Genomic DNA, 115,343 nt, shown 5'->3' with positions numbered 1-115,343 from the left:
TGGGGATAGAAGGCATCTGAAAAAATTGCAATATTCATTTTACTCCTATGCGTCCGGAGTGAGTAACTTCACTCCGGTATTCACTGTCCCGAGGACCCTGAGGTCTCCTGGAAAAAACATGCTGATCTTTTATATCCAGTACTATACATAATAAACTGTTTTTTATTGATGTATTCCATAGTAAATATTAACTATTTACCAATCAAAATTCCAACAAAGGGCTGTCACAGTCAAATTATAATAAAAAGAGCCATCTTCTCTGCAGAAAAGACGGCTCACTTCCGGAATATAAAAACTTTATTACATAATAGGAAGTGCAATAGCCCTCTTCCAATATTTTAAATATTACTTTTTTACTTAACAATAGTATAAAAGTTACAGTTGTTGATTAAAAATAGAAATAAGAGAGAATAGCTGAAGATTGTGTCCGTTTTATGTGAAGACGGCAGACAGATGAAACTTGAGTCATTAATGATTGGACTTTCACCAGGGTTTTTAATACCTTACTCCTTATACTTAATGAAATAACTATGGCCGCAACTTGTCGGTCGTACAGGAGAAATTATGACAATTGCAGAAAAGAGTGTTGTTTCCATAGATTATACCCTCCGTGACAGTAAGGGAGATGTAATTGATGCATCCGAGAAAGGAACCCCCCTCGTCTATCTTCACGGTTCAGGAGCTCTGATTCCGGGCCTCGAAAAAGAACTGAATGACAAGAAATCCGGTGATAAACTTAAAGTAACTGTGCCTCCCAAGGATGCCTACGGTGAACATATGCCTCAACTTATCCAGAAACTGCCCAAAGAGAATTTTCAGGGTGTGGATGAACTGGAAGTGGGTATGGAATTTGAAGCCAACGGTGCAGATGGTCATGTTATGGTTGTCAGAATCGATGAGATTGAGGGTGACGAGGTCACTATTAATGGAAATCATCCCCTTGCGGGAATGACTCTGGAGTTTGAAGTAGCTGTTGCAGATGTAAGAGTAGCCACAGCAGAAGAACTGGAACACGGTCATGTTCATGGAGAACATGGACACCACCACGAATAGAGATTACTTTTCGCTGCAAGAGCATAAAAAAACCATCGGATATCCGATGGTTTTTTTTGGGAACATACAATCCCGGCAGCTCCCGAAAGAGACAGCCGGAATCAATCAATTCAATTGAGAATTAACCTTTGTAGGTACCGGGTTTAATTTCATCACCATATTTTTCTTTAATGGTAGTATATTTAGCAATTGTTGCATCCCAGTACTCGTTCAGTTCTGCAGGTACTTTGCTGTCTTTGCCGGCGAAGAATTTTTTGGTTCTTTCCAGTTTTTCGATCAGTTTTGTACAACGGAATGTAAACAGGTATGTGTAATCTTCTTCGCTGAAATCTTCGTCAAGAAGTTCTTTGAAGAGAACCTTTACATCATTGTAAAGGGGGATTTTTCCTGAAGGAGTATCAAGAGCTTCGTATTCTCCGTGGATTCTACCTTCTGCCCAGTGAAGCCATACTTTCTTAGCAAGCTTGCTGGTCATGAAATTACCTTCGGGGTTTCTCATGAAGTAGTTTGTTGAGTAAATTTTGGGCTCGGATTTCATACCTTTAACAAAGTTGATGTTATTCATGGTGTACTCACCAAGGGGGTAGGAAACAAAGTCCATGTTAGCCATGGGAGAAGAAGCTCTTACACCTTCTGCACCGAGGGTAGCAGCAGTTGTTTCAGATTCGAGGGTACATGCCTTCAGCAGGATACCATCTTTCCAGGAGGGAGACTCTTCAACAGGAACAGAAGTATCACTGTCACGTCCACCATAGAGGATACCGTCAACCTTAACACCTTCTTTTGCTTCAAATCCGACTTTGTCGTAGTTGGCAAGGTAATCAAGTCTCATTGTGTATCTTGAGTTGGGGTGAGCAACGGGAACTACGTTTCCTTTGCTGTCTTTCATACCTTCAGTCCAGTCACCAATGTGGTTTTTACCGGATTTGGGGTTATCAACACCCTGACCGAGCCAATATGGCATCTTGTCGGGTCCCTGAAGGATATTTGAGAAAATAACTTCCTGGTTTTTCATAGCATTTTCAAAAATGACAGGATCGTCCTGAGCATTAACGTCTTTGATGATACCGAAGATACCCTGCTCAACGTTTACACCGCGGAATTCGCCGTCAATTTTCTTGAAGTAAACGATGTCGTCACCAACAATCTGTTCACCGGGGATCATGGCAGTTGCGGTTTTACCACAAGCTGAGGGGTAAGCACCTGCAAAGTAGGTTTTTCTTCCCTTATTCAGACATGCCATGAGGAACATGTGCTCACAGAGCCATCCTTCCTGTCCGGCTTTATTGATAGCAAGTCTCATAGCATGTTTTTTCAGGCCTACAGAGTTTCCTGCGTACTGTGCATTCATGGAGTAAACAATGTTGTTCTGAGTATCCATGTAGATTCTTCTCTTATCGAGATTTACAACGCAACCTCTTTCATCACATTCACCTGCGGAGTGGATGAAACGGAAAAAATCATCACAACCGGGGTTGTTGAGGAAGTGTGCATAACCGGCTCTGTACAGAATAGTTTCAGAGTGTGCTACGTAAGAAGAGTCTGTGAACTGTACACAGGGAATTGTAAAGGGGCTTTCAGCAGGACCTTCGGTAAAAAACTTAACGTAAGCTTCTTTTCCGGCCATGTTGTTCTTGGCAATGCCCATGATCTCTACAAGAGCTTCATCATATGAATAGGAGTTCATGGCTTTCATTTTTTCCATGTTCTCGGGGTATACCATGTATCTGGTATTTACTTTATCACGAGCCTGATCTCCGTAACCGTCCCAGTGGATGGTCTGTTCAGAGTTAGCCATGGGATGCTCTTCACCGTTTTTCAGTGCGATTTCTTTGACGTAAGCTACATCTTCAGCACCATCATCACAGACATAGATGCTTGCAGGATTACAATGCTCAGCAAAGCTTCCTACGAATTCCATTACGTTTTCATTCTTGAGGGCTTCGAGCTTAGCAAAGCTTTTATCACTCATTTTGCCTTTTAAAAGATCTGTATACTTGGACATTTCAACTCCTTGAAAGTTTATAAAAATTTACCCTTTCTCTATTACTCAGGTAAAAGGTCATTTCCGGCTGTATGGAAATCAAAAAAAATTTAGTTGACAAACAGCCACTATGTAAATGTGTGATAAATAATATGACAATTCATAATAGAGAGTCAATGAAGTGACGATTTCAAATAGATGAATTATTCACTAAATTTTTACTTATTTGCCCAATTATTCTGATTTTTCTAATGATTTAATAAAAATCAAACAGGATATAGCTTTATTCAATAAATCATATACAAGGATTAAACCGCTATCTTCATAAAAAGAACATTCCCCTGATAAAAGATTTTGCTTTTCTTAATGATTATGTAACAATATGAACCGGTGATATCGATGATAAAAAAAATGACAATAATATCCATAAGAAAATATCTGCTCATTCTAACTATCCTGCTGCTGTCCGGACTCAATTCTCTATCATCTCAGACCTGGAACCTTGGAGAAACTGCAACATTCAATCTAAGAGAACTGGATCTGGAAAATGAAACAGCTCAGCTTGAGGGTCCCTGGGACTTTTACTGGGATGATTTTTTAATGAAAGCTGAGGATTTCAACGGGTCATCAGCCGAAATCATAGATGTGCCTGATGCATGGAATAAAAAGGCTTATCACCCGGAACACGGTTATGGAACTTATCGCTGCCGTATTCTTCTGCCGCCGGGCAGTGAAAGGATAGGTCTGAAGCTGGATTATACATTCAACCATTACAGGCTCTATGTAAACGGAGCACTGGTTCATCAGAACGGAGATCCCGGCAATGAATGGATACGGAATCCACAGATCCAGGTTCCCCGTTTAGTCATACTTCCCCATAGCAGTGAGCTGGAAATTATATTTCATGTTTCCAATTACTATGATTTCAACGGTGGATTACTGGATGCTCCCGAGATAGGCAGCTATGAAGCACTGAAACTTAAAAAAGACAGAACCGAGATTATGGAATCCTTCCTGTTCGGTGTCTTCCTGGTTATCGGAATACTCTACATACTCTTTTACCTGAGCAGACAGGAGGAGACTGACTCCTCCCTCTTCTTCGGTCTCTTTTCTCTTGTACTGGCCCTGAGAACCCTCTTATACGGAGAACATATACTGGCTATGTTATTTCCGGGTATCTCTGTAGAACTGGAAGCCACATTGGGGCATCTGACATTCTATCTGGCCATCCCTCTCTTTTTAAAGTTCATAAGCAAGGAATACCCCTTCAAGTTCAGCCGTTATATTGAGATTCCTATTTATATAATATCTACGTTCTACTGCCTCCTCGCCATCTTTACCAGACACCATTTTTATATCTATTTCCTTACGGTCTTCCAGGTAGCTGCTCTTGTTACAGGTCTTACAATTTTCACTATTCTTATTATAAGATCATTTAGAAAAGATACGGCAGCCCGTATACTGCTTGGCGGTTTCTTTCTGCTTCTCCTTGATGCAGTGAATGATATTCTTTATTCACAGAAAGTCCTTGAAACATTTCATATGGTGCCCCTGGGACTTGGAGTGTTCATACTGGGACAGGCAACTCTGCTCAGCTGGAAGATCGGTAAATCCTTCAAGGAGAGCAAACGCCTTGCACAGGAACTGAAATATACCAACAATTCATTCCGACGATTTGTTCCTGTAGAATTTCTTACCTATCTTAACAAGGAAACAATCAGTGAGATTCAGCTGGGTGACCATGTTCAGATGGATATGACAGTCATGTTTCTGGACATCAGGGACTTCACATCTCTGTCTGAAAAAATGACACCCCATGAAAATTTCCTGTTCCTGAATTCCTATTATAAAAGAATCTGCCCGATTATCCGTGACTATAGAGGCTTTATTGATAAATACCTGGGTGATGGAATAATGGCCCTCTTTCCTGGTCCGGATTCCGCAGAAAATGCAGTACAGGCTTCTATAAAAATGCGTCTTATCCTTAAACTCTACAATAATCACAGGAAAAAAACCGGATACGATCCCATAGCTGTGGGAATCGGCATACACACAGGAACCCTGATGATGGGAACCATAGGTGAAGATAAAAGGATGGACGGAACTGTCATTTCCGATGCAGTCAATCTCTGCTCCAGAATAGAGAGCCTCACCAAGGAATACGGTTTGAGCATTGCCCTCAGCGAAGAGAGCTTCCAACGCCTCAAAAGCAAAGAGCAGAGACAGGTACGTTATATAGGGATGGTCCCCGTTAAAGGAAAAGAAAAACCCGTAAAGATCTATGAGCTGTTCAACGGAGACTCTCCATCCATAACGAATTTGAAGCTGAGAACCAGAGAAGAATTTGAAAAAGCAGTCCGTTTTCGGGATGAGGGAAACTATGATGCGGCCCGTAGCTGTTTTGAGTCGGTGCAGAAAGAATTTCCTGAGGATAGAACAACTGCTATTTACCTGAGTCGATTCCGGAAATCTGAGAATTAGGTTCTTCACTCCTGCGGATCTTTCAGACGTTGTATGAGAAGGTTGTATGAGTAGAGAAACAAAAAGAGGGCTGTCAGAATTATCAGTATTTATTAAACAGAAAATCCGTAGCCAGCAGCCCGGCGGCAAGCTCCTTATGGTGCACCATCAATCCCTTCACAAGGATTTTCTGCCCCCACTCCAGAACCTCTGTACAGAGACAGTAATCGTAATAGGGAGTATCCCGTTCACCATCCTTTCTCAGAACTTCTCTTCTGACTTCTTTAAACAGAAACTCCAGATTCTTTGCCAGACTGATTCGCTGTGAAGGGGTAATCTCCATCTTCAGTTTCACGATCCGTTCATCCTCTATCTCTTTTTTTTCTCTGATAGTCTCAACCAGTTCACGCAAACTGTATTCATGGACCCTCTTCACCTGAAAGATAGAGGCAGCACAGTCGGCCAGACAGTAAAGCAGATCCTTATGCCGTCTCATACTTTCGGGCAGAAGCATTCTTATCTTCTGGTCAACAGTATAATCACCGTCAGTAAGGTCGGGCAGATGAAAATCAATTATTGATCTTGCCTCAGAGCTCTTTATGTACCTCTGATAGGAGTGTTCAAATTTCTTATGGGGTTTAAAGAAATACTTCTCACCCTTGAGATATCCAAACACCTTTTTGGTATCAAGATAACCCAGCTCATTGAAGTCGTGTAAAAAGGACTTACTGAAGTCAAAGATCCAGCCCATCTGAATGGAGTTTTTAATGTAGATCGTACTGGTTCCCTGAATATTAGGTTTTTTATTAATCCCCATACCCGAAATATCTACAACAATAATATTTTTATATCCCCTCTCCCGGGCCATTTCATAGGGCATATTATCCACAACCCCGCCGTCGATAAAGGACTTTCCGTTTATAACAGTCTGCTCCAGTCCCGGAAAAGCGGCACTGGCCATGAGATAATCCAGTACGGTTCCCTCTGCCATATCATCAAGGAATACATACTGAGGCTTGAAATCTGATACATTAAAAGTTACGACACCAAGCTCATTCCCACTCTTCCTGATGGCTTTTTCACTCAAATTTTTGTAAAGGAGCTCCCGTAAAGGGGATACGTCTATCCCCTTTTTCTCTATAACACTGTGATAGAACTTTTTGAATGCCGCCAGGTTTGCTTTACCTATATGGATATTCCCGCCATCAAGGAATTCCTCAGGAATATTCATAATGAAATCTGCAGCGATATTGGCACCGATATCTTCCATTTCCTGAATTTTATTCTGTGCCAGAAATCCTGCCAGAATGGCCCCTATGGAATTGCCGATAAAAGCCTCAACCTCAACACCTATCTCGGACAGAGCCCTCCAGGCACCAACGTGGTAGACACCCTTGGCCCCTCCACCGCTCAAAATAAGGCAGTATTTTTCATTGTGATGAGAAAGATGATGTTTAGCAGATTTATGCCTCTTGAACATAAGAACCTCAGAACTTTGATGTATATCTCTAATTATGAGCTATTCCACAGATGTTTCAATAAGAATATTTGACTGAATGGAGACTGAATTAGATTTAGACAATAATGCATAGATTGTCATTATAAGTTAAGATGGAGCTATGAAACATAATATAAAAGCCAAACAGAATAATTCAAAGAACTGCTTTGTCTGTGGACTGAGCAATGACTTCGGTCTTAAAACCAAATTTTATGAAACAGAGAATGACGAGATAGTTGCCCTCTTCACTCCGGAACTGCGACATCAGAGCTACCCCGGAATCACCCACGGCGGCATATCGGCAGCTATTCTGGATGAAACCATAGGACGGGCCATCATGGCCAGATATGATGAACAGGTATGGGGAGTGACTGTGGATCTGAGAATCCGTTACAGAAAGCCTGTCCCCTACGATGTTGAACTGAAGGCCGTAGGCAGAATTAGCGAAGAAAGAGGTCCCTTCTTCGAAGGAAGCGGAGAGATACTTCTTCCCAACGGTGATGTAGCAGTCAGCTGCACCGGCAAATACATGAAAAGAAATATCTCTGATATAGCAAGCGATGCTTTTTCTGATGAGGAGTGGTTTCCGGTGGAAGATGAAACCGCTGTCAGAGAGCTTGATCTACCCTGAGAATTAAGTTGCTGATGGGAAGGATATGGAAAATTCATCAGCAATAGAACGTAATGACTCACATACAGCAGCCGGAACAGCTACTCCGAGCTTTAGAGAGTCTGCTTCCGCCTCAAACTCTTTTAATCCGGCAAAATAGACCCGGTCCTGCCCCTCTGCTGCTTCCATATTGCGAATATCCTGAAGCATCATATCCATGTTTTTCCTGAATTGAAGGGAATCCATAAAAAGATCAATTTTCATCGCTCCGAAGCAATGAGAAACACGGGCTGAAGAATCTTGACTGTCACAGATATCCGGCCCCCATGCGGAACCAGAGAGAACCCCGGTCATGATATCCACCATCATGGCCAATCCAAACCCTTTATGACCACCTGAGATTTCAGAGTCACCTCCGAGAGGAACAATCCCGCCGCCCTTTCTGTGAAACATATCATCTAACAGAGGTCCTGCCTGACGAACACTTTTCCCATGCTTATCAACAGCCCAGCCGGAGACCAGATCCTTTGACTCCCTGTCATAGACCTCAATTTTCCCTCTTGTTACGACGGTGGTGGACATATCCAGAACAAAGGATTTCTCCTTGTCTGCAGGAGCTGCAAAAGCCATTGGATTTGTGCCGAACATAACCTGCCGTCCAAAAGTTGGGACACCAAGAGCCGCCGTATTTGTCATTGAGATTCCAATCATATCCCTTTCCAGAGCCATCATTGCATAATAGCCGGCAATACCGTAATGGTTGGAATTCCTGACACAGGCGAAAGCCATACCGCTCTTTTCCGCCTTATCCAGTACATGATTCATCGCTCTTTTACTGACAGGAACACCAAGAGCTCCCTCAGCATCCAGAAGGAGAGAAACAGGACTGTCCCTGATTACTTCGGCCTGGGCATGTATATCCATGGACCCTTCCTGAATACCCGAGAGATACCTCTTCAGTCTGGCTATCCCATGGGAGGGAATATTTCTGGCATCCGCTGCAACCAGAACTTCAGCACAATCATGTGCATCATCGGCGGAGACTCCATGGACTATAAAAACCTTCTGACAAAATGAAATAAGGTCCTCTTTTTTAAATCGATAAGATTCCATATTATATTTCCCCCTGCACATCATAATTTACGAAACATCTGACCGGACCGTTACAAAAGATATGAAAGGGCTCTATTCCTCAAAAAACGCCTGGTTTCTTCCGGCAATCAACCTCAACCCTTCGAGGATAAGCCAGGGTTCTGTCAGGGTGAATCGGTCGGTAAGAGGAGCAATAACCTGAGAACGGCCTCCTGTGGCAACAACAGAAGCCGTACCGCCCAGTTCTTTCTTCATCCTGTCGATGAGGGATTCGACCAGACCCGTATAACCCCAGACAACTCCGGACTGGATGGACTTGATTGTATTGGTTCCGATAGCCTTTTGAGGAGGCTCAAGCCAGACCTGAGGCAGCTGTGCGGTATGCTCGGATAGAGCTTCGGCGGCGGCCTGAAGTCCCGGAGCAATAGAGACTCCCAGGATCTCCCCGGGCTCCCTGATGGCTGTAAAAGTCAGGGCCGTACCGAAATCAACAACAATACAGTTTCCCTGAATCCTGTTATATGCGGCCACAGAGTTACAGACAATATCGGTTCCCAGTTCTGCGGGATTCTCAATACATATCTTGAGTCCGGTTTTAACGCCGGGACCTACAATCAGAGGAGTAATTCCGGTTGTGCGCTGAACCATATCTCTAATCTTGCCTGTGAGTCCGGGAACTACAGAACTGATGACAGCCTGGTTGATTGAATCTCGTGAGACTCCCCCTTCCCTGAGGAGATCACGTACAAGAACACCATATTCATCGGGCATCTTTGAAGAGTCAGTACTGATCCGCCAATGATTTATCCAGCCCTCACCGTCATGAACCCCTAAAACTATATTGGTATTACCCACATCTACAGCAAGCAGCATTACTCTTCATCCTCCAGGTCATCAAGTTTTGATTTTTTACCCTTATTCATAGAAGGATCTCCCACAGCTTTCCAGGCCAGAACTACTGCGCCGCAGATAACAGCCGCTGCTCCCGCTTCGGCAAATCCGTTGGCAGCGATAATGGCTGCAATCAATTCCCAGGGTAGAGCTCCGGCAATTCCCAGGGCTCCCAGAACCAGTATTGTATTTGTCAGACTCCCTGCAATGGAGGCCAGAATTGTAGCAAGAGCTGTCAGCTTTCCGTTGAAAGCACGGTAGACTGCCCAGGCACTGAGACCTATAAAAATACGGGGCAGAACTGAAATCAGGGGATTCACAAAAAAGACATCCACAGGACCTGTAGGAGCTACAGCCGCCTGGATCAGACTGAAAATTCCAAAAATGAGACCGATGATCATGCCCACAACAGGCCCTTCAAGAATGGCACCGATAATCACAGGCACATGCATGATAGTCAGAGAAGCTCCCGAAAACCAGGGAATAAATCCCAGACGTGTTGCTCCCAGAACAACAGAGACTGCGGCCATCACAGCGGTAATAACGATCTTACGGGTACGGTTTGTATCAGACATAATTTCCTCCAAAAGAAAAGATAAATCTACTGCCCAGCAGCAGTATAGTAAACAGAATTAATAGTGTTAAAGCCCGAGTGTCCCGGACAGTCCACACATACTCAGTCAGCCTGCTGCGCTCCTGTCCTGCTTCATAGCAGCGGGCTTCCATGGCCTCAACCAGTGTCTCCGCTCTCTCAAGAGCCGCAATAAAAAGGGGTACCAGGAGAGGGATATAAAGGCGAATTTTCTTTAGTAATCCCATTTTCCAGGTCCCGAAGGAGCCGCCTCTTGAGGCCTGAGCCTTGGTTATATGCTCTGCCTCCATTGCAAGAATGGGAATAAAGCGGAAGGTGATGGTAATAACCAGAGAGAGATCATGGGAGAACGCTCTTTTTCTTCCGAAAGGCCGGAACAGGATCTCCGCACCATGGCTGATCTCCGATACAGTGGTCACCGTTGTAAAAAGGGTGAACAGCAGAAAAAGACAGAAAAAACGCCCGAAAATCTTGGCTGTAAAAATCAGATCCTCTCTGTGCATCTCAAAACGCCCAAGGCTCATAATTGCATCAGAACTGTAAGCCCTTGGAATCAGAAACATCTGAATCAGTACTATGATTATCAGAAAAGGAAGTACCGGGCCTGTCCCTCTGAGCAGAGAGAAAATACCATGTCCTGAAAGTCTGGCTGTAACAATCAGCAGCAGAAAGATAATAGGCAGCTGAGGAAAAAAGGGAGAGAGGAGTATCAGAATCATTACCAGAACAAGAGCCGCCAGTTTCAGAGCGGGGTTCATTGTATGAAGAAAACTTGTCCCCGGACGGTACTGACCGATAGAAAGGTTCTGCAGAATTTCAAAGTCATTCATACTCTGCACTCCAGCCTTGCATAGAGTTCCGCAGGAGTGACAGGAAGGGGCCTCATACCCAAAGCAAGGGCAATCCGGGAACTCAATGGATATTCCAGTCCGAAAATCCCGGGATCATGATTCTGAAAGAACTCGGATATACCGCCGTCCCAGAAAATCCGGCCTTCCCTGAAAACAAGAAGACGCTCTGAAAGACGCACCGCCTGCTCTACATTATGTGTAACGGTGATCAGGGAGAGTCCATCCTTATGCAGTGATCTGAGTATGGATTCCATATTATCAGCAGAAAGAGGATCGAGACCCGCCGTCGGTTCATCCAGGAGGAGAACTTCCGGTTTCATTGCCAGGACTCCTGCAAGAGCGGCCTTTCTTTTCTGACCACCGCTGAGAGCCCGCACTGGGAAATCCTTATATCCTTTATAACTCAGACCTACCTGATCCAGGGCGTCTTTGACACGGAGAGAGAGCTCCCTGCCTCTGAGTCCCATCTGATAGGGGCCGAAAGCCACATCATCACCCACAAGGGATGCAAAAAGCTGCTTTTCAGGCTGCTGCATCACAAGGCCGATCCTGCTGCGCAGCCGGGCCAGATCAGTTTTCTTATCAAGGGGATTCTCAGACAGAAGGGTCAGCTCACCTGTATCTGGCAGGAGAAGACTGTTCAGAATCTGCAGAAAGGTGGATTTACCGGAACCCGTTGTTCCCATAACCGAGACAGACTCCCCTCTGAAAAGTTTAAAACTCACATCCCTGAGGGCATCCACGGTCACTGCACTCTTACTGCCGTAGCTCCTGCTTACAGAACTCAGGCGGATGATAACATCCCGCTCTGTATCCCCATCTTTATCCAGAGGAGATTCCTCCCGGCTCTTATGAGAAGCCCGGGGAGCAGCAGAGTTGTCAATTCTACAGCTCGATTTCAATTTATCTGCCAGATCCTCTTCAAGGAAGATCTTCTTCACTTCAGGAAGGTCTGCAGAAAAATAGGCACCCAGCTTCTGAACAGGGGATGGCTTCAAAGACCAGCTCTCCAGATCGTCACTGCGCTCTACAAAGAGTTCAGGACTGCTGTTTTCTATCAGCCTGCCCTGATGCAGAAGGAGAATCTGATCCGCACGGCTGGCCTGGTCCATAAAGTGGGTGATTCTGATAACAGTAAAACCTTCTGTGTGTAATTCCTCAAGCAGACTGTTCAGCTGACACCGTCCCAGAGGATTCAGCATGGACTCAGCCTCATCGAGTATAAGACAGCCGGTTCCCATGGCCAGGATTCCCGCCAAAGCAAGTCTCTGCTGCTGACCGGCAGAGAGCATATGAGTGGCTCTGGCAGAAAGATCGCTGAGAGATGTTTCCTTCAGCGCATCCCTGACTCTGTCTTTTATTTCGCTGCTGTCCAGAGCAAGATTTTCAGGACCGAAGGCGGCATCCTCCCTGACAACAGTAGCCACAATTTGTGTAGAGGGATTCTGGAAGACAAGGCCTGCCCTGGTTCTTATCTGTCTGTGTAAAGATTTGTCGGATGTGTCTCTTCCATCCACAAGAACCTGTCCTGAATCCGGAATCAGGAGCCCTATCATAAGGCGGGTCATGGTGCTCTTGCCTGAGGCATTCCCACCAATCACAGCGATGTGTTTACCCTTCTCCAGGGTAAATGAGACATTTTTAAGAGCCGCCTCTTTCTGTCCGGGGTAAGTAAAACTTACATCCCTGAAATCAATAAAAGACATTTGGATCCCTCCGGCAGAAAATGCGGGACAGGACAGAGACTGTTTTAATAAATGTTATGTTCATATGTTTCACCTCAACGTCCCGGTCCTTAACGGATCCAAGCGTACTGGTCACTTTAAACTTACTCAGCCCATTGAATGATGTCAAGTGTAAGTCATGGCGTTGACGCCCTTCTCCCTCATCCGTACAATTCAACCATATGAAAGCTTTTTCCCTTCTGGTCAAACCGGCCTCGGCCGATTGTAATCTACGCTGTGAGTACTGTTTCTACCTGGATCATATCTGTGAATCCAAAAAGACACGTATGGATGATGAGACCCTTGAAACAATGGTCCGGAGCTATATGCAGACGAAACAGCCTCAATATTCCATTGCCTTCCAGGGTGGTGAGCCCACATTGATGGGGCTTCCCTTTTTTAAGAAACTTGTTGCCCTGGAAAAAAAATATGCCCCCCCGGGAGCTTCCATTGCCAATGCTATTCAGACCAACGGCACACTCATAACCGACGAGATGGCCGCATTCTTCGGAGAGTATAAATTCCTTTTGGGAGTCAGTATGGACGGCCCCCCGGAGATTCATGACAATTACAGAAAGACAGTAGGGAAACAAGGTTCCCATCATCTTGTACAGCAGGGTCTGGATCTTCTGAAAAAACACAATGTTGAATACAATATTCTGACCCTTGTAAACGATCTGAACAGCAGACAGCCCGAACTTGTGTATGATTACCTCTACAACAAGGGTGAACGCTTTCTTCAGTTTATTCCCTGTGTGGAATTCAAGGAAGACGGTGTAACCCCCGAGGACTACTCTGTCAGCCCCGAAGGATGGGGAGACTTTCTAATAGCTATCTTTGACCGCTGGTACAAAAACCGCTACGAGGTTTCCATCCGGATGTTCGACTCACTCCTGAATAAAATGGTACTGGGTCATCCGTCCACCTGTGATATGGATTGTAACTGCTGTCAGTATTTTGTTGTGGAATACGACGGCTCGGTCTATCCCTGTGACTTTTTTGTCAAAGAAGACCTGAAACTGGGTAATGTTAAAAAAGGAAGCTGGACAGGTTTTATCAATAATAATATCTATAAAAAATTCGGCGCTGGCAAGATGAATTTCCAGGATGACTGCAGGGACTGTCCCTGGCTCTCCTTCTGTCACGGCGACTGCCAGAAACACAGAAGCGGTGTAAATAATGATGGTCTCTCCTACCTCTGTCCCGGCCTGAAAAAATTCTATAAACATGCATTGCCCCGTCTTCGGACTCTGGCGGATCAGATCATAATGGACCGCAGCCGTCAGGGAATGTAGATCAACACAAAGAGACAGAAATACAATATCCCTCACATAGCAATGAATACCGTGAAATTTTATCCCGGGAAATATTACATTGTTCAGAAGTTTTCTATAGAGTAGAGCAAACAGTTAAACCCCTTACCACAAGACGAAGGAGCTGCTGAGATGAAATTACAGGATAAAGAGTTACTGATTCTGGATGGTGCCTGCGGCACAAGCATTCAGAACATGGACCTGCCCGATACAGTCTGGGACGGAAATGAGGGCTGTAATGAGTACCTCTGTCTCACTGCCCCCGACAAAATAACTGAGATGCATCTGAGCTTCCTTGAAGCCGGAGCGGATATTATTGAAACAAACAGCTTTGGCTGCACGACTGTTGTACTTGGAGAATATGATCTTCAGGACAAGGTTGTTGAAATCAATACGGCATCAGTCAACTGCGCCCGCAAGGCAGTCGAACAGCACGGTTCCGGATGGGTTGCCGGCTCGGTGGGACCGGGAACGAAACTCCCCTCCCTGGGTCATATCACTGTGGAAGATCTGGCCGCAGCCTATAAACAGCAGATTGAAGCTCTCACTGATGCAGGTGTGGATCTTCTTATCCTCGAAACCGCTCAGGATATCCTGCAGCTCAAGACAGTATTGATTTCAGCCAGAGAAGTTCTTGATGAAAAAGAACTGGATATTCCCATTATGATATCCATAACTATCGAAAGTACAGGCACCATGCTGGCAGGAACCGATATCGCCGCTGCGGCAGCCATAATCGAACCCTTCAATGTGTTCTCCTTTGGACTGAACTGTGCCACGGGCCCTGAAGATATGCTCAGCAGCATCCGCTGGCTCAGTCACAACTGGTCAGGCAGAATCTCCTGCCTTCCGAATCAGGGACTTCCTGAAATTGTAGACGGAGTAACCACCTATCCCATGACTCCCGAAGCCTATGCATCTGAACTTAAGAGCTTTATAGGAGACTGGGGTGTTACTCTGGCCGGAGGCTGCTGCGGAACAACTCCCGAACATATATCCAGGCTCAAAGAAGAGCTGACAGGTCTGAAACCTGCAGTAAGAGAGGTTCAGTCATGAAAGCATCCATAGCCAGCCTGTATGAATCGGTTGAACTGGTTCAGCCCATAAGACCCCTTATCATCGGAGAACGATGTAATGCCAACGGCTCAAAACGTTTCAGGGAAGCTCTTCTCGATGATGACTACGATACCTGCCTGACAATTGCCAGGGAGCAGGAAGCCGTAGGGGCCCATGTTATAGACCTCTGCACTGCCTACGCGGGTCGTGATGAAATGAAGGATATGGAGATTCTGATTCCCACATACTCCTCATCTCTAAAACCTCCCCTGATGATCGACTCTACTACTCCTGCAGTAATCGAACGTGCCCTGCAGATCTATCCCGGGCGCTGTATTATCAACTCCGTGAACCTTGAAGACGGGGGAGTGAATATCTACAAGGTATTGAAGCTGGTCAAGAAATACGGTGCCGCCGTTGTAGCCCTTACAATTGATGAAAAGGGCATGGCCATGACCACCGCCGACAAGATCGGGATTGCGAAAAGAATTCATACTATAGCAGTGGATGAGATGGGGCTGCGCCCTCAGGATATTCTTTTTGATCCCCTCACCTTCACAATCGGTGCGGGTGATGAAACTCTCAGGGATGCGGCAATTCAGACCCTTGAAGCCATTAAAGGAATAAAAAAAGAGCTGCCCGGCTGTCTGACCATCCTTGGCCTCAGTAATATATCCTTCGGTCTTTCACCAGTTTCCAGAAAGATCCTGAATGCTGTATTCCTCCATGAAGCTCTGGAGTACGGACTTGATTCCTGTATTATCGATGCAGCCAAAATGATGCCTCTGGCATCCATCCCCGAAGAAGACCGGGAAATCTGTATGGATCTTCTCTTCGATAGAGTTAAAAACCCGGAGAAGTCCCCGCTCCTCACTTTTATCGATTACTTCAGTACGGCTGCGGAAGCCAAAGATGACGGGGAAGAACAAAAATGGAAACCCATAGAGACTCAGCTCTACGACAAGATAGTTACGGGAAACAAGGATGACCTTGAAGATATTCTTGATATGCTGCTTCAGCGCCGTTCACCCCTGGGAATTATAAACGAGATACTCGTCCCCGGAATGAGACATGTGGGAGAGCTCTTCGGAAAGGGGGAGATACTCCTCCCCTTCGTCCTACAGTCAGCGGAAGCCATGAAGGCTTCGGTACGGTTTCTGGAACCCCTGATGGAGAAGTCGGATGAATCTGAAAAACTTAAGATCCTCCTGGCAACTGTTCAGGGAGATGTCCATGATATAGGTAAAAACCTGGTGGATATCATCCTCAGCAATAATGGCTATATGGTCTACAATATCGGAATTAAAGTTCCCGCAGAAACAATTATCCAGAAAGCCAGGGAGTACAATGTAGATATCATCGGGCTGAGCGGTCTTCTTGTAAAATCAGCCATGGTAATGGCTGAAAGCCTACCCCAGTATGAAGAGGCGGGACTCAATGTGCCTATTTTTCTGGGGGGAGCGGCCCTGACCAGAAAGTTTGTAGCACAGAGTTGTGTTCCCGCTTATACATCTCCTGTTGTATATAATCAGGATGCCTTTGATGCCCTGAAAAAAGTAAGGGATTTTGAAGCGGGAACTCTGAAAGCGACTGAATGGGTAGCAGCTTCAGATGTAAAAGAAGTTAAACCCGGACTCAAGGATGGGAATGTCTTAAGAGATAATCCCGTTCCTGAAGCACCCTTTCTGGGGGATAGAATCATTAGGGATATAGACCTGGAGGAGGTTCTCTCCCTTATCAATAAACAGGCCCTCTTCAGAGGCAGATGGGGATATCGCCGGGGCAAAATGACAGCTCAGGAGTATGAGGATCTAATTAAAACAAAGGTGGAACCTCTGTATGAGGATTTCAGAAATCAGTTCCTTAATGAAGGACTTATAGATGCCAAGGCTGCCTATGGATATTTCCCCTGTGAAAGCCGTGAAAACAGTCTTGTGATGAGTCATAAGGGGAAGGAGTATGATTACGCCTTTCCCAGACAGGGAGAAGCTCCCTTCCTCTGTCTCTCGGATTATTATAAGAATGCCGACGAGGGCGGTGATGTTGCAGGGCTTTTCGTAGTGACCATTGGAGAAGAAGTCTCCAAAAGGACAGCAGAGCTCTATGCCGCCGATGAATATCACGACTACCTGATGCTCCATGCATTCTCGGTGGAAGTCACCGATGCCCTTGCCGAATACTGGCATAAAAGAATGCGTAGAGAACTGGGAATAGCCTCCTCGGAGCCTGAAAACATCCACGGATATGTGACACAGCAGTATCAGGGTTCCCGCTATGGTTTCGGCTACCCCTCCTGCCCGGATATATCAGCACACGGCCTTCTTTTTGATATGCTGAAACCCGATAGAATCGGCATCAGCCTGACAGAAAACTATGAAATGGTTCCAGAGCAGAGTACATCAGCACTGGTGGCCCACCACCCGCAGGCCAAGTACTTTGCGGTATAAGCGGCTCTGCCGAGGAGAACAATAATTATGAAATACATATGCATCAACTGCGGTTATATCTATGATCCTGAGGAGGGAGATCCCATGGGAGAGATTGAACCGGGAACAGCCTTTGACGACCTGCCGGAAACATGGGTCTGTCCTCTGTGCTATTCAACCCGGGATCTTTTTGATCCTGTAGATTAACAGAGCCCGACCAAACAAGGAGAAAAACTTGACCCCCTTTCTTGAACAGATAAAAAAACAGCCTCTCGTCTTTGACGGTGCCATGGGAACCATGCTCTACAGTAAGGGCATATTTCTGAACCGCTGCTATGACGAACTTAATATTACCAACCCCGAAATTGTTGCCGAGGTTCACAAGGCCTACAGTGAAGCGGGAGCGGATGTCCTTGAGACAAATACCTTCGGTGCCAACCGCATCAAGCTGACTGAGCACGGTCTGGGAGACAAGGTTGTTGAGATCAACAAAGCGGCAGCCCGCCTTGCAAGGGAATATGCCGACGAAGCTCAGTATGTAGCCGGTTCCATGGGTCCCTGTCTTAAATCAGGACAGATACTGAAAGAGAACAGAAGAGAGGAACTGGCAGCAGTTTTCACAGAACAGGCCGAAGCCCTGTACAAAGGCGGCGTGGATTTGATAATCCTCGAGACCTTCAGCCACAGTGAAGAACTCATCCTTGCAGCCCGGTGCGCCGCATCAACAGAACTTCCAGTCTGCGGCTGTTTTACACTCACCGAGGAGGGATACACCCCCGGAGGTGAAAACCTTGAAACACTGATGCAGAAACTTAATGACTGTGATGCCCTTGATGTTCTGGGACTGAATTGCGGAACCGGTCCATCCCACACCTACAACTGGGTTGAGAAGGCTGTGACTCTGACTGATAAACCTATTATCGCCATGCCCAATGCAGGCTTTCCAAAACAGAAAGATGACCGTATGGTCTATCTGACCAATCCTGAATACTTCGCATCCTATGCCAAAAAGTTTATCGAACTGGGTGTAAGCGGAATCGGCGGATGCTGCGGAACCACCCCTGAGCATATACTGAAGGCCTCACGTACAGTGAAGGCAACGTCCCTGGTCAAACAGCATGTGGAGATCAAGGCAGTAGATAAAGAGTCTATTGAGATTACTCCCGTACCCCAGGAACAGAAATCCCGCCTGGCCTGTCTTCTCAAACAGGGAAAAATGGTAACATCAGTAGAGCTGACACCACCCCGAAGCACAGACCTGACGATTTTTATCAATAAGGCGAAAATCTGTGCCTTCCACGGTGTCGACGCCATCAATATACCCGACGGCCCCAGAGCCAGTGCAAGAGTGTCACCCATGATAGCCGCTTCCATCATTCAGAAAGAGGCTGGAATTGAGGCCGTTCTCCACTACACCTGCAGGGATAGAAACCTTCTGGGTATGCAGTCCGATATACTGGGATCCGTTGCAGCAGGTCTGAATAACTTCCTGGTAATCACCGGAGATCCACCCAAGTCGGGAGACTATCCCGAGGTCACCGGGGTCTTCGATGTGGATTCCATAGGACTGACACAGGTTGTTCATAACCTTAACTATGGTAGAGACTTCGGAGGCAATCCCATTACACCGCCCACCGCCATTTTTACAGGTGTGGGAGCTAATCCCTGTGCAGTATCTCCCGAGCTGGAAATGGATCGTTATCGCAGAAAGATTGAAGCGGGAGCCGAGTATGCCATAACCCAACCGGTTTTTGATCCCGATGCTCTTCTGAGATTTCTGGACAAGGCCTCCGCCTTCGGCAGTATTCCCGTTATAGCGGGTGTATGGCCCCTGGTAAGCTTTAAGAACGCCGAGTTTATGCGTAATGAAGTCCCGGGAGTGGAAGTCCCCGATGAGGTAATGGAGAGGATGAGCCGCTGTAAGACCAGAGAAGAAGGCATTGCAGAAGGGATCAGAATCGCCGAAGACATCTGCAGAATCATTGAACCCCATGTACAGGGATTTCAGGTCAGTGCCCCCTTCGGAAAAGTGGAACTGGCCCTCAAGGTACTGGGAATGGATACAAATAAATGAAAGATAAAATGAGAATATTCTGCTGCGGTTCAAATCCGGGTCTCAGTGAATCAATTGCCGGGGAACTCGATATGAAATTGAGCCCCCTTGAAATATCCCGTTTCTCCAACGACAACCTTTCGGTACAAATTCAGGAAAATGTCAGAGACAGAGATGTCTTTGTGATTCAATCCCTTACAACTCCGGTAAGCGAACACCTTATGGAGATGCTGATCACAATGGATGCACTGCGCAGTTCCTCTGCAGGGAGGATCACAGCGGTAATTCCCTATTACTCTTATGCCCGTTCCGATAAAAAGGATGCACCCAGGATATCTATTACCGCCAGATTGATTGCAGATCTACTCAAGACGGCAGGAGCCGACAGGGTCCTGACCATGGACCTCCACTCAGCTCAGGTTCACGGTTTTTTCAGTATGCCCGTAGATCACCTGACAGCGACATATACCATTGCAGATTATTTCCGGCACTATGAAAACAAAGAGAATATGATTGTTGTGGCAACCGATGCGGGGGGCGCCAAGAGAGCCGGCCGTTTTGCCGAGAGTCTGGATGCTCCTATTGCCATCATTGATAAAAGAAGAATCAGTGATACTGAGGTGAACCAGGGAGAGTTGATTGGTAATGTACGCGGCAGGGATGCTGTAATTTTTGACGATGAGATTGCCACAGGCGCTACAATACTCGAAACCATCAAAACCCTTAAAGCTGCGGGAGTCGGAAAGATCTATGTCAGTGCTGTCCACCCTGTTCTCTGCGGTGAAGCCGTAAGCCGGCTCAAAAAGGCGGGAATCGAAAAACTGATTGTAACCAACACCGTGGAGATAACGGAAGAGAAACTTATGAAAAATATGATGGTACTCTCGGTTGCCCCCCTTATGGCGGAAGCAATCCGGCGTATTCATACCGGAGAAAGTGTGGGAGAGCTATTCCCTCACTGATTCCTGTTCCCTACGGGCTGACCGGAGTCATCAGAGTGATACCTGTACAAAGATTGTATGGGTTCTTGCACCCCGGCTCGGCAGGGTGGGTTCCGTTGAACTTAGAATATTAACCGATCCCCCCCTCTCAAGAAGGCTGCTTCCTTCTTCACTCAAGTCGGGCCACAGGCCTTCGTTCAGAGAAACTGTCCCCGCCATAATCCCCTCAGTGATTCGAACCGGAACTTTCATCTCCCCCTGGGGGCTTCTCAGATAAACAAGACTGTCTTCACTGACTCCCCGCTCCCCGGCATCATCGGGGTTAATCCACAATCCCCTGTCCTCTTCCATCCTGAATCCTTCAATATTGGAGTACTGAGAATGGATTCCATGAAGAGGATGGGGGGTGACCAGCATCAGGGGATAATCAGGATCATCGGGCAGAATTCCTCTGTAATGAGGGTACCCGGGAAATCCAGTCTCCTCATAATGCCGGGAGGCTATTTCAATCCTGCCCGAGGGGGTACTCAGCGGATTGGCGGCAGGATCTTCAATAAAGTCAGAAAATGCATTACGCTCCTGCTCCTCAGCCATAAATAATCCGTCTCGTTTAAATGCAGCCGGATCAGGGATATCGGAATCCTCAAGAAAGGAGTCAATCCACTGGGATGCACTCCTTCCTTCACTGTATTCATCTTTAAATCCGAGACGCTCTGAAAGCTCTGTGAATATCTGATAATCCGTCAAAACACCCTGGGGAGCTTCGGCGGCCCTGGCTGAGTAAAGAATGAAGTTACCCGCAGATTTTACAATATCATCGCGCTCCAGAAATGTGGCGACTGGAAAAACGATATCACAGAGAGCCATGGTTGGAGTCAGAAAAAAATCATGCCCTATCACGAGATCCAGGTTCTGAAAGGCCCTGAGGTTCTTCCTGATATCACTCCCCTGAGACAGTAGATTACCACCAGTTATATAGGCGGCTTTAATATCTCTCTTAAGAATATGATCGGGCCATTCATAAACAGGGATTGAAATATTATTGTGGGAAGGAACCGGAAAAGAGGCACAGCGGGGACCGGGGATTTTACCCCAGAACATTCCTCCCGAACCTCCCCCGGGAATACCGATATTCCCTGTTGCCAGCTGCAGAGCCACAGGCATCCGGGCAGCCTCTTCTCCAGCTATGGCACGCTGAAGGGAGAGTCCGGGCAGGATGACTGCAGGTTTCGTCCGACCATAAAGCTCTGCAAGTTTCTCAATATCAGAAACAGGAATTCCACAGACCTCGGAAGCCCATTCAGGACTCTTTGGAATACCGTCTATCTCACCCCGGACATAAGCCTTCAGCTCGGAAAAACCATGGGAGTATTTTTCAATAAATCCGTGATCCTGAAGTTCATTCCTTATCAGATGGAAAAGCAGAGCGGCCATCAATGCCGTGTCCGTTCCCGGTTTGACAGGTATCCACCAGCTCCCCATTGTGTCGGCAGTTCTGGTCTTACGGGGATCGATGACTATGATTGGAACACCACGCTTCCTGGCTTCCAGTATGCGGGGAGACATTTCACAACCCATGCGGGTATCAAAGGCATTATAGCCCCAAAGAATAATCAGTTTTGAATGGGCAAGATTACCCGCATCCATACCACTGTTTTTAGTACCGAAAAGATAGGGCATAACATAGGAAGCCGCCTCAGAACTGTAACTTCCGCCGCAGCGCAGGGCTCCGCCCCACAAAGTAAGAAATCGGGAAGTCAAAGCAGAATTATTATGCATCTTTCCTCGACAGGCTCCGCCGCTTGAGAGATCAATAAGAGAGGTACAGTCGTGATCCCTGCGAAACTCTTCAAGCCGGAAGGCCGCAAGATCCAGAGCCTCCTCCCAGGAAGCTTCACGGAAATTATCCCGTGCATCCTGAACATTTGAAAATTCTCTGGGTCTATTTTCAAGACGTATAAGGGGCCTGGTCAGCCTATGGGGATGCTGATCTATCTTCATGGCCTGAAACCCCTTTCGGCAGCCCTTCATATAAGGAGAGGCAAGAGGATTATTTTTGATTCGGATCACACACCCGTTTTCACTGTAAGCGATAAGGGGACAACCGCCCCCACAGTCCTTATTACAGGATACTGGAAATTTCTGCATACCCTATTCTATCCCGAACGAAGGTTTTTGTAACAGTTTTTTCTTGACAACACATCTGAATTAAAGTCTAATTCAGCAATGAAAATTACCATGATCGTCAATCCGAATGCCGGAAAGAAACAGGGCCGGTCTCTTGCAAGTGAAGCAGCGGAAGCCCTGAAGAAAGAAGGAATAGAGATTGAATTCCTGGTTTCAGAGAAGAAGGGTGACACTCGCGTTCTGGCTGAGAACCTCTCAATTGAGGGTGTAGATGCTGTCCTGGCTGTGGGTGGAGACGGTACCCTTTTTGAAGTTATCAACGGTCTGCTGTCAAAGAGAGACAGCCTGCCCATACCCATCGGTCAGATTCCTGTAGGTACGGGAAACTCCTTTATCAAAGACCTCGGAATTGAGAGTGTAGATGATGCTCTGCAGCATATTAAGGCAGGGAAAACCAAAGATATAGATCTGGGGGAATTTACCTGCAGTGAAGGACGATACTTCTTTGCCAATCTTCTCGGTTCCGGTTTTGTCTCCAATGTAGCCTACAGGGCAAAACGTTATAAGATTCTGGGAGCTTTTGCATATATCCTGGGAGTACTGGAAGAGATTATTTTTCTTAAATCCAGCGCTGTAGAGATTGAACTCGATGGAAAACTGATCAAAAGAGACGCTCTTTTTACTGAAATCTGTAACTCAAAATATACGGGAGGAGACATGATGATGGCCCCGGATGCAGAAATAAATGACGGCCTTCTGGACATCATTCTCCTTAATAAGGTTTCAAGAAGAAAAGTTCTCTCCCTGTTCCCCGCAATCTTCAAAGGAAAGCATGTGGAAGATGAGGTGATTGAGTGCTTCAAAGGGAAAAAAATATCTGTTAAATCCGACAGGCCCCTCATGCTTACACCCGACGGAGAAACCTTTGGAACGACGCCCATAGATGTTCAGATCCATCCGGGAAAAATCAGGATGTATTGCTGATGTTTATTTTTACCAGTATTTTCGGTTATATCTTCACTATTACAGTTCTGATTTTAGGACTCCCCTTCATACTCCTTCAGAATGTACTTAAAAATAAGCGCTTCTTTGATCCCCTTGTCAAGTTCATCTGTCACTTGATTCCTCTGAGTTTCGGAATCCGGGTAAAGACAGTGGGGAAGGAGCTTCTGGACCCCGAAAAAAGTTATGTATTTATTGCAAACCACGTCAATATTTTCGACCCCGTACTCCTATTCGGATTTATACCCCATTACGTCCGGGGTGTAGAACTGGAGTCTCACTTCAATTTGCCCGTCTGGGGAGCTGTTATCCGAGGACTTGGAAACATTCCCATCAGTCAGAAAGATGTAAAATCTGCCATCGAAAGTCTGGAGAAAGCCGGAAAGGTTATTAAGGGGGGAACGTCAATTGCCATGTTCCCCGAAGGACACCGCACAAGAGACGGAAAACTCCAGCCTTTTCAGAGAGGACCTTTCCGTCTTGTAAGAAATGCTGAAGTAGATATGGTACCGGTGGTTCTCAAAGGACTATGGGAAAGAAAAACAATACACTCACTCTTAGTAAAACCGGGAACAGTTGAAATCATATTCTCTAATCCGATTCCGGCTCAGGAGATACAGGAATCCAGCGACAGGGAACTGCGCAGCCGAAGCAGAGAGCTTATACAGGAGATCCTCGGCTAATGTTCCATATTATCCTTCATGAAGAGAACAGTTTCCTGGAGGATTTCCCTAGTTCTTGGAGTATCCTCTCTGCAGTCAAAATAATGTTCCCCTTCAGGATAGTACAGAGCTTTTATCATGGCACCATCCGCAATGGCACTCTGGTTGAATTCTTCCATAGAAGCAGGCAGTCCCCTACCCCACAGATCCTTTGTCTGCACTGTCAGGATCGGAATATCAGTAAAGACCTCTTTTGAACGTAAAGGCATCAAGCCATAATAGTAGATAGAGAATACCGGTTTGGGACCTGTGTACTTTGTACTGTCTTTAACAATGGTTTCCAAACCCACAGAACAACCATTTTCATTGCTTGAGAAAAATCCTATTTTCTGGGTATCAATCCCCAGATATTTTTGATTTTCAACAATCCATGTCATAAGAGTTTCCAGGGCTGCCTGAGGATTCCCGAGTTCATATGTGACAGCAATCAGACCTTCTTCGGCAATGACCTGCCCCCACTGCATATATTGATCAGTATCTTTCAGAGTTCTGCCGTAATAATCTTTTGCATGATTGTCTGTATCACCGGAAACCATTATAACAGCACCTCGTGCTTCATGCAGATCCATAGCCCTTGGATAGTAGATATCAGCCACTCTTACTGTTGTATTTTCAGGGCTGTAAATAAGACTGGCTACACGGACATCTGAGCTTCCGGACCCAATGACCAGAGTTCCCGGCCCTTTGTCTCCAACTCTGCTCTTTTCTCTGTAATGATTATCCCAGGAAACCATATCAGCATCATCCAGTACGACTGTCTGACAGCTGATAATTATTAAAAAAATAAAAATTGATCCCATAAATAGATGTATCTTTTTCATTCAAGACTCCTCATTTTCTGACAATGGTTTGAGTCCAAAAGTAAGGTATCTTTAATTATAGGATATTTTCAATCAGCTGTTTTCAAAAAAAGCCCGCAGGAATCTGAACTGCCCCCATATGTTGAAAAACATCCGGGAATCAGTTCAGAGTGCGGGCTTTTCTAAAATTTAAAATGAAAATCACTCTTTTACACCACCGAACGTCAGTCCCTGAATAAACTGTTTCTGTAGTATGAAAAAGACAACAACAGAGGGCAGAGCCGCCACAACCGAACCGGCGGCAATCAGATTCCAGCTGATCAGCCACTGCCCCTTAAGAGCACTCAGCCCGAAGGTGATGGGCCTGGCCTTGTCACTCTGTACCAGAGTCAGAGCCCAGAAAAAATCATTCCAGATAAAAGTGAATAACAGGACTCCCAGGGATGCCAATGCGGGCCTCAACAGAGGAATCATTATGGAGAAGAATATACGGGGCTCCGTAGCTCCCTCCACCCGGGCGGATTCAACCAGGGAAAAAGGCAGCTCCACTATGAAGTTTCTGAGAAAGAAGGTCGCAAAACCCGACTGAAAGGCGGTGTGGAAAATTACAAGCCCTATGATCGTGTCAAAAAGGCCGAACTTGACAAACATTGTCCGCACGGGAATCATCAGGATCTGATAGGGAATAAAGTTTCCTGCGATAAACATGGCATAGAGGGCTATCCGACCCTTGAAGGGATAGACCGCCAATGCAAATCCGGCCATGGAACTGAAGAGTATGGTAAAGAATACAGCCGGAAGAGTCATAACCGTACTGTTGATAAAATACCTCAACATAGGACTGCGGTCGGGGTTGAATACTTCGCTGTAGTTTTCGACGATGGCGATACGACTGGGAATACCCCAATAATTCCCGGAGGAGATATCAGATCCGGGGCGGATCGATGTGGAGACAATGGCCACCATAGGCAGCAGCCACATTATCAAAAGGAGAATAACTCCTACCACATAAAGAGCTCTGACGGGGACGATTCTTTTTTGTATTGGTGTTGGAAACATTTTTTACTTCTCCGTATCGATCATTCTTTTCAGAAAGAAATAGATGAAGACAGACATAATCAGGAAGAGTACAACTGCCAATGCGGCTCCATATCCCATCTTAAAATTGAATATGGCTTCATCATACATATGGTAGGCCAGTACATAACTGCTTCCCCAGGGGCCTCCGGCCGTCATTGTGGCAATCAGGTCAAAACTCCTGAGTGCTCCTATGACTGTGACAGTGAGGGCCACAATGGTTGCAGGACGGAGTTGAGGCAGGATCACATGACGGAGCATCTGCCACCCGGCGGCTCCATCAATTCTCCCGGCCTCCACAATCTGGGTGTTTACACCCGCCAGACCCGTCAGGTACAAGATCATGCAATAGGCTGTCTGCGGCCATAAACCGGCAATGATAATGCCGAATGTGGCCATCTTTTCATCGGCCAGAATCGGTATTGGCTCTATACCGAATACACCCAGAAGTACGGAGAGCAAACCCAGATCGGGATTGTAAAACCAGGAAAAGACCAGACCGACAACAACGAGATTTATAACAAAGGGAAAAAAGAAGAGTGACTTAATGACTCTCATCCCCTTAATTTGCTGATTTAAAAACAGAGCCAATGACAGCCCGACCAGGGGAGCCAGCATCATAAAAACAAGCCAGTAAATATTGTTTTTCAAAGATGTATAAAAACGGGGATCATCAAAAAGCTTTCGGTAATTTTTTAGACCGACCCAGGTCATGGGACTGAATCCATCCCATTTATGAAAGCTGATCCAGATACTCTGGAAGATGGGCCAAATGACAAAAATTGAGAATAATATCATAGCCGGTGCCAGAAAGTAGACGGGAGCATATTTCTGCTGCATTTTAAGCAGTTTATTCACGGTTTTTTTCTCCATGAACAGGCCTCCTTTTGGTTAACATATAAAAAAAGCAGCGGAGAGGAGATACTCCGCTTCGCTGCCTCATAAGAACAGAAATCAGTAACTGTTATTCAAAAAGACTCTTTCTTTCCCTTTCCAGTCTTGTTCTGATGGCATCTTCCCTGTCGGGATAAACCATAAATTCCTGAAATCCTTCCATACCGGCTTTTGCCATTTCAGGTGTGGTATCTCTGTCATAAAACTGAGCCAGACCATCTGCTTTTCCGAGCATTTCGAATCCTGCTTTTTTGAAGCGGTCATCCGGTGCGGAAGCATATTTGCTGGGAGGAAGACTTCCTGGATTCATGATGTCCTGTACATCAGGACGAGTCATGAAAGCCAAAAACATCTTTGCTGCTTCAACATTCTTAGCCTTGGCGGGAATATGAATTGTATCGGTAGGAGCATCTTCATAAACGCCTACTGAGGGATCGATAATGGGGAACTGGAAAAAACCTATTTTGTCGATAACACCGGCGCTTTCCATATCGGGCATCATGAAGTTTCCGATCAGGTACATGGCTGCTTCACCCTTGATAAGAGGAGCCTGTGCTTCCTGCCACGAGTAAGTCGCATGGTTCTCAAGGAAATGTCCACGCTTAACCATATCACCCCAAAGGTCAAATACTTTATCTAGTTTTGGATCAAGATAAGATGCTTTTCCGGTCATCAATTCCATATGGAACTCGTAACCGTTGACTCTCAGGTTAAAGTAATCGAACCATCCCGCCGCAGTCCACAGATATTTTGTTCCGATAGTTACCGGAGCTATCCCGTTTGCAACAAGTACATCATTATTAGACATGAACTCATCCCATGTTTCAGGAACAGACAGGCCGTATTTTTCGAAAATATCCATTCTGTAGTAAATACCCCACTGGTAATAAGACCAGGGAACACCATACTGTTTATTATTGATAGTCAATGAGTTGAGTGAAGAGGACATAGAGTCATAAAGATCTTCATCTTTCCATACATCACTGACATCCATAAACAGATTCTGATCTACAAAAAATTTCATTCTGTTACCGGCAAACCAGAACGCGACATCCGGTGCTTCGGTAGCCAGAAAGTTTCTGATGGCGGTTTTATATGCTTCATGATCAAATGTATTCAGCTGAACTTCGATCTCGGGATATTCTTCCTGAAAAAGAGCTACAGTCTCAGCAACAGCTGCTTTAGTAGAGGGATCAGACTGGTTTGAATTGATTACCAGCATTTTGGGACCTTCATCCATGGCTGCATCCTGCTGTCCTGCAGCAAAAACGCCGCTGATCAGAACAAAAACACTCAGCATAAGAACAATAATTCGTTTACTCATATATATCTCCTTGATTGACGTACTTCTATTGTAAATCCCTGTAACCAGACGTCAACGATAAGATTTTCCGTACTGTTTTGATATTTTAAGATGATTAGCCGCTCACCCTGTCTTGAATGTTAAAAAACTGTATAAATATACAAAAAATGAAGTATAATAATGAAAACAGGAATCTTTATGCACGCTTTTTTTATTTTCATGATTGTTTTTGATTTTTTTCTTCAAATATATTCAGATTCATTGTATTATATTAAGATAAAGAGGATTCCATGATTGAAAACCAACATACAAGAGGCAGGAGAGATGGTGAATTTTACCTGGCCGGCCTGACTGATCTTGAAAAAGAACTGCCATTTCACCTTGTGGGTGTTGGATATGACTTCTACCAATATCCGGTTCACAGACCCTTCGGCTACCCGGTCTATCAGTGGATACAGACAGTCTCAGGAACAGGAATACTCGAACTGAGGGGAGTAAAATACGAAGTGCCGGCGGAATATGGTTTTCTCCTCTACCCGGGAGAGGCCCATGCCTACTACCCTGCCGATGATAAACCCTGGCGGGTTCACTGGATAACCATCAACGGTTACCATATTGAGAGCATACTCCAGTATACGGGCCTGAAGAAAAGCTCTGTTTTTGCCATTTCAGAACCCATGGTACTGAACTCTCTGATACATAAAGCCCTCAATCTCCTTAAAACACCCTCAGAGATGACCGGACTCAACGGATCTGTTCTGGCCTATCAGCTTATGATGGATCTGTTCAAATATGTGTGGAATGATGAGAAGGAAAACCACAGTCATCACAGCAGCAGACTCAAAAAAGTTTTTGAACAGATTGACAGGGAACTCGGAAGAGCACTGACAATCGATGATCTGGCAAAAACCGCCGGAGTGACTCCTCAATACTTCTGCGAGCTTTTCAAGATAGCAACCAAACAAAGACCTACCGAATATATCAACAGACGGCGAATAGACAAGGCCAAAGAGATCATAATAAGGGAGCCACATAAAAAACTGAATGATATTGCAAAGGATGTGGGATTTGAGAGTAACAGCTATTTCTCAACTGTATTCCGTAAACTGGAGGGTATAAGTCCAAATCAGTTCAGAGATTTCAATTCACTTCACTGAATTTTGTCTACAAAGACAACTATTTCTTCAATTTGTTTTAATACTCCCATAACTTAAATTATGATATATTCAATAAGAAGGATGGACACTCATGAAAAAAGGACTGATAGCCGGAATATTGATACTAGTGATTCTTATAGCAGCCGGAGGAACTGCGTTTTTCCTCTATAAAAAGGAAGCCCTTGTTATACGCAATCCCCTTCTGGTGCAGGACACTCCTGTCATCACCTACCTGAGCGGTGAAGTGTATTATACTGATGAGCAGTCAGAGGACTGGCTTGAACCGGAAGCCGGTCAGAAATTGAAACAGGGAACTATTCTTAAAACAGGTATAGATGGTGAAATGGATATCCGTCTCTCCCCGGAAAACCTGCTTCGTCTGGATAATGGCTCTCTTATGATCCTTGAGCAGTCTACCCTTAAGAATGTGAATCTGACCCTCACTGAAGGACGACTATACGGTCGCTTCCATAAACTGTTCACCGATCAGGAGATCAATGTAAAAACTGAAACAGCTGTAGCAGGGATTCGCGGCACAGACCTTGTCTTTGATTCAAAAGAGGGAGAATCTGTCATCTACGCCCTTTCAGGTATTACAGAGGTCTATAATCCGGAGCAGGCTGATGAAAAACTATTGCTGTCATTCCAGAGAAAGACTGTTGTAAAAAAGGGAGCAGCACCAGCTGTGCCGCAAGTGATGAGCAATGAGGAGATACAGGGATTTCAGACTGTACTGAACGACATACATAAGGATATTGTTCTTCTGGTTACCAGAGCCATCCGTTTCAAACCCGATTCAGCGGAGATTCTTGATTCTTCAATCCCCGAACTGGAGAGGTTGAAAGCACAGGTATTGGAAACAAAATATACTGTCATGATAATCGGACATACAGCAGACCTTGGATACGCAGCGTCTCAGCTTAAACTGTCGATCCTCAGAGCACAGGCAATCAAGGATTATCTTATTGCCCAGGGGATCAATGAAAAACGGCTGGAAGTAGAAGGTTACGGCGGAACTAAACCCATTGCGGATAATACTACAGAAGAGGGAAAAGCTCTGAACAGAAGGGTGGAGTTCATCATTCTTGAATAGAATAATCGAATAAAAAAACCGCTCCCCGGAGGGAGCGGCAATATTTAGATATAAGTTTCAGCCAATTCAGTTATTCAGCCAGCAGGCCGACATATGACCCGGAGCCACTTCCTTAAGGGGAGGGTACTGCTCTTTGCAGATAGCCTTCACATAGGGGCAGCGGGGGTGAAAATGACACCCTGACGGGGGATTCACCGGGCTTGGTACATCTCCCATAACAATCTTTTTCTTCTCCGATCTCTTATGGGGATCTGTCAGGGGAAAGGCATTGAAGAGAGCCTTTGTATATGGATGGGTATGATTCTTCACAAGCTCATCCTTGTCGGCCACTTCAATTATCTTTCCCAGATACATGACAACAATTCTAGTGGAGATATACTCAACCACTGCCAGGTCGTGGGCAATAAACATATAGGTAAGATCGTGTTTTTCTCTTAAGTCCTGAAGCAGATTGAGAATCTGAGCCTGTACAGAAACATCCAGAGCCGATACTGCCTCATCACAGACAACAAACTCAGGATTCAGAGCCAGGGCCCTGGCAATACCGATCCGCTGTCTCTGTCCCCCGGAAAACTGATGGGGAAAACGGTTCTTGTACATGGGATTAATCCCGACTTCATTCATGATATCTTCAACCATAGCGCTTATTTCGGCAGGAGTTCCTAGCTCATGAATACGCAGTGGCTGGCTGATCAGAGAAGAAACTTTTTTACGGGGATTGAGAGAGGAGAAGGGATCCTGAAAGACCATCTGAATGTTCTTTCTAAGCTCAATCATCTCCTTATGTTTCATTGAAAAAAGATCTTTGCCGTCGTAAAGAACTTCACCTTCAGTCTTTTCATGGAGTCTGAGAACAGTTTTGCCCAATGTGGATTTCCCACAGCCGGACTCACCTACAACACCCAGTATTTCTCCCTTCTGGATTTCAAAGGAGACGCCGTCCACAGCCTTGAGGATCTGCTTCTTGTCTCCATCCCGGGCACTGATCTGATAATATTTCTTGAGGTCTTTCACCTCCATTAATGGTTTCATCAGCTTTTAGATCCTTTTTGGTTTTTTACATCATCCGCCTTATAACACCAGATAGAATGTCCCTCTTCCACCGTAGTAATTCCGGGAAATTCCTTATCACAGGAAGCATCGCCATAGGAGCAGCGGTTGGCAAAGGGACAACCGTCTCCCAGACTCAGAAGATCAGGAACATTGCCGGGAATCGCTTCAAGACGGTTGTTATCACCGTACTTTTCATTGGAAGGAAGAGAATTGAGCAGTCCAAGGGTATAGGGATGGGAGGGATTATCAAAAATCTGGAACACAGTTCCCTCCTCCACTTTACGGCCTGCGTACATGACAACAACCCGGTCCGCAGTTTCGGCAACGACACCCATATCGTGGGTGATCAGAAGAATGGACATATCCACTTCATCTTTTAAATCTGTAAGAAGATCCAGAATCTGTGCCTGTATGGTTACATCAAGAGCCGTAGTCGGTTCATCGGCAATCATCAGTCCAGGCTCGGGAGAGGCAAGGGCCATGGCAATCATAACACGCTGTCTCATTCCTCCGGAAAGCTGATGGGGATAATCCATAGCCCTCTTTTCGGGAGAAGGTATCTTCACCAGATCCAGGAGCTCTACCGCTTTTGCATGAGCTTTTTTCTTTGACATTTTCTGATGGGCCAGAAATACATCCGCCAGCTGGTCTCCTATTTTAAAAACAGGGTTCAGACTGGTCATGGGTTCCTGAAAGATCATTGAAATCTGAGTACCCCTCAGTTTCTGAATCTCCTTCTCAGGAAGCTGCAGCAGATCTCTGTCTCTGAATATAACAGAACCGCTTTCAATCACACCCGGAGGCATGGGAATAAGCTGGTTGATTGTATGAGCAGTTACAGACTTACCACAGCCCGACTCCCCTACCAATGCAAGAGTTTCACCCTTATTGATATAAAGAGAGAGGTCACGGACAGCCTTTACCACACCACGGCGGGTATGAAAATGCACATTTATGTTTTCAATAGAAAGTAGTTTATTGTCGTCCATATCAGTCTTTCATCCTCGGGTCTAGAATATCCCGCAGGCCGTCTCCCAGCAGGTTGAATCCAAGTACAGCCAGAAGTGTGGCAATACCGGGCAGGGTTACGATCCACCAGGCGGAGGTTACAAACTCCTTGGAGCTGGCAATCATAAGACCCCATTCGGGGGTAGGAGGCTGAGCTCCCAGTCCGAGAAAGGAGAGACCCGCAGATTCAAGAATGGCGGAACCGAAGCCCAGGGTAGCCTGAACTGAGATAGGTGCCAGACAGTTGGGAAGAATGGATCGGAACATAAGTTCCATATCCGAAGCCCCTAAAGCTCTTTCTGCAAGAACATAGTCATTCTCTTTTTCGGCCAGAACCGAAGCCCTGACAATACGTATGTACCGCGGAATCTGTGATATACCGATGGCGACCATGGCATTGGTCAGAGATGGTCCTAAAACCGCAACGATAACAATGGTCAGTAGAATATAGGGAAAGGCCAGCATTATATCTACCAGCCTCATAATTATCTTATCTACCCAGCCACCGTAATAAGCGGAAACCATACCGATAATAATACCGAAAAACAGAGCAATACCCACGGCAATAATACCGATAATCATGGAAATTCTGGCCCCGTAGATCAACCTTGAAAGCATATCCCGCCCCAGGTCATCTGTACCAAGAATATACTCGGAAGCAAAGGGCGCTGTTTTTCTCATCTCCATATCCTGGGCTACAGGGTCCATGGGAGCCAGAAGCGGAGCGAAAACAGCCAATACAATGAAAAACAGGATGATAATCAACCCGGCCATGGCGGTTTTACTATGCTTCAGCTGATGCCAATGTTCAATAATAGGAGATTCATCCTTCAGGAGTTCTCCCGTATCTTTTACTTTTTTATTACTAATTACTTCTGAATTACTCATTTTTACTGCAACCTGATTTTTGGATTTATAACGGAATAAAGGACATCGACTATCAGATTAATTAGTACAAAGGAAGTAGAGATAACGATGATTCCACCCTGAACCGCAGGATAGTCGCGGGCTTCAATGGCGTGATAGATCCATTTACCGATTCCGGGCCAGGCAAAGATAGTCTCTGTCAGAAGGGCTCCGGCAAGGAGCATTCCGAATTGAAGACCTATAACTGTAATGACAGGAAGAAGTGCGTTTCGCAATGCATAGCGGAAAACAACACGTCTCTCTTTAATACCTGAGGAACGGACGGTTTTTACATAATCCTGCTTAAGAACCTCAAGCATACTGCTCCGTGTAGTACGGGCAATAATCGCCAGGGGAATAGTTCCCAGAGCAATAGAAGGAAGAACAAGGTGATGCAGGGCCGAAAGAATGTATTCGGGCTTTCCCTGGAGCAGATATTTAAATGTATCTATCAGATAAAAGTTGGTTTCAGGAGTAAAGTACAATCTGAGATTCATACGTCCACCGGTGGGGAACATATTCAGATTGACCGAAAATACCATGATCATAACAAGTGCCAGCCAGAATACGGGCATGGAAACCCCCAGCAGAGCACCGACCATGGTCGTATAGTCTATCCAGGTATTCTTTTTGGTTGCCGATATGACCCCTATCCAGACCCCCAGTACAGAGGCAAAGATCATGGCACACAGAGCAAGTTCAATGGTAGCTGGATAACGGGCTTTAACCTCGTCCCAGACCTTCTGTCCTGATTTAATGGATTTTCCGAAATCCAGTCTGACAATACGTTTAAGATAGAGACCGTACTGTTCAATAAGCGGTTTATCAAGGCCAAGATCGGCCCTCAGTTTTTCAAGTTTTTCTTTACTGGCCCGCTCTCCCAGCATGACTCTGGCCGGATCACCCGGTGACAGGGCTATCATAAAAAAGACCAGCGTAACCACTCCGAAAAGAGTGGGAAAAAGCATAACAAGACGTTTTAAAATATATCGAATCATATTTCCTACAATCCGGAGCTCCCTGTGATTTTTTAAGGGGAGACTCCGTACATGAAAAAGCCTCCCGGAAGGAACTCCCGGGAGGACAATCTCTAAAGATTTAATTACTTTTTAAGCCATACCTTGGCGAAAACTCGTTTTCCGGTAGGGTAGAGGTAGAAATCCTGAACGGATTCTTTCATGGGTTCTGATACAACAGAGTGTGCCAGGGGAACCCAGGGAGCGTCGTCATGGAAAACAACCTGAGCGGCTCTATAAAGTTCAGTCCTCTTAGCCACATCCATTTCCTGTTTTGCTTCTGCAATCAGGTCGGTAAACTCATCATTTTTCCAGAAAGCAATGTTTCCAGCGGGTTTTTCAGCAGCCTGTTTAGACAGCAGAACCCAGAGGAAGTTATCAGGGTCACCGTTATCACCGGTCCAACCCAGCATGGCAGCCTGATGCTCACCGTAGTCACATTTATCCAGATATGTACCCCACTCGTAGGAAACAATTTCTACTTCGATTCCGACTTTAGCGAGCTGAGCCTGCATAATTTCTGCAACCTTTCTACCGTTGGGGTTATAAGGTCTTGCTACGGGCATGGCCCAGATTTCAGTCTTGAAACCATCGGCATATCCAGCTTCAGCAAGAAGCTTTTTAGCCATTTCAGGATCATAGGGATAAGCGTCGATATCGTCATTATATGACCACATTGTGGGAGGCAGAGGGTTCTTGGCAGGTGCACCGGCTGCGCCGTAAACACCTTTTACAATTTCGTCTCTGTCGATGGCATAATTCATAGCCTGTCTTACTTTTACATTATCATAAGGAGCTTTTTCGTTGTTGAGAGCCAGGTAACCTACATTAAGTCCTGCCTGCTGAATAACTTTTATTCCCGCTGTGTTCTGCATTTCTTCCAGATCCTCAGGAGAAGGAAAGTCAATTACATCAACTTCACCTTTCTTAAGAGACAGCCAACGTGCTGTTGCATCGGGAATAACCTTGATGATCAGACGATCCAGGTATACATCTCCGCCCCAGTAGTCGGGGTTTCTTTCGAATACCATGTTGTCATCTTTGATCCAGGATACAAATTTAAAGGCTCCGGTACCAACGGGGTTGGTAGCCAGATCTTCACCATATTTTTCAGCAGCTGCGGGAGAAACGATAGATGCGAAATCCATTGCCAGGTTGGCAATAAAGGGAGCCTCTACAACTTTCAAGTTGAATTTAACAGTGTATTCATCAATGGCTACAACTGAATCAACGATATCACTCATTCCCATGTAACCCCAGTATTTCCAGGGTCCATTCTTATAGAAAGGATGATCTTCTTTGAACTGTCTTTCAAATGAGAAAACTACAGCATCCGCATTAAAATCGGTACCGTCATGGAATTTCACACCTTTTCGCAGGTTGAAAGTGGCACTTAGACCATCATCTGCAAAAGACCAGCTTTCAGCCAGTGCAGGCTGTATAGAAGTCTGTCCGGGAACAAACTCAACCAGTGTGTCATATACCTGTGTAGATCCATAGAAGGACTCTCCGTCAGTTTCCCGACCGGGATCAAGACCTACAGAGTCTCCGGAGCGTCCAAATACGAGTACTCCACCCATTCTGCTGTCTTCCATGGGAGCTTTCTCCTCGGAAGCAGCAGGAGTTTCCTGTCCACCTGCGGCAAAAACTGTTGCAGCAGACAGAACCAGCAGTAGAACCATGCTGATTTTGAATAATTTTTTCATACAATCCCCTTGTATAGCGTTTACTTATTTTCCTAAAGACATGCAAAATCCGTACCAGCCACGATTCTACAAATAGAAACGTTTCCATAGAATCCTTTATGTTACTGATAGTTATGCCTTATAAGAAAAATTGCTTAGCTGTTATATTACACTATTTCTTACGGTTTTAACAAGAAAAAATAACAAAGCGGTAGCTTTTAAGGTATTCTTACTACATTTTTGTTGTTACGAAAAATGCAAAATGTTCATTTTATTTATTAACATTGCATAAAACAGCAGAGTTTTTTTACTAATAACGATTTTCACTACCCTACTCTTCATGATAACAGTCAAAAATGAATAATTTAATACTTTTCGGATCTCCCTATTCCTATTTCAATGCTCCATCTCAGAGAACAATGTCTTATGACCCTCAAACTTCCATTATTCTTCTTACTACTCAGAAAATTGCTTAAGAATTGAGTTTCAAACCTTGAGCCTGAAATTATGTTTAATTATTTATTGAGGATTTTCAGAATTATGCTATCATACGATAAAGAGAGCAGTCGCTCGCACTCATGCAAAAGGAAAAATGATGAATACATTGCAAAAGATTATCAGCCTTATGACTTTATTTACTCTCTGTCTGATCCTACCTGCCACAGCACTGAATCAGTCAGACCTCGATAAGGCGGACCTTCTCTTCGCATCCAATCAGGATGAGGAAGGGATGAAACTGGTAGAATCTCTGATGAACGGAAGCCTCAATGACAAAGAGAAGTCAGAACTGCTATGGAGACAGTCTCAATTCAGTCACGAGCTGACAGAGAAGGCAAAAAGTGAGGGTGCATCTAAAGATGAAACCCTTTCCATGTATAAAGAAGGAATGGAACTTGCAGCTGAAGCAATAAGCCTTAATGCCGACAGTGCCTGGGCCTACTACTGGAGAGCAGCAAACCTGGGCAGCTGGGGAAGTACAAAGGGAATCGCCGATTCTCTGGGAAGCCTCGGAGATATGAAGTCCGACCTCTATGCCTGTCTGAAAATTGATCCTGATAATAGTGATGCCTGGTCTGTACTGGCAATTATCAATGCAGATGTACCCGGAGTACTTGGTGGAAGTATTGATAAAGCTGTAAGTCAGGATAGAAAGGGTGCCAGCCTATGGAACGGGAACGGTATTCCCAACCTTGAAGTCTATGGCGAAATGGCCAATCACCTGATAAGCAGGGACTGGGACAGCAGTAAAAGAAATAAAAAACTGAAAGCCAAATCCAAAAACTATGCAAAAGCCGGGGATATTTTCGAACAGGCCGAATATTTTGAAGGTGCTGTAGATTTCAACAAGGCTCCTGCATACAGCAGTAAAAAACTCAGTCAGATGTCAGATAAAGAAGAAGCAGCAGATCTGCTCAAGTGGCTTATTACTAAACTGGAAAATCTCTCAGATATCAACGATTTTCAGCAGAGCAAACTGGATGGTTTTAAAGACAGTTTACAGGGAATTTAGTTCTACTCTTATAAATAAAGCAATTTCATTTAGTAAAAAGCCCTGCCGGTATTCACTCCCCGGACAGGGCTTATACTGATCATTTAATATCTGAATCAGAAACTCTCAAAGTCAGAATCCAGAAGATCATCATCACCACTGTCATAGCCCGCCTCCATTTCTGCCGGTTCAGAAACTGCTGAAGGCTGAGGAGCAGGAGACGCAGCAGCACTTGCAGCGGGAAGAGCTCTGACGGTTTCTTTGGGTTCAGATTCCTTAACAGTTTCAGTATTAACAGTTTCAGTATTGACAGTTTCAGTATTGACAGCCGCAGATCTATCGCTTCCGTCATATTTGAAGAAAGAGATCATCTCTCTGAGTTCAGTGGCATAACCTGCCAGAGTATCGGAAGTTCCCGACATCTGCTCCGCACTGTAAACATTCTGCTGAATAACATCATTAAGCTGCAGAATGGCACTGTTGATCTGATCAACACCACTGCTCTGCTCTGTGGTCGCTGCAGAGATTTCCTGAATAAGATCGGAAGTTTTCTGAATTCCCGGAACCAGTTTCTCCAGACTTTCAGATGCTGTTGATGCCGCTTTTACCGTTGTCAGAGAGAGCTCGTTAATTTCACCGGCAGCTTCCTGGCTCCGTTCGGCCAGTTTCCTGACTTCCGAAGCAACCACGGCAAAACCTTTTCCATGCTCACCCGCTCTTGCGGCTTCGATGGCTGCATTCAGAGCAAGCATATTCGTCTGACTGGCAATATCCTGAATAATGGCAATCTTGCCGGTAATCTCGTTCATTGCCACAACAGCTTTGCTAACCGCATCACCGCTCAGCTTGGCATCTTCAGAAACCTCCTGGGCAATAGAGCCGGTCTGTTTGGCATTTTCCGCATTCTGCTGAATATTTGCATTCATCTCTTCGATAGAGCTTGCCACTTCCTCGGCAACACTTGCCTGTTTATGTGCTCCCTCACTGATGGTCCCGGCATTGCCGTTCACTTCATGACTGCCCTCACCTACATGGTGAGAACTCGTATTGATCTGGCTGATCGTGGACTTAAGCCTCTCTATAGTCTTACGAAGAGAGATCGCCAGATCTCCGATCTCATCCTTTGATTCATAGGCTTTGGAGGGGAGCTTCATCTCCAGGTATCCCTGTGAAATGCTCTCCAGATTGATTGAAACAGCTCCTATTCTCTTTGAAAAACTTGAAGCGATAAGAAAAGAAACTACGATAAAGGCCACCACAGAGAAAAAAGTGAAGAGTACAAACAGCAGCTTCAGACGGTTTAGAGGTTCATTAAGAAGTCCGATCTCAATAAAGTAAAGGACCTGCCATTCCATAACAGGGAGATCACTGAAGGTCATAAGCTTTTCCACACCCTGGAATGTATAGTACTGATAACCGGTCTTCTCTCTATACACATTCATCATTACTTCTGTCATCTCAGGATCTTTCAGAAGGTTGTATCCCAAAAGATCCTTATCGGGATGAGCCATGATAACTCCATCCTGGTTTATCAGTGCAACAGAAATTCTATCTTCATGAATCGCATCGATAAACCCAAGAATCTCATCAAGATAGATATCCGTTCCTACACATCCGAGGAACTTGTTTTCCGAAGTGATAAGGGGTGTCGCAATGGAAATATTAACCTGACCCGTATTGGCATCAGTATAGGCATCAGTAATAATAGTATCTTTATTTGATTTGGCTTCAATATACCAGGGCCGGGATGTCGGATCGAAATCAGAGGGAGGAACCCAGTCCAGTCCGACATAAAATTCTTTCTGCTCGGTCCCGATATACATGAAATCCACAGCACTTTTTTCTGCATCCAGAACCATGTAGGGGTTGAGATTCACTGATTTGGAAGTGACATCCCCCAGAGTCTCTTCTGAATTGAACATCAGAGCTGCCGCTTCTACGACCCTCTTACGTTCCATGAACCAGCCGTTTCCATAGGATGCCGTATTCTGAGCCTTCAGTGTAAGTTGAAGCAGTGTTTCCTTCATAAGACTCTTACTCTGCTGTGTGTATATGACTACGGAATAGACTGTCAGCAGTGTAATAGCCAGAATAGAAAATGAGACAACCATTCTCATCCTGATACCGAAAGATTTCTTCATTTTAGACTGAATTGACATCTGCTCCTCCTGTGTATAGCAGCGGGTTCAATCAAGAGTCCGGCAACTGCATATATATTATCTACTACTACAATTCTTGCTCTTTGAGCTTCGAAATACAACAAAAAAACGATTATATATATGAAGAGTAAGTTCTCAGGAGAGATTTGATTCTTCAATTCGCCGGATACCCCGGGAATCAAGAATAATAAGAAAGGAGCGAATGAGAGGAAGAGCCTCGCCTTTAAGATTCAGAGAAACAAGAGCCGGGATTCGATAGGTTCTACTGACCTCTGCCTGTCGCAGAGTATCTTCTTCGAGAGAATATACGGTTTCAACCGCCTTATCCATACGGATAAACCAGCTGCTGATATCCAGCCTGAGAATATCGCTGAGTGCGGCGATATCCTCCTGTTTCTCACGAAGTACCAAACTGCGAATTTCGGTCTTTTTCCTGTAATGGAGGATATTTTCGGCCTGAGATGCGGGGACTCTAGTTCGGGAAACCTCAGGGGGCAGTTCTGACAGATCCGGAAATCTGAGACGTTCTTTAAAGAGGCCGCCTCTTTTCCCTGTGGAGGGATTGATAAGACGCTTAAGCCTGTCAGCATAGATATCAGGAATAAAACGGAGAAAGAAGGCACGGAGGCCATCTTTAATTCTATCTTTCAGAATATAGGCAGAGACAGCAATCAGTGCCCAGGCCAGACTGCCGGATTCAAAGAACCGTAGAGACAGAAGGGATGCCATAACGGCAATGGACATGGCTATCGCTGCGGCCAAACCAAAGAGGAGCTGCACCATTCTGGAAATAAGAGAACTGGACTCGGATGTCAGATATAGGGACTGATGCCCCCATTTTTTGATTTCATGTTCCCGGTAGAGTGTTTCCTCGGTATTCCTGCCCAGAACCTCGCCATCCTGTGAGCAGAAACTATGAAAGCAGCGGTAGTCCTGCTGTTCCCTTATATGCTGAATGCAGGATTTCATTCCGGTCTTCAGAGCTTTTCCCGGTGAACTGTCGTTTTTCTGCTCTTTCCGAGTCGAAAGAGCTTCATATACACGGCCTGCAGCCTTTTCTATCTGCAGGCTGATTCCTTCCCGGCAAAGATCATAGCTTTCCTTAAGCCCTGTAACCGAATCGGGATGCAGAAACTCTCCGCCCAGTTCATCAAGGGAAACCTGAACCTGTTTCATGTCATCGGGAATAGATTGAAGCAGCTCCATTTTCTCTGTGGCCATCTGTATTTTCAGACAGCTGTTATGATGCTCAATAATATTGAGCAGAGACCGGAGTTCTGTAATAAGCATCTCATAATCAACATGATGATAGTTCCCGTTCTTCTTGAAGATCTTTCTTATTCTGAAAAGAGGACTGTTGTGACAGTTTTTTTTGACCAGCTGCTTCAGAGGTACGGCAGGAGTTTTGTAACGGGTATAAATGCTCAGATATCTGTAAAACTTATCAACAGACCAGCTCTTACGATTGACCCCAAGCTGCCGGGGAATAAAAAAATAGACATCCAGTTCCAGATGCCCTTTTTTATCCTCTGGATCAAGAGGATAATTGACCACCAACTCAAGCTGGTGGTTGCCATGAGATTTTAATAGAAAGTCAGCATCAAGTGCCAAAAGAATCAGCTCCTATATACCTGAAATGCATCGGGTTCAAAACGTAAGTTAACCTTGTCTCCCATTCATTATAGCTTTCATCAGAAAGTTTGGGAATGGTCATCAATATATCCTGAATCTCTACTTCAGATTATCAGACAGACTCAGACGGGCCTCTCTCTGTCCCTCCACTTTAAAAAAACTGAGACTCCGGATCAGACTGGCAGACTGACTGTTCAGCTCCTCCGACATGGAGGCAAGTTCTTCGGCTGTTGCAGTATTCAGCTGGATAAGTGAATCCAGCTGATTCATTGCCTGGGAGATCCGGGAGGCACCTTTGCGCTGTTCATCACTGGCAGCGGCAATCTCCTCCACAAGCTCTGCGGTCTTCTGCATTGCCGGAACATTCTGCTCAATAATAGTGCTGGCAGTTTCAGCCTTGGCCATACTTCTTTTAGAAATTTCAGTAATTTCCCTGGCTGCGGTACCACTGGATTCAGCCAGTTTACGGACCTCAGTGGCAACAACGGCAAAACCTTTTCCCGCTTCACCCGCCCGGGCAGCCTCTATAGCGGCATTGAGAGCAAGCATATTGGTATTTCTGGCAATATCTTCAATGATTCTGATTTTTTCAGAAATCTCCTTCATGGCTGTCAGAGTATCCTGAACCGCAGCATTTCCTTCAATCGTCTCCTCGACGACCTTCCTGGACATGGCATTGGCCTGCTGGGCATTATCAGAATTCTGTTCAATATTAGAGCTGAGCTCTTCAACTGAGGAGATGACTTCCTCAACATGGGATGCCTGTTCATTGCTGCCCGATGAGAGCTGCTGAGCCGAAACAGACATTGAGGCGCTTCCCTGACTGACCTGTTCCGAGACGACTCTTATCTCCGAAGAGATCCTGATCAGAACCTCGGTCATATTCTTCATGGAGGCATATACACCCAGCATTCTCGATTCAGGGAATTTAATTCGGAGATCACCTTCGGCGACCCTGGTACTGAGCTCTTCAATTATCTGAGGATCGGCTCCCAGCTGTCTCAAGGTAGCGGAAATTACCCATATTGAAATTGCTGCAGCCCCAATGAGAGAGAGAATTACAGCGATGATAAATAGAGATGTACTCCTCTGTGCAATATTCTCCATCTCAATTATGTCATGGGACATGGTCTCCTGAATAAGTCCTTCCACTTCATCCGCAAGGGCGATAGAATGGTCGAATTCAAGATCAAAACGCTTATCCCCTCCGGAAAACGAATTGGTCTGTCTGTCTACAGTCTCCAGTCTCCGGGCAGCAAGCTGTACAAGGGTATCAATATCATCCTGTATCCGGGAGATCTGTGCTGTCCTTTTCAAGCGGGACCAAAATATAGATGCCGCCTCAAATCCCCCCAGTACATTTTCCGCACTGGCTGTATCATCTCCCGAAAGAGCCTCTTCAAGAAAAAGGCGACTGTCCGCAAGGTAGAATCGGACATCTCCCATAAGGACAAGTTCACTGCGGCTGTAGTCTCCGGCCCTCTGGGATAGAATCAGAAAAATCTGATCCTGAATATCCGAATAGGTATCATCAAAAAGCTGATCCACCTCAGAATCATTTCCCGAAGAGTTAACTCTCTGATCATAGGGGGTACGGGCACTGTCACTGAAGGCTTCAATGGATGCAATAATCTGTTTGGTCTTCATGGCGGCATCCATAAGGGGTGAATCCCGGGAACTCAAACTATGAGCTTTGTTATAAAGGCTCCTGAGATTCAGAATTCCCAGCAGGGAAGAGATCACCATTATCATGACTATCAGGGAAAGACCTGTAACCTGGCGGGTTTTAAAGTTCATGACGGCTCCTTAAATTTCTATTTTACAATGAGTTAAAATAATAAACATTTATATTGTTAATTAGTAATAAAAAAAGTTAGAAGATCAATAAACCGGTAGAATTGACAATCTGCCGGCCTTTGATTACTTTTGACATTGCAGCAAGTGCTGCCCTTATTACTCTACCTCCCGGAGGACAGCACCTTGAAACTGCCAAAAATACCATGGAATACTGAAATATCTCCCCTGGGGATTCCCAGATTTAAGGAGGGTGGTTCAGAAGCAGTTCTTCTAATTCATGGATTCAGAGGTCTGACTCAGGAATTTTACTATCTCTTTGACCGGATCAGTGAAGAGGGCTATACGGTATCACTCCCCCGCCTGCCCGGACACGGCACCAATGCGGCGGACTTTCATGCATCAAATGGCAGCGACTGGCTCCGAAAAGTCACTGATGAGTATCTTCTTCTTAAGACAACACATGATAAAGTCCATATCGCCGGGCTGTCCATGGGCGGTCTTCTGACCCTGATCCTGGCTCAGGAATTCACCCCTGATTCCATATGCTTAATGGCTCCGGCTATCAGTATCCGCCATAAGCTGATTCACCACATCCACTTTCTAAAGTACATCAAGCCCTATGCAAATGGAGAATGGGATGAAGAAAAGGAGAATGATCCTTTAAGAAAAGCTCTGGGTAGAGAGTACTGGGCAAAAACAGATACATGGAAATTAGCGGATATGATGAAGCTCAGAAAAAGAGCCCTTGAAAACCTCTCAAGGGTCGAATCCCGCACCTTGACTATTGTATCCGAAGGGGATAAAACGGTAGCTCCCGATGCTGTTGAAATTATCAGTAATGGTATCAGCAGTAAGAACATAGAACATCTCATACTTGAGAAAAGTTCCCATGTTCTTGTGAACGGCTGTGAGAAAGAAGAAGTAGCCGACAGGCTTATTGAATGGTTAAAACAGGAGTAAATATCCTTATGAAATATTTTGTACTGACACTTGGCTGTCAGATGAACTTATCCGATTCTGAACGGCTGATAACCGTTTTTTCAAATATGGGTTTTCAGAAAACAGAGAATGAAGAAGAAGCTGACATTCTGGGTATTGTGGCCTGCTCAGTCAGACAGAAGGCCATCGATAAGGTATACAGCCGCATCCATCTGTGGAATAAGTGGAAAAAAGACAGAAACCTCATAACATTTGTAACAGGTTGTCTTCTTGAAGATGATAAAAAAAAGTTTCTGAAGAACTTTGACCTGGTTTTTGAAACCAATGATATTGCAGGGCTCCCTGAGATGATCAGCCAATATGGTGTTGTCACCCCCACGGGTCTTAAAACTCATCATAAACAGGATGAATTCTGGGATATCAATCCCTCTTATGATTCAAATTATGAAGCCTTTATTCCCATCCAGAACGGCTGTGACAAGTTCTGCACATACTGCGCCGTTCCTTATACCAGAGGAAGAGAGGTCTCAAGACCCTCCTCTGAAATTCTTGATGAACTGAAAGTGCTCCTGGGAAAGGGGTATAAGTCAATAACCCTCCTGGGGCAGAACGTGAACTCCTACGGTCTTGATAAAAAAGGGGAAGAACTCAGCTTTGCCGCCCTACTGGAGGAGATTGGAAAGATAGGTGAAGCCTGTGAACACAGGTTCTGGCTCTATTTCACATCACCCCACCCCAGAGATATGACCGTGGATGTCATCGAAGCCATGGCTAAATATAAATGTCTGGCGAAACAGGTGCATCTGCCCCTGCAGTCCGGAGATAATGAGATTCTGAGAAAGATGAACCGAAACCATACTCTGGCTGATTACAAGCTTATTATTGAGAACATACGGAGACTGCTGCCTGAAGCAACCATTTTTACTGATATAATTGTCGGCTTCACAGACGAAGATGGCGATAACTTTGAAAATACAAGAAGGGCTATGGAGGAGATAGGCTACAACATGGCCTATATTGCCTGCTACTCATCCCGTCCCGGGGCGGTCAGTTCCCGCTGGGATGATAAAATCAGCATGGAAGAGAAGAAAAGAAGACTTCATATTCTCTCTGATGTTTTTATCAAATACGCCAGCCGCTACAATGAAGAACTGGTTGGGAAAACCCTGCCCGTACTGGTAAGCGGTAAGTCCAGAGACGGCTCCCGCTGGGCCGGTTTGACTGAGGGAAAAATCAACATTCAGTTCGCTTCAGACAAAGAAATTAAAATTGGAACATTCATCGATATAAAGATCAGTGGAAGTACAGGGATCTCTCTTCAGGGAAAGCTCTCCTTATGAGAGAATTTCTGGTGTACTTTATACCCTCTATCACCGATAATAGTTATTAGATGGAACGAAAGCGTCTTAGAAACATTCTCATAACTCTCTTTGTACTTGCACTGCTTATATTAGGATTCTGGTTTGGAAGCGGATATCTGAAGGATAGACGGAGTGCTGGAGAGGATATAGAGAAGATAAAAGATCTACAGAGAGTTCTCGAGATGGAGCCTGCCTTCGATACGGCTGAAGCCGAGGAAACGGTGCTTCCAGAGCCCGAAGAAGAAGCTGTTGTAGTAATAATAGAAACTCCGGCTCCCGAAGAGAAAATCGAACGTCATATAACCGATGAACATACTGTAAAGAAGGGAGAATCCTTCTCCCTGATTACAGGCTTCTACTGGGAGGATATCTTCCTCTGGCCCGATCTTTATATCCGCAACAGAATGCACAGTGATGATCCCGACCTGATCTACCCCGATGAAATTATTACCATCTATAACAGACTGGGTCGCGGTGAGGATTTTTCTACAAAAGAGACCTCCGAGATTCTTGAAGCCTATCTGGAAGTATACAGAATCTACAAAAAACTGGGAGACAGGAAGAACAACTCAGTATGGAGTCTTCTGTGGTGCGCCGCACGCTATGATCACGATTTCCTGGATAAGTACAGAGACCGTATAGATCCTGAAGATAGAGCCATGGCTCAGAAATATATCGACGAACAGGGATTCCTGGACTGATCCTTTCAGTGGAATAGTCCAGGGAACTCAGCTTCCCCACTCATTAATTGAATCACTTATAATCTTATGAGCCTTATGAGCCATCTCTCCCGCAGCTTTAAGTGAGTCCTCTCTGCTCTCGGGACAGGGAGGCGGAGTCATGGGCTCGGAGATGACAAGTGTAAGGCGGAAAAGATAATTCCAGATAACCTTCCCTCTGAATTTCCTGTGATGAATCACAGTTGCCACCGGCAGGATGGGAACCTGGTTTTCAATGGCCGTCAGAAAGGCGCCCTTTTTAAATGGATGAGGCTCCTGATTGAAATGGGTCAGATAACCTTCGGGGAAGAAATGCACCGATCCTCCGTGCTTCAGCACCCGGGCAATCTCCGGCTCAATCCTCTCAATCCCCTTCCTGCGGGGGATGGGAAAACCTCTGAGAAGACGCAGTCCCCACTCGGCAACAGGATTCACAAAGGTCTGTTCCATGATGGAGAAATAAGGATGTCTGGGAACGATAGCATGGCTGATAAAGGCAGGTTCAAGAAAGAGACTGTGATTGGAGATAACCACAAAGCCTGTCCGCCGGAGGGGCCGCAGGTTCTTTCGTCCTCTCACTCTCATGCTCAGAACAATCGTATCCCAGAGAAAAAAAACAAGTGTTGCAAAAGACAGCACCAGAAAACTCAGAACTGTCATGACAGGGCCGTCTGTTATCAGCTTTTTCCATTCTTTCATGTCTTAACCTTTACTGTGAAAATTCTGATTATGAAAGTATAACATAGAGAATTCAGAACGGCACTGCCGACTTTATACAGACAACCTCTCCTGTGACAGGATCAGAAAAGTTCAGAACACATGCATGAAGAGCCAGCCTCTCCGCTGCCGCTCCTCCATAGAGCCGGTCACCGAGAATGGCTGTTCCGCAGCTTGCCATATGAAGCCTCAGTTGATGGGTCCGTCCGGTTTCAGGATAAAGTCGGATGCGCCAGAATCCGGAATCTTCCCGTCCCAGCAGTTTCCAGCGGGTAATCGAAAGCTTACCTCTCTCATCATCCACAATCTGCATGGGCCTGTTTTCGATGTCCAGTCGCTGGTACAGACGGATCTCCCCTTCGACGTTCTCAGGGGATTTTCCGGGGGGAGCACTGATCAGAGCCTCATACTCTTTATGGATTTTCCGCTCTTCAAACTGCCTGCTCAATCCCCGCTGGCTCTCCTTGTTTCGAGCCCATATCATTAAACCTGAGGTAGCCTGATCCAGGCGGTGAACTACAAGGAGTTCCGGATACTCACTCAGGAGCCGTGAATAGTGACAATCTGCCTTATCCGGGCCTTTTCCCGGAACCGATAAAAGCCCTGCGGGCTTTTCAGTGATCAGCCAGTTGTCACTCAGCTTCAGGACAGTATTCATAAGACAAGAATCTGAAGGAGGAGGCTCCCCCATACGGCGCCGACCATTACAAAAAGATAAAGAAAGGAGAGAGGCAGGGAGCGGTTGATTTCAGCTTCAGCTGTCACAGCAGTCTCACCCAGACGCTCAGGGGGAAAAAGATCCATGAGAACATCATCCAGGCTTCCAATGAAATTGGATGGGGATATTTTCTTCTTCCCGTCCAGTATCTCCTCAAAATAATAAAACATCCTGGCAAGAAGCCCGCCGACTCTGCCGGGTAGTTTCAAGGCGGGTGTAACGGAGAAAAGAGAAAGGAAAACAAGACCACAGAGGGTCAGTCCCTTATGGATACCCGTCTCAAGGGCCCCCGTGGTAATACGGAAGGGGCCGATCTCCGCCAGGATTTTTCCCATGGGAGTCAGAAGATGAAAGAATGTAATTGATGATATGAGAAAAACAAAATACAGGATTCTGATTTTCTTTCCCGCAAGCCTTGCTGTGAACGAAAAGAGAAGTACAAGCAATGCCTTAACCAGAAGGGATTCAATCATAAAATAGGCAGGGATCAGAGCAAGACCTGTCCAGAACCTGAATGAGGGAGAGAGAAAAAGGGCAAGAGTGTCTGTCCGCTTCTTCCCTCTTTTACGGGCACTCACAGTTCTGCCTCCTCTTGGAGGACTGATTCCTCTTTCATTGCCTTCCACCAGCGGGACTTGTCTGAGAAACGCTGTGCGAAGATCCCTATAAAGACTCCCGAAACCAGACCTATCCCCAGAAAAAGTGGGAGGATTCTCCAGGCGGAGGCTCCAAAGATAAATGTAATGGAGAGGACGATCTGGGCCATATTACTGGTAAGAGCGCCCATTATTGATATTCCAATAAAGGTAATTCTCGGCCTCAGCCCTTTATAACAGAGCCACATAACCAGAGCACTGGCAAAGGAGCCTGTAAGGGAAAAAAGGAAAACATAGGAAGCCAGGGTGCCGTTTACAAGGGCCTGTCCCAGAACCTTCATCAAAACCAGCAGAAAATAGGACGGGGCCGGCAGGATTTCCAATGCCAGAATCACCGGCAGATTAGCAAGTCCCAGTCTCATAAAAGGTATGGGACGGGGAAAGAGATATTCAATTGTAGATAGAAACATGCTGAAAGCACCCAGCAGTGCTATTCTGTTCAGTTTTTTTTCAGTAAACGCCACTGTCCACCCCCTGGTCTTCCTCAAACCCACCGGTATAGAGAAAAATCCTGTTGGGAAGACATGCCGCCCATTCTCCGGAACCGTGTATTTCACCCATTTGAACACATAAATCATCATCACATTCAGATGAGAAGAAACGGGCGGTTCCCTGTTCGATAAGAATAACTGATTCTCCTATGGGTCCCTCCAGTGTAATACTTCTCTCCTGAGACAGAGGGTAGATCAGCTGATCACCCGAACTTTCGATGATGACATAACCTTCATCTTTATTGAGACTGCGCCCGTAAGCTGTAAACAGTAGAAAAACTGTAAGAGAAAAAATCAGGGCGACTATGTCGAAGAAACGAAGCTTCATCTATGATAAGATCCTTATATCTTTTAGAATGCTGAATGAGCATATTATGATTAACAAATTAACACAATTTCAGGACAGCAGGGAATACCTTGCACTGAATGATGAAGATAAATATTTTCTTAATCGTCTCTGTGGAGACTGGCAGTTTTCAGTCCAGCAGATAAGGCAGATTATTCGTGTTGGACGGGATCTTGAGACCTGGTCGGAAGGTTCGCTGTCCCAACTCTGGGGAGATCCTGTTCCACAGAAGACAGGAGACAGAAACGAGAAAGAGAAGCGCTACAGGGGATTCTGTGAATCATGGGAAACTCTGAAGAATATCCCCAAAGATTACAAAGGGTTCAGCCCGGGAAAAATCACAATTCCCAAACCGGGATTCAAGGCCCTTGATGATGAGCGTCAGATACTGGGAGACTGCCCTGTAGCCTCCATAAAGACCCGATGTTGTAATCTCAAAACCCTGGATGCGGTGGCGGGCTGCGGCTTTGACTGCTCTTACTGCTCCATTCAATCCTTCTATACAGGTAATACGATCCTCTTTCATAAAGATCTGAAACAGAAACTGAAGGCTCTGAACCTTGATCCTGATAAAAAATATCACATAGGTACCGGTCAGTCCTCAGACTCCCTGATGTGGGGGAATAAAAACGGTCTGCTTGATGACCTGTGTGTGTTTGCAAGAGAGAATCCCAATGTGATTCTCGAACTCAAGACAAAATCGGATAATGTAAATGAACTTCTGGACATGGATGTCCCCCCCAATATACTGCTCACCTGGTCACTGAACACCCAGACCGTAATAGATGCGGAAGAGCGGCTGACGGTATCACTGATAAAACGCCTGGAAGCTGCACGGAAGTCGGCTGATAGAGGTCTGCCTGTGGGTTTCCATCTCCACCCCATGGTCTGGTATAAAGACTGGGAAGGGGAATATGCAGATCTGTTTACATCACTCACTGCACTTTTCAGACCGGAAGAGGTGGTGACAGTATCTATAGGGACCCTGACCTTTATCAAACCGGTACTTAAAAAACTCAGGGAGCGTCCTATTCACAGCAAGATTCTACAGATGCCTCTTGAGGAAGCCGCAGGAAAACTGTCCTACCCGCATCCCATTAAACTGGAGCTTTTCACAGCCGCCTATGAGGGGCTGAAAGCCTGGCAGAAGGATGTATTTTTCTATATGTGCATGGAAGATCCTGAACTCTGGCAGCCGATTTTCGGAAAAGCCTATGAAAGCAATGCTGATTTTGAAGAAGATATGATCTATAATTACAATCATAAAATCTCGGAGATTTATAACAGGAGAAAATGATTATGAAAAAAACACTGATACTGACAGCCCTTATTATGGTTGTAGCTTCAGGCGGCCTCTTTGCCAAAGGACTTGATTTTCAGTTTGGTGGCGGATACAACGGTTTCTTCATTTCTGATGAAGCCAGTGACTTTAATGGTTATCCCGTGGGATTTGCAGCATTCGGTGGTGTGGGGTATAAATTCCTTCCCACCCTCTCTGTGGGAGCTGAATATGAGTTCTCCATGGACTGGGCATTCAATGTACTGGGAAGCGACCAGACCATGACGATGATTGAACATCTCCCCAAGGCCTATATAAAATTCAATGCCCTGAACATTCTGGCCATCACCGGTCTGGCAGGAGTAGATATTCAGACACCCATGGTAGACAATGTATCCGGTACAACTGAAACCGCATTTACAGCTGGTGCCCGTGTGGCCCTCCTTTTTGCTTATGCACAGTATTTGATGGTTTTCAACACCGACCGTGTTGACCATAGAATCAGTGTAGGGATTGTTCTCAGCAAATAATCTATGACAATACTCCTGATAAACCCTCCTTTCTGCCAGCTGAATACACCCTATCCGGGGACGGCCTTTCTTAAGGCCTGGCTCAGAAAGAAGGGACATCAGGTACACCAGGCTGATACGGGGCTGGAGACCTATCTCCGCCTCTTCAGCCGTAAAGGACTGGAAGAGATTGTCTTCTCCCCGCTCTCAGCTGAATCATTCAAAAAAACGATAGAAAGCAATGACTCCCTTAAAAGAATCTGGCAGCTCAGACTACAGTACTGTGAAGTCATAGAACCTGTGCTCTCCTTTCTTCAGGGAAAAGACTCCACCATGGCCACAGTTCTGTGCCGCCCCGGCTATCTGCCTGAGGGGGAACGCTTTTCCGGTAGAGAGGAAGAAGGGGATGAACGCTATGGGAGCCTCGGCATTACAGACAAAGCCCGGCTGAGAGCCACCCTCGTCCTTGAAGACCTGGCTGATTTTTACAGGCTCAGCAGTGATGAAAATTTCGGCTTCAGCCGTTATGCCGATCATCTGGCCATGTCACCCCCCTCTTTCGATACTCTTTACTCAAAAGCCCTGGACCGGGATTCTCATGTCAGCCGGATTCACCGTGAGATTCTAAAGGAGAAGATGGAGCTTTTTAAACCGGATATGGTGGGATTTTCAGTCCCCTTCCCGGGAAATCTTCTTGAATCACTTCGTGGGGCTGCATTTATCAAAGAGGAATACCCCGATGTCCACCTGACTCTCGGGGGGGGGTATATAAATACAGAACTGAGAGACATTTCGGATATCAGGATCTCCGAATTTTTCGATTCCCTCACCCTGGATGACGGGGAAGATACCATGGAAATCCTCTGCACCTACCTTAAAGGGGAGAATAAGAGAGAAGATCTGGTCAGAACCTGGCTGCCCATTGAGGGAGAGTGGAGATTCTTCGATGGGCCTCCGGGATATCATATTAAGCATAAGGAGAGACCCGCACCGGATTACTCCGAGCTTCCGATGGAAAAATACCTCTCCCTGGTGGATAGAGAGAATCCCATGCATCGCCTGTGGAGTGAGGGGCCCTGGATCAAGATGATGCTGGCCCACGGCTGTTATTGGAAACGATGCGCCTTCTGCGATACATCACTTGATTATATCCAGCGCTTTGATCCCGGAAAAGCCTCGGTCCTGGTTGATCAGATAGAAGAACTGATTGAATCAACGGGATCAAGAAGTTTTCATTTTGTTGATGAAGCCGCTCCTCCGTCATTGATGAAGGAGATGGCTCTGGAGTTGATACGCCGAAGATGCAGTATCAGCTGGTGGACGAATATCCGTTTTGAAAAGAATTTCACCCCCCAGCTCTGCCGCCTCCTGGCACGCTCAGGATGTATAGCCATATCAGGGGGACTGGAAGTCGCCTCGGACCGTCTGCTGGAAAGTATAGACAAGGGTGTCACCGTATCACAGGTCAGCCGGGTGGCAGCCTCCTTCAGAAAGGCGGGAATCATGGTGCATGCCTATCTGATGTACGGCTTTCCCGGACAGAACTCACAGGAACTCATAGACTCTCTTGATGTGGTTAGACAGCTCTTTATGCACGGCCTGATACAGTCGGCCTACTGGCATCACTTTGCTCTGACAGCCCATAGTCCCGTGGGTCTCAATCCGGAAAAATTCGGAATAAAGATCACAGGCCCGCAGCAGAGAGGATTTGCCAGAAACGATCTGAGTTACAGCCAGAAATCTGAAGATCTCAGCGCCTATGGCAAGGGCCTTACGGCAGCCCTCTACAACTATATGAGAGGAGAAGGATTTGATCTTCCCCTGAAGAAATGGTTCAGTTTTAAAATAGAAAATCCCCGTGTAAACCGAAGCCTTATCAAGAAAATAGTGGAAGGGGAGAATGAACTTGAACTACAGGACTCAAGCCGGCTTATCTGGTATGAAGCTCTTCCTGAACAATCTGAAGAGGGGCTGATATTCAGAGCAGGAAACTACCAGGAACTGATGCACATATCTCCCGGGGAATCAGAGTTCATTCTGAAGCTGCTGGAGAACTGCCGGCCCGAAGCTGCGGTTTTCACTCTGAAGGATTTTGACTCACTGGCCGAAGGACATGGAATCAATGGAGATTCCTGGCTCTCGGGAAACCTGTTTCAGGAACTGATGGATTATGGACTCCTTATTCTCTAAGATGTCATTCTTCAACATATCAGAACTGGCTGAACTTTTCGGCAGTCGGAGTGATCTGATAATCCTATTGGGGTCTATATCCCTGGTCACATTTGCAGGAACCCTCATCCTTCTGCCGATTTTCCTTATCCGCATCCCGGAAGATTACTTTCTGGACAGCTATGTCCCTCCTCAAAAGAGCAGAAAATCCCGACTTATCTTCCATTTAATAAAAAACCTGCTGGGAGTTATTTTTCTGCTTATGGGAATCATAATGCTTTTTATCCCCGGACAGGGACTCCTGACCATGGTGGCCGGACTCTGGCTGATGGATCTGCCTGGAAAGAGAAAACTTGAGATACAGATGATCAGAAGAAGGTCGATTCACAGCACTATAGATCTCATAAGAAAAAAAGCCGGAAAGGCATCACTCAAACTGCCGGAGAAGTGTGATCAACGGGAAAACGGTCACTCTTCGGAATAGGCGACTCTGTTTCTGCCGTTTTCCTTGGCATTATAAAGGGCTGCATCGCACCTGCTGATCAGGTCCTGAACAGCATTATCCACAGCCTTGAACTCCGCAACACCTATGCTCACGGTAATCTCAAGACCCGTCCTCACAGGGCTGTCTTTTTCTATGGAGGCTCTTAGTTTCTCCGCAGCAGTAAGGGCGTTCTCACGAGAAGTTTCAGGCAGAATAACCACCATTTCTTCCCCGCCGTAACGGGCGGCGATATCATTCATTCTGATATTATCACTGATAATGGAGGCAATCTCACTTAAAACCAGATCCCCCTTCTGATGCCCGTGGAGATCATTCACCTTCTTGAAAAAATCGAGATCCAGCAGGAGAAGACAGAGAGGCTGGCTGTAACGTCTGGCACGCTCAACCTCCCGGGAGATACTGTCATCAAAAAAACGTCTGTTATAAAGCAGAGTAAGCCTGTCGATATGGGCCATCCGGGAGAGTTTCTCTTTAGACTGGTTGATAATATGCTTGAGCTCAAAAAGCTGATTCCGCACCGTATCGTCATCGATGGACTGAAGGATGCTGGCAATTTTGCTCTCCATCACGAGAGTTTCAGAGAGCAGGTTTTCTTCTGAGCGAATGGGAACATCCATGGTATGATCCAGGACTCTGTAGACAAGTATAAAGGGACCGATAGTAATTCTATCCTCATCTTTGAGAACATGTTCCTTCACCCCCCGGTAATTGACCTGAATACCGTTTGTACTCTCCATATCCCGGATAGTGAATTGTTCACCCTCTTTGAAAACTTCCGCATGTATTCTTGAGACTGTTCTCTCTTCAAGAACAATTTCACAGCTGCTGTCCCGGCCGATTCTGAGAATACGCTCTGGGTCCAGAAGCATCTTTTTATCCAGAAAGAAAAGGTAATGCTGATCAGCTGTGGAGTCTACACTATGTTTCATACTCTAAAAAATAATAGATAAAGAAGAATTTAGCCAGAAAATAAGGAGCATAAACTGCGGATATACTGGCAGGAGAGATGAACTATGACTAGAATTGGGGCATGACAGATAAATCTTACAAAAAAAGACTGATATACCTGGCAATGATTATTGCATTATTAACAGTGATATTTCTATTTACACCGGCAGGCAGACTGCTCGATATACAGACTCTCCTGGCAAATAAATCGGCTCTGCTGGAAAGTGTACAGAACTGGTATCTCCCCTCAGTACTGATATTCATAGCCCTGTACATAGGGGTTGTAGCCCTCTCCATTCCCGGTGCTACGGTGGTGACACTGACAGGTGGATTTCTCTTCGGTCCTCTGCTGTCGGTTCTTTATATCAATATCGGTGCCACCATTGGTGCAGCCCTCATCTTCATAGCCGCCCGTTATTTCCTGGGAGAGATGGTGCAGAAGAAGTACAGCACACAGCTGGAAAAGTTTAACAGGGAGATCGAGGAGAACGGCAGAAATTATATGCTGACTCTCCGTCTGATTCCCATATTCCCTTTCTTTCTGGTGAATCTTCTATCCGGTATGACTACTGTCCCCTTACGCACCTTCATCTGGACCACATCACTGGGAATCATCCCCGGTTCCTTTGCCTATGCCTATCTGGGCTATGCGGGATCAACAATTGAGGCAGGCGAAGGAATACCCCCTCAGCTTATTCTGGCTATGGTGTTTCTGGGGCTCCTCTCTCTGATACCTGTTGTTAGAAAGAGAGTACTTAACCGTAGATCCGAATCAGAAGGCAATGAGAGTTAATCTCCCCCGGAACCGGACGAAATATTCTCATCCTTCTGAGCTCTGAGTATCCTGAAGAACCGTCTGATCCCTGTAATGATAATCAGAATATTGAAGATCCAGAGAAAGCCGAATCCTGCTGACGGAAAAATCAGCATCAATGAAAAGACCAGAAATGTCTCTGTCCGCTCGGCCAGCCCCGGATCATAGTGGATGCTCTTCTCTCCTTTATTGCTGAAAAGGGAACCCGCCAGCATAAAAGTGGAAAAATTGAAGATGACCGCACCCAGGAATACCATAACAGCCAGTGAGGCTTCCGGCTTTGATACGGCAAAGGCTATAACGAAAAAGACCTCAACCAATCTGTCAAAAATCATATCCATAAAGGCACCCGAGGGGGATGAAGTTCCGTTGAGTCTTGCAAGTGATCCGTCAAGAACATCAAGGAGCCCCGAAAGCCAAAGAAGAATCAGGGCGGGAATATACCAGCCCGGAAGAATGCTCAGAGCTGAAGCTGCGCCAAGAATCAGAGCAGCCACTGTCAGCTGATCGGGAGTCAGCCCCAGTTTCTGACAGCCCCGGGCCAGAACATCAAAGAAGGACTGAAAATATTTTCTTAACACGGAATCAATCATCATTAATCACCTTTTTTACTTCTGAACAATTTCTGCTGCCTCATAAAGGGATTATTTATAACCCGGTTCCTCCCGGATCAGGATGTTCCGCACACTGCCTTGAATGTGATATCCAGATCCTTTTCCTGTTCCAGCTGATTCAGACCGAGACGGATCTCCTGAACCGAGATAGACAGGGGCACAATAACATTAGCTTTCATTCTGAACAGTGGCGCCCCCGTCCAGGGTGCATGTGCTGTTTCAGTTTCCAGGTTTTCAATATTTATACCTTCCTGTCTGATAAAACGGGTCACAGAATGGATAATTCCCGGACTGTCCAGAGAAACACAGGTCAGAGTATAGGGGATTCCGTTTGAATCCTTTTCAGGCTGATTTGTAGGTTTGATTTCAATCCTCAGATTAATTTTCGTCTCCAGCTGATCAAGATCGCCCATCAGACTGCTGATGGCTCTTTTTTCACCTGACACAAGCATTATAACCGCAAACTCACCACCCAGGACCGACATCCTGCTTTCAAGAATATTCCCATGCTTTTTCTCTATCTCTGAAGACAGATCATCTACAATTCCAATTCGATCCTGTCCAACGGCAGTCAATACAGCCAGGTTATTATTCATAACATCCTCCGCATCATTTATCAGATTTTATATATTTTTTTTTCAAACAAGAAATCATATTCAATTTTCGTCTCTGATGATAATAATTTCCAGAACAATTTAACTGGAAAAGTTCCGCTTAATCAATCAGGATTAAGATGTACATAAAAAAAGTTGATATAATAACGGATCAAATCCGTGGAGGCCACTAGTGAAAAAGAAGTTCTTTCTAATTTTAATGATATGCCTGTTAAGCATACCGGCATTTTCCGAGCAGAGAATTGAGGAAAAAGGATTTATTCTAGTCTGGGAAACAGAAGCAGATAAATTGGTCGTGACTCTCAGTGCCGAGACAACAGGATGGATTGCCTTCGGTATAGGGGCCACATCTGTCATGAGAGATGCCAATATCATAATGCTCTGGGTGGATGATGAGATGGGAATCGCAATGGCGGAAGATCATTTTGGAACAGGCAAGTTCAAACATGCCAGTGATATTGATCTTGGAGGCAGTCAGGACGTTCAGGTTCTTACAGGAAGACAGACAGAGGATACGACAGAAATCACATTCACAATTCCTCTGGATTCTGGAGATGAATACGACACAGTACTTGAGAGAGGAGAGGTCTACAGACTCCTCCTGGCTTCAAACAAGAGTGACAAAATCACCTGGAAACATAATAGTAAATACGCAGCTGATATAGAGATTCGATAATCTCATATTACTGCCACAGCTTTATTACTGCCGGTTTCACCACCGGCAGTGAATCTTTTAATGACAGCCCCCGGTCTTTCCATTACACTGAAGATTCCAGGGGGGACTATTCATGAGTCTGAAAGAAATACCGATGTGGCATAACCAGGTTCACAGAATACTTAAGGCAGCAGAGGAAGACGGGCGTAAGGAACTGTATGAGTTCGAAGTCTATCAGATTCTGGAAGCCATGGATCTTCAAACTCCCCGCTATCATTTTATCCAGAGCGAAACAGAGATAAACCGCAGTCTTCTCTCGGAATTCGGCAGCAGCCGTATCGTAATGAAAATCGTATCTCCCCAGGTTGCCCATAAGGAAAAACTGGGAGGTGTAAAAGTTCTGTATAAGGACATTGATTTTCTCAAATACTCTTTTCAGGCAATGCGTGAAAGATTCAGGGAACAGGACATTCCCGTTGCGGGTGTACTCCTTGTGGATTTTATAGAATACAGCCCCGAACTGGGGAATGAGGTTATGATCGGATTCAGAGAGAGCGAGACCTTCGGTCCTGTAATCTCCTTCAGTAAGGGAGGTTCTGATGCCGAACACTTCGCCTCTCATTTTTCAGCCCCCAATCTGGTGCTCCCTCCTCTGAACAAAGAGTGGGCCAGAGCCCTCCTCTCCTCAACGGATATTCATAAGAAGTATATACAGGAGAACAAGGGAGACTACCTTGAACAGATAATTGATGTGGAAATGAAATTCAGTGAACTCTCCACCCTCTTTTCCAACTTTTTTGATGGGGATGATGAATTCTACTTCAGTGATTTTGAAATCAATCCCTTTGTTTTTGATCCTGATCACAGACTGATTGCCCTGGACGGCTATGCTGTATTTGACAAAAAAAAAGATGTACAGAAAACAGAAATACCATCGGCTGAAAGCCTTGATGCCTTCTTCCATCCACGGGGTATCGCAGTAGTAGGTGTCAGCACGAGCGATTCCGACAGGCCGGGAAATATAATTGCATCCAACCTTCTAAAACTGGGAAGAAAGGATATCTATTGTGTTAATCCCAAGGGCGAAGAAGTTCTATTGAATGGTGAGAAGGTAAAACTTTATAAGGATCTGAAAGAACTGCCGGAATCTGCAGAACTTGTGGTAGTGACAGTTCCCGCCGCGGCAGCACCGGCTGTGGCTGCCCAGGCGGCTCAGACCGACTGCCGGGCCCTGCTGCTAATCCCCGGAGGATTCAGTGAAAGCTCCCATGATAAAGGACCTGAGGAAGAGATACTGTCACTCTGCCGAAATAAGGGAATCCGGATTATGGGTCCGAACTGTCTTGGTATTGTCTATGCAGGCTGTGCCCCTGCAGACGGCAAGCCGGGAAGCAAAGGAATAAATACATTTTTTATTCCTGAAAAGAAGTTCAGAGTGGATCTGTCCAACAAATGTAATATGGCACTCTTCAGTCAGAGCGGGGCTCTTGGACTTGTTGAACTGGCACAGCTGCGCCATGCGGTGAGTCCAAAGGTCGTTGTGAGCTATGGAAACCAGTTGGATGTCGGTCCCTGTGACCTGATTGCCTACTGGTCTAAAGATCCTGATATCAGGGTGATGGGTGTATACATCGAAGGATTTGCCGATGGAGACGGACGCCGCTTTTTCGATATCGCCTCTCAGGGTCTGAAAGATCGAAACTTCGCCCCTATTGTAGTGTATAAGGCCGGACGAACCCTTGAGGGAAAAATGGCAACCCAGTCGCATACGGCCAGCATGGCTGGTGAATATGCTGTTGCCAAAGCAGCCATGAAGCAGGCAGGGCTGATTGTTGCGGATACCATGGCCGACCATCTTGGATATATCAAAACCTTCTCTATGCTCACCGACAAAAAAGCCTACGGTATGCGCTGTGCAGTTGTGACCAATGCGGGCTACGAGAAAGCCAATGCCGCTGACAACCTGGGACGCCTTGAGCTGGCGGAACTGGATAAGGAGTGCCAGAACAGACTGAGCGAAATACTCCCTGATTTTGTAACCGTTGAGCCTCTCCTGGATCTGACCCCCATGGTGGGAGACAAGCTCTTTGTTGAGTCCATAGAGACTCTCCTCAACTCGGATACGGTAGACTGTCTTCTTGTGTCAATTGTTCCTCATGCAGGATTCCTCCATACAACAGATGAAGAAATTGAAGCCTATCCCGACCATATTGCCGCAGGAATTGTGGAGCTGAATAAAAGAATGGACAAACCTCTTATTGTTTCACTGACGGCCACATCGGGTCTGGATTCTGAATATAACAGGATGGGACAGATTCTTGAGTCTGGAGGAGTCCCCGTATTTTTATCTGCCGAACAGGCCATGAGAAATCTTGAAGAATTTGTAAGGTATCATAAGATCAGAGAGCAGAACCTGCTGGAAGAGTGGATACGCTAAGCCCCCTTCGGTTCACAGGATTACTGATTTTTACGCTCAGGATAAGCCAAATGGCTGAAACCAAACTCCTGCATCCCTTCTCCCCTGATTCCCCTGCCCTTCACTTCAAATTCCGCAAAGGTTTCGTTTACCTCAAACTGACCGTCTGCGACAAACCAGGAATGACTGCCCTCTCTGGCATTTACAATCAGAGTAATTATTTCATCCGAATCCATGACCCTGAAGCTCGTTTCGTAGTTTTTGGGAACAATTGAATCTTCTCCGATTTGACTCATATCAGAAGCATAGGAGATTGCCCTGATGCCGTCTTTACCTCCGGCCCAGCCTGATACAAGGTGACTGAAGGTTTCACCATAATTCACAGTGGTGTAGATAATATAGTTATAGCTTTTTCCGTGGATAACTAGATCCTCGTTCAGACTGATCAGGTTCCAGATATAGCGCTTGATATAGAGCCAGTTTCTTTTACCCCAGGATCGGTCCCGAAACCCCCTTAATGAGACATTGAGGGCTTCACCGTCTCCAATTTTCACAGTACCCGTGGAAACACCGCCGCGTTCATAGCGGTCGGCTCCCTCAGCCCTGAGTTTTTCAAAATATTCACGGCTCCATTTCATCTCTGCCATGGCCTTGCCGTAAGCCCGGGGATCTCTGTGCTCACTCATCAGATAGTGGGGAGAGTCTGCCTTAAAGACAAACTGGACATGAATATCCTGATTATCAGGCTCACTTTTTCCTTTCCAGGTGATTTCGTATTCACCCTCATTCAGAACCCGGTATGTCACTCCGCCTTTGGAGAGGCCGCTTTTATCTGCAGGAGAGTTATCAAAAAACTGCTCCCTGTTGTAATAGATCTTTCCCTTTACATCCAGCCAGAACCAGACTTCAGTGAGTTCACCGTCATCCCGGAACCCCAGACGTGTGAGGTAACCGACTCCCTGCTCTGCATTAAAGCCCTGGAATACAAATGAATCATTATAATCCACCCCAGTCTGGGAAGTACTGGGGGGTATTCTTACATCCACCTGGGAATAATCACTTATACTCCTGTGATCCGAAGCACCCTTGCGGATCATAAGTTCGGCAAGCTTATTTTTAAGACGGCTGCCTCCGTCAGGACGCAGACCGCTTTTATCCACTTCGGGGAGTACCAGGTAAAGCAATACCAGGATAAGAATGACAGGAATAATCAATAGTATCTTCAAAACCGAACCTCACAGACAATGTTTGAAAATAGTTTAAACCAATATTCCTAACTAGTCAGTCACTTTCATCCTCTGGAACAATCTCCTCGCCCTCACGGTTACCCTGCTCACTGTCTTCATGCTCATGCCAGCGGGCTCTCATTCTATCTTTAAATTCTTTCTTGAACTCATCAAATCCTTCATTGTCATGTATATGAGGAGGTCTGCGACCGGGGCTTCTGCCCTGTCCCGGGTGAAAGTGGGGAGCTCTTCTGCTGCTGCCATGAGCACCTCCGCCTTTAAAAAGAAGATGACTCAAGAGAATCAGCCCCCATGCCTGCCAGTAGCCGATCATCGGAAGTCCGAAGATTTCCGGCATGAGCCAGTTCCACAAAAGCATCAGTACCCAGCCGAAAAGCAGCGCCAGAAAAGCTGCAAAAATCAATGCTCCAACTCCGAATATGATTCCCTTTCCAAGGGGTCTTATTTTTTTGTAATCTATCATAGTGTAGCTCCTGTATTTGTATTTTCATCACACCAGTGTCCCGCGAAATTACTCATCATACGGCCTGAACTACCAAGCAGTAATACAGCTGTCAGCAGAACAAGTGCCGCCGTAATAATATTTTTTAAACTTCTCTCAATTTTCATAGTATATAAGTTCCTCCCATACATCAGAAAACTCATTCAGAGCCTCTGCCAGAAGACGGAGTGCCTCCCTTTTCCTGGAGAGCAATGTCCCCATAGGAATATCCCACTCCTCTGACAGCTCCCGGAAGGTTTGTCCCTCAAGAGCCTGTGCCACAACAACTCTGCGCAGTTTGTCAGGCAGTGCTTCAATGGCAAAATCCAGGGTCTGCAGAAGGCTGTCCCTGATCAGCCGGTCTTCAAGATCCAGCTCGGGGCTGACAAGAAGCTCAAGCAGGGATCTCTCCTCCAGAGTCTCCTTATCCAGACTCAGAATCTGATTCCGTTCTCTTTTTCTATACCAGTCAATGACTTTGTTATGTGCGGCTCTGAACAGCCAGGCGCTCTGATCCTCTACTGCAGCAAAGGTATCCAGATTTTTCAGAACCGATTCATAGAGGTCCTGAAGGAGATCCCGGGACTCCTGGTGGTCACCTGTTTTGCTGAGGAACAGACTGAGCAGAGGCTCTTCCTGTTTATGTAGTACTTCAGTCATTGCTGCACTCATATACCTAAAGACGATTATACACCGGAGATTATTTATAATTATTTAAAAAATTGTGTAAATAAAAAAATAGAGCCTGCTCCGGGCATTTATGCTGGCAGCAGCCGGCCCAGCCATCAATCATCAAAAAAAGCCCGGATTCGAATGCAGAATCTGCAATGAATCCGGGCTTCAAATATCCTGAAAGGGAGGATTATTCGAATTTTTGATTATCCCCCGGCTTCAGCTCGAGGTCCTCTGCGTATTCCAGCTTAAAATAACAGTTATACACTTCCCATCGGGGATCGCCTGAAAGGGCGTAAAACATTTTCTTCCTGGCGGTATCTTTCAGCTTCAGATCTTTATTAATTATATTGTTGATCTGCCCGGCATCATCCATCCGATACAGCTCATCTCTGCTTGAAGTGCTGTTATAGCTGTAAAGACAGGCTTCACCCTCTTCTTCAAAGACCAGTCCTACACAGGGATTGGGCATGACATGGTTCCACACATCAAACATCACATGCTTGTCATCCGGTCTGCTTCCGCTTTTCAGAGTCTCAAACAGACTCACACCGTCAATTCTTTCATGAATTTCCAACCCTGCAGCCTCACAGACTGTGGGGCAGATATCCAGCAGGGAAGAAGGAGTATCCACAACCTTTCCCTTCGGGACAGTCTGACTCTCTGCGGGTTTCAGATATAAAGGGACCTGCATTGTCTGAGGATTCAGGTAGGCACCCTTATCAACACAGCCCTTTTTACCATTCATTTCGCCGTGGTCGGCAGTGAAGATTATCATAGTATTATCATAGAGGTCATTCTCTTTCAGATAACCCAGCAGCCTGCCCAGCTGTTTATCCATAATTTCATACTGCAGCTGATTGGCCACAAGGTAATCCTCAAGATCCTGACGATTCTTCATACCCCAGTTCTTTCGATAGAGATCATATACCCTGGGATCATCTGTTTCTGCCGGAAATCCGTCGGCCTCCCATTGAAGCCAGCTCTCTGGAAATTCAATGTCCTTTCTGATTTCAGCTTCCCTCTCTTCCCATCCTCCAGGAATGGCAAAGGGCTGGTGAGGACCGAAAAAGTCCAGCTGCATATAAAAGGGAACAGATTTGTTTTCCCTGGTATCCAGTGTGGATATTGTCCTGTCCACCAGGAATGAGGGATAAATAGCATCTTCGGGAAAGGGTTTGCCCTTCTGATCTGCCAACCAGCCCCCATAGGAGTTACCATTTTTCTCTCCGTCCCAGCTCATCCCCCGGATCTCTTTGGAGAAGGTGAATCTGGAAAGACCCTTATTCATCAAAAACTGAATAAAGAGATCTTCGTTGTACCAGGGTGGAGACCAGCGATCCCAGGGAGAACAGTTCTCACCGAAAGCCCGCATAAAGTGTTCGGTCCCCACATGAGATTTGCCGATGTGCCGGCAGTGATAACCCATGGATTTCAGATACTCGGGCCAGATAATATCTTCAGAGCGAAGATGAACCGCATGTCCATCATGAGCCCGCTCGGAGTTTCCCGTAACATAGGAGAAGCGTCCCGTAAGAATGGAGGTTCTGGAGGGTCCGCATAAAGGAGAGGTGGCAAAGGCCTGAGAAAAGGATACACCCTCCTGTGCCAGGCTTCTTTGATGGGGAGTCTCCATGGAACGATTTCCATTATAAAATTCAGGAGGAACCATATCCATGGTAACCAGTAGGATATTGGGGTTCCCTTCCAGACCATCATGACAATGGGACCCTTTACCGGTTAACCCGTCTATATAATCATTCATAAGAAATTACCCCTTAACAGCACCGGCTGTCAGACCGGCAACCATATAGCGCTGAAACAAAAATATTAGAATAAACATTGGAAGCACACCGCAAACAGAGACTGTTGTTACCCTGCCCCAGTCATAGGAGACTTCTCCCAGAAACTTCATGGCAATCCCTGCGGAGAGGGTACGCTTATCATCAGTAAGAATAAAAGTGATGGCAAAAAGGAAATCATCCCAGGCCTGCATAAAAGTATAAAGGCCGATAGCCAGAAGACCTGGTTTTGCCAAAGGCATAATTATTGATATAAAGGTCCGGAATCTTGAACAGCCATCTATCCTTGCCGCCTCTTCAAGAGAACGGGAGATATCATCAAAAAATCCCTTGATAAGAATTACAGAGAAAGGAATCGTAATTGCTGAGAGAGAAAGCATCAGACTCAGCCTTGTATTAATCAGATTCAGATTTCTGAAAATCATATAAAGAGCCAGAATCAATCCTACGATGGGGAACATCTGAGTGGATAGAAGGGCTGTATTTACAAATTTGCCAAAGCGGGTGGAATATCGGGACAGTGAATACCCGGCTAAGGAGGCTGCTCCCAGGGTTATCAAAGTAGTTCCGATGGATACCAGAAAGTTATTATTCAGATATAAGGCAACTGAATTATCCTGAAAGATTCCCACATAGTGTTCCAGCGTGAAATTCCTGGGAATAAACCGAGGGGGGAATCTGTATATATCGAGGTTCGACTTGAATGATGTAACTATCATCCAGTAGATAGGGAACATAAGAAAAAGTCCAAGGAGAATTACAATGGCAAGAGCCAGAATTTTAACGGGTTTAATTTTCATTTTCATATTAATACTTCGCCTCCTTGAAAATTCTGTTATACAGGAGAGAGAAGACAATAAGGACAACCATCCAGGATGTTGCAACTGCTGCACCGACACCGAAGTTAAGGTTAACAAATGCATTTTTATAGGTGAGGATTGCCAGAGTTTCGGTTCGGCCCATGGGACCACCGCCTGTCATGGTCCAGAACAGTGGAAACTGTTTAAAGTTGGTTATTATGGTAACAAGAATACTGGAGCGGATCACATTCTTTAGAAAAGGAAGTGTGATGTGCCGGAATGTCTGAATCTTGGAAGCACCATCAATATGGGCGGCTTCATACATCTCCGTCGGGATTCCCTGAAGCCCTGCCAGAAGCATGATAAACATAAAAGGAAGCTGTCTCCAGATTGCAGCCACACCGACTGAAGCAAGAGCTGTATCGGGATTCACAAGAAACCCCACAGGCTCGGCTATAAAATGAAGCTTCATAAGTATGAAGTTCACAACACCATATTCCGCCTGAAACATCCATGACCAGAGAAGGGCAACAATAACTGTTGGAGTTCCCCAGGGCAGGAGGGTAAGAGTTCTGGTCAGGCGTTCGCCCGAAGATCCCTTGTTCATAAACAGAGACATGATAAGTCCCATAAGGAAGACTACCAGTACAACCAGAATCATAAACTGGAATGTGATACCAAAGGCGTTCTGAAGCTTTCCGGATTCCCAGAGGGATCTGTAATTGTCAAAGTCATTCCAGACCAGAGGTATCTTCTTACGGGTCAGCTTGAAATTAAAAAAACTGTAGAATACAGACTGTACAACCGGAAGGAATATAAACCCTCCGACGATGAGGATAGAAGGCAGGAGCAGAATTGTTCCGAATACCTTGTCTCCGGTTTTACTTTTGAGTGTCATAATTGATCTCTATTTAATTAGGATTAGAAAACTGCCCGGAGCCGAGATTCCGGACAGTTCCTTAGAATTATTTTAGAAGAAACTTAAGCTCTTTATCAAGATTAACAAGGGCTTCATCAGCAGACATGCTGCCCACAGTGACAGACTGAGCTGCAGTGGTCATAGCCAGAAATACATTTTCCATTTCAGGATTTTTCTCAATGGAATGGATTGTATCGGCATAAGTCAGGACAGGAGCAATTCCTGGATTGGACTGATAACCGGGATTTCCATCAACCTGATCGGCTTTGGGGAAGAGAAAGGGTGCAATTTCCACATACTTACCCATCTGCTCAGGACTTGTGGCAAACTTGATAAACTTAACCGCAGCTTCTTTGTTGGCAGAATCTTCTGCAACCAGAAGCATGTGAGCTTCAAGTGAAGAACCTGCAGGCGCACCTGCACCACTGAGAGGATTGGTTACACCAACACTTCCCTGAATATCGGGATTGATAGCGTAAGCTCCACCGATTCCCCAGAGGGTATCAAAATACATTCCCAGTCTGCCGATGGCAAAAAGGTTTCTAAGATCTTTCAGTTTGGCACCTTCGGGATTGTATTTAGATGCGTGCATATCTTTAAGGGCTTCAAGAGCTGCCTTATTACCGGCATTGATTACATCAATATTTCCGGATGCGTCTCTGAATCCTCCGCCGTAGCTGAAGAACATTGATAGTACAGCACTTCCTGATACAGGAACGGAGGCAGTGGACTGTCCCAGACCGTATATAGCATTTCCGTCTTTATCTTTAAGGGCGGAGAGTTTTTCGGCATACATCATGGCTTCTTCATAGCTGGCAGGAGCCTTATCAGCAAGTCCTGCTTCTGCGAAAAGAGCCTTGTTATAGAACATAACGAAGGGGCTGGCGATCCAGGGAACACCGTACACCTTGCCGTCCACTTTCATATCTCCAAGAATGGCAGGATATACTTCTGCCAGATATTCAACACCAAGGAGATCATCGAGTTCAGCAACATAACCACCGTCAACAAAACTGGAGTACCAGCCTCTTTCACTCTGAATGATATCGGGAGACTGACCGGCATTAGCCATAATCAGAACCTGTTTCTTAAGTTCACCATAGGGGTAACCCGCAAATTCGATTGTAATTCCGGGGTTGGCAGCTTCAAAATCTGTTTTAAGAGCTTCAAAATAATCACTGAACCTGTCTTCACGGACACTCCAGCTTGCCATAGTCAGTTTGACATCTTTAGCTTCTCCGCTACCTGCAGCGGCTTCCTGCTGTCCTGCCGCAAAAGCGGAAAAACTTAGAACAGCAAGAAGAACTGTTACTAAAATTCTTTTCACAATAGACTCCTTTAATTTAATCATATGCATTCGAATACATTTTATGCATACGAATACATTTTATGCATACGAATGCATTAATGTCAAGGAAATCTTTTGTTTGATTTAAACAGTGTTTCATGGTATAAATTCAAAAGGGAGAAGGATAATATGTATACGAATACATCAAGAGGGAGCATCTAAAATGAAAGTAGACAGTTATCTGATAGCCAAAATAGTGGGTGTTTCCCAGGCAACAGTCTCCAGGGCCTTCAGCAATCCGGACAAGGTATCAGCCGCAACCAGACAGAAGATTATGGATGCAGCAGAGTCCATGAGCTATAAGCCCGACCGCAATGCCAGTGCCCTCCGCCGTAAAGGTACCAATACTATCATGCTGCTCTATGTAAAAAGAGGCAGTGGTGACTACTGGACCAATGTAAAACGTAACTACTGGATCTACACTGAGGCTCTCCTCTCTCTCACAGCATTCTTTGAAAACCAGACCTACCTGTTTGAAATAAAACAGGTTAACTCCATATTCTCTCTGAACGAGTCTGAAATTAAAGAGCATTGTGATGGAGTTATTGTTTTTGATTATGTAACAAAAGAAGAATCTGCCCACATAGCCGACTGGAATATACCTTATGTAATCTGTCACCGCTCTATTCAACTTGAAAAGTACAACCACTCAGCAACAGACAATAAAGCAGGAGGACGGATTCAGGCGGAATACCTGAAGGGACAGGGATGCATGTCACCGGCCTATATTATGGACGAAGAAGATCCCTTTACTCATGATCTGCGTAGAGAAGGATTCAAATCTGTATTTCCCGAGGCAGTTATCATAAACTCCTCTGACCCGCAGAAAATAAAGGCTGAACTGATAGGCTGTATAGAAAATAAAACAATTGATTCCATTGCTTTCGTTAATGATATGCATCTTGTTAAAACCGTGATCAGGCTGTACCGGAAAGGATATTCACTGCAGGACCTCTACCCTCTTATCGGCTACGACAACAGTACAGAACTTCTGGTTCTGGATAGCAAACCTGCATCCATCGACATAGGAATAGGGAGCATCTACAGTGATGCGGCAGAAGAGTTACTAAAACTGATAAGAGGAGAAGCAGAGTTTATCAATCTGGTACATGAGCCGGAACTGATTCCTCCTCCCGGAGATTAACTGAAAGCTTCAACAACCGGCTTGAGATTATCCCATTGTTCTTTATGAATAGGTCCACTCTCTTTATTGATTTTCTCCATCATTTTACGGATAAAACCACTGTAGTCTTCAGGAATGAAGCGTCCCCCGGCATGAACAGACAGCAAGGCATGGGATCTTAAATCCTCTGCAAAATTCTTTTCAAAAGGGAGTTTATATTCTTCCTGCTCCACACCAAGCCCGCCCAGAACAAAGGCAATTTTTTTCGTCAGCAGCTGCTTTGAGTTCTTCTTTGCAAAGGTTTTGATCTTTCTCGGCTGTGATCCGGCCCGGAAAGCTCCGCAGAGTACAACAGCATCATATTCTGTAAGATCCGCCTTACTTTTTGAACCGAGATCCAGCAATGCACCGCTGCTCCCCAGACCTTTCTGAATACGCTCAGCCGCTTCCTTGATAAATCCCTTACCTGAATAATAGACAATCAATGTTTTCATTCCAATATCCTCCATTTTAGGGACTTTTCCCTTTTAAAGCAAAATAAACGAAAGAGCCAGCACAACAGAAATCGTAACCAGCCCCTGTATTAATGTAGCCACAGTGATTGTCCTGTAGGCCGTTTTGACATCCATACCGGCAAACTGAGTGACCACCCAGAAATAGGAATCATTGGCATGGGAAACAACCATGGCACCGGCTCCAATACTCATTACCGTCAGGATTGATCCCGTCGGGCTGTTCAGCCCAAGGGAAGTTAGAAGTGGAGCTACTATCGCGGATGTTGTAACAAGTGCCGTTGTTGAAGACCCCTGTGCTGTCTTCAGTACAGCTGCAATAAAGAAGGGAACCAGTATCCCCAGGCTCCATCCACTCATGGATTCCCCGATCAAAGCAGCTATGGATGTGGCTTTGATGATGGCACCGAAGGCACCACCGGCTCCTGTGATCAGTATAAATGGTCCGGCAATTTTTACCCCCTCTCCGATCCAAACCATAAGAACCTCTTCATTAAGTTTGGGAGCGAGCCTTAAAGCAAAAAGAAAACCGAAAAGAAGGGCCATAAGGGGTTTACCCAGGAACTGCATGATTTGAATTAAAATCCCCGGAGATCCGGGTAAAAAAGAAGCAAAAGTTCCCAGGGCCATAAGTAAAATGGGTATCAGAATAGGAGAAAAGGACCAGAATGCTGAGGGAAGCTCACCATATTTACTCTCAATCCTGTTCTCCTCAGTCTCCAGGTCAAAGAGAATGGCTTCTTCGTTGTCCCTGTCTTCCTGTATTTTTATTTTGCCTCCGATATATCGCGCCCAGATAATGCCTGCAGCCATAGGAAACAAAGAGATAAATAGACCGCATATGATGACAAGTCCCAGGCTGTTTTCCAGCCCCAGATTAGCTGCAGCGGCTATGGGTCCGGGTGTAGGAGGGACAAGAGTATGAGAAGCATAGAGCCCGGTAGAAAGAGCAACACACATCATCACTGCAGAGACATTCGCTTTTTTAGTCACTGATTTTCTCAATGCTGAGAGAATGATATAACCTGAGTCACAAAATACAGGAATGGAAACAAACCAGCCGATTATACTCATGGCAACTTCAGGATGTTTTGGTCCTGCAGCCTTTATTAAGGTATCAGCTATTTTAATAGCAGCTCCGGATTTCTCAAGGAAAACACCTATTATGGTTCCCAGTACGATGACAATGCCGATATAGGCCAGGATATTTCCAAAACCGTTCCTTATTGTAGATTCGACTTCTGTGATGTCAAACTGCCCCAGAGCGGATGCTCCCAGACCGACAAAAAGTGAAGCAAATATAAGAGCTATAAATGGATGAATATTATAAAAAGAGGTTGCAACTACAATCAGAGCGATAGACAGACAGAACAGCAGTATCATTAGAAAACCCATTTTGCTCTCCAAAACAAACAGTAAATAATCCGGGTAATAACTCCGGTTTTTCATATTAACATAATTTGATTATACGCGAGGATAATGAATCGTTCATAAATAAAAAAAGGAGAGCCTCCTGAGAAGCTCTCCATACACTCAATTAACTACATAAATCTAAAGCAGGAATAAGGAAAGAATAAACACCACGACTATACCGACGATTCCCTGTATCAGGGTTGCCATAGTCATTGATTTGTAGGCTGTCTTTACATCCATACCTGTGAACTCTGCAATTACCCAGAAATAAGAGTCATTTGCATGAGACACTGTCATTGCTCCGGAACCGATACTCATAACAGTAAGTACGGAACCCATTGTGGAATCCAGCCCGAGAGATCCAAGGAGTGGAGCCATAAGAGCTGAAGTTGTAACAAGAGCTGTTGTAGATGATCCCTGAGCAGTTTTCAATGCGGCTGCAATGAAGAAGGGAACAAGAATACCGACACTCCAATTACTCATGGATGCACCAAGATAGGCAGCTACGGGAGTTGCTTTGATGATGGCTCCGAATGCTCCACCGGCACCGGTGATCAGAATAATGGGTCCTGCGATTTTAATACCTTCGCCGATCCATTTCATAAGAACTTCTTCATCCAGTTTAGGTGCAAGACCGAGTGAGAAAAAGAAACCTACAAGAAGGGCCATGACAGGTTTTCCAAAAAACTTGAAAAGGTTGGCAATAAAACCGGCTCCCATCAGATCTCCGGGAAAAGAAGCAATGGTTCCCAATGCAATAAGTAAAATAGGAATCAGTATGGGGGCGAATGCCATAAAAGTTGAAGGTAATTTACCATATTTCTGTTCAATTAATTCTTCTTCAACCTCAAGTCCATTTGCGAAAAAAGCTTCATTATCATAATCTTCCTGTATTTTAACTTTTTTACCAATAAATTTAGCCCAGATGAAACCGGCAATCATGGTGAATATGGAAACGAAAATACCTACAAGGATAACGAGTCCGAGACTGTCTTCAAGTCCCAGGTTTCCTGCGGCTGCAATTGGACCCGGTGTGGGGGGAACCAGTGTATGTGAAGCATACAGACCTGTTGCCAGGGCTACACTCATCATTGTTGCAGACACTTTTGCTTTCTTGGTAACCGACTTACGCAGAGCCGAAAGAATTACATAACCGGAGTCACAGAAAACCGGAATGGAAACAAACCATCCGATAATACTCATAGCCAGTCCAGGACGCTTGGGTCCTACTATTTTCAGGATAGTATCTGCCATTTTGATGGCTGCACCTGATTTTTCCAGGAATACACCGATGATGGTTCCCAGAACGATGACTATACCGATATAAGCCAGGATTCCACCGAATCCGCTCCTTATGGTCGCTTCCACGGCCATAACATCAAACTGACCCAGAGCAGAAGCTCCCAGTCCTACAAATAATGCTGCAAAAATCAAAGCAATAAAAGGATGCAGTTTGAAAACTGATGTTGCTATTACGATCAATACAATTGATGCAACAAGCAGTAAAATCATTATAATTCCCATTTTCTAAAGTCCTCCAGTATTTTTTCTGTACTACAGATACAAGATTATATGTCATTTAATTAGCAATAATCCAAGATTACAAGTCAAAACGCCTAAACCTGTACTACAGGTTCGATATTATCATGAGATTCTTATTAATGCAAAAAAAACTTTCATTTTTTTTATGATGTGGTGAATAGAAGGATTTCGGAAGTCTATTATCTGGACGGAACCAAGATATATCTCTGGAATAAACTTGAGGATTTAAGAGCGATTCAGACTGATAAGACTACATGACGAAATAGTTTCAGAGAGTATTGAAGAGCCAGGGATTCCATCTTTTCTTATCTGTTTCACTGATAGAATCCTGAGGTGCATTGAAGATGGATCGTTTAAGATGCCTGACCGTATAAAGCACAGCCAGTTCCCGGTCATTTTCTTTTATACCTTTGTAAATACGTTTGTGCTCTATCACCAGCTTTTCAAAATCCTGATTATGATATTCTTTCTTTGAATTGTTCTTCAGCAGATCCCAGATAAGCTGGTTGAAATTATGAAGAAGGAGATTCCCGGAAAGCAGGGAGATTGATGTATGGAATTTCCTGTCCAGCTCAAAAAAAGTATCTTTATTGTTAACTTCCTTCACCATTGCCTTCATGGCATTATCCAGCTGTTCATAGTTATTCTTTTCATGATTGTTAAGACAAAGTTCGATACACAGCTTCTCAAGAGCACATCGGATCTCCATTATCTCATTGAAATCAACAGTATTGAATTTCAGGGTGGGTAGTACAACATTCAGAAAGTTATCCATACCCTGCTCGGTAACGTAGGAACCACCGCCCTTTTTCTTAAACACAAGTCCTATGGCAGATAGTTTATCCAGAGCAGCACGGACAGGTCCCCTGGAGACACTGAACTTGGCACACAGCTCAGATTCCGAGGGCAATTTATCCCCGGGATTCAAAGTTCCCTGGATGATTTTTCCTTCTAGATAATTATAAATAGCTGTGCTTTTAGGTTCCATTATTCTAAAGATACAGGAAAAAAGATGAAATTTACAAGCTAATGAGAGAAATCAGCTCTTCTTACTTATGTGTTCCCTCAATATGGGGAGGAGATTATCAGAGACTGAACCGAAAGTATTGAGTGGCGGCCCCTCCACTTTCAACCAGAAGGAGAACAGCTCAGCAGCTGGTTATTTTTAGAATTTGTCTTCTCATTGCAGGGCCGCCTGCTCTATAGTTTAAAAGAGAATCAAGCCCGTAGCTTATCCAGATTTTTTTTGATACTCATATCATGGGACCAGATCCCGGCAACCAGTTCACAGCCATAATCAGGACACTCAGCGCAAGTGTTAAATCCTTTATCAAAAGCACAGCGGCGGATACCGCACACCTTGCAGTGACTGAAAAGGGTCTTCCCGTTTTGACAGCCCTCACAGTTTATTCCGGCTGGATCAATATCGACTCCGAACATTCTGGACCACTCTTCGGCTGTCTTATTCCTCAGTTTGTCATTATTTGTAATTGTAGCTTTGTAAGCATTGCATTCATTGCAGTCTATACCGCATTTTCCCAGATTCTGTTCCATAAAAAACTCCTGTAATAAAAGATAGTTCATCATAGAGGGCAATCACTGACATCAGTCTGTCAGTGATTTATTTTTTCTTATAAAACTTTCTGATCTGCGGATCAGTTCACTACGGAGATTATCCGGATGGAGAACAGTTAGGTGCTCTCCATAACTGAGAAGATAGCTGTAGACCCATTCATCAGGAGGATAAGAGACTTTAACTTCAAGGCTTCCATCGACATTCTCTATGATATTATCAGAGGAGAAATACTCTCTTGCTTTAGCACTGCCCCCGTTCGCGATGTGAAGATGTATAGATTCGACCTTCCGTCTATCATGAAGATTATGTTCGGGTCTCCATTCAGGAATGTGATCTTCCCTTAAGGAAAATTCTTCCTCCAGAACCTCAAGATTAAGAATACGGGACACTCTGAAAAAACGATAGTCTTCTCTGGTTCTACAAAAGGCCAGCAGGTACCAGTTATTTCCACGGAAAAAGAGTTTTAGAGGTTCAGATATTCTGTTGAGCCCCTCATTATTTAGATTTGTATAGTCAAATCTGATGCATTTTTTTCTGTTAATATTCTTATAAAGAATCTGTACATTATGACGAATGTGATTCCCCTCACCCCAACCAAAGAAATCTATCTCAAGATTCTGTCGGCTGTCCTTCTGAGACCCCAGGGAACTGACTTTTTCAACCGTCTTGCGGACAGCAGCAGGTTCAAATACAGCCTCCAAACCCTTCAACCCAGCTATCAAGGCCAGAATCTCATCAACCTTGAAAACCTGCTTCTCCAGAGTAAATCCTTCCATAAGTGAATAACCACCATGGACACCGGGTTCAGAGACAATGGGAATACCAGCCAGACATAGGGTCTCAATATCTCTATAGATAGTTCTTGAGCTGGTTTCGAAATAGGCAGCCATCTCCGATGCGGTAATTTTATTCTTTTTTAACATCAAAAGAATCATAGAGAGAAGACGGTCGATTTTCATTTGATCAAGTCCTCCCAGGTGACAACCTTATTCCTGCCTGTATTTTTTGCCGCATACAATGCCTTGTCGGCTTGGTCTAAAAGAGTTTTAATTTCCAGAGATTCCGATGTATCCCAGCCAGCGACACCCAGACTGATTGTCACAAAAATTTCAGTTCCATCCGATAAAGCCATCACCTTATCTGAAACAATATTGCGCAACCTCTCAGCAATGTCACGAGCCAGCTGAATATCAGTATCCGGTGTTAAAACAACAAATTCTTCGCCTCCAAACCGGGCAAAAAGATCTATACTTCTCATCGTTTTCTGACAGCTGGCTGCTAAGCTCTGGAGCACCTGATCACCTATGAGATGTCCATAGGTATCATTGACCCTTTTAAAATGATCTATATCAAAGATGATAAGAGAAACAGGGGTTCCAAATCTTTTTGCACGGCCTACTTCTGTTTTAGCAGTTTCATCAAAGAAACGTCTATTATGAATATTTGTGAGAGGATCAGTGACAGCTAAGCGTTCCAGTTTCTGTGCACGAAGCCTCTCAAATTCAGCCTGTTTCCTGGCAGTTATATCCTTTGCAATTCCCTGAAATCCCATAAACTGCCCATTTTCATCTTTCCTCTGAGTAACATTCACGAGCATACTGATTATTTTTCTATTTTTACTCATCAACTCAAGCTCAAGGTTTTTTACATATCCCTGTTCACTCACCATCTGTTGATAAAGGGAAATATCTTCTGGATTGACCATTATATCCTGAACAGACTTGTATTTTAATTCCTCTGCTGAATATTCCAGAATATCTTTACAGGCTGGATTGATCTCTTCAATAATACTGTTTAGACCAGTGAGGAAAATAAGATCCTTTGATTCTTCAAAGATGCTCCGGTATTTTTTTTCGCTATGTTCCAGACTGATATTTGAATCCTTGAGTTCTGCTGAAAGGGATTCAATATATCCGAATGATTTCAAAGATCGGGATGCCAGGGAAAGAGCCTGTACAAAAATGAATGATAGAAATCCGAATGAAGAAATCATATCTATAGGAAATAAATTGGAGAGTCTGATAGGATCAATAATTCTTTGCAGTATCAGTGTTTCAGTAATCACAGACATGAAGAAAAGAAATGCTGCAATAGTAAAATAAAATGATCCCTCACGCCTCTTCATTGTGATTCTCACAAGAAAATAGAAATAATAGAGAATTTCGATATTCCAAACAAACTGATAAAAGGTGGAAGTATAACTGAGGGTCATGGTGTTTAGAAAGAATAGAATAATTGAGAAAATGATACCTACTCCGGATACTGAGTAAAGAAACCAATTATGAATATCTTCAGGATAGAGGCTATTAATAAACAATACAAAGAAGATCGGTGATAGAAAGAAAACGAAATATTCAATTCTGATAGCCGCTGTCCAGCTTATCATAGGGAAAAGACTAAGCAATGTTCCCTGATTCGTTACACCCAGACGGATTGCTGCAAAGAAACAAAGTGCTGCAAAGAAGAGTGAAGCTTTATTCTTTCTTCTAAATACGTGTGTCACTAAATGGTAAATAGCCATAATCATCAATACACCAAATGAGAAAGCCTCAAGAAACCAGTTCCACAGCTGATACTGGTGAATGGACTCCGCCCCGCCTAATAACAGACTATTACGGAACCCTCCCTTACGGTGCTGGTTGTTTGATATCTGCATGACGAAATTGAGTGGTGAACCATCAGATTCAAAGAATAGAGTGACTGGTACTTTCTCTTTAAGGTCTGAATGGGATTCTTTGTTCACTCTGCCCTTTTGAACAAGCAAACTGCCATTCAACCATAGAGCATAAGCACTGCCTTCGCCCTCAATGAATAAACCATAGATTTGACTTTTATCAGGTGGGAATAGTTGAAGGGAGTAAGTGGCATATCCTTCAGAAGGAAGATTTTTCTTATCAATTTCATAACTTGTCCAAATTTCAGGTACATTCACAAACAAGGCTCTGTCAAAAGAATCAACTTTTTCAGGTTCTAGAATCTCTTTCCACCAAAAAGCCCATTCACCTTCCAGATTTATATTTCCATTTTCTTCGAAATCCCAATTTTGTAAATTAAGGACTCCCTTTTGAGCCTGTTCCACCTCAAGGGGAGGAAAACGATCGGAGCTGCAGCTGCTGATCAGGAAGAAAGTGAAAAATATAGCTAGAACAACATAGATTGTTTTAATAGGCCCGCCCTCTAAGAATAGATATTGAATAATCCCTGCAGTACAGATTTGACTGTTTGAGAACTCAGCCATAATAAATTATAGCACCATTTTTTATAAGTGGGCAAAAGGGGATGCCGACCGTAAGAGTATTGACAGAATCATGGAGAGGAGACCAATCAACTTATATAAAATCAGATTTTCACTATTTTGCATTTGACAGCTCTGTATATTAAAATTAATAGATGATCAGAAAAAGGGAAAAGATATTCTCCATAAAATATAAACTGACTATATATATTTTTGTTGCCAGTTTGTCAGTTCTTCTCATAATGAAAATGACTGCCCCTCTTCTTCTGCATAGAGAATTCATAAGAGATGCAAAGAGCAGCCACTATTCTTATTACTCTGATCTCATCTCCCGGTTTATCAATGAAAACAATGAGTGGGGAACTCCTGAAACAGCCTTACTGTTCTATCAAACAATGTCCCAACCCTTTAGGGGTCTGCCATTTCGTCCACCCTATGAAAATGAAGACATTGAATCTCCTCTCTCCTTCAGGATTGGCTTGACTGATTTGAATGGGAACATATTACTTCCTTTCAGAAATCACAAACCGGGAACCAGGGTGTCAATCCGCGAATTAAGACAAGGTGATACCATTTCAATCGAAGGGCAGATTATGGCTTATGCCTTTCCTGATAATTCTCCAACGATTTCAAGGGAAGATCTTTTTATGATCGCCAGAATAAACAGTGTGATTAATTTCGGATTCTATATATCACTTGCAGTTGCACTGCTCTTTGGATTTACTTTTGGAACTATATTAACCCGTAACTTAAGAAACTTGAGATTAGCAGCAGAGAGTCTTAAAGAAGGATTAAAAGGCCAGCAGATTAATAAAATTAAATCACGGGATGAGATAGGTATTCTTGCAAGGGTTCTAAATGAAATGAGCCTGGAGCTGGAAAAATCTCATAATAAAATAAAAGAATTGGCTGTCACTGATGAATTAACCAATCTATATAACAGAAGGTTTTTCAATGAAGAACTGAGTATAATAATACCCAATGCACGACGGTACAAGCACAACTTGTCTATAGTCCTGGGTGATATAGATTTATTTAAAAAAGTTAATGATAATTACTCACATCAGATAGGAGATATTGTTCTTAAGGAGATAGCTAAAATCTTAAAAGAAGGTGTGAGGGAAGGAGATATTGTAGCTAGATACGGTGGAGAAGAGATGGTTATAGCCCTTCCTGAAACAGATTCAGAAAAAGCCAGAATCACCATTGAAAGGGTAAGAAATAATATTGAAAACCATAACTGGGAAACAATAGCACCGGAACTTAAGGTCACAATGAGTTTTGGGATTTGTACAGAATGTGCCCCCGAAAATTATGAGGGAATGCTGGCTATTGCAGACAGCAGGCTTTATGAAGCCAAAAAAAGCGGACGGAACAAAACCATCAGCTGAGAAATGACATCTGGATAAAGGTAATTAATTAGCTTAAAATTAAGTTGTTATCGTTATATGTTTCAGTCGGACCATGGAAGGATAAAGACCATGCTGAAGTCACTGAAAATAAGAATCCTCTTTGGTATCCTGGGAATAGTTCTGCTGACAAATATTTCTAATATGGTCCTGGTACAGAAAGCCACTGAAAAAGTCTTATCTAAAGCTCAGAAAGACAATGCTCATAATCTGATAAATACGGTTATCCTTAATGTAGAAAACGAATATAAAAGTATTCTGTTTCACAAAGAATCCTCCCTGGAACGAAGAAAATCTGAACTGAAAAATCTCAACAATATTGCAGTAACAATAATCGAAGGATTTTATAACGATTCTGTTAATGGAATACTAAGCGAGCAGGATGCCCGGCAACAGGCTGTTCAAGTCATAAAACAGCTTCAATATGATGGTGGTGTAGGGTATTTCTGGATCAATGATACGATGCAGCCCTTTCCCCGTATGATTATGCATCCAACTATTCCCGAACTTGACGGCATGATCCTTGATAGTCCTGATTTTGATAAGGCTCTTGGAATTGAGAAGAATCTATTTGTTGCCTTTGTTGATATCTGTCTTGAAAATGGTGACGCCTATGTGGATTACCTATGGCCGAAACCCACACCCGATGGTTTGACTGAAGTACAGCCTAAAATTTCATATGGCCAACTGTTTAAAGAATGGAACTGGATCATCGGAACCGGTGTATACATTGACGATATTGAAGAAGATGTTCAAAAGCGGATAAGCGCCGTACTTGAAGAATTGAAGGATACATTTTCCAGAGTTGATATCCCTGAAAGTGGATATATGTTTATTTTCAGCGGAGATAAACAATATCTGATTCACCCATTACTAGAGGGGACTGATGGAAGTCTCAGGATTAATCCGGCCACTGGAAAACCTATCATGGATGAATTGATAGATGCATCCGGAACTCCGGAAATACCATATGAATATATATGGAACAAACCACAGCACGAGGATGAATACAGATTCTGGAAAATGGCCTATATCAGCTATTTTGCCCCCCTTGACTGGTATATCGGATCTTCTATCTATACAGATGAGATTGCAAATCCGGCCCGAGCCTTAACAAGACAAATCATTCTTTTATCTCTTATTTTCATTGCTGCCGCCATAATACTCTCACTTCTTCTATCTCAGAGCCTGACAAAACCCCTACAGAAACTGACGATTGCTGCCCAGGAAATTGAAAAAGGCGGCAACCTGGATGGACAGATTCCCATAAGCGGTACGATGGAAACCATGGAGCTGGGAATTATTCTGGGTAATATGATCAAATCCATAAAAAAGACAGGTGATCAGTTGAGACAGGCTCAAAAAATGGAAACAGTGGGAACACTGGCAGGTGGTCTGGCTCATGACTTCAACAATATGCTTGGTGGAATTGTGGGAACACTCTCCCTCATAGAAATTAGACTGGAGAAGGATGGAATCGTTAACAAAGAGACTCTGGAAGAATATGTGGGGACTATGAGAGAATGCAGCTTCAGAGCCACAAGTATGGTTCAGCAGCTTTTGTCTCTCTCCAGAGAGCAGGAAATGAGTCTGACTCAGGTTGACTTGAATAACATAATAAAAAATGTCATGAAAATTTGTAAAAACTCCTTTGATAAATCAATCCAGCTGAATCCTATATACACAACTACACCATCTATCATCAAAGCCGATGCGACCCAGATTGAGCAGGCCCTGCTTAACTTCTGTATAAACGCCGAACATGCCATGACCCTGATGCGGAGTAAGGGGGAGACATGGGGAGGGACTCTTACTGTCAGCATTGATGAGCTGACAACTGATAACTTCTTTTGTAAGATTCACCACGAGGCTCATCTGGGGACTTATTATGTACTTTCTGTGAAAGATACAGGAGTGGGAATGGATATGACCACCGTTGCCAAAATCTTCAATCCTTTTTTCACTACAAAGAAGACAGGCGAAGGTTCAGGATTGGGACTCTCAATGGTTTACAACATCATAAAACAGCATGATGGTTTCATTGATGTTTGTTCTGAACCCGAAGTCGGATCAAACCTGAAAATTCACCTCCCTGCCCTGAGCATGGATCAGATTAAAGAAATGAAAAAGATTACCCGGAAAAAACTCCCCATTGGTAAAGGACTTATTCTTGTAGTTGATGATGAAAAGGCAATGCGTAAAACTGCTGAAGAGATTCTCACAACCAATGGATACAGAGTGATCCTTGCCAAAAATGGTATGGAAGGATTGAATATATTTAAAGACCACTATGCAGACATAGATGCGGTGCTCCTTGATATGGCTATGCCCGAAATGTCAGGAAAAGAGTCCTTCCTGGAAATGAAAAAAATTGACCCTGAAATAAAGGTTATTCTGACCTCTGGATTCAGGCATGACGAGAGAGTGGATGACTTAATGGCAATGGGTATAAAAATGTTTGTCCAAAAACCCTATACTTTTGATAGTCTGATTGAGGTGTTTCATAGACTTTTCAATTAATAATGATCTTTGGCGATTATCCTTCCGCAAGTCTCTTCCAACTCTATTTTACATGATTTAATAACAGACAGTGCCGATGTTTAAATAAGGAGGATCATAAAATCATGAAAAAGATTGTCTTCATATTATGTATCCAGGTACTTACTCTATCCATGATTCAGGCTCAGGACAGCTCAAAGCGTATATCCATTATCAGCTCATTAGCGTCCTCCGATGTTCCGGAACAGAAGGTTGAAGCCCTCAGGAGTATTGAAAATATTTTGAATGAATCTTCCATGGGAGAAGATGAAGCGGCCATTCTGAATATCCTTTCCAATTTGTCATCAGAGGGAATTACAAACGTCAAAAGGAGTAAAGGAGTCATACAGAATGATTTTCCTGCCATCCGTTTGGAGGCAGTCAGACTTCTTGGGAAAACAGAAAGCCCCGATGCCATGAAGATACTGGTTGGGGTACTCAAAAATGATAATAATTTAACTGTGATCTCAGAAGCATCTCTGACAGCAGCAGGTCTTGAATCTGCTTCATGGGCAGCTTTAGTTCCCTACTACTTCAGGATAATAAAGCTGCAGAAAGAGGCCTATAGAAATAATCAACTGATACAGGATGTTCTGACAGCTATCAGGATTATTGCAGACAGGGATGAATCCATTTTAAATGATCCTAAAATCATGGAAGGAATAGTCTTTATTGCAGAAGAAAATCAGGGTTTATCCAAAAGGACCGTCTCTCTGGCTGATGAGTTAAAAACCAGAAAGCTAGCAGAATAAAAGTTAATAATGTCACTTAAATCAATCAGTTGAGACGGTAGTTCTGAACTGTCTCAACCAGTGCCATCACATTCTCAACAGGAGTTCCTGCCTGTGCAAAATGACAGGAGCAGGGCAGATATCCCCGGGGACCCAGTTCATCCAGACACAACTCAGTCTCTGCAGCCACATCAGCCGCCGTACCAAAGGGGAGGATCTTCTGATTCTCCACCCCGCCATGAAAAATAAGTTTATCTCCGTATTTCGCTTTGATAGACACACAATCCATTCCATCACAGACATGCTGAATAGGATTCAGAACGTCTACACCCGCTTCGATCAGACGGGGTATGATCGGTTCGGAAGCACCATCCGTGTGAAACAGAACTTTGGCTCCGTAGGAGTGGATCATGTCGCACCATTTTTTCATTCGGGGGAAAAGAAACTCATCAAAGGAGTCGGGTGACATAAGAAGACTCGTCTGTGAACCCATATCATCACTGAGGAAAACAAGATCGATGGCACCCTCTGCGGCTTCCAGAAATCGGCGCACCATCTCACCCTGGGAATCAGCTATGTAATCCAGAGCCTTGTGGAGGAATTCAGGATTCATCACTGTGTCCATCAATGCATCCTCCAGACCGCGCATCTGGCAGTAAACTTCAAAAAGAGAGACCCAGGGGCCCAGTGTCACAAATTCTTTTGCCAGTTCTTTTGCTTCTGCGGCAGCGGTTTCATAATCGAAATCATCAGGATCGGGCCAGGGATAGGCATCCAGCTCTTCGGGAGTCTCGAAACCTTTAAGAGGATTAAAACTGACTTCTCCGTATTCAACTCCCTGGTTGGCCTGAACTGCCTTGAATTTAACACCCCAGTGGTTGATCTCCTGATGCTCATTGGGATCTTTCAGGATCACTCCTTTATAGGGAATCCCCAGCCAGACAATCTTGTCTATATCCAGTTTACGGTAAATATCCAGCTCATCCTCGACGTCCAGTTTCTTTTTGAATTCCTGGACCAGTTCGGGGACCAGCCAGATATCCACAGGTACCCGATCCGGAGTCTCCCGGTTCAGTACAGCTAAAACACGTTCCCTTGCATTCATTCGACTCCTCCCATATTTAAACAAGATAAACCTTTATTTGTACGAAATCTTGGTATATATTTACATAATGCATGGCGAATCTTTACAAGGAATCAAGAGACCCAACCTCCATATCATCGAAGAGCGTCTGGAGAAAACAGGCCTGGCCCTGGAGTACTTCAAGGCCTTTGAACAGAATCAGCATGACTACCACGGACATGACTTTATAGAGATCCTCTTTGTTCTTCATGGAACTTTCCGGCATGTTACCGCTGACAGCAGTTTCGATGAATCGACCGGAGGGCTTACCATCGTAAATGACAGGCAATACCACTCACTAAGAACCCCCGATGGCCCTGTAGAGCTTATGAATATTTACCTGATGCCGGCACTCTACCCTCTCCCGGATCTTCCGGAGCCTCTGTCCGCCCGGCTCTATGATCTGATTCCTCTCCATCCTGAATTGGGGAACCGCCTCAACAGCATCCGGCATCTGAATGTCCGTGATACGGGGAAAATGGAGAGCCTGCTGATGATGCTTTATGAAGAGCAGAATATGGAAGGAACCGGTCAGGAAGCAGCCATACAGTCCCTTTTCCGGCTTTTTCTGATTGAGCTGTGCCGGGCGGCTCCTGTGAAGGAGGTCTTCCATTCCGAGGGATACCGTTTCAGGATTGAAAAAGTATGTGCTTTTCTGGAAAAAAACTATGTCAGACCAGTCCGACTGGATGATCTGTGCCGGATAAGCGGTCTTAATCCGAGCAATCTCTGTCGCAGGTTCAAGGAGTACACGGGCATGAGTACCGGCAATTTTCTAAAACAGAGGCGTCTGGCAGCTGCGGTACAGAGGCTGAGAACGGGCAATGATAAGATCCTCAGCATAAGTCATGACTGCGGATTCTCCGACATATCCCGGTTTAACCGGTTCTTCCGGGAGGCCTTCGGCTGTACACCCTCCGCGTATAGAGACAGCCGGAATGGTATGGATTCAGCCTTTCACCGCACCGGCCATAATACCCCGCATCACCTGCTTCTGAAAAATCAGATAAATGATTGTCACCGGAAGCATCACTATGATGATTGCGGCACTCAGATTCTGCCAGGCTCCCAGGCGGGAGTCGCTGAAGGCGGCCATCAGATTGGTGGTGAGGGTTCTCAGCTTCATTGAGGGCATGTAGAGAAAGGGAATATACATATCGTTCATAATATCCACCATCTTCAAAATTCCCAATGTGGCCACAGCAGGTAACAGGAGGGGAAGAATGATCCTCCAGTAAATTTTATAGAGGGGCAGACCGTCGAGCATGGCACTTTCATCAAGGCTTTTGGGAATCTGGCTCATAAACTGCATATAGACATAGACCTGCATCATATCTGCTCCGGCATAGATGGTAATGGCGGCCCAATGAGTATTGTACAGACCCAGCATCTTGATAATGCCGAATCGGGAAATCTCTGTGACATACACCGGCACAATCATTCCCATAAGAAAGAGTAGAAGCACCAGTTTTTTAAATTTGAACTCAAATCGTGACAGACAGTAGGAGACCGTAGAGGCCAGGAAGGTGTTTATAATAAGGCTCACAACAACCAGATACATGCTGTTGAAAAAAGAGCGGAAGACGCCTCCCACTTGAAAAACAGTCAGATAATTGGCCAGCATCACTCCAGAAGGGGGGGTAAGGGGGGTAGAGTTTCCCAACTCAAGGGGAGTCTTCATTGAGGCAAATATTGTAATACTGAGAGGCAGGATCACTACAAATACCATCAGGGTTAGAATTGTTCCCCTTATGATATCGGATCTTTTTAGACGGAATTTCATTATTTTTGACCTCTCTTGAGGATTGTATTCTGGATGATTGAAAAGAAGATAATCATGAAAAACAGTACAACCGCCATGGAACTTGCCAGGCCGAAACTGCTGAAATTAAAGGCTGTTTTTATACTCAATATTGTAAAGGTACTGCTGGCAAAACCCGGCCCTCCTCCGGTCATGACAAAGGGAATATCAAAAACCTGTAAAGCCCCCCGGACATTGAGGAAGAGTACTATTTCGATGATGATCATTATATTGGGGAGCACTATCTTTCTGAAGACAAGAGCATCACCGGCGCCGTCCATCTGAGCAGCTTCAAAGAGTTCCCGGGGGATGGAGATGACTCCCGCCATAAAGAGGATGATATGAAAGCCCGCAAAGCGCCAGATCGAAACAAATGTAAGAGTGAAGTTGACTATTTCCGGGCTGCTTAACCAGCGTATGGGTTCATAGCCTGTAAAGAAGGTAGCCAGGAGAGTATTCATCGCCCCGTTTGTGGGAGAGAAAAAGAAGCTGAACATATATGAGACAGCGACCCCGTTGATGATATAGGGCAGAAGAACCATCGTCTTATAGAATCCCCCCAGCCTGATCTGTTTATCGAGATAATAGGCAATGAGAATTTCAAAGGGGATGAATAAGAGGTGACCCAGAAAGTAAATGCTGTTGTTTTTCAGACTCAGCCAGACCTCGGGCATATCCCACAGAACTCTTATATAATTTTTTAAACCCAGAAAGTTACTGGACGGACTGATGCCGTTCCAGTCGGTCAGACTGTAAAAGAAAAGGCGTATCAGGGGATAAATCACAAGGAGCAGGGTCAGGAGAATCGGTATGGTGAGGTATAGAAACAGAGTCTTATTTTTTTCTTTCTCATAGCTGTTATTATTCATGGGGAGGGGTCCTCTAGGGGTAAGAAGGATGCTTTTTAAAAATAGGATTCCCGGGAGCAATGCCCCCGGGGAGAATGGTATTATCTGGCGTCAGCCCACTGTTTATTGAGGGTATCCATCATGGCGTCAAAGGAGTCATAATAATCGACAGACATTTCCTGTCCCAGTTTTTTTACATCAAACTGAATCGCATTTTTTATTTCTGTGAAGGCAGGACCATCGGCTTCCAGAAGAATATATTCAGGTTGTTCCAGATCGGCAATTTGAGCCAGTACGGGATTGTCTGCAACTTCAATTCCTTCTATAGTTGAAGAGACACCCAGGGCGGGAAGAATCTGTGCATAATAAACATCAAAGTACCAGGAAAGGAATTCCATGGCCGCTTCAGTATTCTTGTTGTCCTTGGGAATACCGTAAAAGGAATCTGCCATGACTGAGGCATAGAGAGTCTCTGATTTGCTGTCACGAACGGGGAGGAAAAAGATTCCCAGGTCGTCTACATCTCCCTGCAGATTTCTACGGTAATCTTCGATAAACCACTGCCCTGCTGCAAGCATAGCTCCCTTGCCTGCAACAAACTGAAGCTTGACTTCATCAAAGCCGACACCCAGGGGGTCATGTCCCATCGCATTCAGGTCATACATATCCTGTATACGGGCATAGCTTTCATAAAAAGGTTTACCAGGAGAAAAAGGAGCATCCATTTCGGCCATGACGTTATAATAGTTGCCGTCTCCGGATTCCAGGAAGGGCATAAACTCGTTAAAGGGATAGTCAGGCCATGCATCTTTGAGACCCATCAGCAAAGGAGTAAAACGTCCATCGTCTTTGATTGTCTCAAGAAGGGTCATGAACTCTCCCCAGGTTTCGGGAACAGTCAGACCAAGCTCTTTAAAAATACTCTTACGGTAGTAAACAAACTCATTGAAGCTGCGCGTAGGCAGACCTATTATATTGCCATCGAGAGAATACATCTCGGCAAATTTATTCACTTTTGTTGAAGGATGATCATTCAAGGGCAGCAAAAGGTCTTTGTATCTTTCAAGCATATATGGCTTTAAGGGAATAATATCGGGCAGCTCTCCTGCCGCGGCTCTAATCTGCATGGTCTGCTCAAATGACTCAGTATCTTTGGAACTTTCAATGATAATTTCCACATTGGGGTGGCTCTCTTTGTAGAGCTCTGCCATGGGATTTATACTCATCATGTATTTGTAGGCGGTTGAATCCCATGTCACTAAGTTCAGGGTGATACTTTTTTCAGCAGCATCACTCTGTCCTGAGGCACAGAGGAATCCGGCAGTGAAAATCAATAGAATCAGTACGGATAAAAATGTCTTTTTTTTCATAAATCAGGTTCTCCTTTTGTTAATTACTGATCCCATCTTCAACCCGTTTTTATGATTCAGGAATGATTTTATTACCGGATATTTGACTTTTATTACGGAAAAAATGACTGGGAGAAAGGGCTGTCCGGTTTTTAAATGTTCTGCTGAAATGTTCTACATTGGAGAATCCGCAGCGTTCACTTATCTCCTGAATCTGAGTATCTGTTGTTTCAAGGAGTGTTATGGCATGACTGATGCGTATTTCATTCAAAAAATCCTTATACCCCAGTCCCATTTCCTGTTTGAAGACTGTGCTCAGGTGATTTCGGCTCAAGCCGGTCTTCTTACAAAGAGAATCAAGGCTGATCTCCGGATCATTATAATGGGCTCTTAAAAATTGCAGGGACTGCATTACTCCACGGCTCTTATATTGGTGCTGGTCTTTAAGTTTTTTATATTGGCCGGGGAGATTTTCATAGCCGCCGGATCTGCTGAGAATCAGGGCACTATAGTTCAGTGACTGCTTCAGAGCCGTCTTTATTTCTTTGATAAATACATCCAGATGGACTGGATCCGTAAGATCAGCCTCATGAGGGAGGATGAGATAATAATCGGCTCCGGATTTCAGAATATAATAGTATGCATACTCTTGCAGAAGTGATTCCAATAGAGACCTCAGAAGAACATCCTGAATGGGTATTTCATGACGAAAGCAGTTTATAAACTCAAATTTCATAAGAAGAGACAAGGGGCATGAAAAAAGAGAATCAATGGGGGATTCCGGCAGCTCTTCAGCCTCGAGGTAATGGAGTATCTTCACGGCTAAGGCTTCATTTTTTTCATCCTCCCCGGGAATAGGGACCCCACCCTTTGTCAAAATTTTTTTTCTCAGCTTTTCCAGTATGGGAAGAAGAGCCGCCGTTTCCATATCTTCTTTGAGAATGTAGTCGCAGGCTCCATTTTGAAAAGCTCTGCGAACCAGAGGATAATCACTATAGGCACTGATTATAATAAACTCGGTTTTCCCCTCTCGTTTTCGCCACTCTTCAATGACTTCAAGCCCCGTCATTACGGGCATATTGATATCAAGAAGAACCAGATCTGTTCCAGGATGGTCAATCAGAAAGTCCAGAACCGCCTTGCCATTCCTGAATTCTCCTGTCACATGAAATCCCTGTTCTTCCCAGGGGACTATCGTTTTAAGCTCATACAAAGCCAGAGGTTCATCATCCGCCAGGACAATATTTATCATTCCATTTTTCCTTTTAAAGGGAGCCGCAACATGACTCTGGTATACAATCCTGCCCTGCCTGAGAGGGACATACTCCCCGAGCTGCCGTAATACATCCGTATACGCTCCCTGACGTTTGCCAGACCTATATTATATAAACCACGGTGCTGATAATCCTTCTCTTCAATAGTTTTATTATCTTCCAAGCCCACCCCGTTATCTACAATAAGGATTTCCAGACAGCTCCTCTTTTTTCTGAATAGAATCACCAGACAGCCCTTCATAGACCGGGGGCTGAGGCCGTGAATAATGGCATTTTCCACCAGGGGCTGAATGAGCATTTTCATGATTCTTACATCTTCCAGATGCTCTTCTATTCTTATCTTAACCCTGAAGCTGTCCCCGAAACGGACCTGCATGATCAGGATATAGTCTTTGATATTCAGGATCTCCTGTTGGAGGGAGTTTAATTCTCCCGGTTCCCGGAAGGAATTGCTTACCACTCTCATAAGGGCGGTTGTTGTCTCTTTTATGGTCTCCGCCTCAATCATCCTCGCCATAACCTTGATGCTGTTCAGGGTGTTGGAGAGAAAATGGGGGTTGATCTGAAATTGAAGAGCCTGAATCTCGGCTTCCTTTTTCCCCTGTTCTGTTTTTCTGATTTCATGGGTCAACTTATCTATTTCACCCACCATCCTGTTAAAGGAGTGGGACATTCTATCCAATTCAGGGATCTTTGATTCTGCCAGACGGACAGAAAAATCGCCCTTCTCTACAAAGGACATTCTTTCGACAGATTCCTGGATTGGAGTGATGATCTGTCTCATAAGGGAAAGACCGTAGATCAGAAATAAAAGAGATATCAGTGACATTAATATCAGGAATAAAATGGTGCTCTTCAGTACAGGTCCTCTGATCTGCCGTATATTCATGTAATTGACCAGAGTCCATCCCGTTTTATCGATGGAAACCTCATAGCTTAAAAAATCACATTTCTGGAAGTCATCGTCCAACTGCTCTTCGGAAAATCCTTCTGTGAATAAGACCTTGCCTGTATGACTGTAGATAACATATCTGTTATTGGCACTCCCCGAACGGGAGAGATTTTCAAGAGCGCGGAGATTGTATAGGAGTAATAGGGTCAGGGATTTCAGATTTGGATCAATCTCCCTTCGAATTGCTGCTCCCAGACGAAATCGAGGGGTTCCGCCCATGCTCTGATAACTGAGATCATCCAGAAAAAGAACCTGATCCGAAGTCTCTTGAATTTCCCCATACCAGGGGTCCTGAATCATATCCTCCCGAATTCCTATCAGAGGATTTTTATAGATATACAGTTTTTCTGAATTCAGGAACATCAATGCCGAAAGAATATCACCGGAATAATTAAAGTGAAGATCCAGAAGACTGTCAATTTCATTTGATATTTCCAGGGATTGTTTTCGGGAGGGGGACAAATCGTACTGATTGATCAGATCAAGAAAAGGATCATTATAGCTGAGGGCCGATATCTTCAATGCCAGCTCTTCGATTTCTTCATTAATGGCATCGGCGTATCTCATCGTAATATTTCTGGATTCATTCAGTTTGACATCAAACAATGTTTTATAATAGCTGCGTGTGATTATCCCCCCTACAAGAAAGAGAGGTAATACGATGAGTAGTAGAAAAGAACTGAAAAAGCGAGTTTTTAGTGAACCCCTGATTGGACGCATTCAATGATTATGCCTGCCTGTCTTGAATGTTGTCAATAAAGACTGAGGGTGGGTGACAATCTCAGAGTTTTACACAGCTCACAAAATATTATGAAAACACCGGGCTATATGGGAGCCTGAGGAATCAGGGGCAGTATTAATCTGAAATTGATCTATTTCTCAGATTACTTGATATTTAAATACTCTAGGCTCAGGTTCACATGGTCTGCAATTTCCATGACATTTGAATTTTCCTGACAACATGTGACTCTGCCAGATAAAATTTAATAGAGGATGCGCTTAAAAACCGTCTCCTCTTAATATAATCATCAGCAGATAATCTTAACTTCCAAGCCGGCCAACAGACCGAATTTTTGGATTCTGGAAGCCTGAAGACCTGTACCGATAGCACAATGGTGGGTTGGACCGGCATAACTCCACTCATTCATAAACTGTTCTGCGCCAATAGAAAAACGGTACCGACTGTTGGTGTTTCCAATTTCTAAGACAGGTCCCGGAACACATTCTCCCTCAGCAACCAGAAGAAAGAGACCACTGGTACCCTCTACCACTGAAAGCAGGGTGACCGGACCATGCTTGACTGTCATTTGAATGGAGAGCCCCTTTCCTGGTTTCCCATGATATACGGAGAGAGGAACAAGACCCACATCCCCTTGAGATATTGCAAAGTGAGCCGGACCATCATGACCAAGCATAACAATATCATCATCAAAGTCCATACCATAATACTCGCTGAATGAACCTCCCGCTCCAAAGCTGTCAAGGATCTTCATTGCCTGGGCATTTTTTACTTCACACTCTCCGGCCACAGGAATATTTCGGCCTGTAAGCAGTGTGTTACCCGCTATGACCGAAGTAACGATATCTTCATATTCATTTCCATCCTGCCCCTCATAGTAATAAGCCAGGGAGCCAAGTTGATGCTCTTCTACAAGGCGATCCAAAGCCACCGATGTCCTGGCGGCCCTGATCAGCTCATGAATCTCACATTCCTCAGAGATAACAAAGGTCTCTTCAAACTCCTTTATTTTATCATCCACCTGTTTATCTGTGACTTCCCGGCGAAATTTGGCCAGTTCACACATTTCCAGAATTTCAATATGGGTTCCAAGGGTATAGGATTGTTGTGCCAGGTCGGTATAAACATCGAGCATTCCACCATAGTAGTGACCAAGAATACCCAGGCGATTCTCCTTCATAATGCTGTATACTTTGGCAGCATCCACCCACTCCCGAATATTCTGTTCTGTTTTGTCCTGTCCCAGATAACCGGTTACGATCCTGTAAGGGATGGAGGCGGGGTTGAAAATTCCGGCAATTTCGGGAACCGAACAGGCCTGGCAGTGTGCCAGCCACTCTCCGGTCATCACACCACGGTCTTCCAGTTTATTGAACGACTTATAATCGATGGCTGAAACAGGCTGGACATTGAGCAGGATGACGGGAACCCCGGCTTCCTGAGCCACAGGAAGAACTGTTGAGGAAAGTGCATAAGTTGTTATATAGCAGAAAACGAGTTCCACAGCTGCTTTCCTGAACATGGCAGCAGCTGAACGAGCTTTCTCAGGACTATCCACCAGACCCGCAGATATGACATCCACTCCATCAGCATCAAGTATCCCTTCCACCTGTGAAAGATAGCCCTTCAGGCGATCTTCCAAGCCCTCAAATTGCGGCCAGTAGGTGTCCAGTCCAATGCCGAAGACCGCTATTTTGACTTCTGATTTGCTCATGATTGATCCCCTTTCGAATTTGAAAGGTGAAGTCTATTCTGACGAACACGCATATACTCTTCAATACGGTCACGTACACCTGACATGGAAAAGGCTGCCAGAAGAACAAATCCTATGACCACCCTCTGCATATAGGAATCAATCTGAAAGAGGTTCATAGTCGTGGCCATAGAGGCGAAGAAGAGAGAGGCAATAAAGGTGTTGACCACACTCCCCTTTCCCCCTTTAAGGCTGGTTCCACCCAGAACCACGGCAGAGATCACTTCAAACTCATAACCGTATTTCATCCCCGGATTAGCCGACCAGAGACGGGAACTTAAAAAGATCGCTGCGAGACCCGTAAAGGCACCGGTCAGGATAAAGGCTCCAAGCCTTGTTTTGACAACAGGAATACCCGAGAGGACACTGGCTTTTGTTGAGTTTCCTACAGATAGTATCCATCGCCCGAACAGGGTGTACCTGAGTACGTAGGACATGACCAGTACCAGGATTAGAAATGTTATGAAGGGGATGGGAATACCCAGAAACTTGCCATTCCCCAGGGATGTGAACCACTTTTCCTGAAATTGAACAGGGTTTCCATCGGAGACAATGAAGGCAAGGGCCCTGTAGACAAAGTACATAGCCAGTGTAGCGATAAAAGCCGGAATACCCATGACAGCAGATAAGGTTCCGTTTATACCTCCCGCAACAGCTCCCAGAAGGACAACAATTAAAATTGTAGGAACCAGGCCCAAAACACCCACAATAGACACAGTGATGATGGCCAATAGGGCCAGAAGGGAACCTACGGAGAGATCAAAGTCTCCCGTGATAATAAGAAAGGTCATTCCTATAGCCGAAAAACCGACAAATGAGGCTTCACGGGCGATATTCAGAAATATGAGGGGATTTCGGAAATTCCTGTTGGCAACAATTCCGATAATCCAGAGGAGGAGCAGAGCAAAGAGAATTCCTTTGTCTGCAAAGGCAGAGCCCAGAATCTTTTTTATATTGTTACGATTCTTCATTTTAATCTCCTGTTAGCGAGTCTGACGCTGAGGGTATTAACACTGAGAGCTGCGATGAGAATAAGTCCAGTGACAAGTCGCTGATAGAAATCAGGAACTCCCAGGAGATTTAATCCATTCTTTATGATCCCCAGCATGATAGCGGCCACCAGGGTTCCCCAAAGGTTCCCCTTACCACCGGCCAGAGCAGTTCCACCGAGGATGGTTGCCGTGATGACTTCCAATTCGAAGCCCTGCCCCAGTCGTCCATTTCCTGTCAAAAGCTGGGAAGTCAGAATGGTTCCTGAGATCATGGTTGTCAGGCTGGTCATGACAAAGACACCTGAGATGACCCTATCTACGGGTATTCCGGAAATACGGGCTGCATCTTCACCGGAGCCGACTCCCCTCACCCAGACACCAAAAGGGGTCCATCGGTAAATCACTGATGCCACAACATACAGAGTAATCATGATGATAACCGGAACAGGAATAAATCCCACTTTTCCACTGGAAAAGACCTTGATATCCAGATGTCCGTAGATTGTTGCATCCCGTCCCTGTGTGTAGAGCAGCGCAAATCCACGATAAATCGTCATTGTTGCCAGGGTGGCAACAAAGGTCTGTATTTTCAATTTTGTAATAATAAATCCATTGAACAGACCCAGTAGAATTCCTGCCAGAACAAGAAGTCCCAGGGATGGTATAAGACCATAGCGGGGAATATTGATTCCAAGAATACAGGTTGCAATGGAAACCTGAGAACCGATTGAAAGGTCAAATCCTCCGGCTGTTATAGCAAAAGTCATTCCCACACCGGCTATGGCCACCATGGAAACCTGAGACAAAAGGTTGAGTATATTCTGCCCGGAGAGGATGTTGGGTGTAAGGATTGCAAACATCCCCAGGGTAAAAAGAGCTAAAAAGTAGATACCGTATCTTTCCCATATTTTCACTGCGATACCTCTGCTCCCGTAGCAATTTTCATGATGCGGTTCTCCTCAATTTCATCGCCTTTCAGCATACCGGCTATTTTACCGTCTCTGATAACAGCAATTCTGTGACTCAGGGATATGAGTTCGGGAAGATCGGAGGAGATAAGGATGATAGCCAGTCCTTTATCTGTCAGCGAATCTAACAGCTCATAGATCTCTCCCTTGGTTCCCACATCAATACCCCGTGTGGGTTCTAGCAACAGAAGGACCTTACAGGATCGGGCCAGAGCTCTTCCAAGAACGGCTTTCTGCTGGTTCCCGCCGCTGAGGTCCCGTACAATCTGCCCGGGACCTGAATAACTGATATTCATCAGATCTGTATAAGTTTCCAGAACTGCAGTTTCCCTCTTGGGAGGTAGGAACATTCCTCCTCCCCGGCTAAGATCTGGAAGCGTGTTTATTGTCAGGTTGTCCTGCACTCCCATAAGAGGGAATATACCCGATTCCTTCCTGTCATCTGTGACATAGGCAATCCCTGACTTCATGGCTGCCGCGGGTGTCTTAAATGACACAGGAACTCCGTTAATTGACACATGACCCGAGTCCAGTGAATCAAGACCGTATAGGGACTGACAGATTTCTTCACGTCCACAGCCCATAAGTCCGCCCAATCCGAGTATTTCACCCGCTTTTACGGTGAATGAAATATCTTCAAAATGGGGGGCCCTGCTGATATTTTCAACACAGAGTACATCCTCTCCGACAGTGCTGTCGGGATGTCTGTAAAAAGCTTTGACATCCCTCCCGACCATCATTTTGACAATGGCATCTTCATCCAGTTCTGCCAACGGAGCAGTACCCACAAGGGTGCCGTCACGCAGGACTGTCACCCTGTCAGACACATCAAATATTTCTTTCATCCTGTGTGATATATAAATAATGGTTTTACCCTGAGATTTCAGATCTTTAATAATATCGAATAAGCGAGTCACCTCGGCATCACTCAAGGCCGCCGTAGGTTCATCCATAATGATGACCGATGCATCCAGGCTGACTGCTTTGGCAATTTCGGTCATCTGCTTTTCGGCCACACTCAGCCTGCCGACCTCAATTGCAGGATCAAGGGGAAGATCCAGCCGTTTCAACAGTGTTGTGGTATCTTGAATAAGTCTCTTTCTATCTATAAATCCCGCCTTCAGGGGGAGTCTGTTGGCAAAAATATTTTCAGCCACAGAAAGATCATCCATTAAATTGAATTCCTGATAAATTACAGCGATGCCTGCATGTTGAGAATCAACAGGGTGTTTGAAGCGGACAATGCTCCCTTCCACTTCCAGATCACCTGAATCCGGAATATACACACCCCCCAGAATCTTCATTAATGTACTTTTTCCGGCACCGTTTTCACCAACAACGGAATGAGTCTCACCTGCAATAATATCAAGAGAGACATCTGTCAAAGCCTTCACACCAGGGAAGGTTTTCGAGATATTACTAACCCGAATGGCAAAATCCATATTTTTTCCTCCAGGGATTTTAAATCGTTTAATAGTTTCTTCAATAATATAAGCCTCCGCAGAGGTACTTAAAAAGAAGGGCTTCACGATTGTTCATGAAGCCCCTTTATTTCGTAAAATTAGTACTGGTCGATGTTTTCAGTGGTAATCAGATTAACAGGAACGTAGATTTCTCTAGATTCTGCATTATCATATTTAAGGGCTTTACCCTTAATAGCTGCATCAGCCAAAACCACTGTCATCTTGCCCATTTCATAAGGAACCTGCTGAACTGTAGCTGCCATGGTACCGGCCTTGATAGCATCCAGAGCAACACCATCACCGTTAAATCCGATGATCAGAATATCACTGCGTCCTGCATCAACAGCGGCCTGAGCTGCGGCAGCGGCCATAGGATCATTTTCTGCAAAAACAGCCTGAACAGCTGGATGAGCAACTAGAATATCCTGCATTATCTTGTAGCCTTCTTCCGGTTTACTGTGTCCGGAAAGTTCGGTAACCACTTTATACCCAGCATCAGTTACAGCTTTTTTAAAACCTTCACCACGGCGGATAGCATATACTGCAGAAGGCTCAACTTTGATAATTGCTACTTCTTTTGAACCACCGGAACTTTTAAGCTGATCAATGACATAATCTCCAGCCAGAGCACCACCACCAAAGTTATCGGAGATGACAATGGCATCATAAGCTGATCCACCGCCACCTATATCATCGAGGATGACAGGGATTCCCGCCTCATGAGCGGCCTCAACAACAGGACCGATGGCAGGAGGCTTTACAGGAGAGACGATCAGGGCATGAATTCCCTGCACGATGAGGTCCTGGCAGCCGGAAACCATAAGAGCTTCATCTGACTTCTGATCGTGAAGAACAAAGTTATATCCAAGTTCCTCAGCTTTTTCTCTAGTTCCTTTTTCCATGTCCTGAAAAAAACCATACTGCATGTCATAAACCGAAAACCCGATTGTCATTTTCTCATCGGAATCAGATTGTCCACTGGCAAAGATTCCCGCAGTGCAGAAAATTAAAACCAATACAACGCTTAAAACTTTTTTCATATAGAGCCTCCATGTTTGATATATTCATGGTAAATCCCATTTTGTCAGCCGACCATACACAAAAAGAGCGTAGTAGTGTACATTTATAACAAGTGTCAATAAATATAGCCCTGTACAGGAAATATCTCCCCATTAGTGATGTTGCCAGAGACTGGGGTCTCTGGTGTACAGACGCCGGGGCATCAGAAATAAAAAAAGGGGCTCCCTACCCCGCAGTACCAAAGAGCCATCCCGATGCCTTTACTAAGGGTCTTTCAAGCGGATTGGGTCGGGTTATCCAGGAATTTCAACTGATATATATAACCAAAGGACAGGGAACGTTCCGATGGACTACCAGGGATGGCATAAATCATGAAGCTCCCGTAGAAGCAGGTACGGCGATGATTCTGTTCCCGGGGATATGGCATAGCTATGCACCTGATAAATTAACCGGCTGGAATGAATACTGGGTTGGATTCCAGGGTGATATCCCCCTGACTCTACAGAAGAAGGGCCTCCTGGATGTGAATAAGCCTGTATGTAATGTCGGTCTTCATGAAGATCTGTTTGCCGACTACAGGGAAATTTTTTCTATAATTGACCAGGAGCCCCCTGCTTTCCAAATGATCCTGGGCGGTCTGATCCTGAAGATGCTGGGGAGGGTTACCAGCCTGACTCAGGAGGGCGGCATGGCCACCGGAATGGAGAGGACTCTAAGAAAGGCAAAAATTTACTTTGAAGAACATCTTGAAGGGAATCTGGAAATGGATGATCTTCTTGAAAGGGTAAACATGAGTTACAGTACCTTTCAGCGCTCTTTCAAGGAATATACAGGCCTCTCTCCCTACCGTTACTTTTTACAGTTAAAGATTCATGAAGCCTGTAGGCTGCTTATGGAAAACAATTTAACTATAAAGGAAATAGCCTTCAGACTTTCTTTTGAAAATCCCTATTATTTTTCTAGATTGTTTAAGAAAAAAACAGGAATGACACCCACAGAATGGCAGAGGGGAGCTCTACTTTCTGAGGAGCGACCAGATGGAAAATAAGAAAGCTCTGATATAAGGTACACAGCTGAATGCAATAATACCCCATATGATTTTTAAGAGAGAGCCATTATCAAATTATCTTTTTCAAAAAGCTCTCTCTGTAGATCTGTAAATTTTCCAGCTTTTCAGGATTAACCAATTTCATATCAATGTTTACAAACTCACTGAGCTCTTCCAATTCAATGTTTTCATAGGCTGCTTTTGCCGAAAGTGCAGCTCCGAAGGAGGAGGCCTCTTCAATGTTCGTTGTATACACCGGTGAATCGGGATACATGCTTGCCAGCAGCTTCTTATATACATCATTACGCCGGAATCCACCCTCTATATAGATGGGAGTGCCCTTGGAAAAAGAGACCCTCTCCAGAGCTACAGCGCTTTGAACCGCCAGTGAAAGATTGAGCACGGCATGGGCGTATATAAAATTAGAAAAGAACTCAGGAAACCTCCCTTCATTGATTTCACTTAAAGAATAGTATGTCTCACCAGCATAGACTCCGGGCATGGAATCTGGAAACTGGCCTGCTCCCCGCACAACTCCGGGAATAATAAAATCAGTATTATCAATGGCGGACTGAACTATCTCTCTGTTAAAGTCAGGGAAATCATCGGTATTATTCAGATTCTGAAGCTGAGTCATATAGGTTTCAAACTCGAGGCCACCCATAAATATGGCTGTTTTAACCAGTTCCTGTCTGGCCGAAATATTAAAGAAAACGGTTTTACCGATCTCCTCTTCTGTAAAGGAGTATTCTTCAGATGGATGCATAACCACACACCAGGTACCTGTGGAGTTGAGAATAAAATCCTTCTCTCCATTTATCAGGTAAGGGATCAGGGAGGAATTTGAATCATGGAGCCCCACTGTTACGATGGTGTCCGTACTGAGGCCGCATCGTTCTGCGATGGCTGAGCTTATTTTCCCCAGGACATCTCCCGGGTTCTGAACGTTTTCAGGCAGCTTGGGAATCAGTCCCAGTTTTTCGGCGACTGCAGACCATTTCCATTTCTTAAAGTCCCACAGGTAGGTATGGCATCCGGTATAGGTATAATCTGCTGAAACACATCCGGTCAGTCTGTAGGCAAAATACTGAGGATACATAAGAATTTTATCAGTTCTTTCATATTCTAAAGGGAATCGCTTTTTCATAAAATAGATCAATTTTGCCAGATTGATCAGCGGTTTGACCTGGGCTGTTCCGGTCTCCTGCTGGAGAGTGTCACTGCTCCCCAGCTCTTTATAGAATTCCTCATGAAATTCTTCAGGAACTTCATTGGTATAGGCAACAACAGGCACAGAGAGCTCACCCTCTTTATCAATACAGGCACAAGTTGCTCCATGTGCGGATATGGAAAGGCTGCGAATGTTATATCTGGCACTCAGCACTTTCAGATTTTTATAAAACCAGCTCTCAATCTCCAGGGTGTTTTCCACTTCCAGTTCTTCAAAGGAGATGGTGGGAATTGACTCGTAAACCGAATCGACCTGATTGAGCTCTTCATCATATATAACTATCTTTTTATTAGTCTTTCCAATATCCAGTATTGCATAATTCATGGTGAGTTCCTTCTACTACCGAAGCCGGTTTACGGCTTCGGTGCTTATTTCGATAAGGCCTAAGGGTCTTATTTAGTGAGGGATACGCGGTATTTTTCCACTTCCCAGTTTCTTATGAAATTGATTTGATCCTCAGGCATAAACTGATACCCACCAAAACTTGAAGAATACACAGCGACCTTAACATCATCCAGAAACAATCTCTTACTCGTCTCAGTGAGGGTGGAACTGCTGTTAAAAGCAAATGCACCCACCCCTTTAACAACGGCAAGGCGGGGATTTACTCCATGTTCCCTGATATAGGCACTTATATCACTCTTCAAAGATTCCACACTGTCTGAATAGACAGGTTTGAAGCCGTAGTAGACGATATGGTCGGGAGTCATGGACAGTTCGAGGGGGGCGAATGCATCCGCAGACTCTGACATCTCCAGAATATCCTTGTTTGCAAAAGCACTGACAACCACAGAATCTTTAATGGAGCTTTTTATAATATTCTCCGCTTTTGTAAGAGAGTCACTATCCACAGAGATCTCTTCTGTTGATGGGAAAGTCCTGATTTCGGCTTTGATGACTGTAAACATATCTTTATAGATAGAATCTATTTCCTCAACTGAGTTCGCTGTAACAAAAACTCCATGATTCTGCAGAAAAATCATCTGTGGAAAGTCATTTCCCCTGGCTATGTGCTTTTCAATTTCAGATTTCACCTCTTTGGCAAGGATATAACCGGGATTGATAATAGGAACCCAGATTGCTTTTTCTTTAAACAGTTTTTCTATTGTTTCAGCACCTTTCCGGCTGCATGTGATTCCATTTACCAGAGTGGGATGGGTATGTACAACATAACTGAAGGGCAGAAGAGCATGTAACAGGGTTTCTACACTGGGTCTCTTATCCATTTCTGAAGGAAATCGGGAGGCCATGAGGTCTACCAAAACCTCTTCCTCTCTCTGATCCGCATCCTCGGAATAGGTTCTGGACCAGATTTTATCAAGCTTAGGGAGTTCAACCTTTACAAATCCCTTTTCTTTAATGGTAGCCAGCTCTGTGCCGGACCCCTTCACATACATATATTCATCGGTCTTCCAGGATGTATTACCACCTCCGGCAATTACATACTCCATATCAGTTCCATAGGCATTGGAAATGGCTATCAGTTTATCAAGGCTCATCTACTGTCTCCCTGATAGTTCAGATTTTTCATAAGCCATTACATCAGCAATCAGCTCACGATCTGTAATAGTTCCGGATTCCTGACAATAATAGTCCCAGATAATGCCGAAGGGTTTTGTTTTAGACTCTTCCAACAGGGCCATCCTGCCAAAGTTATTACCATCCTCTTCAAAGGCTTTAAGCCGGGAATATGGCTCAAGAAGAGCATATAGCAGGCCTTTCAGTGAGGCTCTCGCACCCACTGCCCAGGCTCCGATTCTATTTAAAGTACCGTCAAAGAAATCGAGACCGATATATGTATTATTGATTTTCCCGGAACGGACAAGTTCCTGCATCAGGGCATAGATATCATCATTAAGATTTACAACATGATCAGAATCCCATCTTACGGGTCTGGAAACATGAAGGAGAACCTCATCAAGATACTGGTATACCGATGAGATTTTGTCGGCTATGGATTCGGTGGGATGAAAGTGTCCCATATCCATACAGAGAAGCTTGTTTCTGGTAAGGGCATAACCCATATAGAACTCATGAGATCCTACAACAAAGGATTCACTGCCGATTCCGAACAGCTTGCATTCAACTGCATCCCTGATCTCTTTATCATTAAGTTCATGTGAATATATTTTGTCTAATGTTTCCTTAAGAATGGTTCTGTGATCCATACGGCAGACGACATTGTCCTTGGCTCCATCGGGAATCCAAAGATTGTGAACCGAGGGAGATCCCTGCTCTTTCCCGAAAAAGGCTGTAATGTCACGGGCCCTGTTAACATGATCGATCCAGAATTCTCTTACATCTTTATCTTTGCTGCTTAAGGTAAAACCGCTTTCGGCCATAGGGTGGGAGAAGCAGGTGGCATTGAAATCCAGCTTAACTCCGTTTTCACGTCCCCAATCCACCCAGGACTGAAAATGCTTAGGTTCTATCTGATCTCTATCTATTTTTTTACCATGAAAGTCTCCATAAATAGCATGAAGATTCAGTCTGTGTCTTCCTGGAAGAAGACTGTACATTTTCTCAAGGTCTTTTTTGAGCTCATCAGGATTTCCTGCTTTACCGGGATAGTTGCCAGTTACCTGAATTCCCCCGCCGGAGAGAGTAGAATCAGGAGTTTCAAATCCTCCGACATCGTCTCCCTGCCAGCAATGGACTGACAAAGGAATATTCTTTAATTTTGCCAGTGCTGTGTCTACATCAACACCCAGTTCCGCATATTGTTCTTTTGCATAATCATATATCTGACTCATGGTTTAATCTCCTAATACAAAAAGATTACTCCCGATCCCCAGATCCAACCTTGAGATTTCCTTCATTTAATAGCACAATACAGTCATGTATGAAAAACACCATCTTATGGGAAAAGAGTTCTTCAAACCCAATGAGATCAAGATAAAAATCCTTCACAGAGATCCTCAGCCCGAGTATCCTATCCACACTCATGATTTCTCTGAACTTGTTTTAGTACTAAATGGTCAGGGGACTCACTTCACCCGGAAAAATACATTTCAGGTGGGGAGAGGAGATCTGTTTGTAATAAATGGAGACCGGGCACATGGTTATAAAGATCTGAAAAATCTTAAATTGATTAATATCCTTTTTGATCTTAAAAGACTGCATTTTCCGGATTATGATATCCACAAGTCTCCCGGTTTTCACACACTCTTTACCATTGAACCCCTGATGAGAGAGGATTCAAAATTCTCAAGCCGCCTCAAGCTCACTGAGACTCAGATAGGGGAGATCAAAGAATTCATTTTAAAAATGGAAAAAGAACAGACCCTGCAAAAGGAGGGATACAGTTATCTGACGGCAGCGCTGTTTATGCAGATGATCACCTACATATCCCGAATTTACTCTGAGAATTCTCAATGGGATAAATCAAATCTATATACTCTGGGTGAAACTATCAGCTTTATGGAAAACAACCTGGACAGAACTGTAAACATAAAAGAACTGCTGAAGATCTCTCATATGTCGGAAAGCAGCCTTTTAAGGGCCTTTAAAAAAATAACCGGAACATCTCCCCTGGATTACCACCTGAAAAAACGGATGGACAATGCCTGCTCACAATTAAGAAATTCAGACACAGCCATTACAATGCTGGCTTATGATCTTGGGTTTACCGACAGTAATTATTTCTCCAGGTTATTTAAAAAAATAATTGGAGAAACTCCAAGAGATTACAGAACTAAATATAAAAAAAACATCAGTATAACGAGTTGATAGCGGATCTTCATGGATTCATCATAAGCGTATAGTCAGTTTTTTGACAAGAACAGATATTTCAAAATCATGGTTGACCTCTAACGGGTCTATTTTACCATCACAAACTCAGTTTTCTTCAACTCTGAACTTCTTCCTTCTAATTTAGAGACTAACTCAATGGGTGGCATGTATTTTGCTAAATAGATAATAAAAGATCAAAGGATGAATAAATGAATAATATAGCAATTCTTCTGGTGGCTCTGACTGTGCTGCCCCTGCCCCTGCTCACTGCTCTCGGCAATCCAGATGAATTAGTGAAAGAGGGTATGATAATCGAAGTGGACAGCCTGGATAAGATTTCAACGTCCAGCGATTGGGAACTGATCATCAAAAAAGGCAATACATCAGAGCTGTTCATCGAAACAGTGGGCAGCAGTCGTAACTATGTAGAATACCGGGAGGGAGAACTGAAAATGGGAGAACGCCCGGGAATCGGATTCAGCTTCAAACGAAGCAGGGCGATCCTAACAGTTCCGGAACTTTCGGCCGATCTGAACGCCTCCAGCAGCAGTGATATCTTAGTCAATTTAACTGTAGAGGCTAAGAGTCTCAATCTCACAACCAGTTCCAGCGGCACCATAGAAATGGCTGAAGTGCTTTGCTCATCCCTGGAATCGAAGTCCTCCAGCTCCAGTAAAATAGTCCTCAAACAGCTGAAGACTGACAGTGCATCAATCAAAGGAAGCAGTTCCAGCAAGTATTTCATAGAGAATGGCAGCTGCCGTACCATCACCACATCATTTTCAAGCTCCAGCCGTATGCTGGCTGAAAATTTCATTATTGAGGAATCCATGAATATTAACGGCAGCAGCAGTTCATACCAGGAGTTCTCAATAAATGATAATATTGAGGCGAAAGGTTCACTCAGCAGTACAGCCAAATTGATTCTTCATGGGAACCCTTCTGCAATGGCCTTACAGAATATTAAAACCAGCTCATCAGGCCGCTATGAAATAAGATGATTAATGTACCGGGATTTTTATCCTCATAGGATCTGGTAGTTTCATTATCAATAAGGCATTATAGTTTTTTTAGAGTGTCACTAAGTGTTTTGACTTTCTCATCCAGGGGCATATCGATCTCCAGGATAATTCCGTAATCCGGTTCTTCCAGAGCTTCAAACTGGCTCTGAAGCATGTCAGATTTTTGATAATGTCCCTGTCTTGATTCCAACCGTTCATAAATCGTCTCGAAACTGCCTCGAAGATAGACCCAGTTTACAGGCTCTGATAGACCATCCTGGAGAAATCGGCGATATGATTCCTTCAGGGCGGAACAGCTGAATACAGCCGATTCTCCCGCAGTCTGACATGCCATAATCTTATCTTTTATCAGCTGAAGCCAAGGCCAGCGGTCATCATCGTTCAGAGGAACCCCGGATCTCATCTTTTTAATATTAACTCCGGGATGAAAGCCGTCGGCCTCAAAATAACCGATTCTCAGTTTTTCCGCACATCTTTCACCGAGAGTGGTTTTACCACAGCCGCTTACACCCATAATTACTGCAATCATGATTCAGACTCCTGGAAATTGGATTTCAGAGCCCACAGTCCCAAAGCCGGATTGGAGATATAGAAGATCTCTTCTCCATCAGCCAAAGTATTCCAACCCTCAGTTAGAGAGCTTCTGTCATAACGGAGTTCATACTCATTGAGTTCTCCGTAATTCAGACCAACCCCTTCAACTTCTTCTCTGCTCAGTTTTCCGGGACAGTAGGTAATATTGAATCTTCCTTCTGAAGAACCGTGGATCAGATGAGCTGCAACTGAAAGATTATCAGCCATATCGGGACGATTCTCGACACAGTCCATCACATAGGGAGTTCCCTTATAACCGAATTTTCTGATAAGAACATCCATCTCTTTATTCTCACCAAAGCAGTGAATCCCCGGTGCCAGGACGATGAGTTCTCCTCCGTCGGCAATAGCCATACGGGTTCTGTATATACTCTTATTCCCCAGCCATGTACTGCGGAACTCATCGGGGCTGAGAAAGACAACAACCTTTTTCGGTGCTTTCTCCAGCAAAGTGATATTCAGCTTTTGAGACAGGGCTGCTGCTTTCATATAGCATTCACTGTCATCTCCTGCAAATAGACCATGCATTTCCGGCTGGCCGAGTAAATTGGGGGCAACCACTGTCTGAATATAGACAATAGGGAGGTCTTTACAGAACTTCTCCGCTCCCCGGTTGAACAGCTGACGCACAGGAGTATCAGCCCGGCCCATGATGCTTTCCATATTGCACACGGCACCCAGAAAATGACTCTTGTCTATGGCTTCCTTACCGCTTATCCCTACAAGAATATTCTTGGTGAAGTTTGCCATTCCCACAACTTCATGGGGAACAACCTGACCGATTGAGAGAATAAGATCCCAGCGCTCATCCACGATCAATTTGTTTACCTGAACAGGCCAGTCGCAATCCAATTTACCGCCGGAGATTTCCTTCATCTCATCACTGGAGATTCTTCCCAGTTCAACCAGGGAATTATGCCAGTCATGATCCAGTATCAATGACTGGGGCAGCTCCCCGAACATACGCCTTTGTTCAGATTCAGTCATGGGAAAATGAGTTCCCAGAGCCGGAAGAACGGCCTTGACCTTATCCCCTAACATCTTCCAGGCCATCTCGGTCAGAAGACCCGCACCCGAGTGAAAACGGGTAAAATCGGGGGGAATGATAAGCACCCGCTCTGCATCGGGATAATGAGCCAGTACAGACTTGAGAGCCTTTTTCATATCTTTACGGTTCAGGACCGTACTGGTGTAATCTGAAGTATAATAAAGCATGAGTCGTCTCCAGTAAATAAATGATTGATTACATCATATCATTATAGCCTATAAGAGGATAATAAGCATTTATAAATTATTAAGACAGGACTGAATCATAGCAGATATTTATAATTCTGACTGAATCAGATGTCTTGTATAATCATGATCCGGCTGTTCCAGGATCTTATCTCTGGGACCCGTTTCCACAATTTGTCCTTTGTACATAACAGCAATTCTGTCACAGAGATGACGGACAACTTTAAGATCATGAGAAATAAAGAGGTAAGAGAGATTCAGCTCTGTTTTCAGTTCACTCAGAAGATTGAGTATCTGCCCCTGAACTGAAACATCCAGAGCAGAGACAGGTTCATCACAGACAATGAGTTTAGGACGCACCGCTATAGCCCGGGCAATGATAACGCGCTGATTCTGTCCTCCACTCAGCTGGTTGGGATATTTCAAACGTTCAGTAGAGCTCAGGCCCACCAGAAACAGCAGCCGGTCCACTTCACGATCAAGTTCATTTTCGGGAACCACAGAATGGATACGCAGAGCTTCGCCTAAAAGCTCCTCGATTGTCATCAGGGGATCTAATACTGCATTACTGTACTGAAAGATAATCTGTATATCCTTACGGAGAGATCTAAGTTCTTTCTCCTTCAAATGACTGATTTTCTTTCCATCAAAAACTATCTCGCCCTCATTGGCTTCCAACAGACGCAGAATAAGATTACTCACCGTCGTCTTACCACTGCCGCTCTCACCTACCAGCCCGAGAGTCTCCCCTTTATAAAGATCAAAACTGACATCCCGCACAGCATGGATAATCCTTTTTCGGGATAGTATATTCTTCTTCAGAACGAAGTGCCTGGATATATTCCGGACCTGCAGCAATGATTCTTTCATCAGCCTTTCTCCCCGGGAATAAATTCTTCAGTCAAATAGCAACGAACCCGGCGTTCTCCGATTTCTACCATCTGAGGTATCCCGGTGCTGCAGATTTCCTGACTGGAGGAACATCGGTCATAAAAAGGACAGCAGTTTGAAAAATCATGGGGGTTCAGAGGACTCCCGGGAAGACTGTAGAGTTTACTGTCATTGGAATTCAGAGAACGGGTACAGCTGATCAGCTCTTTTGTGTAGGGATGCAGAGGATTATGAAGAATCTCCTCAACACTGCCCTCTTCGAGCACAAGACCACCATACATGATGATCAGGTTATGACAGAGGTACTCCACAATATCAAAGTCATGGGTTATGACCAGAATGGACATATTGGAACGGCGGTTGATAGACTTGAAAAGATCCAGTATTTTCTTCCTTAAACTGGAATCAATTGAGCTGGTCGGTTCATCTGCTATGAGCAACTCCGGCTTTAGAATAATCCCCATGGCAATAAGTATTCTCTGGCTCTGTCCTCCGCTGAGCTGATAGGGGTACATATCAAATATCAGTTCAGGATCTTCCAGTCCTACATTTTCAAGGGTCTCAAGAATCAAAGATCTGGTGCCGGAAATCCTATGTATTCTGAGCATTTCTGTCATTTGACGACCGATGCTTTTATATGGATTCAGAGCCAGAGCCGGATTCTGAAATATATATGATATGGATCGTCCCCGGAGAGTCCGTAACTCCTTTTCACTCAATTCCAGAAGGTTCTTTCCATGAAACAGAACCTCTCCTTCATCAATATGTCCGGAAACAGAAGGCAATAGGCCGAGAATTGAACTGAAGGAAACGGTCTTACCGCTTCCCGATTCACCCAGAACTCCCGTAATCTTCCCTTTGGAGAGCCGGGTATCCACCCCTCTGATTACCTGAAGACTTTTGTCATCATTCCGAAAAGAGACTTTAAGATTTTTTATCTGCAACAAGTCATTCTGCATATCTTCCTGCTTAGTAATTGTTCATTTCGATTGTTTCCACCAGGAGAGAACCAAAATCATCCAGTTCATATTTCCTTCTCTCTCCGGCAACCGTACCCATAACTATATTGGCTATCCCTTTTTTCCAGAACATCACATTGGCCGCGGCACTGTCAGGGAAATAAAATTCACCCCGATAAACAGTCGGGATTTCTGAAGTCCGGATTCCTGCCTTTTTCATATTTATTTCAAGAAGATGAGATAGACTCCAGGCATAATAACGGGTAACAGGAGCCTGTTGACCGTTAAAGGAAAGAGTCTCAAATTCGGTATGCTTAATCCGGTTCAGGTCTATTGAAACCTTAATATCCGATGAATTATATGGAAAACGTTTCATAATATGGGGAAGACCATTCTGTTGTTCGCTGAGAGTTCCGTCTGAAAAAATAAAAATAAAGGAACGTCTGCTCTCATATTCTCTACAGAGAGAATCCATCAGGCTCATATAAAATTGCAGGATTTCACGCCCCTCGGAATCATTGTAGTTATAGCCCATGTTAATAAGAACCGACTCATCCGCCACATCCGGATCTGATCCCCTTTTTATCCCGGCAATGTTTCTGCCGGAACCTTCAGAGTTTTTTGCTCTGGCAATCACCGAAAGCTCAAAATCAGGGTTTTGTCTGACTGCAGCAGCAGTTTCCCCGGAGAGAAGCATGATAAAATAACGGGATTCCAGTCTGGCAATGGAATTGCTGAGAGATTCTCCATATCGGTTTACCAGGAGAATCCCCAGGGGCGAGGCATGAGCGCCCAGCTGATCTGTAATGTATTGAATGGATTCATCGCTGTAATATTCCTTATCAATAAGTACAAACACATCATCATAGCTTGAGAAGTCCTTAATATTCAGCAGATCATCTGTTGATGCATCATAAACAGGACCTTTCCTGCTGTAGCTGCCCAGAGCCAGAAATGAATAATCCGATCCGATCTTCAGAGATAGGGTTTCATTCCCGGAACCGAAAATACATTCGGATGATACAGGCAGAGATACAGGATCAATATCATAATCAAGAAAGTACCCGTCAGTCTCATTCTGTGATGAAGAGAACAGAGGCTCAAGGCCAAGAGCCTTCATCTCTTCAGCGATCAGAGCGGCTGATGTCTCGGCTCCGGGAGTTCCGGCTATCACTTCATTCATGGGAAAAGCACTCATATCATATCGACCGGCATCAAAACGTCCCTCTGAAAGAAATAAAAATCCAATCAGAAGAATAAGAAACAGCACTGCTCCAATGGCTGTTTTCCCCAAAGTCTTCCCTCTCTCCTTCAACCATGCAAAGAATGCAGAAGGATTCAGCAATATTCTGAAAAAAGAGAACCTTCCACTTTCTGTACCCTGTAAATGAGATCTGAATCCTTCTCCCAGAAGATTGAATCCCAGTACCGCAAAAAAGAATGCCAGAGCTGGGAAGATAACCATCCAGGGAGCATAGTAAATCATATTCCTGGCAGTCCCGAGCATGCTGGCCCATTCGGGTTCAAAGCTTATGTTGAATGCCTGAATAACCCCTGCGTCCGTACTTTTTATTATTCTGAGGTTACCCACATAGACACCGAAGATTCCCAGCTGCATCAATAATGAGAGAGCGGCAGATATCTCCATAAAAAAGAGGACAATAATCTCTGTTAATAAATGAGGAATGACATTCTCAACTGCTATCCGCAGACGCCTTTTCCCCATGGCAATTTCAGTCCTGATAAAGGGCTGTTTCATGATATCTTCGGTCCTCTCCAGCATCAGGTTTCCCAGCCTTGCCCAGCCTACCAGAGAGAGAACGAGAACAAAGGCCAGAATAGACTGTACCTTGTCCATACTGAGAAATATATCCTGCTTCAGAATAATGATACTGATAAGGAGAGCCGGAATAGCACTGAAAAGCAGACTGAACTGTTTAATTATGCTGCGGGGAAGTGAATGACCGAATCCGGCAGAGAGAGCCATGGGTAATGCAATGAAAAAGCGCCCCAGAACAATCAGCAGGCTCAGAAGAATCGTGAGGCGGGCACCATAAACAATATGACTCCAGAGATCCCGGCCGAACTCATCACTCCCCAGTGGAAAGTCCGATGACGGAGGATAAGGGGCACTTTCAAATTCCAGAACCCCCTGTTCTATACGGGATCTCATTGACTGCAGAGTGTAGGGACTTTTACCGGTCAGGCTGACAGGAAAGAGTATTAATACCAGGAGACACAGGATGATTAAACTGCCCAGGATCAGGGAGGGGTTATTTCTTCTCATACAACTCTTTTTCTCTTCAAAGGATTGATCAGGATAGACCCCAGACGGCCGGCAGATGTAATAAAAAGATGAAGCAGAGCCACCGTCAGACATAGGGAGATAAAACTACCGCCGTCATGACGGTTATAAAAATACAGAAGGTAATAGATAATTCCTTTATAATTGAACAGGTATTCCACAATAATCAGATTTGTCAGCATCAGGGAACTGAGAGCCGAAAATGAATCCAGCACCCGGGACAGGACGGGAGGAACCAGCTCATAAAAATAAATATGAACTTTGCTTAATCCTTTAGCTCTGGCATTCCGGATATATTCTCTGGACATCTCCTCTTTTATACAGATAGATGTAATTCTGGAGACATAAGCAGCAGGAAGCAGAGATAATGTCAGCAGCGGCAGGATGAATTCCTTAAGATTAATAAGATCATTGAACACGGGAAAATTCCGGGCAATAAACACATATAACCACAAGCCGGCAATAACAATGACAACATCGGGGACAGAGGCAGAGATCAGAGTCCCTGCAGAACGGAGAATGCCCCGGTTCCCCTCATGCCAGCTCTCAAATACACCCCTTCCCATTCCCCAGAGAAGAGAGAGAAGCATTGAAAAAGATAAAAGCTTCAAGCTGCTTAAAGTAGAGGAGAACACCACTTCCAGAAGACTGCTTTTACTGGCCGTGGTACCGACATCAGAGACAATAAAATCCTTGATGAAGAGTACAGAGTTCTTGACTGAAAGATAGGAGGAGAAATTACTGACAGTTTCACCGTTAACTCTGCGGAGGCTGCTGTCCCCCGGCAGATGAACAATGAATACCAGAAGAAAGACAGCCAACCCTACAGGAAGCAGATAGTAGACCATTTTTTTCAGAAGAATTCCCAAAGGATGATAATAGATCTTCTCAATAGAGAGTTCCCTGTAATGAAGATTCGGATAAGAAATATAAGTGGAATTGATCAGATGGCTCAGAAGAATGAAGGCCAGAAGAAGCCGCAGAACAAGTTTTCCCCTGCCCGTCAGATAATCAATCTCTATATCCTTATATATTTCTCTCTTCAAAAAATTGAGTAGAATCAGAGTACTGGATTCCACGGTCCGCATATCTACGGCATCTGACTTGTCCTCATAGTTATTTCTGCTTTGGCCGCTGGAAGTCAACAGCACAGAAGGGACCTTTCTATTGATAAAAGGAAGGGGAGACCGGGTCCCGCTGATACCGAATGGCTCCGTAGGAAGACCGCTGTCCTGAGAGAGATGAATCATCTGAGTTCTCAGAATATCTCCAAATGAGCTGTCGGAACTGACCTGGGTCCGAGGGTCCTTTTCCGCGCCCAGTTTGCCAAGGTGAATGACACTTGTTTTCTCCAGGGGAAACAGAGGGTGATTCACATAGTGCCTTGCTCCTGCGGCATTATTCTCCTCTCCATTCCAGACAGAAAACACAATTGTCTTATAGGGGAGATTTTTCTGGGCACTGAGAACTCTTATGATTTCCAGAAGGACAGCCAGACCGGAAGTATTGTTTACGGCTCCAGGAAAATACTCAGATCCCGGTCCCCTGCCCAGACCATCTAGAGATGCCGATATCATCAGAATACGATCTCCCGAACCACGCCCCTCCAGCATTCCCAGAATATTGGCCGTCGGGACAGGGGGAAAGCTGATATCCGATTCAAGAACTATATGGTGAAGAACAGCCATCGGATTTTTCTTGCTGAAAAGAGAATCGATTCCTGTTCTGTTTTTCAGGTATTCGTATGCTTCCTGGCTTATACTTCCAATAAGAAGATCACTCCCCTTCTTGTCAGAAAGATCGAGGCTTTTTTCATCAGGCTGTATGGTACGGGGATCATTGGACCAGCTCTTTAGAGAGACAAAAAGGACACCCTTGCCCTGATGATCAAAGACATAGTTGATCTTCTTGTCATCCAGCAGAATGCTCTCCACCACAACAACTCGGTCTTTAATCCCTGAGGGATCTATATTGTAAAGATTATGTCCGGCCAGAAGAAGATCACCCGAATAATTGATTCCCCTCCCCCGGCCTGAGGAAAGAAAACGGAAATCGTCATACATCACAAACTGCCTGACCAGATTCCCCTGATCATCATTCACAAGAAATTCCGACTGAATATCTACATCGGGAATAATGGTTGTAAAATTTTGAAAGAATGAACCTCCGTAACCAGCCGGTACTAACCCCGATGCTTCAAAGGCTTCTTTCACATAAGCCATTGCCATTTCATTCTCAGGGCTGCCGCAGCTTTTTCCTGCAAATTCAGATGAACTGAGAATTTCAATATCCTTCCGGATTCTAAGCGGATCAAAGGCATTCAGATTAAAACGATTACCCTTCAGCCGTATATTCACAGAGAGGATCACTGCCAGTATCAGCAGAGGAAGAAATATTATACGAAGGATTTTTACTGCATGATTCATAGATTCCCTTCAGACAATAGATATATCAGCATTCAGTATTATAGCAGAAGGTTTGTGATATGAAGAGAAGAAAAAAAGAGCAGTTTAAGAAATCGATTCCCCCCAGGAGGTGTTTAATGCTTAGCATAGATGCATTTATAAAATGCTTGACTTGAAAATAGATCAATCATAGATTTTAAATCAATACATTCAAAATAATTATCTCACAAGGTAGTTCATTTTTCATCAGGAGAGAAGGTATGGAAGATCATCCAGTCAAAAAACAGACAGAGATGGAATCAGATATGAATAAGCTGTTACTTGATGATGATATAAACAATATATTTGAGAGTACTCTTGAGAGTGAAGTTGAGAACTTTGCGGAGATTCCCGAGAGACAAGTTGAAGAGCAGTCAATAGACAGTAAAATAGAAATTACAATATCACAGGATGAAATGCTTGTTACTGCAGATCTGTTTCCCCCTCTGGGATCTGGAAAAGTCCTGACAGCCTTTGATGTCTTTGAGCAGCTCCATGGCTTATCCATTACTGAGAACGCAATTTGCAAAAAAAAAGTTCATAAGTATATCAATGAAATTGAAAAAGAAAGAAAAGTTTATAGAGAGATAACCATTGCCAGGGGGACTCAGCCCACCCCTCATATCCCATCCTATACACAAATTATTTATGATTTCAAAAATTGTCAGTCAGTAAGCCCGGAAAAAACTGAGCATGAAAATAAAGCACAGGTAGATCATAAAAAGTTTTCATCAATATGCATCATCAGAAAAGGAACCCTGGTTGCCAGAAAATATGATCCGATAGAAGGGAAGAATGGAAAGAGTGTCACAGGGGAAGTCATACCCTTCCAAACTGCAAAAATAAAGGATATCAAACTAGGCAAAAATATAGAGCTCCTTGAAAACAATGATATTGTAACTACAAAGGATGGGGAAATTGTATTCAATAAGAATGAATTATCTCTCAACAATATATTGAACCTGAACCAGGGAGTAAGTTATAAAACCGGACATATCAAATTTCCTGGTACAATAATCATCAAAGGTGAAGTAGAAGATGATTTTAATATCATAGCTGAAAATAATATCTATGTTCACAATGCACTGGCTGCCTCAAATATTTATTGTGGTGGGAATCTGATTGTTGAGAATGGTGGAATCATCGGTCGTAAACACAACAAAATAAAGGTTGTTGGATCTGTAAAATCTCTCTATGTGGAAAATGTGATAATTGAAGCACTGCAAAATATATTTATTGAAAAGAGTGCTTTTGGTTCAACACTCTCAAGTAACGATACAATTACCTTTGGAGAGAAGAGTAAACTGATAGGTGGAAAGGTTTATGCAAAGAACGGCATAAATTGTCATGACATTGGAAATGAATCAGGAGCCATAACAGAGATATACTGCGGAGATGACTTTGCAATCATTCACAAGTTATTCCTTATCCGAAAACACCGTGAAAAGCAGGTTATAGAGAAACAAAAAATATTAAAAAGAGATCCTTCTTCCAAAACAGATGATATTGATCTGATTATCCTGAAATGCGATATGAGCTCAGATAAGATACTGCAGATGATGAAGTACAACGAAGAAGCAAAAGTACATATCATCGGCAAGGCTTTTCCCGGAACTGTTATTGATATATGTCATATAAAACACACAGTAAGTGACGCTGTAAGTAATGGCTTTTTCTATCTGAATAAAGAAGACGGAGCCATACACTTCCAAAATCATATCTAGTATTTAAATCCCGGAAGTCTCAGGTCACCGGGACTGTTCTTTGAACTGAATCAGAACAGCTCTTTAAATATCTCTTTTGCAGGGCCCTTATACAGAGGCTCCTTCAGTTTGCCATTTTGGGATATTGCAGAAACCGGACAGAAGTTAAGACATCTGAAACAGACCTGACAATTTTCAGTATTAGTAAATTCTATTTTATCATTATACTGGATTACTTCGGCAGGACAGGCGTTTACACATTTCATACAGCTGATGCATTTTTCATCGGCAATAAAACCGGTCTGATATTCCCTCTTCATTTTCTTCTGAAACAAAGGCCTCTGAGATAGTCCAAGCATTGTGTGAAAGGGAGTATTATCCCCGATACGTCTTTTATCATTCACAATATTCATAGCAAGTTTTTCAAGGGTCCTTCTTGCCTTACGGAGATGTTTTTTTTCATGCACTTCGTAGTCTGCTGACTGAAAGAGAGGAGAGCCGGCCAGGGGTAGATTATTTGGCATATTGATCTGATATCCCCAGTTCTGCTTATAGCCTTTCTTCTTAATGACCTTATACATAATTGAAGATCCGTCACCGGAAAACATCATCTGAGTTGCTATAACCCCCAGCTTCTGTCCATTTGCATCAGGAAGGAAATTAATAAAATCTCTCATTTGATCGGGCATATCTGAGCCGTATACAGGATGGGCCAGAATAAGAACATCACTGTTTTTTATCAGTTCATCCCTCTTGTCATCTGCAAGTTTTGTAATAGATACAATAGTCGAATCCCAGGAATACCCTTTCATCAACTCTGCCAGATGATGGGAAACATACTTTGTGTTCCCTGTACCGCTGAAGTAAAAAATTGATATTTTATTCATCCACTTATTCCTTTGCTTATTCCATTATTAAGGTAATCAAGAATCATTTTTTTCTGGAGATTCCAGCACCTTATATACTCTTTATTTTCCCTTTCCAGCATGGAATGGAGGTTTAATCCATCCAGGGATGCAATGATCAATTTAGAGATTGTGATGCTGATTTCTTCCGTAATCCCGGGACTCTTAGTCTTCATAAACAGTGCTGATAATCTGCTGATGCTGATAGACTGAAATGATTTAAAACTATCGAAATATTCTTTTTTAAACAGTCCTTCTGAAAAGAGGGAAAAAAAGACTCTCCCAATCATCTGCGCCTCTCGGTCTTCTGAAAAAAGAGTCTTTTCAAAAGAGGAGAAAATGCCTTCAACACTATCTATATTTTCATCATATATTGATTCGAGCATTATCCCCTTAATGACTTCCATCACTGTCAGCGGAATTTCTTTCGTTGATTTGAAGTGATGAAAGAGACTGCTTTTACTGATTCCCGCCTCTTTCGAGAGCTTCGAAGCCGTTAATCCGGAAATACCTTCCCGGGAAATAAGTTCCATCGAACTATGGAGAATCCTTTCATAGGTCTCCTCCCCTCTTATTACCCTTTTATCTTTCATAAGCATAATATACACTTGACCGATCGATCGGTCAATTAAAATAAGTCAAAGCTCTTGAACCTAAAGGAAGCAAAGGGTTTAATATATAAATCAGGAGGAAAGCACATGAAACGAATTATTATTAAAAATGCATCAGCCATTGTCAGCTGTGATTCTGATGATCATATCTATAAAGACTGCGATATTCTGATCGAGGGACCGAAGATCCTGAAGATTGAAGAAAATATAGAAGATTCTGAAGCTGATATAATTTCAGGTAAAGGCAAGTTCATCTATCCGGGTCTCGTAAATACACATCACCACTTCTTCCAGACATTCGTTAGAAACCTGATGGCTGTGGATTATCCTAATATCACCGTAATTCAGTGGCTGAATGAAATTTATGAAATTTTCAAAATGATAGATTCAGATGCTATCTATTACTCCTCCCTTACCGCGATGACAGATCTTATAAAGCATGGCTGTACGACAGCTTTTGACCATCAGTACTGCTTTCCAAACACTACAGATAAAAAACTGGTGGACCGTCAGATGGAAGCCGCCTCCCTTCTGGGCATCCGCTATCATGCAGGACGTGGAGCCAATACTCTCCCCAGGGAAGAAGGCAGTACGATCCCCGCAGAAATGCTTGAAACCACGGATGAGTTTCTTTCAGACTGTGAAAGGCTGATTGATTTGTATCACAATCCTGACCCCTTCAGCATGAGTCAGATAGTCATAGCACCCTGTCAGCCGATAAACTGTTACAAAGAGACATTTATAGAATCTGCTCGACTTGCCAGAGACAAGAATGTCCTTCTCCATACACACCTGGGAGAAGGAGAAAACGAACTGATGCTGCAGCGCTGGGGAAAACGGACTCTGGACTGGTGCGAAGAGACTGGTTTTATAGGACCCGATGTATGGTATGCACACGGCTGGGAACTGCTGCCGGAAGAATATAAAATAATGGCAGACAGCGGCACAGGGCTTTCTCACTGTCCGGCACCTGCCACTCTGGGAGGGTTTCCTATTCTGGATATCCCCGGAATGCAGAAAGCCGGGATGAAGCTGAGCCTGGGCTGTGACGGCTCGGCAACGAATGACAGTTCAAACCTTCTGGACAGCCTGCGAATGGCT

General features: G+C 44.5%; 99 protein-coding genes and 1 pseudogene (2 of these 100 cut by a window edge). 34 read left to right on the top strand and 66 right to left on the bottom strand.

Translation table 11 applies throughout. From position 1 onward, the window contains the following. Positions 1-38 carry the beginning of a glycosyltransferase gene (locus DV872_RS00725; protein WP_114627909.1) on the bottom strand. It extends 1,405 nt beyond the left edge of the window, so 38 of the gene's 1,443 nt are visible here — the first part of the coding sequence; it begins with the start codon at positions 36-38; the stop codon falls past the left edge of the window. A gap of 526 nt (positions 39-564) precedes the next feature. Here DV872_RS00725 and DV872_RS00720 point away from each other — a divergent pair. Further along, positions 565-1,053 (top strand): peptidylprolyl isomerase, encoded by a 489-nt coding sequence (locus tag DV872_RS00720; protein WP_114627908.1) that lies wholly within the window; start codon positions 565-567, stop codon positions 1,051-1,053. A 121-nt stretch (positions 1,054-1,174) separates the two neighbouring features. Here DV872_RS00720 and DV872_RS00715 read toward each other — a convergent pair whose 3' ends face one another. Next, the gene (locus tag DV872_RS00715; protein ID WP_114627907.1) at positions 1,175-3,058 is read right to left on the bottom strand and encodes a phosphoenolpyruvate carboxykinase (GTP); all 1,884 of its coding nucleotides are present in this window, start codon (positions 3,056-3,058) and stop codon (positions 1,175-1,177) included. A 378-nt stretch (positions 3,059-3,436) separates the two neighbouring features. Between DV872_RS00715 and DV872_RS00710 the strand changes: the two genes are divergently transcribed. Then, on the top strand, positions 3,437-5,518 hold the full coding sequence (locus DV872_RS00710) for an adenylate/guanylate cyclase domain-containing protein (protein ID WP_114627906.1): 2,082 nt from the start codon (positions 3,437-3,439) through the stop codon (positions 5,516-5,518). 82 nt (positions 5,519-5,600) lie between these two features. Here DV872_RS00710 and DV872_RS00705 read toward each other — a convergent pair whose 3' ends face one another. Continuing rightward, positions 5,601-6,977, bottom strand: a complete 1,377-nt coding sequence (locus DV872_RS00705; RefSeq protein ID WP_114627905.1) for a patatin-like phospholipase family protein — start codon at positions 6,975-6,977, stop codon at positions 5,601-5,603. A 139-nt stretch (positions 6,978-7,116) separates the two neighbouring features. Here DV872_RS00705 and DV872_RS00700 point away from each other — a divergent pair, with 139 nt between their 5' ends. Further along, positions 7,117-7,626 (top strand): PaaI family thioesterase, encoded by a 510-nt coding sequence (locus DV872_RS00700; protein WP_114627904.1) that lies wholly within the window; start codon positions 7,117-7,119, stop codon positions 7,624-7,626. 3 nt (positions 7,627-7,629) lie between these two features. Here the strand turns inward: DV872_RS00700 and DV872_RS00695 are convergent, their stop codons facing one another. The 5 genes from DV872_RS00695 to DV872_RS00675 all read right to left on the bottom strand — a co-directional run bounded on the left by DV872_RS00695 (position 7,630) and on the right by DV872_RS00675 (position 12,737). Then, positions 7,630-8,718, bottom strand: a complete 1,089-nt coding sequence (locus tag DV872_RS00695; RefSeq protein ID WP_114627903.1) for an Ldh family oxidoreductase — start codon at positions 8,716-8,718, stop codon at positions 7,630-7,632. 72 nt (positions 8,719-8,790) lie between these two features. Continuing rightward, on the bottom strand, positions 8,791-9,570 hold the full coding sequence (locus DV872_RS00690) for a type III pantothenate kinase (protein ID WP_114627902.1): 780 nt from the start codon (positions 9,568-9,570) through the stop codon (positions 8,791-8,793). Continuing rightward, entirely contained in the window at positions 9,570-10,163 is a 594-nt protein-coding gene (locus DV872_RS00685; protein WP_114627901.1) for an ECF transporter S component, read from the bottom strand. Before DV872_RS00685 ends, DV872_RS00690 begins: the two co-directional genes overlap by 1 nt. Continuing rightward, entirely contained in the window at positions 10,156-11,010 is an 855-nt protein-coding gene (locus tag DV872_RS00680; RefSeq protein ID WP_114627900.1) for an energy-coupling factor transporter transmembrane protein EcfT, read from the bottom strand. The genes DV872_RS00685 and DV872_RS00680 overlap by 8 nt, the downstream gene beginning before the upstream one ends. Beyond that, the gene (locus DV872_RS00675) at positions 11,007-12,737 is read right to left on the bottom strand and encodes an ABC transporter ATP-binding protein (protein WP_114627899.1); all 1,731 of its coding nucleotides are present in this window, start codon (positions 12,735-12,737) and stop codon (positions 11,007-11,009) included. The genes DV872_RS00680 and DV872_RS00675 overlap by 4 nt, the downstream gene beginning before the upstream one ends. A gap of 200 nt (positions 12,738-12,937) precedes the next feature. On the opposite strand from DV872_RS00675, the gene DV872_RS00670 reads away from it, so the two are divergent. The 6 genes from DV872_RS00670 to DV872_RS00645 all read left to right on the top strand — a co-directional run bounded on the left by DV872_RS00670 (position 12,938) and on the right by DV872_RS00645 (position 20,565). Continuing rightward, the gene (locus DV872_RS00670; protein ID WP_114627898.1) at positions 12,938-14,050 is read left to right on the top strand and encodes an anaerobic sulfatase maturase; all 1,113 of its coding nucleotides are present in this window, start codon (positions 12,938-12,940) and stop codon (positions 14,048-14,050) included. 150 nt (positions 14,051-14,200) lie between these two features. After that, the gene (locus DV872_RS00665; RefSeq protein ID WP_114627897.1) at positions 14,201-15,124 is read left to right on the top strand and encodes a homocysteine S-methyltransferase family protein; all 924 of its coding nucleotides are present in this window, start codon (positions 14,201-14,203) and stop codon (positions 15,122-15,124) included. After that, positions 15,121-17,571 (top strand): dihydropteroate synthase, encoded by a 2,451-nt coding sequence (locus DV872_RS00660; protein ID WP_114627896.1) that lies wholly within the window; start codon positions 15,121-15,123, stop codon positions 17,569-17,571. Before DV872_RS00665 ends, DV872_RS00660 begins: the two co-directional genes overlap by 4 nt. 27 nt (positions 17,572-17,598) lie before the next feature. Next, entirely contained in the window at positions 17,599-17,757 is a 159-nt protein-coding gene (locus tag DV872_RS00655) for a rubredoxin (RefSeq protein WP_199563406.1), read from the top strand. A 28-nt stretch (positions 17,758-17,785) separates the two neighbouring features. Next, positions 17,786-19,624, top strand: a complete 1,839-nt coding sequence (locus tag DV872_RS00650) for a bifunctional homocysteine S-methyltransferase/methylenetetrahydrofolate reductase (protein ID WP_114627894.1) — start codon at positions 17,786-17,788, stop codon at positions 19,622-19,624. Then, entirely contained in the window at positions 19,621-20,565 is a 945-nt protein-coding gene (locus DV872_RS00645; RefSeq protein WP_114627893.1) for a ribose-phosphate pyrophosphokinase, read from the top strand. Before DV872_RS00650 ends, DV872_RS00645 begins: the two co-directional genes overlap by 4 nt. A gap of 30 nt (positions 20,566-20,595) precedes the next feature. Here DV872_RS00645 and DV872_RS00640 read toward each other — a convergent pair whose 3' ends face one another. Beyond that, positions 20,596-22,692: a molybdopterin-dependent oxidoreductase gene (locus tag DV872_RS00640; RefSeq protein ID WP_114627892.1), complete on the bottom strand. Its 2,097-nt coding sequence runs from the start codon at positions 22,690-22,692 to the stop codon at positions 20,596-20,598. A 78-nt stretch (positions 22,693-22,770) separates the two neighbouring features. Between DV872_RS00640 and DV872_RS00635 the strand changes: the two genes are divergently transcribed. Further along, positions 22,771-23,655: a diacylglycerol kinase family protein gene (locus tag DV872_RS00635; protein ID WP_114627891.1), complete on the top strand. Its 885-nt coding sequence runs from the start codon at positions 22,771-22,773 to the stop codon at positions 23,653-23,655. Further along, complete coding sequence (locus DV872_RS00630; protein ID WP_114627890.1) at positions 23,655-24,356, top strand: 1-acyl-sn-glycerol-3-phosphate acyltransferase; 702 nt, start codon at positions 23,655-23,657, stop codon at positions 24,354-24,356. The genes DV872_RS00635 and DV872_RS00630 overlap by 1 nt, the downstream gene beginning before the upstream one ends. Here the strand turns inward: DV872_RS00630 and DV872_RS00625 are convergent. From DV872_RS00625 to DV872_RS00610, 4 genes are all read right to left on the bottom strand, one after another. Beyond that, positions 24,353-25,216: a hypothetical protein gene (locus tag DV872_RS00625; protein WP_114627889.1), complete on the bottom strand. Its 864-nt coding sequence runs from the start codon at positions 25,214-25,216 to the stop codon at positions 24,353-24,355. The two genes, DV872_RS00630 and DV872_RS00625, sit on opposite strands and share 4 nt — an antisense overlap. Before the next feature lie 180 nt (positions 25,217-25,396). After that, a complete protein-coding gene (locus tag DV872_RS00620) occupies positions 25,397-26,254 on the bottom strand; it encodes a carbohydrate ABC transporter permease (RefSeq protein WP_114627888.1) in 858 nt (285 codons plus the stop codon). Positions 26,255-26,257: 3 nt separating this feature from the next. Continuing rightward, positions 26,258-27,145: a carbohydrate ABC transporter permease gene (locus DV872_RS00615; RefSeq protein ID WP_114627887.1), complete on the bottom strand. Its 888-nt coding sequence runs from the start codon at positions 27,143-27,145 to the stop codon at positions 26,258-26,260. A 91-nt stretch (positions 27,146-27,236) separates the two neighbouring features. After that, positions 27,237-28,490 carry an ABC transporter substrate-binding protein gene (locus DV872_RS00610; protein WP_230391359.1) on the bottom strand — a complete coding sequence of 418 codons (1,254 nt, stop codon included), beginning with the start codon at positions 28,488-28,490 and terminating at the stop codon, positions 27,237-27,239. A 269-nt stretch (positions 28,491-28,759) separates the two neighbouring features. Between DV872_RS00610 and DV872_RS00605 the strand changes: the two genes are divergently transcribed. Then, a complete protein-coding gene (locus DV872_RS00605) occupies positions 28,760-29,626 on the top strand; it encodes an AraC family transcriptional regulator (protein ID WP_114627886.1) in 867 nt (288 codons plus the stop codon). A gap of 91 nt (positions 29,627-29,717) precedes the next feature. Then, on the top strand, positions 29,718-30,719 hold the full coding sequence (locus tag DV872_RS00600) for an OmpA family protein (RefSeq protein ID WP_114627885.1): 1,002 nt from the start codon (positions 29,718-29,720) through the stop codon (positions 30,717-30,719). A 66-nt stretch (positions 30,720-30,785) separates the two neighbouring features. Here DV872_RS00600 and DV872_RS00595 read toward each other — a convergent pair whose 3' ends face one another. From DV872_RS00595 to DV872_RS00575, 5 genes are all read right to left on the bottom strand, one after another. Then, entirely contained in the window at positions 30,786-31,751 is a 966-nt protein-coding gene (locus DV872_RS00595; RefSeq protein WP_114627884.1) for an ABC transporter ATP-binding protein, read from the bottom strand. Then, on the bottom strand, positions 31,751-32,761 hold the full coding sequence (locus DV872_RS00590; protein ID WP_114627883.1) for an ABC transporter ATP-binding protein: 1,011 nt from the start codon (positions 32,759-32,761) through the stop codon (positions 31,751-31,753). Before DV872_RS00590 ends, DV872_RS00595 begins: the two co-directional genes overlap by 1 nt. 1 nt (position 32,762) lies before the next feature. Further along, positions 32,763-33,668, bottom strand: a complete 906-nt coding sequence (locus DV872_RS00585; protein ID WP_114627882.1) for an ABC transporter permease — start codon at positions 33,666-33,668, stop codon at positions 32,763-32,765. A 2-nt stretch (positions 33,669-33,670) separates the two neighbouring features. Further along, on the bottom strand, positions 33,671-34,684 hold the full coding sequence (locus tag DV872_RS00580; protein ID WP_114627881.1) for an ABC transporter permease: 1,014 nt from the start codon (positions 34,682-34,684) through the stop codon (positions 33,671-33,673). 104 nt (positions 34,685-34,788) lie between these two features. Continuing rightward, positions 34,789-36,408 (bottom strand): ABC transporter substrate-binding protein, encoded by a 1,620-nt coding sequence (locus tag DV872_RS00575; protein WP_114627880.1) that lies wholly within the window; start codon positions 36,406-36,408, stop codon positions 34,789-34,791. A gap of 574 nt (positions 36,409-36,982) precedes the next feature. On the opposite strand from DV872_RS00575, the gene DV872_RS00570 reads away from it, so the two are divergent. Beyond that, a complete protein-coding gene (locus tag DV872_RS00570) occupies positions 36,983-37,897 on the top strand; it encodes a hypothetical protein (protein ID WP_114627879.1) in 915 nt (304 codons plus the stop codon). Between the two features lie 95 nt (positions 37,898-37,992). Here the strand turns inward: DV872_RS00570 and DV872_RS00565 are convergent, their stop codons facing one another. From DV872_RS00565 to DV872_RS00555, 3 genes are all read right to left on the bottom strand, one after another. Continuing rightward, on the bottom strand, positions 37,993-40,035 hold the full coding sequence (locus DV872_RS00565) for a methyl-accepting chemotaxis protein (RefSeq protein WP_114627878.1): 2,043 nt from the start codon (positions 40,033-40,035) through the stop codon (positions 37,993-37,995). A 135-nt stretch (positions 40,036-40,170) separates the two neighbouring features. Beyond that, on the bottom strand, positions 40,171-41,646 hold the full coding sequence (locus tag DV872_RS00560) for a hypothetical protein (protein ID WP_114627877.1): 1,476 nt from the start codon (positions 41,644-41,646) through the stop codon (positions 40,171-40,173). 120 nt (positions 41,647-41,766) lie between these two features. Then, positions 41,767-43,464, bottom strand: coding sequence for a methyl-accepting chemotaxis protein (locus tag DV872_RS00555; RefSeq protein ID WP_114627876.1), 1,698 nt, complete (start codon positions 43,462-43,464; stop codon positions 41,767-41,769). Positions 43,465-43,647: 183 nt separating this feature from the next. Between DV872_RS00555 and DV872_RS00550 the strand changes: the two genes are divergently transcribed. The 3 genes from DV872_RS00550 to DV872_RS00540 are packed head-to-tail and all read left to right on the top strand — an operon-like array spanning position 43,648 to position 46,465. Beyond that, entirely contained in the window at positions 43,648-44,424 is a 777-nt protein-coding gene (locus DV872_RS00550) for a carboxylesterase (protein ID WP_158546767.1), read from the top strand. Positions 44,425-44,432: 8 nt separating this feature from the next. Further along, positions 44,433-45,743 (top strand): tRNA (N6-isopentenyl adenosine(37)-C2)-methylthiotransferase MiaB, encoded by a 1,311-nt coding sequence (gene miaB / locus DV872_RS00545; protein ID WP_114628008.1) that lies wholly within the window; start codon positions 44,433-44,435, stop codon positions 45,741-45,743. 50 nt (positions 45,744-45,793) lie between these two features. Beyond that, positions 45,794-46,465 carry a LysM peptidoglycan-binding domain-containing protein gene (locus DV872_RS00540; protein WP_114627874.1) on the top strand — a complete coding sequence of 224 codons (672 nt, stop codon included), beginning with the start codon at positions 45,794-45,796 and terminating at the stop codon, positions 46,463-46,465. A 27-nt stretch (positions 46,466-46,492) separates the two neighbouring features. Here the strand turns inward: DV872_RS00540 and DV872_RS00535 are convergent, their stop codons facing one another. From DV872_RS00535 to DV872_RS26890, 5 genes are read right to left on the bottom strand one after another with little or no spacing between them, the layout of a single operon-like run. After that, positions 46,493-47,182 (bottom strand): lysophospholipid acyltransferase family protein, encoded by a 690-nt coding sequence (locus DV872_RS00535; protein WP_114627873.1) that lies wholly within the window; start codon positions 47,180-47,182, stop codon positions 46,493-46,495. A gap of 52 nt (positions 47,183-47,234) precedes the next feature. Next, on the bottom strand, positions 47,235-47,858 hold the full coding sequence (locus DV872_RS00530; RefSeq protein ID WP_114627872.1) for an RluA family pseudouridine synthase: 624 nt from the start codon (positions 47,856-47,858) through the stop codon (positions 47,235-47,237). Further along, on the bottom strand, positions 47,855-48,496 hold the full coding sequence (locus tag DV872_RS00525; RefSeq protein WP_114627871.1) for a hypothetical protein: 642 nt from the start codon (positions 48,494-48,496) through the stop codon (positions 47,855-47,857). The genes DV872_RS00530 and DV872_RS00525 overlap by 4 nt, the downstream gene beginning before the upstream one ends. Further along, positions 48,493-49,038: a Gx transporter family protein gene (locus DV872_RS00520; RefSeq protein ID WP_233516402.1), complete on the bottom strand. Its 546-nt coding sequence runs from the start codon at positions 49,036-49,038 to the stop codon at positions 48,493-48,495. Before DV872_RS00520 ends, DV872_RS00525 begins: the two co-directional genes overlap by 4 nt. After that, entirely contained in the window at positions 49,025-49,393 is a 369-nt protein-coding gene (locus DV872_RS26890) for a NusG domain II-containing protein (protein WP_114627869.1), read from the bottom strand. The genes DV872_RS00520 and DV872_RS26890 overlap by 14 nt, the downstream gene beginning before the upstream one ends. 46 nt (positions 49,394-49,439) lie before the next feature. Here DV872_RS26890 and DV872_RS00510 point away from each other — a divergent pair, with 46 nt between their 5' ends. From DV872_RS00510 to DV872_RS00495, 4 genes are read left to right on the top strand one after another with little or no spacing between them, the layout of a single operon-like run. After that, complete coding sequence (locus DV872_RS00510; RefSeq protein WP_114627868.1) at positions 49,440-50,708, top strand: spore photoproduct lyase family protein; 1,269 nt, start codon at positions 49,440-49,442, stop codon at positions 50,706-50,708. Positions 50,709-50,710: 2 nt separating this feature from the next. Further along, the gene (locus tag DV872_RS00505; RefSeq protein ID WP_114627867.1) at positions 50,711-51,220 is read left to right on the top strand and encodes a hypothetical protein; all 510 of its coding nucleotides are present in this window, start codon (positions 50,711-50,713) and stop codon (positions 51,218-51,220) included. Positions 51,221-51,223: 3 nt separating this feature from the next. Next, positions 51,224-53,389: a radical SAM protein gene (locus tag DV872_RS00500; RefSeq protein WP_114627866.1), complete on the top strand. Its 2,166-nt coding sequence runs from the start codon at positions 51,224-51,226 to the stop codon at positions 53,387-53,389. Beyond that, positions 53,370-53,852, top strand: coding sequence for a PGPGW domain-containing protein (locus tag DV872_RS00495; protein WP_114627865.1), 483 nt, complete (start codon positions 53,370-53,372; stop codon positions 53,850-53,852). The genes DV872_RS00500 and DV872_RS00495 overlap by 20 nt, the downstream gene beginning before the upstream one ends. On the opposite strand, the gene DV872_RS00490 is transcribed toward DV872_RS00495, so the two are convergent. Then, a complete protein-coding gene (locus tag DV872_RS00490) occupies positions 53,837-54,802 on the bottom strand; it encodes a GGDEF domain-containing protein (protein WP_114627864.1) in 966 nt (321 codons plus the stop codon). The genes DV872_RS00495 and DV872_RS00490 overlap by 16 nt on opposite strands. A 101-nt stretch (positions 54,803-54,903) precedes the next feature. On the opposite strand from DV872_RS00490, the gene DV872_RS00485 reads away from it, so the two are divergent. Next, positions 54,904-55,614 (top strand): TVP38/TMEM64 family protein, encoded by a 711-nt coding sequence (locus DV872_RS00485; protein ID WP_114627863.1) that lies wholly within the window; start codon positions 54,904-54,906, stop codon positions 55,612-55,614. On the opposite strand, the gene DV872_RS00480 is transcribed toward DV872_RS00485, so the two are convergent. Together DV872_RS00480 and DV872_RS00475 are read right to left on the bottom strand one after the other, a co-directional pair. Further along, on the bottom strand, positions 55,611-56,228 hold the full coding sequence (locus DV872_RS00480; protein ID WP_158546766.1) for a CDP-alcohol phosphatidyltransferase family protein: 618 nt from the start codon (positions 56,226-56,228) through the stop codon (positions 55,611-55,613). The genes DV872_RS00485 and DV872_RS00480 overlap by 4 nt on opposite strands. A gap of 77 nt (positions 56,229-56,305) precedes the next feature. Further along, on the bottom strand, positions 56,306-56,845 hold the full coding sequence (locus tag DV872_RS00475; protein WP_114627861.1) for a glycine cleavage system protein R: 540 nt from the start codon (positions 56,843-56,845) through the stop codon (positions 56,306-56,308). Between the two features lie 190 nt (positions 56,846-57,035). Between DV872_RS00475 and DV872_RS00470 the strand changes: the two genes are divergently transcribed. Both DV872_RS00470 and DV872_RS00465 read left to right on the top strand, forming a co-directional pair. Further along, on the top strand, positions 57,036-57,539 hold the full coding sequence (locus DV872_RS00470) for a DOMON domain-containing protein (protein WP_114627860.1): 504 nt from the start codon (positions 57,036-57,038) through the stop codon (positions 57,537-57,539). 112 nt (positions 57,540-57,651) lie between these two features. Further along, positions 57,652-59,955 carry an acetate--CoA ligase family protein gene (locus tag DV872_RS00465; RefSeq protein WP_114627859.1) on the top strand — a complete coding sequence of 768 codons (2,304 nt, stop codon included), beginning with the start codon at positions 57,652-57,654 and terminating at the stop codon, positions 59,953-59,955. A 20-nt stretch (positions 59,956-59,975) separates the two neighbouring features. Here DV872_RS00465 and DV872_RS00460 read toward each other — a convergent pair whose 3' ends face one another. The 8 genes from DV872_RS00460 to DV872_RS00430 all read right to left on the bottom strand — a co-directional run bounded on the left by DV872_RS00460 (position 59,976) and on the right by DV872_RS00430 (position 67,182). Next, positions 59,976-61,160, bottom strand: a complete 1,185-nt coding sequence (locus DV872_RS00460; protein WP_147283075.1) for a hypothetical protein — start codon at positions 61,158-61,160, stop codon at positions 59,976-59,978. A 55-nt stretch (positions 61,161-61,215) separates the two neighbouring features. Then, the gene (locus DV872_RS00455; RefSeq protein ID WP_114627857.1) at positions 61,216-61,644 is read right to left on the bottom strand and encodes a hypothetical protein; all 429 of its coding nucleotides are present in this window, start codon (positions 61,642-61,644) and stop codon (positions 61,216-61,218) included. Beyond that, positions 61,641-61,790: a hypothetical protein gene (locus tag DV872_RS26440; protein ID WP_158546765.1), complete on the bottom strand. Its 150-nt coding sequence runs from the start codon at positions 61,788-61,790 to the stop codon at positions 61,641-61,643. The genes DV872_RS00455 and DV872_RS26440 overlap by 4 nt, the downstream gene beginning before the upstream one ends. After that, positions 61,780-62,322 (bottom strand): RNA polymerase sigma factor, encoded by a 543-nt coding sequence (locus DV872_RS00450; RefSeq protein ID WP_158546764.1) that lies wholly within the window; start codon positions 62,320-62,322, stop codon positions 61,780-61,782. The genes DV872_RS26440 and DV872_RS00450 overlap by 11 nt, the downstream gene beginning before the upstream one ends. A gap of 202 nt (positions 62,323-62,524) precedes the next feature. After that, positions 62,525-64,099: a sulfatase gene (locus DV872_RS00445; RefSeq protein WP_114627855.1), complete on the bottom strand. Its 1,575-nt coding sequence runs from the start codon at positions 64,097-64,099 to the stop codon at positions 62,525-62,527. A gap of 6 nt (positions 64,100-64,105) precedes the next feature. Beyond that, positions 64,106-64,942, bottom strand: a complete 837-nt coding sequence (locus DV872_RS00440; protein ID WP_114627854.1) for a carbohydrate ABC transporter permease — start codon at positions 64,940-64,942, stop codon at positions 64,106-64,108. Position 64,943: 1 nt separating this feature from the next. Further along, positions 64,944-65,834: a carbohydrate ABC transporter permease gene (locus DV872_RS00435; RefSeq protein WP_114627853.1), complete on the bottom strand. Its 891-nt coding sequence runs from the start codon at positions 65,832-65,834 to the stop codon at positions 64,944-64,946. 67 nt (positions 65,835-65,901) lie between these two features. Then, positions 65,902-67,182 (bottom strand): ABC transporter substrate-binding protein, encoded by a 1,281-nt coding sequence (locus tag DV872_RS00430; protein ID WP_158546763.1) that lies wholly within the window; start codon positions 67,180-67,182, stop codon positions 65,902-65,904. A 184-nt stretch (positions 67,183-67,366) separates the two neighbouring features. Between DV872_RS00430 and DV872_RS00425 the strand changes: the two genes are divergently transcribed. Further along, positions 67,367-68,347 (top strand): LacI family DNA-binding transcriptional regulator, encoded by a 981-nt coding sequence (locus DV872_RS00425; protein WP_114627851.1) that lies wholly within the window; start codon positions 67,367-67,369, stop codon positions 68,345-68,347. Here the strand turns inward: DV872_RS00425 and DV872_RS00420 are convergent. The 7 genes from DV872_RS00420 to DV872_RS00390 all read right to left on the bottom strand — a co-directional run bounded on the left by DV872_RS00420 (position 68,344) and on the right by DV872_RS00390 (position 76,607). Then, positions 68,344-68,820: a flavodoxin domain-containing protein gene (locus tag DV872_RS00420; RefSeq protein ID WP_158546762.1), complete on the bottom strand. Its 477-nt coding sequence runs from the start codon at positions 68,818-68,820 to the stop codon at positions 68,344-68,346. The genes DV872_RS00425 and DV872_RS00420 overlap by 4 nt on opposite strands. 33 nt (positions 68,821-68,853) lie before the next feature. Next, positions 68,854-70,233, bottom strand: a complete 1,380-nt coding sequence (locus DV872_RS00415) for a GntP family permease (RefSeq protein ID WP_114627849.1) — start codon at positions 70,231-70,233, stop codon at positions 68,854-68,856. A gap of 156 nt (positions 70,234-70,389) precedes the next feature. Then, a complete protein-coding gene (locus DV872_RS00410) occupies positions 70,390-71,775 on the bottom strand; it encodes a GntP family permease (protein ID WP_199563405.1) in 1,386 nt (461 codons plus the stop codon). A 286-nt stretch (positions 71,776-72,061) separates the two neighbouring features. Continuing rightward, positions 72,062-72,781 carry a FadR/GntR family transcriptional regulator gene (locus DV872_RS00405; RefSeq protein WP_114627848.1) on the bottom strand — a complete coding sequence of 240 codons (720 nt, stop codon included), beginning with the start codon at positions 72,779-72,781 and terminating at the stop codon, positions 72,062-72,064. A gap of 230 nt (positions 72,782-73,011) precedes the next feature. After that, a complete protein-coding gene (locus DV872_RS00400) occupies positions 73,012-73,347 on the bottom strand; it encodes a DUF3795 domain-containing protein (protein ID WP_158546761.1) in 336 nt (111 codons plus the stop codon). Between the two features lie 51 nt (positions 73,348-73,398). Continuing rightward, the gene (locus tag DV872_RS00395; protein WP_114627846.1) at positions 73,399-74,328 is read right to left on the bottom strand and encodes a YafY family protein; all 930 of its coding nucleotides are present in this window, start codon (positions 74,326-74,328) and stop codon (positions 73,399-73,401) included. Then, the gene (locus tag DV872_RS00390; RefSeq protein WP_114627845.1) at positions 74,325-76,607 is read right to left on the bottom strand and encodes a diguanylate cyclase; all 2,283 of its coding nucleotides are present in this window, start codon (positions 76,605-76,607) and stop codon (positions 74,325-74,327) included. The genes DV872_RS00395 and DV872_RS00390 overlap by 4 nt, the downstream gene beginning before the upstream one ends. A 665-nt stretch (positions 76,608-77,272) precedes the next feature. Here DV872_RS00390 and DV872_RS26435 point away from each other — a divergent pair. The 3 genes from DV872_RS26435 (at position 77,273) to DV872_RS00375 (ending at position 81,303) form a co-directional block, all read left to right on the top strand. Further along, positions 77,273-77,995 carry a GGDEF domain-containing protein gene (locus DV872_RS26435; protein ID WP_158546760.1) on the top strand — a complete coding sequence of 241 codons (723 nt, stop codon included), beginning with the start codon at positions 77,273-77,275 and terminating at the stop codon, positions 77,993-77,995. A 90-nt stretch (positions 77,996-78,085) separates the two neighbouring features. Further along, positions 78,086-80,533, top strand: coding sequence for a cache domain-containing protein (locus DV872_RS00380; protein ID WP_158546759.1), 2,448 nt, complete (start codon positions 78,086-78,088; stop codon positions 80,531-80,533). A 104-nt stretch (positions 80,534-80,637) separates the two neighbouring features. Beyond that, complete coding sequence (locus DV872_RS00375) at positions 80,638-81,303, top strand: hypothetical protein (RefSeq protein ID WP_114627842.1); 666 nt, start codon at positions 80,638-80,640, stop codon at positions 81,301-81,303. A gap of 25 nt (positions 81,304-81,328) precedes the next feature. Here DV872_RS00375 and DV872_RS00370 read toward each other — a convergent pair whose 3' ends face one another. Further along, positions 81,329-82,387, bottom strand: coding sequence for a uroporphyrinogen decarboxylase family protein (locus DV872_RS00370; RefSeq protein WP_114627841.1), 1,059 nt, complete (start codon positions 82,385-82,387; stop codon positions 81,329-81,331). Positions 82,388-82,454: 67 nt separating this feature from the next. Between DV872_RS00370 and DV872_RS00365 the strand changes: the two are divergent. Continuing rightward, a pseudogene (locus tag DV872_RS00365) lies at positions 82,455-83,324 on the top strand (AraC family transcriptional regulator); the annotation flags it as partial. 30 nt (positions 83,325-83,354) lie between these two features. Here DV872_RS00365 and DV872_RS26885 read toward each other — a convergent pair. The 10 genes from DV872_RS26885 to DV872_RS00315 form a co-directional block, all read right to left on the bottom strand. Next, positions 83,355-84,188 (bottom strand): carbohydrate ABC transporter permease, encoded by an 834-nt coding sequence (locus tag DV872_RS26885; RefSeq protein ID WP_114627839.1) that lies wholly within the window; start codon positions 84,186-84,188, stop codon positions 83,355-83,357. Further along, positions 84,188-85,075, bottom strand: a complete 888-nt coding sequence (locus DV872_RS00355) for a carbohydrate ABC transporter permease (protein WP_114627838.1) — start codon at positions 85,073-85,075, stop codon at positions 84,188-84,190. The genes DV872_RS26885 and DV872_RS00355 overlap by 1 nt, the downstream gene beginning before the upstream one ends. A gap of 80 nt (positions 85,076-85,155) precedes the next feature. Further along, positions 85,156-86,424 carry an ABC transporter substrate-binding protein gene (locus DV872_RS00350; protein WP_114627837.1) on the bottom strand — a complete coding sequence of 423 codons (1,269 nt, stop codon included), beginning with the start codon at positions 86,422-86,424 and terminating at the stop codon, positions 85,156-85,158. A gap of 49 nt (positions 86,425-86,473) precedes the next feature. Continuing rightward, positions 86,474-87,655, bottom strand: coding sequence for a helix-turn-helix domain-containing protein (locus DV872_RS00345; RefSeq protein ID WP_114627836.1), 1,182 nt, complete (start codon positions 87,653-87,655; stop codon positions 86,474-86,476). Then, entirely contained in the window at positions 87,652-89,349 is a 1,698-nt protein-coding gene (locus tag DV872_RS00340; protein WP_114627835.1) for a sensor histidine kinase, read from the bottom strand. The genes DV872_RS00345 and DV872_RS00340 overlap by 4 nt, the downstream gene beginning before the upstream one ends. Positions 89,350-89,657: 308 nt before the next feature. Next, on the bottom strand, positions 89,658-91,082 hold the full coding sequence (locus tag DV872_RS00335) for an L-fucose/L-arabinose isomerase family protein (RefSeq protein WP_114627834.1): 1,425 nt from the start codon (positions 91,080-91,082) through the stop codon (positions 89,658-89,660). Beyond that, a complete protein-coding gene (locus DV872_RS00330; protein WP_114627833.1) occupies positions 91,079-92,092 on the bottom strand; it encodes an ABC transporter permease in 1,014 nt (337 codons plus the stop codon). The genes DV872_RS00335 and DV872_RS00330 overlap by 4 nt, the downstream gene beginning before the upstream one ends. After that, positions 92,089-93,027: an ABC transporter permease gene (locus tag DV872_RS00325; protein ID WP_114627832.1), complete on the bottom strand. Its 939-nt coding sequence runs from the start codon at positions 93,025-93,027 to the stop codon at positions 92,089-92,091. Before DV872_RS00325 ends, DV872_RS00330 begins: the two co-directional genes overlap by 4 nt. Beyond that, a complete protein-coding gene (locus DV872_RS00320) occupies positions 93,024-94,523 on the bottom strand; it encodes a sugar ABC transporter ATP-binding protein (RefSeq protein ID WP_114628006.1) in 1,500 nt (499 codons plus the stop codon). Before DV872_RS00320 ends, DV872_RS00325 begins: the two co-directional genes overlap by 4 nt. Before the next feature lie 119 nt (positions 94,524-94,642). Continuing rightward, positions 94,643-95,584, bottom strand: coding sequence for a substrate-binding domain-containing protein (locus tag DV872_RS00315; RefSeq protein WP_114627831.1), 942 nt, complete (start codon positions 95,582-95,584; stop codon positions 94,643-94,645). Positions 95,585-95,676: 92 nt separating this feature from the next. Here DV872_RS00315 and DV872_RS00310 point away from each other — a divergent pair, with 92 nt between their 5' ends. Continuing rightward, positions 95,677-96,612: an AraC family transcriptional regulator gene (locus DV872_RS00310; RefSeq protein ID WP_114627830.1), complete on the top strand. Its 936-nt coding sequence runs from the start codon at positions 95,677-95,679 to the stop codon at positions 96,610-96,612. A gap of 70 nt (positions 96,613-96,682) precedes the next feature. Here DV872_RS00310 and DV872_RS00305 read toward each other — a convergent pair whose 3' ends face one another. The 3 genes from DV872_RS00305 to DV872_RS00295 all read right to left on the bottom strand — a co-directional run bounded on the left by DV872_RS00305 (position 96,683) and on the right by DV872_RS00295 (position 100,596). Beyond that, entirely contained in the window at positions 96,683-98,167 is a 1,485-nt protein-coding gene (locus DV872_RS00305) for an FGGY-family carbohydrate kinase (RefSeq protein WP_114627829.1), read from the bottom strand. A 68-nt stretch (positions 98,168-98,235) separates the two neighbouring features. Next, complete coding sequence (locus tag DV872_RS00300; RefSeq protein WP_114627828.1) at positions 98,236-99,342, bottom strand: class II aldolase/adducin family protein; 1,107 nt, start codon at positions 99,340-99,342, stop codon at positions 98,236-98,238. Further along, positions 99,343-100,596, bottom strand: a complete 1,254-nt coding sequence (locus tag DV872_RS00295) for an L-rhamnose isomerase (protein ID WP_114627827.1) — start codon at positions 100,594-100,596, stop codon at positions 99,343-99,345. Positions 100,597-100,681: 85 nt separating this feature from the next. Between DV872_RS00295 and DV872_RS00290 the strand changes: the two genes are divergently transcribed. Then, positions 100,682-101,572 (top strand): helix-turn-helix domain-containing protein, encoded by an 891-nt coding sequence (locus DV872_RS00290; RefSeq protein ID WP_114627826.1) that lies wholly within the window; start codon positions 100,682-100,684, stop codon positions 101,570-101,572. A gap of 212 nt (positions 101,573-101,784) precedes the next feature. Further along, positions 101,785-102,576 carry a GIN domain-containing protein gene (locus tag DV872_RS00285; RefSeq protein ID WP_114627825.1) on the top strand — a complete coding sequence of 264 codons (792 nt, stop codon included), beginning with the start codon at positions 101,785-101,787 and terminating at the stop codon, positions 102,574-102,576. Positions 102,577-102,634: 58 nt separating this feature from the next. On the opposite strand, the gene DV872_RS00280 is transcribed toward DV872_RS00285, so the two are convergent. From DV872_RS00280 to DV872_RS26345, 6 genes are all read right to left on the bottom strand, one after another. Next, positions 102,635-103,126 (bottom strand): gluconokinase, encoded by a 492-nt coding sequence (locus DV872_RS00280; protein WP_114627824.1) that lies wholly within the window; start codon positions 103,124-103,126, stop codon positions 102,635-102,637. Continuing rightward, complete coding sequence (locus DV872_RS00275; protein ID WP_114627823.1) at positions 103,123-104,406, bottom strand: lactate racemase domain-containing protein; 1,284 nt, start codon at positions 104,404-104,406, stop codon at positions 103,123-103,125. The genes DV872_RS00280 and DV872_RS00275 overlap by 4 nt, the downstream gene beginning before the upstream one ends. A 108-nt stretch (positions 104,407-104,514) precedes the next feature. Beyond that, complete coding sequence (locus DV872_RS00270; protein ID WP_114627822.1) at positions 104,515-105,294, bottom strand: ATP-binding cassette domain-containing protein; 780 nt, start codon at positions 105,292-105,294, stop codon at positions 104,515-104,517. Continuing rightward, complete coding sequence (locus tag DV872_RS00265) at positions 105,294-106,274, bottom strand: ABC transporter ATP-binding protein (RefSeq protein WP_114627821.1); 981 nt, start codon at positions 106,272-106,274, stop codon at positions 105,294-105,296. The genes DV872_RS00270 and DV872_RS00265 overlap by 1 nt, the downstream gene beginning before the upstream one ends. A gap of 10 nt (positions 106,275-106,284) precedes the next feature. Further along, positions 106,285-108,561 (bottom strand): ABC transporter permease, encoded by a 2,277-nt coding sequence (locus DV872_RS00260; protein WP_158546758.1) that lies wholly within the window; start codon positions 108,559-108,561, stop codon positions 106,285-106,287. Beyond that, complete coding sequence (locus tag DV872_RS26345; RefSeq protein ID WP_147283074.1) at positions 108,558-111,005, bottom strand: M28 family peptidase; 2,448 nt, start codon at positions 111,003-111,005, stop codon at positions 108,558-108,560. The genes DV872_RS00260 and DV872_RS26345 overlap by 4 nt, the downstream gene beginning before the upstream one ends. A gap of 239 nt (positions 111,006-111,244) precedes the next feature. Between DV872_RS26345 and DV872_RS00245 the strand changes: the two genes are divergently transcribed. Then, complete coding sequence (locus DV872_RS00245) at positions 111,245-112,747, top strand: DUF342 domain-containing protein (RefSeq protein WP_114627819.1); 1,503 nt, start codon at positions 111,245-111,247, stop codon at positions 112,745-112,747. Positions 112,748-112,797: 50 nt separating this feature from the next. On the opposite strand, the gene DV872_RS00240 is transcribed toward DV872_RS00245, so the two are convergent. Both DV872_RS00240 and DV872_RS00235 read right to left on the bottom strand, forming a co-directional pair. After that, positions 112,798-113,613 (bottom strand): EFR1 family ferrodoxin, encoded by an 816-nt coding sequence (locus DV872_RS00240; protein WP_114627818.1) that lies wholly within the window; start codon positions 113,611-113,613, stop codon positions 112,798-112,800. Further along, positions 113,610-114,224, bottom strand: coding sequence for a TetR/AcrR family transcriptional regulator (locus tag DV872_RS00235; protein WP_158546757.1), 615 nt, complete (start codon positions 114,222-114,224; stop codon positions 113,610-113,612). The genes DV872_RS00240 and DV872_RS00235 overlap by 4 nt, the downstream gene beginning before the upstream one ends. 105 nt (positions 114,225-114,329) lie before the next feature. Between DV872_RS00235 and DV872_RS00230 the strand changes: the two genes are divergently transcribed. Then, positions 114,330-115,343: the 5' portion of an amidohydrolase gene (locus tag DV872_RS00230; protein ID WP_114627816.1), read on the top strand. The gene runs 375 nt beyond the window's last position; the window shows 1,014 of its 1,389 coding nt (coding positions 1-1,014); it begins with the start codon at positions 114,330-114,332; the stop codon falls past the right edge of the window.

This window comes from Oceanispirochaeta sp. M1, assembly GCF_003346715.1.
Taxonomy (GTDB): Bacteria; Spirochaetota; Spirochaetia; order DSM-2461; family DSM-2461; genus Oceanispirochaeta.
This window is presented reverse-complemented; position numbering and strand designations above follow the sequence as displayed.

What these genes read in the sequence shown, in the direction of transcription:
- DV872_RS00720 (WP_114627908.1), top strand. Translation starts at nt 565, where the DNA reads ATGACAATTGCAGAAAAGAGTGTTGTTTCCATAGATTATACCCTCCGT.
- DV872_RS00715 (WP_114627907.1), bottom strand. Translation starts at nt 3,058, where the DNA reads ATGTCCAAGTATACAGATCTTTTAAAAGGCAAAATGAGTGATAAAAGC.
- DV872_RS00710 (WP_114627906.1), top strand. Translation starts at nt 3,437, where the DNA reads ATGATAAAAAAAATGACAATAATATCCATAAGAAAATATCTGCTCATT.
- DV872_RS00705 (WP_114627905.1), bottom strand. Translation starts at nt 6,977, where the DNA reads ATGTTCAAGAGGCATAAATCTGCTAAACATCATCTTTCTCATCACAAT.
- DV872_RS00700 (WP_114627904.1), top strand. Translation starts at nt 7,117, where the DNA reads ATGAAACATAATATAAAAGCCAAACAGAATAATTCAAAGAACTGCTTT.
- DV872_RS00695 (WP_114627903.1), bottom strand. Translation starts at nt 8,718, where the DNA reads ATGGAATCTTATCGATTTAAAAAAGAGGACCTTATTTCATTTTGTCAG.
- DV872_RS00690 (WP_114627902.1), bottom strand. Translation starts at nt 9,570, where the DNA reads ATGCTGCTTGCTGTAGATGTGGGTAATACCAATATAGTTTTAGGGGTT.
- DV872_RS00685 (WP_114627901.1), bottom strand. Translation starts at nt 10,163, where the DNA reads ATGTCTGATACAAACCGTACCCGTAAGATCGTTATTACCGCTGTGATG.
- DV872_RS00680 (WP_114627900.1), bottom strand. Translation starts at nt 11,010, where the DNA reads ATGAATGACTTTGAAATTCTGCAGAACCTTTCTATCGGTCAGTACCGT.
- DV872_RS00675 (WP_114627899.1), bottom strand. Translation starts at nt 12,737, where the DNA reads ATGTCTTTTATTGATTTCAGGGATGTAAGTTTTACTTACCCCGGACAG.
- DV872_RS00670 (WP_114627898.1), top strand. Translation starts at nt 12,938, where the DNA reads ATGAAAGCTTTTTCCCTTCTGGTCAAACCGGCCTCGGCCGATTGTAAT.
- DV872_RS00665 (WP_114627897.1), top strand. Translation starts at nt 14,201, where the DNA reads ATGAAATTACAGGATAAAGAGTTACTGATTCTGGATGGTGCCTGCGGC.
- DV872_RS00660 (WP_114627896.1), top strand. Translation starts at nt 15,121, where the DNA reads ATGAAAGCATCCATAGCCAGCCTGTATGAATCGGTTGAACTGGTTCAG.
- DV872_RS00655 (WP_199563406.1), top strand. Translation starts at nt 17,599, where the DNA reads ATGAAATACATATGCATCAACTGCGGTTATATCTATGATCCTGAGGAG.
- DV872_RS00645 (WP_114627893.1), top strand. Translation starts at nt 19,621, where the DNA reads ATGAAAGATAAAATGAGAATATTCTGCTGCGGTTCAAATCCGGGTCTC.
- DV872_RS00640 (WP_114627892.1), bottom strand. Translation starts at nt 22,692, where the DNA reads ATGCAGAAATTTCCAGTATCCTGTAATAAGGACTGTGGGGGCGGTTGT.
- DV872_RS00635 (WP_114627891.1), top strand. Translation starts at nt 22,771, where the DNA reads ATGAAAATTACCATGATCGTCAATCCGAATGCCGGAAAGAAACAGGGC.
- DV872_RS00630 (WP_114627890.1), top strand. Translation starts at nt 23,655, where the DNA reads ATGTTTATTTTTACCAGTATTTTCGGTTATATCTTCACTATTACAGTT.
- DV872_RS00625 (WP_114627889.1), bottom strand. Translation starts at nt 25,216, where the DNA reads ATGAAAAAGATACATCTATTTATGGGATCAATTTTTATTTTTTTAATA.
- DV872_RS00620 (WP_114627888.1), bottom strand. Translation starts at nt 26,254, where the DNA reads ATGTTTCCAACACCAATACAAAAAAGAATCGTCCCCGTCAGAGCTCTT.
- DV872_RS00615 (WP_114627887.1), bottom strand. Translation starts at nt 27,145, where the DNA reads ATGGAGAAAAAAACCGTGAATAAACTGCTTAAAATGCAGCAGAAATAT.
- DV872_RS00610 (WP_230391359.1), bottom strand. Translation starts at nt 28,490, where the DNA reads ATGAGTAAACGAATTATTGTTCTTATGCTGAGTGTTTTTGTTCTGATC.
- DV872_RS00605 (WP_114627886.1), top strand. Translation starts at nt 28,760, where the DNA reads ATGATTGAAAACCAACATACAAGAGGCAGGAGAGATGGTGAATTTTAC.
- DV872_RS00600 (WP_114627885.1), top strand. Translation starts at nt 29,718, where the DNA reads ATGAAAAAAGGACTGATAGCCGGAATATTGATACTAGTGATTCTTATA.
- DV872_RS00595 (WP_114627884.1), bottom strand. Translation starts at nt 31,751, where the DNA reads ATGAAACCATTAATGGAGGTGAAAGACCTCAAGAAATATTATCAGATC.
- DV872_RS00590 (WP_114627883.1), bottom strand. Translation starts at nt 32,761, where the DNA reads ATGGACGACAATAAACTACTTTCTATTGAAAACATAAATGTGCATTTT.
- DV872_RS00585 (WP_114627882.1), bottom strand. Translation starts at nt 33,668, where the DNA reads ATGAGTAATTCAGAAGTAATTAGTAATAAAAAAGTAAAAGATACGGGA.
- DV872_RS00580 (WP_114627881.1), bottom strand. Translation starts at nt 34,684, where the DNA reads ATGATTCGATATATTTTAAAACGTCTTGTTATGCTTTTTCCCACTCTT.
- DV872_RS00575 (WP_114627880.1), bottom strand. Translation starts at nt 36,408, where the DNA reads ATGAAAAAATTATTCAAAATCAGCATGGTTCTACTGCTGGTTCTGTCT.
- DV872_RS00570 (WP_114627879.1), top strand. Translation starts at nt 36,983, where the DNA reads ATGAATACATTGCAAAAGATTATCAGCCTTATGACTTTATTTACTCTC.
- DV872_RS00565 (WP_114627878.1), bottom strand. Translation starts at nt 40,035, where the DNA reads ATGTCAATTCAGTCTAAAATGAAGAAATCTTTCGGTATCAGGATGAGA.
- DV872_RS00555 (WP_114627876.1), bottom strand. Translation starts at nt 43,464, where the DNA reads ATGAACTTTAAAACCCGCCAGGTTACAGGTCTTTCCCTGATAGTCATG.
- miaB (WP_114628008.1), top strand. Translation starts at nt 44,433, where the DNA reads ATGAAATATTTTGTACTGACACTTGGCTGTCAGATGAACTTATCCGAT.
- DV872_RS00540 (WP_114627874.1), top strand. Translation starts at nt 45,794, where the DNA reads ATGGAACGAAAGCGTCTTAGAAACATTCTCATAACTCTCTTTGTACTT.
- DV872_RS00535 (WP_114627873.1), bottom strand. Translation starts at nt 47,182, where the DNA reads ATGAAAGAATGGAAAAAGCTGATAACAGACGGCCCTGTCATGACAGTT.
- DV872_RS00530 (WP_114627872.1), bottom strand. Translation starts at nt 47,858, where the DNA reads ATGAATACTGTCCTGAAGCTGAGTGACAACTGGCTGATCACTGAAAAG.
- DV872_RS26890 (WP_114627869.1), bottom strand. Translation starts at nt 49,393, where the DNA reads ATGAAGCTTCGTTTCTTCGACATAGTCGCCCTGATTTTTTCTCTTACA.
- DV872_RS00510 (WP_114627868.1), top strand. Translation starts at nt 49,440, where the DNA reads ATGATTAACAAATTAACACAATTTCAGGACAGCAGGGAATACCTTGCA.
- DV872_RS00505 (WP_114627867.1), top strand. Translation starts at nt 50,711, where the DNA reads ATGAAAAAAACACTGATACTGACAGCCCTTATTATGGTTGTAGCTTCA.
- DV872_RS00500 (WP_114627866.1), top strand. Translation starts at nt 51,224, where the DNA reads ATGACAATACTCCTGATAAACCCTCCTTTCTGCCAGCTGAATACACCC.
- DV872_RS00495 (WP_114627865.1), top strand. Translation starts at nt 53,370, where the DNA reads ATGGACTCCTTATTCTCTAAGATGTCATTCTTCAACATATCAGAACTG.
- DV872_RS00490 (WP_114627864.1), bottom strand. Translation starts at nt 54,802, where the DNA reads ATGAAACATAGTGTAGACTCCACAGCTGATCAGCATTACCTTTTCTTT.
- DV872_RS00485 (WP_114627863.1), top strand. Translation starts at nt 54,904, where the DNA reads ATGACAGATAAATCTTACAAAAAAAGACTGATATACCTGGCAATGATT.
- DV872_RS00480 (WP_158546766.1), bottom strand. Translation starts at nt 56,228, where the DNA reads ATGATTGATTCCGTGTTAAGAAAATATTTTCAGTCCTTCTTTGATGTT.
- DV872_RS00475 (WP_114627861.1), bottom strand. Translation starts at nt 56,845, where the DNA reads ATGAATAATAACCTGGCTGTATTGACTGCCGTTGGACAGGATCGAATT.
- DV872_RS00465 (WP_114627859.1), top strand. Translation starts at nt 57,652, where the DNA reads ATGAGTCTGAAAGAAATACCGATGTGGCATAACCAGGTTCACAGAATA.
- DV872_RS00455 (WP_114627857.1), bottom strand. Translation starts at nt 61,644, where the DNA reads ATGATAGATTACAAAAAAATAAGACCCCTTGGAAAGGGAATCATATTC.
- DV872_RS26440 (WP_158546765.1), bottom strand. Translation starts at nt 61,790, where the DNA reads ATGAAAATTGAGAGAAGTTTAAAAAATATTATTACGGCGGCACTTGTT.
- DV872_RS00450 (WP_158546764.1), bottom strand. Translation starts at nt 62,322, where the DNA reads ATGACTGAAGTACTACATAAACAGGAAGAGCCTCTGCTCAGTCTGTTC.
- DV872_RS00445 (WP_114627855.1), bottom strand. Translation starts at nt 64,099, where the DNA reads ATGAATGATTATATAGACGGGTTAACCGGTAAAGGGTCCCATTGTCAT.
- DV872_RS00440 (WP_114627854.1), bottom strand. Translation starts at nt 64,942, where the DNA reads ATGAAAATGAAAATTAAACCCGTTAAAATTCTGGCTCTTGCCATTGTA.
- DV872_RS00435 (WP_114627853.1), bottom strand. Translation starts at nt 65,834, where the DNA reads ATGACACTCAAAAGTAAAACCGGAGACAAGGTATTCGGAACAATTCTG.
- DV872_RS00425 (WP_114627851.1), top strand. Translation starts at nt 67,367, where the DNA reads ATGAAAGTAGACAGTTATCTGATAGCCAAAATAGTGGGTGTTTCCCAG.
- DV872_RS00420 (WP_158546762.1), bottom strand. Translation starts at nt 68,820, where the DNA reads ATGAAAACATTGATTGTCTATTATTCAGGTAAGGGATTTATCAAGGAA.
- DV872_RS00415 (WP_114627849.1), bottom strand. Translation starts at nt 70,233, where the DNA reads ATGGGTTTTCTAATGATACTGCTGTTCTGTCTGTCTATCGCTCTGATT.
- DV872_RS00410 (WP_199563405.1), bottom strand. Translation starts at nt 71,775, where the DNA reads ATGGGAATTATAATGATTTTACTGCTTGTTGCATCAATTGTATTGATC.
- DV872_RS00405 (WP_114627848.1), bottom strand. Translation starts at nt 72,781, where the DNA reads ATGGAACCTAAAAGCACAGCTATTTATAATTATCTAGAAGGAAAAATC.
- DV872_RS00400 (WP_158546761.1), bottom strand. Translation starts at nt 73,347, where the DNA reads ATGGAACAGAATCTGGGAAAATGCGGTATAGACTGCAATGAATGCAAT.
- DV872_RS00395 (WP_114627846.1), bottom strand. Translation starts at nt 74,328, where the DNA reads ATGAAAATCGACCGTCTTCTCTCTATGATTCTTTTGATGTTAAAAAAG.
- DV872_RS00390 (WP_114627845.1), bottom strand. Translation starts at nt 76,607, where the DNA reads ATGGCTGAGTTCTCAAACAGTCAAATCTGTACTGCAGGGATTATTCAA.
- DV872_RS00380 (WP_158546759.1), top strand. Translation starts at nt 78,086, where the DNA reads ATGCTGAAGTCACTGAAAATAAGAATCCTCTTTGGTATCCTGGGAATA.
- DV872_RS00375 (WP_114627842.1), top strand. Translation starts at nt 80,638, where the DNA reads ATGAAAAAGATTGTCTTCATATTATGTATCCAGGTACTTACTCTATCC.
- DV872_RS00370 (WP_114627841.1), bottom strand. Translation starts at nt 82,387, where the DNA reads ATGAATGCAAGGGAACGTGTTTTAGCTGTACTGAACCGGGAGACTCCG.
- DV872_RS26885 (WP_114627839.1), bottom strand. Translation starts at nt 84,188, where the DNA reads ATGAAATTCCGTCTAAAAAGATCCGATATCATAAGGGGAACAATTCTA.
- DV872_RS00355 (WP_114627838.1), bottom strand. Translation starts at nt 85,075, where the DNA reads ATGAATAATAACAGCTATGAGAAAGAAAAAAATAAGACTCTGTTTCTA.
- DV872_RS00350 (WP_114627837.1), bottom strand. Translation starts at nt 86,424, where the DNA reads ATGAAAAAAAAGACATTTTTATCCGTACTGATTCTATTGATTTTCACT.
- DV872_RS00345 (WP_114627836.1), bottom strand. Translation starts at nt 87,655, where the DNA reads ATGATAAATATTGTCCTGGCGGATGATGAACCTCTGGCTTTGTATGAG.
- DV872_RS00340 (WP_114627835.1), bottom strand. Translation starts at nt 89,349, where the DNA reads ATGCGTCCAATCAGGGGTTCACTAAAAACTCGCTTTTTCAGTTCTTTT.
- DV872_RS00335 (WP_114627834.1), bottom strand. Translation starts at nt 91,082, where the DNA reads ATGAGCAAATCAGAAGTCAAAATAGCGGTCTTCGGCATTGGACTGGAC.
- DV872_RS00330 (WP_114627833.1), bottom strand. Translation starts at nt 92,092, where the DNA reads ATGAAGAATCGTAACAATATAAAAAAGATTCTGGGCTCTGCCTTTGCA.
- DV872_RS00320 (WP_114628006.1), bottom strand. Translation starts at nt 94,523, where the DNA reads ATGGATTTTGCCATTCGGGTTAGTAATATCTCGAAAACCTTCCCTGGT.
- DV872_RS00315 (WP_114627831.1), bottom strand. Translation starts at nt 95,584, where the DNA reads ATGAAAAAAGTTTTAAGCGTTGTATTGGTTTTAATTTTCTGCACTGCG.
- DV872_RS00305 (WP_114627829.1), bottom strand. Translation starts at nt 98,167, where the DNA reads ATGAATTATGCAATACTGGATATTGGAAAGACTAATAAAAAGATAGTT.
- DV872_RS00300 (WP_114627828.1), bottom strand. Translation starts at nt 99,342, where the DNA reads ATGAGCCTTGATAAACTGATAGCCATTTCCAATGCCTATGGAACTGAT.
- DV872_RS00295 (WP_114627827.1), bottom strand. Translation starts at nt 100,596, where the DNA reads ATGAGTCAGATATATGATTATGCAAAAGAACAATATGCGGAACTGGGT.
- DV872_RS00290 (WP_114627826.1), top strand. Translation starts at nt 100,682, where the DNA reads ATGTATGAAAAACACCATCTTATGGGAAAAGAGTTCTTCAAACCCAAT.
- DV872_RS00285 (WP_114627825.1), top strand. Translation starts at nt 101,785, where the DNA reads ATGAATAATATAGCAATTCTTCTGGTGGCTCTGACTGTGCTGCCCCTG.
- DV872_RS00280 (WP_114627824.1), bottom strand. Translation starts at nt 103,126, where the DNA reads ATGATTGCAGTAATTATGGGTGTAAGCGGCTGTGGTAAAACCACTCTC.
- DV872_RS00275 (WP_114627823.1), bottom strand. Translation starts at nt 104,406, where the DNA reads ATGCTTTATTATACTTCAGATTACACCAGTACGGTCCTGAACCGTAAA.
- DV872_RS00270 (WP_114627822.1), bottom strand. Translation starts at nt 105,294, where the DNA reads ATGAAAGAATCATTGCTGCAGGTCCGGAATATATCCAGGCACTTCGTT.
- DV872_RS00265 (WP_114627821.1), bottom strand. Translation starts at nt 106,274, where the DNA reads ATGCAGAATGACTTGTTGCAGATAAAAAATCTTAAAGTCTCTTTTCGG.
- DV872_RS00260 (WP_158546758.1), bottom strand. Translation starts at nt 108,561, where the DNA reads ATGAGAAGAAATAACCCCTCCCTGATCCTGGGCAGTTTAATCATCCTG.
- DV872_RS26345 (WP_147283074.1), bottom strand. Translation starts at nt 111,005, where the DNA reads ATGAATCATGCAGTAAAAATCCTTCGTATAATATTTCTTCCTCTGCTG.
- DV872_RS00245 (WP_114627819.1), top strand. Translation starts at nt 111,245, where the DNA reads ATGGAAGATCATCCAGTCAAAAAACAGACAGAGATGGAATCAGATATG.
- DV872_RS00240 (WP_114627818.1), bottom strand. Translation starts at nt 113,613, where the DNA reads ATGAATAAAATATCAATTTTTTACTTCAGCGGTACAGGGAACACAAAG.
- DV872_RS00235 (WP_158546757.1), bottom strand. Translation starts at nt 114,224, where the DNA reads ATGAAAGATAAAAGGGTAATAAGAGGGGAGGAGACCTATGAAAGGATT.